The organism is Bacillus sp. ISL-4 (genome assembly GCF_018613275.1).
Classification (GTDB): domain Bacteria; phylum Bacillota; class Bacilli; order Bacillales; family DSM-1321; genus Peribacillus; species Peribacillus simplex_E.
This window is the reverse complement of record NZ_JAGGQN010000047.1, coordinates 1-107,801: the sequence shown is the minus strand read 5'-3', so window position 1 is coordinate 107,801 and position 107,801 is coordinate 1. Positions and strand designations below refer to the sequence as shown.

Below are 107,801 nucleotides of genomic sequence, written 5' to 3'. Positions count from 1 at the left end.
GCACCCATGCCGGGCGCACAATAAAAAGCTGACTGAAGGGCTCCTTCAGTCAGCTTTCATTTCCTCAATAAGCAGATTAAACTCGTTCCGCCACCAAGGTAAAAGTTTTCGGAAGCCCAATATCATGGATTTTATGATTCGGTTCTTCCTCGAGCACTTTAATAACAAGCCCTGATTGACCTATTGACGTTATCAGTTCCCCGATTGTCCATTTACGCTGTACAACTCTTGAAAGGCTCCCTTTTTCCTCATCCGGCATATGCTTCGAAAAAGCGACCTCATTGTTTTCGAATGCCGGAGCAAAATAGTTGCCTGTTATTTTATGTTTTTTACCATTTGAAGTAATGAGCTTTGTTGAAATCGGGTGAAATTCATGCAGGACGAATCGGCCTCCAGGTTTCAGCAACTTTTTAATTTTTTCAAATAAAGGCTGCAGATCTATTAAGTAGTGAAGTACACCGAGCTCCATTAAAACCAAATCCTGATTCCCTGATTCATGCTCGGATGATAGTGAAAGGACATCCGAAACAATATACTCGATGGAGACATTGGCCCCACTTGCCAGCTCATTTGCAAACATTGCATTTTCCTGGGAAAAATCAACGACTTTCACTTCAGCTCCCAATATGGCGAGGGCAACTGCTTTAACACCGTTCGATCCCATCAAATGAGTGATTTTTTTACCGGATATTTCCCCCATATATTTATAAAAAGGGTGCAGTCTCCATTTGGGGTTTTGCTTGATTTTTGATGCCAATTCCACGGGATCTCCATAACGATTGACCAGCGCTAAATAATTATTCTGGTTCCACGCCTGTTCATTTTCCGCTGTGAACCCCTTCTGCTCGGCAGATAAGTAAGCATGGATCTCGGAACTGCACTTTCTCATTTCTTCGTCGTATAAATAACTGTATAACGACCTGCACCAAACCTCCATATCCCCCATCTTAATGGACAAACGATAAGGGTCCGTTTTAATGGTCGTGTTAAACCGACAGCGCACAGTGGCAGAAACCCCCTCGACATCCATTAGAAAGGAGGCAGTCTCAGGACTTCTTTCAGGCTTTGTTGGTGCGTATTCGGAAAAAAGATCTAAAGCCTCATTAAAGACATCCCATTGTATATCAATATCGATTTTCTTATCCTCATCGATGTCCACTCCTTGCACGAACAGAGCGGATCGACCTGTATATTGGTATGGGATATTAGCTTGATCCAGCATGTTCGCCATTAATGTGATTGAATGATAATAACTTGCCTTCATATGAACCTCCTAAACATCAAAAGAACATGACAATTATTCTTCTATAGCAAATTTCAAACCCGTATTCGTAATGGCAATCAGCTCTTCATCATGGCGGTCTATGCCATAAACGAGTAATGTAACAAGCATGTATATTGCTCTGAACCGGGCTAAATTCTCTGTTTCCTTTTCGATTTCACCATAGATATCAAAAAAAACCCTGCGCACTTCTTTAGGGAAATAACTGTATAAAAAGGAGAAATCAATGGCTGGATTCCCGACATGAACATCTCCCCAATCAATGATACCCGCGAGAACGCCTTCTTCATCGAGTAAAACATTCCGGATATGAATGTCTCCGTGAACGAGTGAAATCTGATGCTGAACATCGAATTCACCTAAGGTTTCAACAAAATCCTTAACCGCATGCGCCTGTTCAAAGAATCCTAGCTTTAATAGATTCGAGACATTTTCCATTAGCGATTTCTTACGGTAGGATACATCAAGCCTCATCATCCCATCAGGCTGCACCCCTAAGCGCATAGCCCTTTCCACAGGGAAACTGTGAAGAGCTTTCAAAAAATGGGCAAACCTTTTTGCCGATTCGGCCTTATTTGCCACTGATCCTTCTACAGGCAATTGTCCCTTTACCATTTTATAACCGGTAAAAGGATACGGATACAGTGTACTTGGCTTCCCAAAAAAGATCGGTTCAGGAATAGCAAGCGGAAAAGTGCCTGCAATGGAAGGCAAAAGCTGACTTTCCACCTGAATCAACGTAACCGCAATAGGGCGGCGGGGGAAACGGAATACAAATTGCCCATTGATTTGTATGACCGTGTTATCGAAACCCTCCCCAAGTTGCTTGATCTCTTTCAACTCAATTTCCGGAAACTGCAGCATGATCAATTTCCCCGCTAGCTCCAGCGAAACCGGATATTCTGCCAACCAAGGCTTTTCCACTCCCGTCTCCCCCCTTTACCGGTTTCTCCCTCTATTGGGGCTGCTGCCAGATCCACCTCTAAGATTACTTGGCCCTTGTGTACTGTTTGCTCTACGGCTGTCTCTTTGATCTCCTCGCGGATTGTCACGCTTTGGTCCACGGCTGTTCTCCATCCGGCCTCCCCGTGAATCCTCTCGCTTTGGTCCGCGGCTGTTTTCCACCCGGCCTCCCCGTGAATCCTCTCGCTTTGGTCCACGGCTGTTCTCCATCCGGCCTCCCCATGAATCCTCTCGCTTTGGTCCGCGGCTGTCTTCCGACCGGCCACCCCCTGGTTTCTCCCTCTCGAATTCACGATTGTCCGCTTGATTTACAGAACGGTGACTGCCTCGGTTCGGTCCTCTCGTATCTATCCGTTCCCGGTGTTTCCTTCCCCCGCCCGAACGCGGTCGGCGGGTACCCTCATCAGAAGAGTCTTCATAGCGTTTCCTTTTTTGCCTAACCTCATCGGGTTGGAACATTTTCACTCCTTCAATCGTCCTTCTTTCGATTTTCATGGAAATCCCTTTTTCAATCTCGCTTAAAAGCTGTAAATCCTTCGTTGCTATGAAAGTTACAGCCAAGCCATTCTCACCCGCCCGGCCCGTCCGCCCAATTCGGTGGATGTAACTTTCTGCATCCTCGGGAACATCATAATTAAACACATGTGTCACGCCTTCTACATCGAGTCCTCGTGCGGCAACGTCCGTTGCCACTAAATATTGAAGCTTCGCCTCTCTGAAGTTTTTCATGACACGTTCCCGCTTTGCCTGTGAAAGGTCACCATGAAGCTCTTCAGAATTGAATCCAGCTGCTTTCAGGGCATCATTCAAAACCGAAACGCGACGTTTTGTACGGCAAAATATGATCGCAAGGTATGGCTGTTGTTCTTTGATCATGTTGATTAATGAAGACTGTTTGGCACGATCGGTGGTCTCGATGACAAGCTGCCTGATTTTCTCGACCGTTACTTGCTCAGCCTTCACAGCGGCAGTTAATGGTTTAGTCATATAGCGTTTTGCCAATTGATGCACCTGTTCAGGCATCGTCGCTGAAAAGAGCAACGTTTGGCGCTCCTCTGGAAGCTGTCCCATGATTTCTTCCACCTCTGGTAAAAATCCAATATGTAGCATTTGATCAGCTTCGTCCAGCACGAGAGTTCCAGTTTGTGATAGATCGATGGTGCCTCTTCGTAAATGATCTAATAGCCTGCCTGGCGTGGCGACCACCACGGAGATGTTTCTTGTCAGCTTTTTCATTTGCTGCTCGACATCCTGTCCGCCATAAACTGCAAGCACTTGAAGTCCTTCAATTTCATTAGCGAATTTCTTCAATTCAGCAGTGATTTGCAAAGCCAATTCCCTGGTTGGCGTGACGATCAGCGATTGTATGTGGGATGCGGCGGGATCTACTTTTTCCAGGATTGGCAGCAAAAATGCCAAAGTCTTCCCTGTACCCGTTTGAGCCTTCGCGATGACATCCCTTCCAGCAAGGATATCTGGTATCGATTTCTCCTGGATCGGGGTAGGGGCGGTTATTCCTATTTGCTTTAATATCGTGTTAATCGCCGGGCTGACGCCAAGGTCGATGAATTCTGTCATGTATGGGCCTACTTTCTGAATTTCTTCATTTAATTGACTGATAAATCCACTGAAATGGTAACAGCTTCCTTCACTTAATGTCATATTCCTTAGTCTAAGCTAATTGTTAGTATATCATTATCTATTTTCGAGAAAACCTGTACCTTAAAATTTTTCATCCTATTGTACTTTAGTTGTTTTTCTAATATAATTTATAAGATTATTTAATCGAGCTACTTACTTTAAAATAAAGGGTAAGCATCTCATCCTTGTAGATTTGTGCAAGGATTTTTTGTATATAAAAAAGGAGTGACCGCATGTTTAAATTAAAAGAGCGGAATTCAAATATTAAGACGGAAGTACTTGCGGGGCTTACAACCTTTTTAACTCTAGCTTATATCATCGTTGTAAACCCAATGATCCTTTCTGATGCCGGTGTTCCATTCGACCAGGCATTCACGGCAACCATAATCGCAATAATAATCGGTACCCTATGCATGGCCCTTTTAGCCAATTACCCTATTGTCATAGCACCGGCAATGGGATTGAATGCTTATTTTGCATACTCGGTATTGGGAACCCATGATATTTCATACACAGTTGCCTTCTCTGCAGTCTTTGTTACCGGTATCATCTTTATCCTTTTATCCCTAACCTCTTTCCGCTCTAAATTGATCGAGGCTATCCCTAATAACTTGAAGCATGCAATCAGTGCCGGAATCGGACTTTTCATCACCTTCATCGGACTTCGCTTGTCAGGTGTCGTAACACAGCATGAATCCAACCTGGTTACCCTTGGAAGCTTCAGGGATCCTAATGTGGCGCTTACATTGATTGGTTTGGTCATAACGATCGTGCTAATCGTTCGCAATGTGCAGGGAGCCATATTCATCGGAATGATCGTGACTGCCATAATCGCCTTCTTTACAGGGCAATTGGAAATTAACGGTCTAGTTTCCACCCCTTCATTACCTGAAGGGATTATCGTCGCCAATCCAATCACATCTATCGCCGATGTCATTAACTACGGCCTTTATGGCGTCGTCTTCTCCATTTTGCTTGTAATGCTTTTCGATACGACCGGTGCTTTATTAGGCATAGTCCGTCAAGCTGGATTGCTGAAGGATAATAAGCTTGAAAAATCCGGCAGTGCCTTCTTTGCAGATTCCATCGGCACTACTGTTGGCGCCATGTTCGGTACAAGCCCAACCGCTGCCTCGGTTGAATCATCAGCTGGTGTAGGAGCGGGCGGCAAGACAGGTTTAACCGCGTTGGTTGTGGCCATCCTTTTCTTAATGACCGCCTTCTTTAGCCCACTGATAGGAGCTGTCTCAAATGTAGCGGCAATCACGGCACCTAGCTTGATCATCGTCGGAAGCATGATGATTAAAAGCATTAATGAAATTGATTGGACACACTTTGACGAATCATTTCCAGCCTTTTTGGTCATTGTCGCCATGCCTTTAACATCAAGCATCGCCAACGGGATAGCACTCGGATTCATCTCCTATCCCATTTTAAAAATGGTAAGGGGCAAATTCCGGGAAGTGCATCCGTTCGTGTACATGTTTGCCGTTTTATTCCTTTACCAACTGATTTTCCTGGCTTGATCATTTCGTGAAGGACATCATGGAATAATAAAAAGGAGTGTTCAATTCATGTTAATTGAACACTCCTTTATTTGTTTACGGGCAATTAATTTATAACGCCATCCATCTTTTTACCTTTAATCACACTTGGTACTCCAACTGCCGTGCAATTATCGGGAACGGATGTCAAAACAACTGCATTTGCCCCCACTTTCGAATTCGTGCCAATTCGGATGCCACCGTGTATTTTAGCGCCATTTCCTATATACGCATAATCACAAACCTCAGGTGCCTTTTTACTTTCTTTATTTTGTCCTAAACTTACTTGATGCATAATCGTAACACAATCTCCTATTTTGCAATATGGGTTGATAAGAACGCCTTCAGCTCCATGGGGCAGACGTAAATCCTTGCCAATTTAACATTGCCCAGGAAATTCGCAATTCAGGAAAAGTCTTATGATTAACAAATCTACCATGCGAGGAACAGCCCTTCTTGCGTGGCTATTGAAAAGTGAATGACCGGTTGATGAGTGTTTATTCAAAGTAGGAATGTGCATCAATGTCACGAAAAAAAAGCCTTTCCCCGATTGTTTACGGGAAAAGGCTGATGTCTAGTTCAAAGGGGTTCGTGTCATTACCCCCCAAAAGAAAAAGGAGGATATCCAACTTATCGTCAAATATCCTCCTAAAGTTTATTGATTCATTTGATCAAGAAAATCACCCAGGAGATCGTCGAGATTTTCCTCTTCCGGTTCGGATTCTTCCACTTGTTGTTCGGCTTCATCCAAACTCCAATCAAAATCGTCCAGGTCCTTCTTAGGCAGTTCTTCCTGAACCTCCTCGGCTTCCTGTTCTTCAGGCTCGGCCTGCACATACAGTTCCTCATTCAGTTCATTATTGTTCAAAGAGGCAAGCAGGGCCGTAGCGCGTAAAGGATCGGATAAAAGGTGGTACATAATCGTTCCAAGCATAGCTTCTGAGTGGGAATGCTTGAGCCAATCACGCTGAGATTTGCTTAGTTTGTTCGGCATGGGCAGGGCTATCATTTCCCGATCCTGATGGGAGGATTGCCCGACTCCATCGAGAACATACTCGGCAATTTTACTGGAAAAATTCCTTCTTTCCGTTTCCTTCAATTTCTGCAGCTGTCTTAACGTATAGTCTGATACATCCGAAGGGATACGAAAAGTGATGGCTTGTCCTCTTTTAATTTCAGAAGAAGCTGTTTTTTTCATTCTCTCACCTATTTAATGGAGCCCGTTCTTTGTTCTTTCTTCTTTTGCTGGGACTGATTCTGTTCCTTTGCATTCTGGCGGCGATTAAAGTCCGAAATCAATTTATAATAGGCGTTTGCCATCATCCAAACGCTTTCCCGTTCATCTTCGAAAAAGTCTATATTGTAGCCATCGAAATTTTGATTCAATGTTTTCAAGTAATCTTTCAGGACAATCGATCCCCCGCCTACAAAATAGCAAATTTCCGTTTGTGAATTTTTTTGCCATACGTTGCGCAGGTGACGATATTGCTTTTTGGCCAGTTCTCCCAAAATACGGTCAACGATATCATGGACGCTTGTCCGGCTTCCGCGAACCATAATATGATTGCGATCATTTTTCTTCGTGATGATTTCAACGACGTCGCGCCTGCTATCCAGCTCGACACCATGTTTCTTCCTGATTTCTTCACGAATCGATTCAAGGGCTTCAGCTACTCCCAAATTAAATCCTTGTGCCTTGTCATCGTCAACTTTACGATTTTTAATGACAGCGATATCCGTCGATAATCCACCGATATCCTGGATGAGGATCCTTCTATCGATCAATTCACGGTTAATGATATTTAAATCTTTATCCATGACCAAATTTATGTATGCAGCAAAGCCCTCTGGATAGACTTTCACTTCATCGAATTTGATATTAACCTTCAAGCCTTGGTATTTAGGGGTAATTAAAAATTCCACCTGATGGACAGATCCGAGTAATCTCGACCGATACCCGACGTCTTTTCCTTCTTTAACCTCACGAAGTGGCAAGCCTGTTCCAAGCGTATAATTGGCTTCCACAACATTATTCACTTTTTTGAATGTATCATTGTTCCCCTGTTTGGCAGCGTCTAATGCCAGAGCAGCAAAAAGCATAACTAATGTTTGATCTTCTTCCGATTTACTGCTTCCTAAATCCAATTCGGTAGGATTATCACTTTTTGTCGCCAAGTTCCCTACGCGATAAATCGCATTATTATCTTGAAGGGCTGGTGAATGGACCCTGATATGAATCCCTTCCAATGGGTTTTTTTCATCAAGTTCCTCAATCCCAATGACCGGACGGTCCTCTATGTCTTTTGCAATGACATTTGGTATATATAGTTCAGACTCTAGCTTTCCAAAAATAGCCTTAATAGCATCATTTCCTACGTCTACTGCTGCGATTCTAGAACTCATCTAAAAACATCCCCTTTTTTATAGAAAAAAATTTTAAGTGAAGCTTTCTCTTTAAGGATAGAAAAAGTTGCCTCGATAGTCAATCCTTCATAAGTTGTAGCTATATTTGTCGAATTGTTTTCAAATTGTTTACAATAGGAACAAGTATGTATACACCTTATATATAGCCATGTGTACGTGTTTGCAGACATGTATACTCATTTGTGTACATTACAACTATTTTTGTTTACATGTACACATTTTTGTAAACAAACCAAATAATGTATTTTTTCACTCTTTCTTCTAACAAACATAAGCGGATAAAAAGCGAATTTGCGCATGGTAATAAATGGTCAATTTACTTAATGAACTGTATGGAGGTATTCAAATGACTGAAAAAATCAGACCCTCCCCGGTTTCCGGAACCCTATTGCGCAGCGCGTTAACTTTCCCGTCTTTTTCTAAACTAGAAACAGATATAAACTATGATGTCTTAATAGTAGGAGTAGGCGGCGTAATTACAGGGATTACTCAGCTTAACAAGGGATTAAAGTTACACTGATAGAAGCTGGCGAATCCTTAACGGATCAACGGGACACACCACAGCATGGCCTGATTTGCGACTTGTTTTTTCACTAAAACATGGTGAAGAGCAAGCCAAACTATATTATGTAGCCAATGCAGAAGGAATGGGCTTATCAAAGACTTGGTAGAAGAACATTCCATTGAATGTAATTTGACTGCTGGATACCTATATTCACGCAAATACTGATGAATATAAAAGTGAAATTCCAAAAGAACTAAAAGCCTATCGAAACTAGCCATTCGCGGGGATTATGCAGAAGAAATCCCTTCCTCCATTCCTTGTAAATCTTCCATGACCCAAGCACAGTTTCACCCCTTTAAAACCCTCCTCTCCAAGATTCTGGAAGCTGAAAAAGTTTCCACGATAGTCAATGCTTCATTAATAGTAGCTATAGTTTTCGAATTGTTTACAATAGGAACAAGTATGTATACACCTTATATATAGCCATGTGTACGTGTTTGTAAACATGTATACTTATTCGTATACATTACATCTATTTTTGTTTACTTGTATACACTTTTGTAAACAAAACAAATAATGTATTTTTTTACTCTTTCTTCTTACAAAAATAAGCGTATAAATAGCGAATTTGGGTATGGTAATAAATGGACAATTCACTAATGAACTGTATGGAGGTATTCAAATGACTGAAAAAAATACAGACCTTCCCCGGTTTCCGGAACCCTATTGGCGCAGTGCGGTAACTTTCCCATCTTTTTCTAAACTAGAAACAGATATAAACTCTGATGTTTTAATAGTAGGCGGTGGAATTACTGGCATCACTTCTGCTTATCTACTAGCTAAACAAGGTGTTAAAGTCACACTGATTGATGCAGGCGAAATCCTAACTGGAACGACAGGACACACTACAGCAAAAATCACGGCCCAGCATGGCTTGATTTATGACCAATTGATCACTGATCATGGCGAAGAGAAGGCCAAACTTTATTATGAAGCCAATGCTGAGGGAATGATGCTAATCAAAGACTTGGTAGAAGAACATTCCATTGAATGTAATTTGACTGCACAGGATGCCTATGTCTATGCAAATACAGATGAATATAAAATCAAAATTCAAAATGAACTGAAAGCCTATCAAAAACTCGGCATTCGGGGGGATTATGCAGAGAATATCCCTTTCTCCATCCCTTCTAAAGCTGCTGTGATAATGAAAGATCAAGCACAGTTTCACCCGTTAAAATACTTAACTGCCCTCATTTCTACAATTCTCGAAAGTGGAGGCAAAATTTATGAACGGACAACGGCAATGAAGATTGAAGACGGCGATCCACCTACCGTTCTGACCGATACTGGACATACAATCAAAAGCAATCAGGTAATCGTTGCCTCCCACTTCCCTTTTAATGATGAAAAGGGCTTATACTTTGCCCGTGTCCATGTAGATAGGTCCTATGTACTTGGAATCAGGACTGAACAGGAATATCCCGGTGGGATGTATTACAGTGCAGACAGCCCTACCCGCTCCCTGCGCTATACGGAATTGGACAATGGGGAAAAACTTATACTAGTCGGCGGGGATGGTCATAAAACTGGCCAGGGAGTCTCGATGATCGAGCATTATGAAGCACTGAAGGACTTCAGTTCCCAATATTTCGATGTGAAGGACATTCCCTACCGCTGGTCGGCACAAGATATTGTGACACCGGATAATATCCCCTTCGTCGGACCAGTGACATCCAATAATCCAAACGTTCTGATAGCTACCGGCTATGCAAAATGGGGAATGACGAATGGGTCGATTGCGGCCAAGATCTTAACTGACCGGGTTTTGCAAAGGGATAACCGGTATGCAGACTTGTATGACCCCGCCCGTTTAAAAGGCATGAAGAATATAGTCCAAGATAATGCTGATGTAGCGAAGCATTTGATCAAAAGCAAATTGGCCATCATTCATAAAACGCCAGAAGACATAGGAATTGATGAAGGAGCAATCGTGAAGGTGAATGGAGACAAGGCAGGGTGTTACCGAGATCATGATGGCCAGCTTCATATTGTCGATTCCACATGTACGCACATGGGGTGTGAAGTTGCCTGGAATAGCGGCGACCGTACTTGGGATTGCCCATGCCATGGCTCCCGCTACTCCATCGCTGGTGAAGTGTTGAATGGCCCTGCTGTCGAACCATTGAAAAAAATACGCTGATGGTCACAGTGATTTTATCTAATAGTCGACTGGGTCCGCTGTTTTCCTTATACTGAAGTTACTGCATGGTTGAATGGTTGCAAATAACTCTGAAAAGGATTGAATTGAAATGAACGGTAAAAATCGGAAGGACATTAACCCAGGTGCCTCTGTGGACATTGTACTTAAAGCAGATCAACGCAGCGGAAAATTGACAAGCGGCACTGTAAAGGATATTTTGACCAACTCCAGCACTCACCCTCATGGAATTAAAGTAAGATTGACTGATGGCCAGGTTGGCAGGGTTCAAGTCATTCATAAGTAATGCGCACTCGGTTCAGGCCGAGTGTTTTTTTTGTGATCATTCGACCGAATTAATGACAATGGGATATTTCAATCATGTTTCCCGTTCATAATTCGTACAATAGGGGTGAGATTATCTCTTTTTAAAAAAAGGCTGGTGTCAAAATGAAAGAATACAATACCCCTGATATGGCTCATTACCGCAACGATGAACATACATTGAAAGTTTCCGGCTCAGAGACGCTATCTGCCGCTCCGGACCAAGCCACAATCACCCTAGGAGTCATAACAGAGGATAAGGACCCGCAAAAGGCCCAGCAAGCCAATTCCCAAGCAATCGCAAATGTCATCGCATCACTTAAATCCGCAGGCATTCCCGAAGAGCAATTGAAAACGAGTGATTACAGAATCGATCCGCAATATGATTATATTGAAGGAAAGGAATTGTTCAAGAACTACAAAGTCCAGCACATCATCCAAGCCCAAACGACCGACATCGAGAAAATAGGCAGCATAATCGACACGGCCGTCAGAAGCGGCGCCAATTCAATCACCAGCATCCGCTTCTCTTTATCCAACCCAGATGCATACTATAACCAGGCACTTTCTCTCGCTTTAAAAAATGCATACGAAAAAGCACTCTCCATGGCCCGAACACTAGGAATCTCATTGAACCCAGTCCCTAATAAGGTTGAAGAGCTATCTGAAACGGCAACACCGATGCTTTACCAAACAAGTACCTTTTCAAAAATGGCGACTACCCCGATTCAGCCTGGTGAATTGAACATCACTGCCTCAGTAAGGGTGGAGTACACATACTAGCACTCACTAAATTCCATCCTAAAAACCCCCCTTGGCGAACAAAGGGGGGTTCACTTTAAAAGACTACCGTCTTATTTTCATGAACAAGGACGCGGTCCTCCAAATGCCATTTAACGGCACGTGCCAGCACCCTGCGTTCAGCTGAACGACCAATTTTCTTCATATCCCCAGCAGAATCACGATGGTCCACACGTTCAATATCCTGCTCGATGATTGGACCTTCATCCAAATCATTCGTCACATAATGGGAAGTCGCCCCAATCAGCTTAACACCTCTGTCATAAGCTCTTTCATAAGGCCGTGCTCCAATGAATGCAGGTAAAAATGAATGATGTATATTGATGATTTTGTTTGGATGGGCCGCTACGAAGTCCGGCGTCAATATCTGCATATACCTAGCTAAGACAATAAGGTCCACTTTGAATTCTTCCAGAAGTCCAAGCTGTTTTGTCTCCACTTCCCTACGTATATCCTTATTTGCAGGAATGTAATAAAATGGGATGCCCATTGATTCGACAATTTGCCTTGTATCTTCATGATTACTGATGACTAGCGCAATATCAGCTAATAAATCCCCGCTTTGCCACTCCCATAGCAATTCCAGAAGACAATGCGGTTCCTTGGAAACGAAGATTGCCGTCCGCTTCAGATCACTCACATGGTTAAATGTCCATTGCATCGAGAATGCCGTCGAAACTTCCTGGAATGCCAGTTGCATATCCGCTGCCCTATCCTTCAATCCCGGACACTCGAATTCGATCCTGGTGAAAAAGGTACCGCCCTCAGGATTCATTGAATACTGACTCAATTCAACAATATTTGCATCATATTCTTTAAGAAAGGCAGTAACTGTCGAAACAATTCCTGGCCGGTCCGGACACTTTATAATCAAACGGCCTCTATCTTGATTCTTTTCGCGAAACTCCTGTAACTGTTCTTGCACAAAGTTGCTAACCATTTTCCCAACTGCCCTTCTTCTATTTTGCTATATTATACTTCAATTCATGGGCAAAATTAAAGTCAGTCAATTCAATACAGGATTTTGTTGGCAGACAACGAGGTCCCTTTTTGAAATCCTCCAGTTTTACCCCATCCCATTCATTATATATAGTTTCGATAGAGTCTAAATCATCATCATCATGAATTGTTTCAAATTCATCTCTAGAGCTGAATCTAACTGAATTTCTTACTCCGTAAAAAAATAATTGTCATTATTTCAGGAAATTACCGGTAATTTGGAAGGAAATGAAGGCAAAGGCCGAGAACCTTTATGAAATGCATAGTGAAGGGGATTCTAGTATGAAATGTCGGCATGATCTGGACACCCTTTTTTATTTCAGTTCTAATTTCCCTAGTTAATGAGGTTATTTCACTGCCTCATAAGGGTATAGACCATTCTATTAGTTTTTTTCAAAGGGGGAAATGAAATTATCATGAAATCATCAGTTACATTCATTGTATCCATTCTGGCTGTTCTCGGTCTTCTGTCCGGCTGTGCTGAAAAGGACAAGCTGGAGGATGGAAGCAAGCTGATCAATAAGGACCAGTTTGTTTTCGCTGCCTCAGGCGAATTCAAGCCATTCAGTTATGTCAATGATGACATGACCGTAACCGGATTCGATATTGAGGTCGGCGATGCAATAGCAAAGGAACTGGGCCTGGAGCCAGTACCTAAACGGATAAAATTCAAAGGTATTGTGGAAGGTGTCAAAACCGGTCGGGCAGATGCCGCGGTTGCCAGTCATACAATCAATGAACAACGAAGTAAACATGTTGCCTTCTCGACCCCTTATTACTACTCAGGTCCTCAAATTTTCGTCCGCTCAGATAGTGATATTAAAACGGTCGAAGATTTAAAGGGAAAGGAAGTTGCGGCTTCTAAAGGCTCCACGTACGCAACCACAGCAGAAAAGTATACAACCAGTGTAAAAACCTATGACAGTGATATCACAGCCCTGAAAGCATTGAGCGGAGGACGTCATGATGCCGTCATCACCGACTTCGTAACCGGCAAGGAAGCGGCCAAGGAAGGGTTCGACGTCGAAGGAAGGCAATTGATCGAACGCAGCGAGCAGGCCATCGTACTGCCCATCGACAACCCTCAGCTGCTTGCACGTATCAACGAAGCACTTGAAAACCTCCGGGAAGATGGAACGCTTGCGGAAATCAGCAAAAAATACTTTGGTGAGGACATCACAACCAAGCCTGAATAAAGATTGATAGAAAGGGAGTCATTACATTGCCAAGTTTTTCACATTTTTTTGATACATTATTTAACTCCTCGGATGTATTCATCCGAGCCATGCTCCTCACATTGGAACTGACGGTAGTCTCCATATTGGTAGGAATCGTCATCGGATTGCTATTTGCACTTTTAAAAATTTCCAATATAAAAATTCTTGCATGGATTTCAGATACATATGTATTCCTGGTACGGGGAACACCGCTAATCGTACAGATATTCATACTCTATTTCGGTATCAGCAATCTCTTCTTACTGCCGGACTTCTGGGCGGCGTCACTTGCCTTGGCCTTCCATAATGGAGCTTATATCTCTGAAATTTTACGTGGTACGATCCAATCCATCGATAAAGGCCAAATGGAAGCCGGGCGCTCCCTTGGCATGAGCAATTCTCTCACATTAAGAAGAATCATCTTACCTCAAGCCTTCCGTCGCGCATTGCCGCCGCTAGGCAACCAATTCATCATCGGACTGAAAGATTCATCACTGGCAGCCTTCATCTCCATGAATGAGCTGTTTAACGTGGCGACTACGTTAGGTTCGAATAATTTCGATGAAATGACTTATTTACTGATTGTAGCGGTCTACTACTTGATTCTAGTGGCATTCCTGACCATTATCGTCAATTTATTCGAAAAGAAACTTTCCATTAGTGATCGATAGGGGGAATTGAAATGGAACAAAAAGAAATGATTCGCATTAGGAATTTAAATAAATCGTATGGAAGTCTGCATGTACTCAAAGATATTGATATGAAGGTACTGGATAGCGATGTTGTCTGTCTGATCGGGCCAAGCGGTTCCGGAAAAAGCACCCTGCTTCGCTGTTTGAATTATTTAGAGAAAAAAGACAGCGGGCAAATCCTCATTGAAGGAACTGAAATCCAACCGGGTACCCATGATATTAATAAAATCCGCGAGAAAGTCGGAATGGTTTTTCAGCATTTCTACCTCTTCCCGCATATGACCGTGCTTGAAAATGTCATTGAAGCACCGACTCACGTCAAAAAGGTCCCTAAGGCCCAGGCAATCGAGGAAGGTAGAGCATTGCTTGCCAAAGTCGGCTTATCAGATAAAGCGGATGTCTATCCAAGCAAGCTCTCAGGTGGGCAAAAACAGCGTGTCGCCATAGCCCGTGCCCTTGCCATGAAGCCTGATATCCTACTCTTTGATGAGCCTACCTCGGCTCTGGATCCCGAACTTGTCGGGGAAGTTCTTGCCACGATGAAGGAACTTGCCTTGGAAGGGATGACAATGGTAGTCGTTACACATGAAATGAGCTTTGCACGTGAAGTAGGAGATTGGATTGTCTTCATGCATAATGGGAGGGTTGTCGAAAGCGGCCCGCCAAAAGAATTCTTCACCAATCCAAAAGAAGAGCGGACAAAAGAATTTTTGCAAACGACAGTCTTTTGATTTCCATCCTAAAATCTGTCTATTAGCGAGAATAATTCGTCCTAGAGCCAGCCTAAATCACCAAAATAAGCAATACAGGCGTGACTTCCTGTATTGCTTATTTTGGGTTCCCTATATTACATGTTCAAAGTTTCTGGGATATTTTTGCTCTGATTGTACAAACTAAATACTTGATGAATTGTTTCAGATAAACCCTGATTCCGGCTCGAACATGGAAAAATATCTGTATTTATGGTATATATACAGGTAAAATTAAAAGAAGTATATAAATGAAAGAGGTCGAATTCAGTTGGAAAATAACTCTTCGAATTTTATTAAAAATATTATAAAAGATGATCTAGAGTCCGGAAAACATGATCATGTCATCACCCGCTTCCCTCCTGAGCCGAACGGATATTTACATATCGGGCACGCCAAATCAATCATTTTGAATTTTGGGGTGGCTGATGATTTCAATGGGAAAACTAACCTTCGTTTCGATGATACGAATCCATTGAAAGAGGATATTGAGTTTGTCAACTCCATTAAGGAAGATGTAAAATGGCTCGGTTACGACTGGGATAACCTTTTCTTCGCTTCCGACTATTTTGATGAAATGTATAAAAGAGCTGTGCTGCTCATCAATAAAGGACTGGCATATGTGGACGACCTTAATGCCGACCAAATCCGTGAATATCGCGGAACGCTGACTGAGCCGGGAAAAGATAGCCCCTACCGCAATAGAACTGTGGAGGAAAATCTTGAACTATTTGAAAAGATGCGCAGCGGTGAATTCGAAAACGGTGCAAAAGTATTGCGTGCCAAAATCGATATGAGCTCGCCTAACATCAATTTGCGTGATCCCGTCATATACCGTATCTCCCATACTGAACACCATAATACCGGCAACAAATGGTGCATCTACCCAATGTATGCCTTTGCCCACCCAATTGAAGATGCCATCGAGGGAGTCACACACTCCATTTGTACGCTAGAGTTCGAAGATCAACGCCCTCTTTATGACTGGATCGTTGAAAATTGTGAAATGGAAAGCAAGCCAAAACAATATGAATTTGGCCGTCTTAACCTGACCAATACAGTAATGAGCAAGCGAAAACTGAAGCAGCTTGTCGATGAGGGCTTCGTGGACGGCTGGGACGACCCACGGATGCCTACCGTTTCAGGCTTGCGGAGACGCGGGTATACACCCGAAGCAATTCGTGCATTCTGCCAAGAGATTGGTGTCGCAAAAACAAGCGGTGTCGTAGACTCTCAAATGCTTGATCATTTCGTGCGGGAAGACTTAAAGCTGAAGGCTCCACGGACTATGGCTATCCTAAATCCGCTTAAAGTGGTCATCACCAACTATCCGGAAGGCGAGGTAGAATGGCTGGATGCTGAGGTCAATCCGGAAGTTCCTGAAATGGGCACACGGCAAATCCCGTTTTCACGTGAAATATATATCGAACAGGACGATTTCATGGAAAACCCGCCGAAAAAGTATTTCCGACTTTTCCCGGGCAATGAAGTCCGTTTGAAACATGCTTATTTCATTAAATGTGAAGAAGTGATAAAAGACGAAGCCGGTAACGTAATTGAACTTCGCTGCACATACGACATTGAAACCAAAAGCGGATCGGGCTTCACTGGCCGTAAAGTAAAAGGGACATTGCACTGGGTCGAAGCTTCACAAGCCGTTTCAGCAGAATTCCGCAACTACCAGCCTTTAATCTTGGATAAGGAAAATGATGAAGAGGAAGAAAAATCATTCCTGGACCGGGTAAACCCTGATTCTGTAGAAATTTTACAAGGATTTGTTGAGCCGAACATGAAAGATGTTAAGCCTCAGGATAAATTCCAATTCTTCAGGCATGGCTATTATAATGTTGATTCAAAACTCACTGCGGCCGATCACTTGGTCTTCAACCAAATCGTTGGGTTGAAAAGTTCATTCAAGTTATAGAATCACAGAAAAGAACCAGATTCCTAGCGGGATCTGGTTCTTTTTCATTCTCTGCACCCTTATATCATTTTTTCTCGTAAAGTTTGATCCCTTGCTTGGAAAGGGCCTGTTTAAGAGTACTATGTGTCGAAACCAGACTAAAATCAAGACCTAACTGAATCGATGTCCGGGCCACTTCAGGACGAATCCCGGAAATGGTCGATTGAATGCCTAACAGGTTCAGGGTACTTATCAATTGATAGATCTGTTGGGCAACCATCGTATCTAAAAAGGAGACTCCCGATAAATCGATGAATAAGTGAGTGACATTTTTGCTAATGCATTTGCTTGGAGTCTCATTCAAAATTTCCTTTGCCCGATAGGTATCGATTTCACCGATTAACGGCAATACCGCAATGGCATCAACAATGGGAATGAAAGGTGCGCCCAGTTCATTAATCAGCTCTTGTTGAGCTAGTAAACGTTCTTTTGTCAAAAGGTAATACTGCTCTGTGAACTCACGGTTCAACTGGTCGAATGCACGATTAATGAGCCGGCTCCACCGGATGATTGTATCCTTCGTTATCCCCGTATCATTTAGCATATAATCAGTGATAAAGGCCCAATATGTTTCACGAACCTTATTAAGCGCTTCCAACACTTCGTAAATGGGGGTGTCCGATTCAACCCTGCTCTTCGCAACAAGTGTGGCCCACTGCTCCATCGTTTCGATAAAAGCAGTTTTATCTTCAAGTAAAGCACTTGTCACTGTCTTGATGGTCAATGTATTCTGTTCTCTAAGTAGCTTTTCGATTTCCTCATTGGAGTCCATTGAATAGATGGACCCAGACTGCTTTTCCCTTAAAGCCAGCCAGTTTTCAGTAATCTTGGATGAATTATCAAGGATATATCGATATAAATTTTCATCTATTTTATCCATTTGCGTTCCCCTATCTCACTAGTTATTTCATTTTAAAAAGTAATAATAAGTCTCCATATCCCTCTCTCTCCATTTCATTTCTAGGAATGAATCGAAGGGCTGCAGAGTTTATGCAATATCTCGTGCCTTTAGGACTTGGACCATCAGGAAAAACATGTCCAAGGTGTGAATCGGCGTCCCTGCTGCGCACCTCGGTCCGGGTCATTCGGTGGCTGAGATCCATTTTTTCATTGACACTTGCGGACATGACGGGCTTGGTGAAGCTTGGCCACCCACAACCGCTATCATACTTATCCCGAGAACTGAATAGAGGCTCCCCAGAAACGACATCCACATAAATGCCTTCTTCAAAGTGATCCCAATAAGCATTATCGAAAGGCGGCTCCGTGCCATTTTCCTGGGTGACATGAAACTGACTCTCCGTTAAGGTCTTTCTAAGATGTGCATTATCCTTAGGCCAATTTTCTTTAATGAAAGCATCCCGGCCTGAACCTTTACGATACAATGCATAGCGAAACTGATTTTTCCGATAGAATTCTTGATGATATTCCTCAGCCTCGTAAAATTTCCCCGAGGGTAGAATACCCGTAACGATAGGTTTCTTAAACCGTCCGCTCATCATTAAATTTTCCTTCGATTGTTCCGCTTCCCTTTTCTGACGTTCATTAAGATAGAAAATGGCTGCCCTGTATTGCTTTCCCCTATCCGAGAACTGTCCTTCGTCATCCGTAGGATCGACTTGGCGCCAGAATATCTCCAATAACGTTTTATAGGAAATGATTGATGGATCGAATACCACTTGAACGGCTTCAACATGATCAGTCGAACCGGTAATCACTTGTTTATAACTAGGCGCGGCAAATTTACCGCCTGTATAACCTGATGTTACTGAAATAATACCATCCATTTCATCAAAGGGAGCAACCATGCACCAAAAGCAGCCTCCTGCAAAGATAGCCTTTTCATTTCCAGCCATCGCCATCCTAAAACTCCCCTTTCACGCCTGTCATTTTATGTATTATATACCAGCAAGCCAAACGCCTTCAAATTCAAAAATCGTTTTCTATTTTTGCTGTACAAATATAAAAGAGGCACTTAGGAGTAAACCCAAGTGCCCTTTTGTGTTAGATCCGTTAATTAAAGTATCACACTTACAATGATCGCTGATAGGATGCTGACAAGAGTCGCACCGTATAGCAACTTCAAGCCGAAACGAGCCACAACATTCCCCTGTTTTTCATGAAGTCCTTTGACTGCACCGGCAATGATTCCAATAGATGAAAAATTCGCGAATGAAACCAAGAAAACCGAAACGATTCCTACCGTCCTTTCGCTCAAGGCTGCTGATGCGTCCCCTAAGCTCAGCATGGCAACAAATTCATTAGTTACTAGCTTTGTCGCCATGATTCCGCCTGCAGTCACAGTTTCTGAAATCGGTATCCCCATGATAAAGGCAAATGGGGCAAAAATATACCCCAAGATGTCTTGGAAACTGATGCCGATGATCATATCGAATAAGCTGTTGATTCCTGCAATTAGTGCAACGAAACCAATTAACATCGCGGCTACAGTGATAGCAACCTTAAATCCATCCATGATATATTCCCCAAGCATTTCGAAGAACGACTGCTTCTCTGCCCCTACTTCAACAGGGAGAATATCCTCTTCATCCGTTACCGTATAAGGGTTAATAATGGATGCAATGATAAATCCACCAAACATGTTAATAACAATAGCCGTCACAACATACTTTGGTTCAATCATGGTCATATAAGCACCGACAATCGACATCGATACGGTTGACATGGCTGACGCACAAAGCGTATACATACGTGATGGCGGAATGGAACCAAGTTGCTTCTTCAAGGTTATGAAAACCTCGGATTGGCCGACAATTGCTGATGCGACCGCATTGTAAGATTCCAATTTCCCCATTCCATTAACCTTACTCAGCAGGAATCCTATCCACTTCATGACGAACGGAAGGATTTTGAAATGCTGTAATATCCCGATTAATGCCGAGATGAATACGATAGGAAGAAGGACATTTAAAAAGAAGGGCGATGCTCCTTCGTTTACAATCCCACCAAATACAAATGTAATCCCTTCATTTGCCCATTCTAATAGTTTTCCAAAACCATCGGCAATCGAATTGATGATCACTAAACCAAACTTCGTATTTAATAATAGATAAGTTAAAATAAGCTGCAGGATCACCATGAGGATGATCGGTTTAATTTTAACTTTCTTCCGGTCACTACTCGCTAATAAAGCTAGTCCAAAAACAATGAGCAGTCCTAAAATTGCTATCAGAAATTTCATATTCTGCCTCCACTAAGGTGAATTTAATGATCGTGCATTAAGAATAGGGTACCCTCAAAAAATTTATGCAAACGTTTTCTCTTTTATCCAAAATACTTGTACGTACCTCTCTAGAAGTCTATATTAAACTAATATTTTTTTAAGTGCAATTATTATTTCCCTTTTTAAAATAACAATTAGTGACAATAATGGGTTAATAAATTAAAAAAGAAGGCTCCCCTTCGAAAGGAACCTTCTCTTTCCTCAAATATTATTGACTTTTATAGGCTGCTTTTTTTCTGGATATCACCGATGTGACTAATCCAAAGCCTCCAATGACAAAGATGATGGTGGATGCAGCCAAGCCGCCTGACCCTTGATAAAAGTCGATAAATTCCCCTGCAAAAGAGTCTCTGCCTTGGAAACCGCCACCGCTTGGCATCTCTCCTTGCATTCCAGAACCATTAGGCCGCCTTGGGGAGTTGTCCCCATATTGCCCTGTGTATCAATAGATGCCGTTTCCGCAGTTGAATCATCGGTCGCCGCACTGCTATTAGCCGGTTTTTCATTATCATCCGATTCTGTAGTGTTGTGGTCGGCAGGCTGACCCATCATCGCCTGTCGATTCACGGGTTCATTGCCGCTGCATCCACATACATCATGATCCCAATGACTGCGTGAGCCATTAAAAGGACCGAGGCCAATATTCCAAAAGTGTAACCTACCAAGTCTTTTCATCATTGATTCTCCTCCGAAAAAATAAGTGTATTTATAAGATGATTATCTAAAAAGACCCTTACTTTTTCGTATTGGAAGGCATCTAAAGGCCGATTAATTTTTCCTTTGACTTCTCGGAAAAGTGATTTCAAAACGGGTGCGTTCATTCTGTTCACTTGTAACCTTGATGTTCCCTTGATGTGTGTTTACAATCCATTGGGCTATGGATAAACCTAAACCGGAGCCTTCATTTGCTGAACGGGATTGCTCAACTTGATAAAAACGGTTAAAAATCAAGGGGAGATCTTCCTGCGGAATGCCTTTTCCATTATCCTCTACAGTAAGAATGATGGATGAAGCATTCTTGATGCAGGATAGGGAAATCTCCCCGCCTTCTTCGGTAAATTTCATGGCATTATCAACCAAAATCACCAATAGCTGATGAATTCTCTCTTTATCCCCATGAAACACCACCTGTTCGGGAGCATGGCTATTGATTGATTTCTCTTGAAAAGAAGCTATATCCGTATACTGTTCCACGATATCCAAAAGTAAGTCATCAAGGAAAAAGTTCGATTTCTTAACCTCCATTTGATTCGAATCTGTTCTGGTCAAGGTTAAAAGTCCGTTAACAAGCTTATTCAATCGCCGGACTTCTTTCGAAATGATGGATATATCAACGGCCTTTTCCTCGATTGTCGCGTTCGGTGATTGAAATAGCAAATCAGCCCGCGATTGAATGACAGCAAGCGGCGTTCGAATTTCATGCGAAGCATCCGAGACAAACTGCTGCTGCTGATCCCAGGATTTCTTGACCGGAATCAGGGCCCGTCCTGCCAGGAGATAGCCAGCGCCTACCGCCACTAGACTTCCAATTCCCCCACCAACAAACAATATGAGCAGCAATCGATTGAGCATTTCTTTTTCTGTATCCACATTCCTGATGAATTGTACCGTCATCTCTCCATACTCTGTATCGACCTTGGTGGAAAGTGCGCGATGCGTCTGCCCATTTACAGATATTTCTTCAATCTCATCAAATCTTTTAGGGTAAAATTCCGATTCATTAACCTTAATAAAATTGTCTACACTCAGTCTTGGCTCAATGATCGTCTCATCCGGTCCCCAAACGATGATGCTTGGCCCAGGTCCTAAAAGAAACTCACCTTGCGGACGTCCGCCTCGCATGCCGCCATTATTGAAATCCCTGTAATCCTGTTTAAGTGAATCATTGACATCCTTATAGATTTGATTTTCCGTATAGAAATAAATCGTTCTGCTTAAAATGGCTATTAAAACAATAAAGACGATAGAATTCAATAATGTTAGTTGAAGTCGTGTTTTTTGGAACATAATGATCCCCTTATGGTTGTTTTAGCATATAACCAATACCCCGAACGGTTTGAATATCTTTATGGTAATTGAAAGGTTCCAGTTTTTTTCTAAGGTGATGGATGAACACTTCAACAATGGCAATCGTCGTATCTGAATCGAATCCCCAAATGCGGTCGAAAATCTGCTCACGCGTCAGTATTTTCCCATTATTTCGAATTAGGTATTCCAGTAATTCAAACTGTTTCAAGGTCATCTTAATGACCTTTCCATCAACCAAAATATCCTTTTCTTTTTCCAACAGTTCAATATTGCGGTATTTCACATGCTGCTCAAGCGATATAATGCCACTCCTTCGAAGCAGGGCACGAATCCTGGCCTTAAGTTCCGGTGCCTGAAACGGCTTGACTAAATAATCATCGCCACCCATTTCCAATCCCCTGACACGATCCTCAAGTGCATCTTTTGCCGTCAAAAACAAGACACTTGTATCTATCTTTGCTTCCCTGATTTTCCGTACGATTTCAAATCCATCGATTCCCGGAAGCATTACATCCAAAATGATGATATCGTATATACTTTGCTGAGCCATGAATAACCCATCTTCCCCATTATCCGCTGTATCCACTTCATATTCATCCGTCAAAATTTGTCGGATCGATTCTAATAATGAAACATTATCTTCTACCACCAAAACCTTCATGCAGGGTACCTCCCAACCGCCTCAATTGTGATATATATGTTGATTTTATCCTTTTTCATATGCAAAAGAAAGCGGGCTTTTAATCGCCTGCTTTCTTCAAATTGAATGTTTATTCGTGACGCAGTGCCTGGATTGGATTTAACTTGGATGCCTTATTGGCAGGAAATACGCCAAACATTATCCCGATTAAAATGGAGAATAAGAAGGCAAAAAGTGTTACCGACCATGAATAACTGATCGTTAAACTTGAAAAAACTGAAATCAATTTTGCGATTCCCAATCCAATTCCAACTCCCAATAGTCCCCCTAAGCAGCTCAGGACTACCGCTTCAATTAAAAACTGAAGAAGAATCGATTTCCGATTTGCCCCAATTGCTTTTCTAATCCCGATTTCCTTCGTTCTCTCTGAAACGGAAACCAACATGATATTCATGATTCCAATTCCGCCCACCAGTAACGAAATACTGGCAATACCGCCAAGCATGAGTGTGAACGTATCCGACACAGAGCTCATTGTATCCATTAAATCTTCTTGATTGGACACCGAATAATTATCACTCTGTTCTGGGAATGATGTGGTCATCGCACCTTGTACCTGGTACATCGCCCTATCTATGATATTCTCGTTCTCCGCTTTTAAATATACGGTTCCGATTGTCGTGCTGCCTGTAGCTCGTTCGGCAGTAGTGATCGGGGCAATGATTACATCATCCCCGCTCGATCCCATTGAGGTGCCTACCGGTTTCAGCACACCGATCACGCGATAGGAAACACCGCCGATAAGCACGTTCTGGTCCACAGCTTTTTGATTTTCAAAAAGCGTGTTGGCTGTATCAGACCCCAGGACAACGACCTTGGAGCGTAATTCCGTTTCCATATCCGTCAAAAACCGGCCTTGACTGAGCTCCAGATCCCTAACTGATAAGTAGGATGAAGTTGCACCGGTCATTGAAACCTGTGCCGTAGCTTCTCCGTTTTTTGCATAAACGCGTCCGGTGACCACAGGCGCCACTTCCGATATCCCGTTCAGCTCTTTAAACTGTTCAATTGTATCATCCGTCAGCTCCACGGAGTCGGTATCCGTGACACTTACCGTTATCAGGTTTGTTCCCAGGCTATTGATCTCATCCTGAACGGACTGTGAGGAACCCTGCCCGATCGAAACCAGAACGATTACGGAGGCAACTCCAATTATGATCCCAAGCATGGTTAAAAATGCTCTGACTTTATTGGTTTTGATACTGCGTATAGCCATCTTCATTGATTCGCTCAGATTCAATCCAATCACCTCCGTTTTCAAATAGCTGACCATCCTGTATCCGGACGACACGAGTCGCTTCTTTTGCCACTTCCAAGTCATGGGTTATAAGAATGATTGTTTGTCCCTTTTCGTTCAATTCTTTCAGCATCTGCAGCACTTCTTTACTCGTTTTACTATCCAGGGCCCCCGTCGGCTCATCCGCCAATAAAACGGGAGGATTACCGGCAAGTGCCCTTGCAATCGCAACTCTTTGCTGCTGTCCGCCCGACAGTTGGGTCGGCAGATGATTCTTCCGGTCACTCAGGCCTACCATATCAAGGCATGCATTGGCCACTTCTCTTCTTTCCTTCACGCTTGCCCCTCTATAAACCAGGGGAAGTTCGACATTCTCCAACGCTGTCAGTTTTGCCAACAGGTTAAAATTTTGAAAGATAAATCCTATTTTAATATTACGAATGGCAGCTAACTCATTATCCTTCATCTTTTCCACTTCTTTTCCATCAAGAAGATATTCACCTATGTCAGGCTTGTCAAGGCAGCCAATCATATTCATGAACGTCGATTTCCCTGACCCAGAAGGACCAATGATCGAAATGAAATCGCCTTTATCGATTGTAAGACAGACATCTTGAAGTGCCTTAACCGTTTCGCCGCCCAATTCATATGATTTAGACATGTTCTTAATTTTTATGATGGGTTTCGCCATTTCACTGACCTCCCTTGCCGCTTGGCATTCCGCCACCGTTTGGCATCCCGCCGCTCGGCATTCCGCTTCCGCCCTGCATTCGTATTTCGCCTCCTTGGCCTCCCCTCATTCCATCGCAGCCACTTCCAGTCGAGCTTTCATTGATGGTAATTGGCAAAGAAACAGACTGGCCCTCTTCAAGACCCGAAGTTATTTCAATATACCTATCATTGCTGATCCCAGTCTCAACCGCTGTCTTTGTACTAGCAGTTCCTTCAGTTGTACCGGATTGTTGTATATTTACATATTTCTCTTCACCGTCCATTTGGACTGCTTCAATCGGAACATATAAAGCATCTTTTACACTATTCGTCAAAATGCTCACTTCAGTCGACATCCCAATTTTTATATCGCCGGGTTTGTCAATTTTGATAGTGACATCGAACGAAGAAACTCCATTCTCATATGTACCTTCCTTTGCTACACTGGTCACTTCCCCCGTAAACGTTTTATCTTCAAAAGCACTGGCTTTAATTTCAACTGTTTGTCCTTTTTTAACACTTGGAACATCCAATTCATCAACACTGATCGTGGTTTTCAATTTTTTATAATCCGTAACATGTGCCAACACTTCACTGCTTGATACACGATCCCCTTCTTCTACATCCATTGTTGTAACCGTACCATCGAATGGGGCCGTTATCGGGTCACTTCCATCCGTGAAGGTAATAAGTTCATCACCTTTCTCAACCAATTCATTCTTCTTTACAAGGACTTCATCCGCTTCACCCGTTCCAGAGGAAGTGATGTCCTTACTATTGATAGCGGCGACCGATCCGGAACCGCTTATTTGAACTTCAAGATCTCCCTTTTCAACTGTAGCGGTCACCGACTTTGCAATGACAGGCTCAGCATTGTCCTTCATGAAAAACCAAGCGCATCCCCCAATCGCCAGCACTAAAACCGTACATATCATTATCATCTTTTTCATCACTTTTCTCCTTTCAGATTTCCTTCGTTGAAACCAGTATCGTGAAAGAAGCTTAACTTTTCCTTAATGGTCAAGTGTTTGATTCCCATGATCTTTCGTTTATACGGCACACTTCCTTTCTTGTACGAAAAAATTAAAACGATGTCGAACGAAAAAAGATTTAATTTCAGTATTTAAATTTACAATATATTCTGAAAAATATATACTGATACTGTTATCAAAAATTGGTAATGAAATCCAAATCTTTAATGATGAAGGGGGAACCAACTTGGCATCAAACGATTCAATCGCTAAGGAAACCGAGGTAAGCGCTTCCACAGACTACACCAAGATTGTCCAATCACAATCTTTTCAAGAACTCTTAAGGAAAAAACGCAATTTCATCGTCCCGCTAACCATCTTTTTCATGGTCTTTTATTTCACCTTACCCATACTAACTTCCTATTCTAAAGTTCTTAACTCAATTGCTTTCGGGACAATCAGCTGGGCCTGGATTTTTGCCTTTGCTCAATTTATCATGACCTGGACATTATGCATCCTCTATTCAAAAAAAGCTGCGACATTTGACCGATTAGTGGAAAAAATCGTTAAAGAAGCGAAAGGATAAAAGGTGAATTCATAATGAATATACTTGCTTTTATATTATTCCTAATCATTGTCGGGCTAACATTGGTCATTACCTATTTTGCCTCACGGCGCACCAAAACGACCGCGGACTTTTATACGGCGGACAGCAGCCTTACCGGCTGGCAGAATGGCTGGGCCATTGCGGGAGATTATATGTCAGCTGCCTCATTTTTGGGGATAGCCGGTATGGTCGCACTCTCTGGATTTGATGGTTTTTTCTATAGCATAGGTTTTCTGGTTGCGTATCTGGTCGTTCTTTATATCGTGGCCGAACCGCTCCGTAACCTTGGCAAGTATACATTGGCAGACATGATCGCTGCCCGTTTCAATGAAAAGAAAGTACGCGGGGTCGCTGCCCTTAACACCATTTCCATTTCAACCTTTTATATGATCGCCCAATTAGTCGGTGCAGGTGCCCTTATAAAACTCTTACTTGGAATTGATTATCTTTACTCCGTCATCATTGTAGGCATTTTAATGACCGTCTACGTCGTATTTGGCGGTATGACGGCCACCAGTTGGGTCCAAATCGTTAAAGCCGTTTTATTGATGGCAGGTACATTCATCATCTCCATCATCGTGTTGGCGAAATTCGACTTTAGCGTGATCGAGATGTTCAAGCAGATGAAAACAGTCACTCCTTTGGGCGGGGATTTCCTCAACCCCGGTAACAAATTCAAGGATCCTTTGGATACTTTATCCCTTAATTTAGCGCTTGTACTCGGTACAGCTGGACTTCCTCACATTCTCATCCGTTTCTTTACGGTGAAAGACGCCATCACAGCCCGAAAGTCCGTAGTATATGCCACTTGGATCATTGGCATCTTTTATATAATGACCATTTTCCTGGGATTTGGAGCGGCAGCTTTTGTTGGATACGACAAAATCATAGGCGCGAATGCGGCCGGGAATATGGCTGCTCCGCTGCTTGCCGAAGCCATTGGGGGTGACTTCCTGTTCGCCTTTGTCTCTGCAGTTGCTTTCGCTACCATTTTAGCGGTTGTAGCAGGCCTTGTTCTATCGGCAGCATCTGCTTTTGCCCATGACTTCTATGGACACATCATCCGAAAGGGCAAAGCCACTGACAAGGAACAAGTCGTTGCTGCTCGTTGGGCATCGATCGGAGTATCCATCCTCTCCATCATCCTTGCCTTATTTGCCCAAAACATGAATGTCGCCTTCCTTGTTTCACTTGCCTTTGCCGTCGCTGCCAGTGCCAATCTGCCCATCATTGTCTTCACGGTATTCTGGAAACGTTTTAACACAGCTGGGGCTGTCACGGGCATGATAGTTGGACTGGTCAGCTCTTTATTGCTTGTGTTCCTAAGTCCCAATGTCTGGTCACCGGTGGAGGGAACGGCAATATTCGTTGGGGAGCCATTATTCCCGCTTGCCAATCCAGGCATCATCTCCATCCCGATTGGTTTTATCGCAGCCATCGCCGGAACACTTCTATCAAGCAAGAAAGCTGATGCAAAAAAATTCGACGAAATTTTGGTTACAGCCAACACTGGGATGAAGGATCCCATATAAGCTAGGTTACTTATTATTTTAAAATATCAAAAGAGAAAGGAGATCAGGGTCGGGCCTGCTCTCCTTTCTCTTTATTTAGAAACGTATATATCAGGAAGGTTTTAAAATAATCCATCTAACTTCTCAATCTTAACTTCCTTCTATTGTACTTAGTTACTAACTGGTTCATGACTTCTGCAAAGATCAGCCCCATCGCAATGGCTCCAGCCAGCATGAAGACTTTGGCGGCCAACTGAACGGCGACATAAAAATCATTTCCGACAAAATGCTTCATCGCATCATACGACAAACCTCCAGGCACGAGGGGGATGATTCCCGATACATTGAAAATTGTGATCGGCGTTTTATACCTTTTAGCAAAATACTGGCTGATAACCGCAACGATAAATGCAGCCGCTAATGTTGCAATGATGCTGTTTATCTCATTTTCAACCAGAAAAAAGTATAAGATCCACCCTAACATTCCTACGAAACCACATTGTAACAATGAATTTTTTGGTACATTGAAGATGACTCCAAAGGCAGCTGAGGCAATGAAACTTGTAATAAGCTGTGCAATCATCATTCTTCCTCCCCTAAAATCATAAGAAAACAAACGCAGCCGATATTCCTGCCCCAATGGCTAAAGCAGTCAAACCTGCATCAGCACCCTTGGATAGGCCCGAAACCAAATGTCCTGCAATTAAATCCCTGGCTGCATTCGTAATTAACAGCCCCGGCACAAGCGGCATCACCGCTCCAATGATTATCGTGTCCAAATGACTTCCGACTCCAATCTGGACAAAGAGCATAGCTGCTAAACCTACGACTAAAGAGGCAATGAATTCAGCAAAAAAACGAACTTCCAGTAACCAGTGCAAATAAAGCAGGCATGAGAATCCCATTCCTCCAGCTATACAGGACCAGATGAAATCATTCCACTGGCCTTGGAACATGATTAAAAAGCAGCCGCTCGCTATAAATGCAGCTAAGACCTGTACCCACATGGGATACCCCATCCCGGCCTTTTCGATTTGTTTTAACTGTAAATAAGCTTCCTCCAGTGTCATTTCCTTGCTGGAAATGCTTCGGGATATACTGTTGACCAGCGTCACCTTATGTAAATCTGTCGATCGTTGGGAAACTCGAATTAATTTTGAAGCTGGGTGCATACCATCCAGCGAAAAAATGATTCCTGTAGGGGTCGAAAAACTATGTGAGTCACCGCATCCAAACGCTGCAGCGATTCTTACCATCGTATCTTCCACCCGCGAAGTTTCCGCTCCGTTCTGAAGCATGATTTTTCCCGCAAGTAAACATACATCTATAATTTCATTGTATGGTAAACGATCATCCATTTTATCCTCTCCATCACTTCCTGCATGAGTTTCCCTCAATAATAGATAACGAACATACCAAGTTAAATCCACCTCATAATAGCCCAATTCCCGTGAAAAGGATATAAAAATATTACCTACTTAATTTATCAATTCCATTAACCGGCACTACTGACTTCTTTAGTACAGTATTCCCTTTATTTCTTGCCGAAACCGTTTAGTTAACAGAAAAATTTGATTTATAACCATGAATAAAAGGAATGCGGGCACGAACCCTGCATCCCCTTTTTCCCATCCTGTACGACTATACGCCCTTTTGAATGAAGCAATCCACGGTTTCATTAAACAAATCGCTTTCTTCCATAAATGGACAATGGCAACTATCTTCAAAGATTACTAGTTTGGAATTTGGAATGTTTTCATGCAAATGTTCCCCTGCTGCAACAGGAATGACTTTTTCATGCCTTCCAAAACAGAGAAGTGTCGGAATATTGATTTTTGGCAAAAATTCACGATAGTCCACAATCGATTGGTCAAATAGAATGCAACTGGCAATGGATTCCGGCATCTTGGTCACTTCCCCAAGCATCCAACTTGCATCCTCTGCAGATAATTCATTGTTGAACATGGAAGCAAGGAAGCTTTGTAAAAATGGGGAACGATTCATTTGAATTTCAGTCATGAAGGCAATCAACGTGTCCATATCAAAAGCACCGATATTAAAATCGGGCCACTTAAAATCAGAGGCCAATTCGTCCACAATCACGGTTGAATGTATATTTCCTTCACCGAATTGCTTAAGATAGTCCCAGACGACAAATGCCCCCATGGACCAGCCTACAAGTATGACATCCTTTAATCCCATTTTACCTATGAATGCATGAAGATCTTTTGCATAAACGGAGACCGTATTTCCGTAATGTACATGATTTGACTGGCCATGACTTCTTAAATCAAGTAAGATCGTTCTATATTTTTCTGAAAAGTATGGAAGCTGCCTTTTAAAGAACCGGCTGCTCATCCACACACCATGGATAAAAATAACCGGTCTTCCCTGGCCCTTTTCTTCATAAAACAACCGAACTCCCTCTTCCACCTCAATAAATGCCATTCTATCCCTCCTTCACTATTTTTTCACAACCCATTCCCTATTATTATTTATTGCATTTCTCCTTTTAACATTCCTTCCTATAAAAAAATATTGTCAAACCTGATTTTAGAGTTGATAATGAAGTATATTTTTATTGATATCTTCATCCTGAAAGGACGGAAATTTAATGAAGAGCTTTATCAAAAACTATCGATCCTCTTTAATATTACTCACTGCCATTATTATCGGTGGGATAGCTGGCGTGGTTTTCGGGGAAAAAACCTCGGTCATACAGCCGCTAGGGGACTTATTCTTAAATCTGATGTTCACGATCATCGTGCCATTGGTATTTTTCAGCATTGCTTCAGCGATTGCCAATATGAGCGGAATGAAGCGTCTTGGCAAAATCATGGGCAGTATTGTAATCGTTTTCCTGACAACTGCCGCTTTGGCTGCGGTCATTGGATTTATTGGGACAACCATCGTCAATCCCTTGGAAGGCACAGATACGACAGCCATTAAAGAACTGATGGAAAACAGTTCCACTGAAGAGCCGATCGAAGAAGTTTCTTTCTTCAGTCAACTGGTCAACACAGTAACTGTGTCCGATTTTCCAGAACTGTTCTCCAGAAGCAATATGCTTCAGCTTATCGTTTTCTCAGTATTAATCGGACTTTCCACTGCACTGGTCAGTGAGAAAGCAAGACCGATTACCGAGTTTTTGACAGCGGGTACAGCTGTCATGATGAAAGTAGTCAAAATCGTCATGTACTATGCTCCAATTGGGCTTGGTGCTTATTTTGCGGCGATAATCGGGCAGCTTGGGCCGCAGATTTTAGAAGGCTATGCCCGCACTTTCATTCTTTATCTATTCTTGGCCTTGATTTATTATTTCGGCTTCTTCACTTTGTATGCCTTTATCGCAGGAGGGAAAGATGGAGTTAAACTATTTTGGAAAAATGCCCTTGCACCATCCATTACAGCCATTGCAACTTGTTCTAGTGCCGCATCCATTCCAGTCAACCTGGAATCAGTCAAGAAAATGGGCGTGCCTAAGGATATAGCGGAGACTGTCATCCCACTCGGAGCCAACACTCATAAAGATGGTTCGGTATTCGGCGGGGTATTGAAAATCGTTTTCCTATTCAGCTTATTTGGAAAGGATATGACAAGCATATCAAGTATTTTAAGTATACTTGCTGTTGCCTTTTTGGTTGGAGCCGTTATGGGTGCCATTCCTGGGGGCGGCATGATTGGGGAAATGCTGATTCTTAGTGTATTCGGCTTCCCTGTTGAAGTCCTGCCGATCATTGCCGTTATATCCACGATCATCGATGCTCCTGCTACACTGCTTAACTCAACAGGAAACACCGTTTGTGCCATGCTTGTCACAAGGCTTGTTGAGGGGAAAAACTGGTTAAAACAAGCATTCGTTAAGGAAGCTGTATGATTCTTATAACTAAACTGACTCCTGGTTAATCGGGAGTCAGTTTTTTTCATTTTGACGACTTTCTTTCAAACAGTACTTTAATTGACAAGGGGTTCCTTGCCCTTACATAGAATTAAAGATTGAAGGAGGGATTTGAATGTTAATGAAATGCTTACCTGCCGCAATCCTTATCACGGGACTATTATATATTTTTTTTATACCGGAAGAGCCTTTAATCATTAAAATCATGTTCAAGGTCATCCCCATGTTATTGATTTTGCTCTACGCCTGCACAAATGTGGGAAAACGGGATCGTTACCAATCCTTCATACTTCTTGGTTTATTCTTTTGCATGCTTGGAGATGGTTTGTTAATCTGGTTCGTCATCGGGCTTTGTGCCTTCTTGATCGGCCACCTTTTCTATATTTCGGCATTCTTTAGACTGTGGACCTTTTCATGGCTTCGATTTGCGACGATTCTTCCGATTAGCATTTACTCCACTTGGATTGGCCGTGAAATTGTACGTTCTTTAATTGAAAAAGGTGAACATGACCTCATCATCCCTGTAATCTGTTATGTAACGGTCATCTCCCTCATGGGCTGGGCGGCATTCATGACCGGAAATGCGGCTGCAATCATCGGCGGGGTCCTGTTTGTGATATCCGACTCCATTTTATCTTGGAACAAATTTATCGATGATGTTGCCTATTCTGTTCCACTGATCATGCTTACCTACTATGCAGCCCAGTTTTGCATCGCTAGCAGCATTCGCAGGAAACCATCTTTCCATTTATCGAAAGGTTTGAAAAGTGAACGGCCAAACCTTTGAATTCCGAATATCCGTTCGTTTCACATGAAACAATTTTTCAAAAAAAGGCATCCTCAGCTCTAATGGAACTGTGGACGCCCTTTTTCAACCTGAAATTTTCTTAACGAAGACTACTTTTAAATAATCGCCTTCCTTATATTCCCTGCTTGTTTTAAAATCAGCAGGTAATGAGAATTGTTCCATGATCTCATATTTTCCATTCATTTCCTTGAAAGCAACATCAATGAAGCTCTTGAATTTTTTCATGTCAAACGTACTGCAATTAGTTGAGGCGATAATGACCCCATTATCTTCCGTAATGGAAATGGTATCCTTCAATAGATTTGTATAGTCTTTCCCGGCACTGAAAGTGAACTTCTTCGATTTGGCAAAGCTGGGCGGATCGAGGATGACCATTTCAAATTTCAAGGCCTTCTTCACTGCATATTTAAAATAATTAAAAACATCCATCACAACGATATTGTGAGCTTCGGGGTCTATTCCATTCACACTGAACTGCTCGATCGTCTTTGGTAAACTGCGATTCGCCAGGTCGACACTAGTTGTTTTAACCGCACCGCCTAAAGCGGCAAACACGGAGAATGCCCCAGTATAGGAGAACATATTCAACACAGTTTTCCCTTTTGCGTATTCATCCCGGATTTTCCTTCTGACATCGCGTTGATCAAGGAAAACACCGACCATTGCCCCATCATTCAGATAAACAGCGAAATGGACTCCATTCTCCTTTACAAGAAGCGGAAATGCAGGCTGTTCACCCATGACAAAATCGTCTTCATCCACGTACTGACCCTTTGTATCAAAGCGTTTCTTCTGATAAATCGATTTAACCTCGACCGTTTCCTGCAATGCCTTAATGATGTAGTCTTTAAAGAAATAAATTCCTTTGCTATACCAGCTAACGACATAGTGACCATCATAATGATCAATGATTAAACCGCCAATTCCATCACCTTCCCCATTAAACAAGCGGAAAGCTGTAGTCTCCTCATCTTCAAAAAATGACTTTCGGAATTCGCATGCTGCCTGGATTTTGCCGTTAAAGAAGGCTTGATCGATCTGTTCATCTTCTCTTTGAGTCAACACCCAGCCATAGCCCTTATTCTGTTTACCATAATATCCTTTTGCCAGAAAGCGGTTGTTTTCATCCACCAAACGCACCAAGGACCCCTCTTCCTTAAGATCATTAAGGTTGGCTATCGACTCTTTAACAATCAAGGGAAAACCCTTGCCAATTTTACTCACGAACTTAGCTTTCACTTTTATATCTATTTCTTTTCCCATATATATCATCCTATCTATGCAAATGCTTTCCTCCCCATTTTACCCTAATCCCTTTATAAATAAAAACCAGCCCGGTTCCTTAACCAGGCTGGTTTCTAAGAAAACCTTGATTATGAAACTTCCAAATGAAGATCGCCTGGCTTAACTTTACCCATCATCTTCAATACCCGATGCAATGCAAGTGTAATCAAAGCTGGCAATACCATACCCACTGCAACATAAACCAAGAACGTGTACAACCCCTGACCAGTTATGATGGCAATCGGGGCAATCATTGAACTTAACCCCATGCCTCCAAGCTCATACGGCACTTGAAAATCGAATGCCAAGGTAGCGATAGGCGCACAGATGATTGCCGCCACAAAAGGCGGAACGACATATAATGGTTTCTTGATTAAGTTAGGAAATTGAACTTTTGGCGTAACGACCATCTGTGCCAGGAACCCGCCCATATCATTATCTTTATAAGACATGACAGTGAACCCGACAAACTGAACGGTACATCCGATTAAAGCTGCAGCACTGGAAACGGGATCTAATTGCAGAGCGATCGCCAGTGCAGCGGAAGACGCGGGTGTCATCAATAAAATGCTCCATACCAAGGCTATGACCATTGAACCGATTAAAGGAGAACCTACGACCGCAGCGGTGGTTTGACTGCTTATCCACGTCAGGAGCGGGGTGGTGACAAGAGCCAGGCCATATCCCGAAACTCCACCGACAAGAACTGCTCCCATTGGGATGGCCATGATGTCCAACTTCGTTTTGCCGATTAGGCGCTTACCTATATATGTTGCAATTACTGCTGCCAAGACAGCACTTAGCGGCTGACCCGTAACAATCGTGAAGGCACCCTCAGCAGTTCTGTGAATGGCAGCACCCCCAACAGCACTTGAAGCCATGGCGCTAAAGATAATTAATGAATTTCCACCTAGCTGATAGGCGATGCCTGCTCCTAAAGCCGGTGCCAGCAAGACCTTTGCGGCCCCGCCTATTGCCAGGAAGACCTCCCAACCTAAATATCCCCCTATGGATTCAAACAATAACCCGATCCCTAATGTAACCAAAACAGCGTTGGCTATCCCTGTCGATGCCTTGTACATTCGATCGCTGATGTATTCTTTCCTGCTCACTTTATCTCCACTCCTTATCAATTATCAGAATATTCAATTTCGTAAAAACGAAAAAAAATAAAGGTCTTCATTTAAAAAAGCCTATTAAGTATATCGCACCGCTACCTATAATGTCTGCTAATGTCTGCTCGTATAATAACATGAATTTTCTGATAATGTAAGGAGTATTTTTATTCTAATAAAATAAAAGCGTTTTCAAAAATAAAGGTTTAACACATTCTTATACAAGAAAAAACTAATATTGTATTATTTCAGAATAGATTACCCCTTTTCGTGCTAAAATGAAGATATTTCGATACATTTGCGACAAAAAAAAGAACCCGATTCAAGGATTCTCTCATTAGCTGGATTTATGACTTTTCTAATAGAGACGCAACTTATTCCTATTGAAAACCTTCCAATGTTGCAAAAGTGTCCTTCAAAAATTGGTAAAACAATTTCTCCGTTGGCATCAGTTCCCTATCAGTTGGAACGATGACCCCTACAGTCCTGGTAACAGACGGTTCCTCCAGCGGCAATTTAACCGTAAAACGTGGCAAGCTATCAATCAAGGAAATCTCAGGTATCAAGGTTATACCCAACCCTGCCCCCACCAGGCCTTTTATAGCATCAGTATCTTTTCCTTCAAATGCCACTTCCGGTTCAAAGCCATGCAGTTTGCAAGCCTTCATAACGATATCCCTTAAAACATAGCCCTTTGGAGATAGGATGAACGGATTTCCTTTAAGCTCATCCAAGCATAGTGATTTCTTCGAGGCCAAAGGATGACTTTCTGGTAAAAGGGCAACTAAGTTCTCAATAAATAGCGTTTCACCTTTGATTTTCTTTTCATTCATCGGCAGCGGACCGATCAAGGCCATGTTAATATTACCTTTTATTACCGAATCTATCAGGTATCGATATGAACCTTGTTTCAAAGTGAACTTTGCCTGCGGATAACTTTCCCTGAAGTCGGAAATGACCCTTGGCAATACATAAGAAGCCAAACTGCTGGGAAAGCCAATGCGAATTGTCCCTTTTTCTGGATTCAGACTTTCAGCCATCTCACGCTTGGCACGATCGATTATATTCATAGCTTGTTCCATATTCGCTAAAAATGTATGTCCTATAGGCGTCAATCTAATTTTTCGGCCTTCCCGGATAAATAGGGGCACACCTAATTCTTCTTCTAAATTGTAGATTTGACGACTGACAGCTGACTGGGCAACATGCAAGTTCACTGCCGCTTCCGTCATATGTTCACGCTTTGCCACTTCAATGAAATATTCGATTTGCCTTAATTCCACTCTAAGCTCCCTCTTCCATATCAAAACAGCATGTTACTTATCTAATATTCAGATTGTTTGTTTTATTTTTAAATTATATCATGAAAGTATCATATAAAGACTGATATCTTATTCAATTGTATTTTAGGACTATATACCTTAAGGGAGAGAGAGAACAATGACCACTTCACAAGAAGTCGAGCATGAGGAATTACAAGTTGCCAGAGAGTTCGTAAGTCAAGTATACGCACAGGTAAAGGAGCGTAATCCCCACGAAAGTGAATTCCATCAAGCCGTAAAGGAGATATTCCTTTCATTGGTCCCCGTTTTTGCAAAACATCCTGAATATATGAAAAGCGGGATATTGGAGAGGCTGGTTGAACCTGAAAGAATGATCACCTTCCGCGTTTCATGGGTTGATGACCTGGGAAATGTCCAAGTCAACCGTGGTTTCCGTGTACAATTCAACAGTGCAATCGGGCCATTCAAAGGCGGTCTTCGATTCCATCCCACTGTCAATTCCAGCATCATTAAGTTTCTTGGTTTCGAGCAAATCTTTAAAAACTCTCTTACTGGCCAGCCGATCGGTGGGGGAAAAGGCGGATCGGACTTCAATCCAAAAGGAAAATCGGACGCGGAAATCATGCGTTTTTGCCAAAGTTTCATGGCAGAACTAGCTCGCTATATCGGACCTGATACAGATGTACCGGCTGGTGATATCGGAGTTGGTGCAAGGGAGATTGGTTACCTGTTCGGTCAGTATAAAAAGGTGCAAGGCAGTTACCATGCTGGTGTTTTAACCGGTAAAGGCATAAGTTACGGCGGAAGCTTAGCCCGTACAGAAGCGACTGGATATGGAACCGTTTACTTTGTCGAAGAAATGCTAAAAGACAAAGGGTTACAATTCCATGGCAGCACTGTCGTTATCTCCGGATCTGGTAATGTATCCATTTATGCCATTGAAAAAGCTACACAGCTAGGCGCAAAAGTTGTTGCATGCAGCGACTCCAATGGCTATATATATGATGAAAATGGTCTGAACCTTGACACAGTTCGACGTCTAAAAGAAGTGGAACGAAAACGTTTGAGTGAGTATGTCGATGCGCACCCGGAAGCTGTATACCATGAAGGAAGCTATGGCATTTGGTCTGTGCCATGTGACATCGCACTGCCTTGTGCCACACAAAATGAAATCGATGAAGAAGCAGCAAAATTACTGGTCAAAAACAATGTGAAGGCAGTCGGTGAGGGCGCTAATATGCCTTCCACCCTCGAGGCCATTGATGTATTCCTTAATAACGGCATCCTTTTTGGACCAGCAAAAGCGGCCAATGCAGGCGGCGTAGCCGTGTCTGCACTTGAAATGGCCCAAAACAGCGCCAGAATGCCTTGGACTTTTGAAGATGTCGATGCCAAGCTGCATGAGATCATGAAAAACATCTATAAAAACAGTGTAGAGGCTGCGGAGGCATATGGTGTGCCTGGCAACTTAGTTGTCGGGGCCAATATTGCCGGATTCCTTAAAGTGGCGGATGCAATGCTGACTCAAGGTATACTCTAGCGATCAGTTGATTTAGGAGGCGGTTCCGACAAGGGCCGCCTTACTTTTGGAGAAGAACGTTTTCACTTTCTTATACCACTCATTCATACCAATTCAAGCTGGGTATCCACAATCAGATAACATCAATTGGATTAAAAACATTTATTTGTTACGACAAAAAAGAGTGCCGGAAAAGTTCCGGCACTCTTTTTGTTGAAAGACAATCATTCTTTTGTGACCAATTTCAATGGAACGGATATTGTGTCATCCACTTTGTCACCTTTTAAGATTTTTTCAGCCGCATTAACCGCTTCTTCACCGATAAGTGCCGGTTGTTGGGCGATTGTAGCTTTTAGTTCACCGTTTTCAACTGCTTTCAATGCATCATCATTTCCGTCAAAACCAACCACGATGATGTCCTTTCCTGCTGCCTTGATTGCTTCAATGGCTCCTAGTGCCATTTCATCATTATGGGCGAATACAGCTTGGATGCCTTTATTGCCTTGCAGGATATTTTCCATGACGTTAAGCCCTTTTGTCCGGTCGAATTCCGCCGTTTGGCTTGTCAGGACATCTAACTGCTTGTCCGCAATATTGTGGAAACCTTTCCCTCGTTCACGGGTTGCGGATGCTCCGGATACCCCTTCAAGCTCCACTACTTTCGCTTTATCGCCAAGCTCTTTAACTAGATATTTTGCAGCCATTTCCCCGCCAGCCACATTGTCGGAAGCGATGAACGTTTCAATGTCACCTTCGTCTGAAGAGCGGTCAATCGTGATAACTGGAATGCCCGCTTCATTTGCTGATTGAACGGCTGAAGATATTGCCGCAGAGTCAGTAGGATTCACAAGAAGGACATCAACCTTTTGAAGGATTAAATCTTCAATTCCGCTAATTTGTTTTGCCGTATCATCTTGGGCGTCAACAACTGTGACTTTCATGCCTTTTTCTTTTGCTTCTTTTTCAATGCCATCTTTTAAGGAAACGAAGAATGGATTGTTTAAGGTAGAGATGCTGACTCCGACTTTCACATCTTTCATGGAGTCTTTCTTTTCTTTTTTATCATCTGTTAAACCAGAGTCCATTGAACAGGCAGCCAAGACCATTAAAGAAAGAACCATGATGATCGATACTATTTTTTTCATTGATTACACCTCTTCTTATGATTTTTTACGGTCAAGTAAGACCGCGATTAATATAACTGCACCTTTTACCACTTGCTGGTAGAAAGAGGATACACCAAGTAAATTCATGCCGTTATTCAAGGTACCGATGATCAGGACACCCACCAGCGTACCGAACAACCGCCCTTTACCGCCTGAAAGGCTCGTTCCGCCTAGCACTACGGCTGCGATCGCATCCATTTCATAGGATTGGCCTGCAGTCGGCTGTGCCGAATTAAGACGGGATGTTAAAATGGCACCAGCGATTGCCGCCATCGTACCGGCCAGACCATATATGGCCACCTTGACTCGGTCAACTTTAATCCCCGAAATACGGGAAGCCCTTTCATTTCCGCCAATGGCATATGTTTTACGGCCAAAGGATGTTTTATGAAGCAGGAACCATAGGATTAAGAAAGCGATGACCATCACCACGGCCGGTACTGGCAGTCCCAGGAAGTAACCTCTCCCAAGCATCTGGAACATTTCAGAATCGCCGATTCCAGTAATCGGCTTTCCATCCGTATACACAAGCGTTAATCCCCGGAAAATCGTCATGGTTGCCAGTGTCACGATGAAAGGGGCCATTTTTCCCTTTGAAACGAGAATCCCATTGATTACACCCATTATTGCACCTAGTAGAATCCCTACTAATATAGCTAAAATTGGATCTAATCCCGAGACCATCATACCAGCCATAAGTGCGCTGGATAGAGCTAAAATGGAACCGACGGACAAGTCGATGCCACCTGTCAATATGATAAAGGTCATTCCAAATGCAATAAGTGCATTGATGGAGGTTTGACGCAATAAATTTAAAATATTATTCGGTTCCATGAATGATGGATTTAAAACGGTTATTACGATAAATAAAAGTACCAGGGCGAGTAACGGACCAAATTTCTGCCAAATCCCGCTTTTCCCTGTAGCCTCAAGTTTCATCCTAGTTCCCTCCTGTCGCCAATGCCATAATTTTTTCTTGCGTCGCTTCCTGCTTTAACAATTCCCCAGCAATCTCACCTTCGTGAACCACAAGGATTCTATCACTCATTCCAATGATTTCGGGAAGTTCTGACGAAACCATGATGATGGCGATGCCCCGCTCCGTCAATTCATTCATCAATTCATAAATTTCACGTTTTGCACCAACATCTATGCCCCGGGTCGGTTCATCCATAATTAAAACTTTAGGGGAAGTGCCAATCCACTTGGCTATTACCACCTTCTGTTGATTTCCTCCGGATAAATTGCCGATGACCGTTTCGGCAGAAGATGTCTTCACGTGAAGTCGCTTAATCATCATTTCGGCAAAGTTCATCTCATCTTCCGTTTTTACGATTCCGCCAGGAGCAAAACTCTTGAGATTCGGCAAACCGATATTTTCCCTTACAGAAAAGTCCAGGATCAACCCCTCTTCTTTACGATTTTCCGTAATGAAAGCCAGGCCGTGCCGAACTGCATCCGTTGGTTTCCGTATGGAAACCTTTTTGCCTTCAATGGTAATTTCACCGCTGTCTATTTGGTCGACGCCAAAAAGGGCGCGCATTATTTCTGTTCTGCCTGCTCCCATTAATCCGGCTACACCGACAATCTCACCTTGCCGAACCGAGAAATGGATATCTTCAAAAAGCCCCTTTTTAGATAAACCTTTTACATCAAGGACTATGTCGCCAGCATTCGCTTCACGATGAGGAAAACGATCCTCCAGCTCCCGCCCGACCATTTTCTGAACGACTTCATCGAAATTTGTATCTGCAATTCTTTTCGTATCGACTGTTTTTCCGTCACGCATTACGGTAATCCTGTCACAAATGGCGAATATTTCTTCCATTCGGTGAGAAATATAAACAAGCGATACTCCCTTTTTGGTAAGTCCCTTCATCACTTCAAAGAGCTTATCTATTTCTCTATCAGTTAAAGCGGCTGTGGGCTCGTCCATGATGATGACTTCGGCATCCGTCATGAGCGCCTTGGCAATTTCAATCATTTGCTGTTCCCCGACAGAACAAAATCCGGCTTCCTTATCAAAAGGAAGGGAAATATTAAGTGTATTAAAAATCTCGTTTGCACGCGCTTTCATTTGTTTCGTCTTCAGGACACCGAAGGCATTCACCATTTCCCTGCCGATAAATAGATTCTCCAGCACGGTCATTTCCGGCCAAATATTCAATTCCTGACGGATAAAGGCCATTCCCGCCTCTTCCGCCTCCTTTGAATCCTTGAATGAGGTTTCTTTACCGTTAATCTCAATCGTTCCTTGATCTTGTTTATGCAGCCCGGTCAAAATGTTCATCAAGGTTGATTTCCCCGCTCCATTTTCCCCCATTAGTGCATGTACTTCCCCAGCCTCTAAAGAAAAATGAACACCTTCCAATACCTTGTTTTGACCAAATGCTTTATAAATATTGTGCATTTCGATTTGCATGCTCATCATCTCATTTCTTTAAAAGAATACTCCAGACTGCAATATGCAATTTGAATATGGCGTCGTCTCCCCGGTCCGGATTATTGCTTTCGCATTACTTGTCAGCCTTTTAAAATCCTCATGGGAAACATATTCAATCGCTGCTCCGAATTGCTGCTCCATGTATTGATGCTGTTCCGGGTTTTTAACCTTCACTTCTGTGGCAGCGATAACTTTTTCAACAACCATATCTTCGTGAACCGCCCGGACGACATCTTGAAATGATGGTGTTCCAGGCGTCAATGCTAAATCTATCTTGCAAACTCCCGGTGGCACCGGCAGCCCGGCATCACCTACGACAATATAATCGGTATGACCAAGGTCAACCAGGACCTTGGCTATTGAACTATTGATGATTCCTTGACGTTTCATGCTTCAAAGCCCCTCTCGACCTCTAACCTTTGCGGCATGCCACCTTGAGCGCCCAACTTCGTCACGGAAATGGAAGCTGCCCGGTTCGCGAATAACAAACATTCGTCAAAACCTTTTCCTTCTGCAACAGCCACGGCAAAGGCAGCATTGAATGTATCCCCTGCGCCTGTTGTATCCACCGCTTCCACTTCAAAGCTTGGAACGACCTTTTCTTCATGTCCGTCAAAATAACGGACGCCATTTTTTCCTTCGGTAATGAATAATTTATTTGGATACTCAGTCAAGACTTTCGTTCTATCTCTCCCATTGAATAGTATCTCGAATTCATGTTCATTCGGTGTAAGGAATGATGCCTGTTGAATGACAGCCTCGCTTATCTTGCGGGCAGGAGCTGGGTTCAATAGTAATCTCTTTTGAAGCGTGTTGCACAATTCAGCCAGATATTCCACGGTTTCCTCAGGTATTTCCTGCTGAACCATCACGATATCCGATTCCTCTATCACTTTTTTCGCCTTTTTTACATATTCGGGAGTAATGAAATCATTCGCACCTTTTACGACAATAATGCTGTTATCACCTTCCGAAAGGGTAATGTGTGCTGTCCCGGAAGCAGCACCTGTAACCGGTTCCACATACTCCGTATTTACATGATTTTTTTTCAAGTTTTCCAAGATGATCTCTCCATAGACATCATCCCCTACACATCCAACCATTGACACTTCTGCACCAAGACGTGCCGCTGCAACAGCCTGATTAGCTCCCTTTCCTCCAGGAACCGTGATAAATGACTCTCCTAACACCGTTTCCCCGGCCATTGGCCGCTTAGCTGATGTCACCACTAAATCCATTGAAGAACTTCCCACTACTGCAATTCTTATCATGTCTTCTCCGCCTTCCTTCTCGTTGTTTGTCTCTCCACAAAAGAAACAGGGAGCTTTTTATGTGTTATTTCCATTTTTTCTTGATTGATCTTTTTAATTAGCATTTCCGCCGCTTGTGCCCCCATCTCATAGGCTGGCTGCCGAATTGTCGATAACGGTGGGTGCAATAACGCCGTGAAGGAGATATCATCATAGCCGATCAATTGTATGTCTTCCGGTATCCGTATTCCCCGTTTTAAAATCTCTTGAAGTGCGGCAGCTGCAACAATATCATTACAAGCAATGATTCCATCGGTTTCCGGATATCGCTCGAACAGCTGCTTCACGCAAGTTTGGCCACCCTGAAGTGTTAGGGAAGAATCCATGACTTGCACGTTCACTTTTGCTTGTTTTAATTCCTCCAGTGCTGCCATGTACCGTTCATATACAGGCTTTATTTCGACTGGCCCCCTAATGAGGACGATATTCGTACTGCCTCTATCCAGCAATACGCGTGCTGCCAGCTTACCGCCTGTCTTTTGATCGGAATAAACAGCTGGTAATTTCTCACCCGTACGGTCGAGAAGGACTACTGGAATATCCAGATTACCAAAATTTTCATTGGCTTCTTCACTAGTTGAAGCAATCATGCCCACTACATTATTTTGCAGAAAAGTGTCAATATATTCTATTTCTTTATCTCTTTTTTCATCACTATTTCCGAAAATTAACCGATATCCAAATTGCTGCAGATAATCCTCGACACCTCTTGCCATTTCTGGGAAGAAGGGGTTCGTAATGTCCGGCAAAATCAAACCAACCAATTTGGATTTCCGTTTGTAGAGGGATCTTGCTACTTCATTCGGTTTATAATTTAATTTTTCAACAGCTGCCATGACCGCCTTTTTTGTGTCCTCATGTGCATAACCACTGCCATTCATAACTCTGGAAACCGTTGCCACAGAAACCCCAGCTTCCTTTGCCACATCCCGAATAGTTGCCAAAATATCACCCTCAATAATTTTGTGTAACCGTTTACACAATAGCTTATCACCAATTTATATGAACGGCAAGCCCTATTCCAAAGATAATTTTTAGGGCATTCGAACCAAATAGGCTAACATAATCTTTTTTATGCGTATATTTGTTAACCATTACCGCTCTATAAACTTTATAACAAAGTTGATTGGAACGGGTGTACGAGACTCCTGCGGGAAAAGCGTGTCTAGGGGAGACCCAGCAGGCGCAGCCGAGGGCTGACCGCCCGCGGAAAGCGAGTGCCTGGAGTGGAAATCAACGGTCTAATTGTAAAATCCATAAAAATGGTCGGAACTCATATTAACATCTTCAACTCCTTAGCTATGGTTTCTATCTAAATTTAATATCAAAGTCGATTGGAGTGGAAGGTACGAGACTCCTGCGGGAAAAGCGCGTCTAGGGGAGACCCCGCAGGCGCAGCCGAGGAGGCTCCCTGACCGCCCGCGGAAAGCGAGTGCCTGGAGCGGAAATCAACGGTCTAATTGTAAAATCCATAAAAAAACAGTAGACAAACTCGATTTTCAGCGAGTTTGTCTACTGTCTGAAACTGGCTCAAAAGTCTGAGCAAGTTTAACTTTAAAGCGTTTTTGCCGGTAGCTTTTCATAAAGGGCATTATTCACATGCCCAAACTCAGATGCATGCGGGCGATCTTCACCATCGCTATAACCATATTGAAGCATCCGATTTCTATTCAGGCAGAGCTTCGTTAATTTTGGCGCAAAGAAATTGAATGTATCGAAACGATCCTGTAACATAGGGAACTTCTTCTGATGTGTAAGGATTGTTTGAGCGACGCCTTCCCAAAAAGCATTCTCATCCAAAAGGGACCTCTTCATCAAAAGGGTTGACAAGTATCGGAAATGACAAATGAATAGTCCCGTGAAAATGAATTGAACCAGCCCCTCGGGAGTCTCACTTCTTAGTACTTTCCTTAAATCATCAGGAAGGCTGCTTAATTCAGGAAGCGGCTGATCACTGACGTTCACATCATCTACAAAATCCTTGATGGCCAAACGGTGAGGCTTGTAATCCTTCAAAACTAAAATGGTATTTTGACCATGCGGCGAGAAGACCAATCCATATTGATAAATAAAATGTAATAATGGTGATAGGATGACGTCGAACAATTGAGCTGTCCAGGCTTCTGCAGTCAATCCCGATTTTTCAATAAGGCTTTCTACATATGGTTTCCCTTTGCTGTCCACATGTAAAAGGGACGCAAGCGTAATGGGCTTTTCACCGTCTTCCATATAACTGTATATGCTTTCTCTCCAAATACCACCCAGCATCTCTAAATATTGATAGGGAACATTCTCTAGCTTGGAATAATACGGATGATCAACATTTAAACTGGCCACTTCACCAGGAAGCACCACTTTGCATAGTTCTTTCAAGAATGAATCATTTTCATAAATGTTCTTTATATACGTTGTGATTTTTGGGGCAATGACCGTGCGTTCAGCTGGCAATCCACGGTAGACCAGCGTATTTAAAATGCTCATCGGCAGCTTGACGTGGTGTTTATCCTTAGTCGATACATTAACAAATGTCCGGATGGATTGTTGCGGCAGATACTTATCAGGACCATTTCCCAAAGCTACGATCAGCCCTTTGGCCAAGTCATCGGTAAAGTTCTGGATGATTACATTCTTCCACTGCCATTCATGGACTGGGAGGTAGTAATAGTTTTCTGCGTTCAGCCCTTTTTCCGTCAATATCTTTGCAAAAGATTTTTGGGTTTCCCCATCCAGTTCATTCTCCATCAATTGCTTATAGGATAACATTTCGACTGAATTGAACTCACCCCTTGTTTTATGGACGGCAATCCAAGATAACTGAACTTCCTTCTGGTTTTCTGGAGCGAACTTCAAATAATCATCATAACCGAAACCGATTCTTCCCTTGTTATAAGCAATCCAAGGGTGACCGCTCATTTCTCCTTCAAGTAATGCATAATCCAGTTCGACTAAATCATCTGCATCTTGTTCAGGTTTGGAAAGCAATTGGAGATCCGCAAGCAGCGTATGATGGAATTCTTTGATTAAATGTCCTGTTGTTTCTGCCGTCATTCCAATTAATGGCTGGATGTCTAAAATGAATTGAATGGCATCATTGGCCTGTGTAAAGCCTTCCTTTTCACATACCTGGATCGACTCGGCCTGTACTTCATAGCTGTCAAAAAGACGGGGCGACGCCAAAAATTGATAAGATTTCCCCTCATTTATCTTTAGCTCATATAGGTTTCCCGCTGCATTTTCGTTCAGAACAGCTGGATGGATCATATCTTCATACATATACTCAGAAATCATCTTGGCCAGCAGGTTTTGGTTTACTATCGACCAATTTTTTTCTGAAACTGCCTGTTCCACTTCATTTATGAACTGCATATAATTCTCCCCTTCTCTTAGTAAGCCATGACAGGTGTTTTTACACGGAATGACTGAAATGCACCCTTTGGCTCGGATGGATAAACTTCTTTACCTGCCAACTGATTGATGATAATCGAATTTCGGAATGCCCCTAAGCCTAAATCCGGAGCACCCACACCATGTGTATGTATCTCGCCATTTTGAATGAAAAGGTGATTCCGTGTAGGGATGGCCGTTCCTACCCGATAGTCTTTCGTTATTGTAAGACGCCCCAAATCATCGCGGACTAAATGGTCCTCCATGGTTTCAAGGAATGCCGGAAGGGTTGATTTATAGCCCGTTCCAAAAACGATCGCCTCTGTGTCCACATCAAATTCGCTATCTTCTACCCACTGTCGGCATTTCAAGCTCCAGCCATTTTCGGTGGGGGTAACTGCAGCAACTTCCGTCATGGCCCGAAGTTCAATGGAAAGTTCGGCATTTCCAATCGATTTTTCATACATCTTGTCAAAAATTGCTGCAATTGTTGTAGCACTGATCCCTTTATACAATAAATCCTGTTTCGGCAGGATTTCATCCTTCTTTTCCTGTGGCAGCCGATAAAAGAAATCAAGGTAGTCCGGAGTGAAGTATTCCAACCCGAGTTTTGAATATTCCATAGGGAAAAACCCCTTGGATCTTGTATACCAGTTTAGCTGGTAGCCATTTCCCTCCTGCTCATTAAGCAGATCCAGAAAAACCTCTGCTGCACTCTGTCCAGACCCGACAACCGTTACGGATTTTTTCTTTAAGACATTTTCTTTATTCCGTAAATAATCGGCCGAATGCAGGATGCTCTCTCCCATATATGGATGAAAGGCCGATGGAACAGTCGGGGCGCTGCCAATTCCCATGACTACATGACGGCTATAATAGACTTCGATCTTTTGTGTTTGTTCATCCCTTACACTGATTTGATAGCAGGGTTCACCTTGATCCCCTATATATTCAACCGCCTCCACCGCTTTTCCAAAACGGCAGCTATCAAGTTGATGGGCAGTCCAGCGGCAATAGTCGTTATATTCTTTTCGTGGAATCAAGAATTTTTCAAGAAAGTAGAAATGATAAAGCCGATCATGCTGCTGTAAATAATTCAGGTAACTATATGGGCTTGTCACATCTGCCATGCTAACTAGATCGGCAAAGAAAGGTACCTGCAAAGTTGTCCCTTCCAACAGCATCCCTTCATGCCAATTAAATTCCCGCTTTTTCTCGAAAAAAACGGCATTCAGCTCCGGGGTTTTCTCCAAAAGGGCCGCAAGTCCAAGGTTAAAGGGTCCTATCCCTATCCCTACCAGGTCATAGATAAATTGTTGCTTCTCCATACTTCCACTTCCTCTCGAAGTTCTCCCGTGTACATGACATAAGTAATGCTGTTTTATCAGGGAGCTCAATTTCTTTAATTGGGGTAAACCCGCATTTTTCAAATAAGTAAATCATCTTTGCATTTCGAATATCCGGTTCAGCCATCACTTTTTTTGTTTTCGCAGAAAGCAGTTGGTATTTCACCATTGCACGTAAAAACGGCAACGCCAGTCCTTTTCCTAGATAATCCGGATCACCTATGAGTAAATGAATGCCTTGATCTCCCTCTTCGCATTCATAATAATCTTCGATGATATCGCCTTTTACCCAATACGATTCCCAATAGCTCATGGGAATGGAGTCCAGACAGCCTAAATAAAGTGTTTGGTGTGTATCAGCCAATGCCTTTTTTAAATGAACGGCGAATTTTTCTTTTGTGAAATTCAAATTCCAGTAGGGAATCACATGATCTTCATGCATCCATTTATGCAATGTATCCAAATCCCTCTCAAATTCAACTTTGACAAATGAAAGCTGTTGATTACGCACCTTCAGCATTTCTTCATAGCTATTTTTCATGGACGGCCATAACCCCCTGCGCGAACGGATTATCAATCGTTGTATAAACGGATTGTGTCTCAAGTGAACCAACAAGCTCATCCATATCATGGAATCGTGTCAGTAAATTAGCCTTACACGATAATTCCCGGGCATGAAGCAACTTTGAAACAACTCGATTCACCCCTTCATCTTCGCTTTCCCTGCTGCATGTATCCAGTTGTTCCCGAACGAGCTGTAACAGTTTGTTCTCTGATACTAATCCTTCCGTACCAAAATTATTGATTAAGCCTAATAAGTGATTAAAAAAGAAATAGTATTGCAGTCTTTCTTCAGCGACTTCATCAGAACAAATCGTGAAGCTTTTTTCACTTAGTTCAGGCAAGATCTTCAGCAGCCTGTCCACTTTGGATTCACAATAGTAATACCCTTGATTATCACGATAATAAAAAGTGGCTGGATAACCATCTTGAAGTTGAATGATGGAATTTTGTTGATGGGCTTCCAAAACAATTCCATATTCTTCAAAAAGCCAAAGCATCGGTTTTAATGTCATTGACAGATAGGTTTTGAACCAATCCTTACTTACTTCTTCGGTACTGCGGTTTTCTTCAGTTGATAATTTGCGGATGATCGCTCCAAGCCTTGATGGCGCACCATAGGCATTATCCTGACATAAACCGGCAATCAGGCTTGCTTGTTTATTGTTTTCATAAAAAGGGTTTTCCCGAATATCAACATCGAATCCCGATTCTTGCTCGGTTGTTTTGATCGTTAGGTAAGCAGGGTCCTTGATGATACGGAAGGAGGGGTGCCGTTCCTTTAGATCGTCGCCCACTTTAGAATCTATTAATTTAGCAATTTCCACACCACGATCTAATTCTTTTTGCAGATTTGCACGTAAGGAATTCGTGATTTTAACCGGAACCGAAAATTTGTACATATATCTTGATGTGGCACTATATACCGTTCTAAATGAAGAGGTGGCCGTGAATTTTTTCCCAAGCGGTCCAGCATAAACTAGTGACCCTTGCTCGATCAGCCTCTTGACCTCTTCTTTTTCGATAAGCACTTTTGCCTGGAGCGGGTGTGCCGGGATGATGATAAATTTGCTTTCCTTTTGGCAATACGTTCCTCTGAATTCCAAGTCACCGGCTAATTCCTGTTTAATGATCTCACTTGCCGATCGGACATCACTGGAATCCTGGATGACAATCGAAGGTTCTGCCAGGAAGTAGTGCAGCTGAAACTCCCCTTTTAATTCGGGTGAATAGATCCATTCCTCTTTTTCTGAAATGCCCTGCTTGCTTTTCGGTGTCGGGTGGAACAGGTGCCCGAATAAAAGTGACTGCTCTGCTTCGATGTAGGTGAAATCAGGACTTTGAAGTGCATCAATGTCTTCGGTCCTTGCTTCAACATACCGTTGAATATTTTGGCTGCTTAGGATGACACGCAGCATCAATTCATCTTCACTATCCGTCCGGCCCTGCTCATTCAATAATTCTTTAGAAACGATCGAGACCATTGTCACGTAATCTAATTCATGTACTTGCCTGGATGCCGTTTGATAGTAAATCGGGAAGTTGAAAATATGACGCCCCGTTTCCGACCAATATTTAAGCGGAACTAGCAATGCAATATCTTGGGACATGAGCTTACTGACTACTAATGAATCCGAAATGGCCCCATCCAAATTCGTCCAGTTTTTCGTTTCTTCTAAACTGTAATTTCCGGTTTCCCGGAAATAACAATTCAGAAAGCTTTGCATTGTCGCCCTTTCAGCTATTTGCTTACCATTCATCTTCATTCCTCCATTATCTTGAACATTTCACCTAATAATCGGATTTCGTCTAAAATTCCCTCTATGTGTTCAAGGCTTGTCATTGGATTCAATAGTGTCATTTTTAAATATACCTGTCCGTCAAAACGCGTTTTTGCTAAAAATGCCCGTCCGCTTTTCAGTAATTCTTGCTGAATCTGTTTATTTAATAGATTTACTAACTGATCACTTTCTCCCTCGGGATTATAACGGAATACAACCGCATTCAATTCGGGTTCTTTATTTACTACTGTGAATCCTTCCTCCTTATCGATCTTCGCTGCCACTTCACGTGCAAGATGACAAGTATAGTCGATCATTTCGGCAAAGGTATCCAGTCCAACGACCTTCAATGACATCCAGAGTTTCAATGCGTCGAACCTTCTCGTCGTTTGAACCGACTTATTGACTAAATGAACCATGCCCTCGGCTTCATCTTCCTGTGGATTCAAGTAATCGGCGTGATGCTGGATATATTGAAATGAGATACTGTCAGAGACAAGAAAAGCACCACAACTGATGGGTTGATAGAATAATTTGTGAAAATCAACCGTAATCGAGTCGGCCCGTTCAATTCCGCTGATTAACTCTTTGTAATCCTTACTTAAAATCATCGCGCCTCCATATGCGGCGTCCACATGCAGCCATATCCCATTTTTCCTTGCAGCTTCGGACAATTCGTGTAATGGATCGATTGAACCGAAATCCGTTGTTCCACAAGTTGCAACGATGGCAAATGGCAGTAAACCCTGTTCCTCTAAAATCGACATTTGATGATGTAATTCATCTATGGACAGACGGTGATTTGAATCCGTTTTAATCGTGACTACAGCCTGTTCACCAAGCCCCAGCTGTGCCGCTGACTTACGGACCGTAAAGTGGGCAGCCTCGGAGCATAAGATCCGCAATTTTTTCGCCTCGGCTGGCAAACCTTGCTGCTGAACATCCACACCCCAGAAACGCTTACAATAAGCGTCCCTCGCCAATAGCAGTCCCATATAATTAGATTGGGTTCCACCGCTTGTGAAAATCCCATCCGCTTGTTCAGGTAACCCCACCTGGCTGCACAGCCAATCTATTAAACGCTCTTCAACGAAGGTGGCAGCAGAGCTTTGGTCCCATGAATCCATGGATTGATTCAGCGTACCTATAATCATTTCGGCAGCCACGGCAGGTATTAATGTCGGGCAATGCAAATGTCCGATACAAGTGGGGCTGTGTACATTGATGCTGTCGTTAATAACAAACTCTGCCAACTCATCCGCTACCGCTTCCATTGTCTTCCCTTTTAGAGAAGCAAGGGACAGCTCGTTTAATCTTGCTTCGATTTCATACGGTTTTTTCCCAGAGTATGGTGAATCGTTCCCTTTTAAAAAGTCCGTCAGCTTTTTTTCAACGATTTTTAATGACTGGCTGTAGTTATTGAAACCTTCTTCGTTATTCAAGAACAATCGAGAATAAGCAAAATCAGTTTTATTCATCATTTCGATCATTGATCATTCACCCTCTTGCAACAGCTGCACGAACAGCTTGTTCAAAAATTGCAGTGGCTTCGCGAAGCTGGGATTCCGTTACGATCAATGGAGGCAAGAACCTCACTACACTTCCATGTCTGCCGCCAACTTCCAGTATCAACCCTCTTTGAAAGCATTCCTGTTGAATGGCACTGGCAAGTTGCGAATCCGCAGGATGGCTTCCATTCGCATTTTGCGGTTCTTCATGATTGATCATTTCCACACCGACCATTAATCCCCGGCCCCTGACATCGCCGATCTGCTTAATATCTTTTTGCAAATCTTTAAGAATATCCTTTAAGATTTCTCCCATTTTAGCGGCATGCTCCACAAGATTCGTCTCTTTCATGTATTTTAAAGTAGCTGTTCCTGCTGCCATTGCCATTTGATTTCCGCGGAACGTACCGATATGTGCACCTGGTGACCATAGGTCAAGCTCTTTGTTATAAATCACCACCGATAATGGAAGACTTCCGCCTATTGCTTTGGATAGTACAAGAACATCCGGAATGATTCCTGCATGTTCAAAGGCAAACATTTTCCCTGTACGGCCGATACCTGATTGAACTTCGTCGATAATTAGCGGAATGCCCTTCTCTTTTGTTATTCTCCTGATTTCCTTAAGCCATGGAATCGGAGCTGGAATGGAGCCTCCCTCACCTTGTACTGCCTCTAAAATCATTCCTGCAGGCGGCAATAATCCGGACTCAGGATCGTTCAGTAGATTTTCGATATACTGGCTGCTGATTTTATGGCTTTCTTCTCCGCCTATTCCAAAGGGACAGCGATATTGATAAGGATACGGCAGGAACTGTACGTCTGGGATTAACCCTTGTATTTTTTCCTTTGGTTTTGTATTGCCGCTGATTGACATGGTTGCATGCGTTGCCCCGTGGTAAGCTCCTTGGAAGGATAAAATGCTTCTATTGCCTGTCGCTGTTTTTACCAGTTTAAGTGCTGCCTCAATGGCGTCTCCGCCAGTAGGACCGCAGAATTGGATTTTTGCATTTTCCCTGAATTCCTCAGGCAGGCATTCAAAAATTTCATCGACGAACTGCTCTTTGATCGGCGTCGTAAAGTCCAATGTATGCAAAGGACGCTTGTCCTTAAGAATTTTTCCCATTGCTTCAAGCACTGCCGGATGATTGTGTCCAAGCGCTAATGTTCCAGCCCCGGCAAGAAAATCAATATATCGTTTTCCATCCATGTCTGTTAAGTAAATCCCCTCCGCTTGATCGATCGCCATGGGTAATCTTCTAGGATATGATCGGGCATTTGATTCCCTTGTATTTTGTTGTTCCAATAGTTGATCATTTTTCGTAAGCGTGTTCGTTACCATAGTGAACCTCCATGTATTGAATTAATTGAGAATAATTATCATTATCATGGAATTCATTTTACTGATAATGATAATTATTCTCAATGAGTAAATTCACTCATTTTTCTGCTATTAAATTCCAATAAAATTAAGAAAAGGTTAAAACTGGGGCCTATTCTCTATTTATCTATTGAATATAAAAAATGTTCTTAAGGTTTTATTAAGACTCCGTTTATAAGCTGAACGCAGTCAAAAATCATTGGAAAAGGAGGAACGACAATGAACGGTCTAAAGGGAAGGCGGGAACTCAAACATGCAATCACCAAAGCGGATTGTCATTTATTAAGAAAAAATCTGCAAAACTTCATGAGGCTTGATCCCCATTGGCTTGATGGGAAATATTTAATTCGAAGTGTTTATTTCGACAACTTTGACAATAAAATCCTGCGGCAAAAAACAGAGGGGTTCTATCACAGGGATAAGTTCAGGGCTAGACTTTATGATCATAATGCGAATTTCATCAATCTAGAAAAAAAGAGTAAGCGGAATAACCTTACATATAAACAGAAGTGCAGGCTTTCTGCCGAGGAATACGAACGGATTCGTTCAGGGGATATAGATTGGATGTCCAAGGATTCAAGGGATATCCTCAGGGATTTATACATTCAAATGACCCTTTTCCAAATCAAGCCGACAACCGTCGTTGATTATGAAAGGGAGGTATTTATCTATGAGTACGGAAATGTGCGGGTCACCTTTGACAGTAATGTGAAAACGAGCTATCGGGATACGGATTTCCTGAATCCGAATTAATCGTAGTCGATGCTTTAGACCCAGATTATGTCATCCTGAAAATAAAGTTTGACGAATTTCTTCCAGATATCATCAAACAATTGTTATCCATCAACGATACTAGAAAAACAGCTTTTTCAAAATACCAACTAAGCAGAAGATTCGGCTGATTGCACAAACACATAAAATTTGGAGGAATAGAAAATGGATACGACGACAACCAGCACCACTTTTAATGATATTTTCAAACTGAACAATCTGCCGTGTTCAAGATGCTTGATGCTATAAATAATGGCGGGGATTTGGAAGAAGTCTTGGATGTAGATGAAACATTACGCTACTTTGCCGCAAATACTGCCCTCGTCAACCTCGATCATTATCAAGGCACATTAAAGCATAACTACTATCTATATGAGAAAAATGGAACCTTTTCCATGCTTCCCTGGGACTATAATATGTCATTTGGAGGCTTTTCCGGAGGCGGCGGGCGACAAGCGGGCGCATCCGATCAAGAAAATAAAAATGAAGTGACTGCTGACCAAAAAAATGGAGCGCCGGCTGAGAGTAATGACGATGCTGATAAGCAGGATGACACGGAACTCCTTGGGGAAGCCGAATATGAACGGTGGCGGAATGATGGATATGAGTTCGAATTTCATAATATCAACTTCAGCATTACCGAGCCTGTTTCAGGTACGGCCCTTGAAGATCGCCCTTTATTGAATGCCCTGCTTTCCAACGACGGGTATCGTGAAAAATATTATGATTATCTGGACGGCATTGCCACAGATTTTTTCTCTGAAGAAAATATGACAGCAATGACCACTGGAATTTCCACATTAATCACACCATATGTGAAAAAGGATCCGACCAAGTTTTATACAATGGACGAGTATACAGAAGCAACGCCAGGCGAGGAAACCCTGGTTGACTTTGCTGTCCAACGTGCTGAATCCATCTTGGCGCAGCTTTCTGGAGACCTGGTAGTGGAAGCCGAGACAGAAAGCGGTATGGGCGGTGGAGCTCCTAATATGGGCGATGATGCAAATGCAGGCCAGCAACCACCAAACATGGGCGGCGGCGGGAATGGTGCACCTCCAGATATAAACGGGAACATGGGCCAAAAGGGGGCAAGTAACATTAGCTCCTCTAAAGATATGATCATTCTATCTTCCGTGCTACTAATCTTATTATTTGGTGCAATGGCTTTCGCCCACTTCTTTAAACGAAGAGGTGAAAAAGGATAATAGACTATCCTCCTCCAATATAAAAAAAGGTATCCCAAAATATTCGGGATACCTTTTTTATTGAATTGGCGCATGGCATTTTCCGGGTTATTCCTCCACGTTTGATTAATTTTTAACTTCTAATTAATATAAAATACCCTTATTTGGTATAAAATAGTAAAATAGAGAGGTAAATGAACCTCAATCAAGAGGGTTGTTCACTTGTTTATCAATTGAATTTAGGGGGTAAAGATTTCCATTATTACTTTATCCGATCGTACAGTTTCACTTTTGTTAAAAATGGGTCGGTGTCAGGGGGGAAACGGATGAAAAGAAATCATACGATGATGCAATTTTTTGAGTGGCATCTTGAGGCAGATGGTTCTCATTGGGAGAGATTGAAATTTGCAGCCTCCAAGTTGAAGGATATAGGAATTGACTGCGTTTGGCTTCCGCCAGTTACCAAAGGGCAATCCGTTGGAGATAATGGATATGGAATATACGACGGATACGATTTGGGGGAATTTGACCAAAAAGGAACAGTTCGTACCAAATATGGGACCAAAGATGAATTGCTGCAAGCAATAGACACTTGTCATAACTACGGACTTTGTGTTTATATCGATTTAGTCATGAACCATAAAGCAGGAGCTGACGGAACCGAAAAATTTGAAGTGATTGAAGTCAATCCAGAAAACCGTATGGAAGATATCTCAGAACCATTTGTAATGGAAGGCTGGACAAAATTCGATTTTCCAGGCCGTAAAAATAAATACTCTGATTTTAAGTGGAACCATAATCATTTTAATGGCACAGACTATGATGCCGAAAACGACAAAATGAGCGTATATCGAATCACAGGCGAAAATAAGCACTGGAATCAGCATGTCATCGATGAATTCGGAAACTATGATTATTTAATGTTTGCCAACATCGATTACAGCCTGCCAGAAGTTCGTCAGGAAATGATTAGTTGGGGAAAATGGATGGTTGATACGTTAAAGTGTGATGGTTTTCGTTTGGACGCCGTTAAACATATAGATTATGAATTCATCAATGAATTTCTCCAAGAACTCATTCCTTATACAAAGGAACATTTCTTCATGGTCGGCGAATTTTGGAAGGCGGATGTTAAAGCTTGTCAAACTTACTTAGAGCAAACCAAGCATGACCTCAACTTGTTCGATGTTTCCCTGCATTATAAATTTCATGAGGCCTCAAAAGCAGGAACAGACTTCGACCTCTCAACCATCTTTGATGATACCCTCGTCCAAACCAATCCGGCAAAGGCCGTCACTTTTGTCGACAACCATGACTCCCAGCCTCATGAATCACTGGAATCTTGGGTAAAGGACTGGTTTAAACCATCGGCATATGCACTTACCTTGCTGAGACTTTGCGGTTATCCTTGTGTCTTTTACGGGGACTATTATGGAATCGGCGGACCTTCTCCGGTGCCTGGGAAAAAGGACATTCTAGATCGCCTATTATATGCTAGGTATGAAAAAGCTTACGGAGAACAGACGGACTACTTTGATGATCCAAATACGATAGGCTGGGTCCGGCACGGAGTTGAAGAGCTAGAAGGCTCGGGGTGCGCCGTCATAATCTCGAATGGAGATCACAACAGTGAAAAAAGGATGTTCGTCGGTGAACATCGTGCCGGTGAAATCTGGAGTGATTTAACTTGTCATAGAGATGACCACATCACCATTGAAGAAGATGGTTTCGCGACCTTTCCCGTTCATGGGAAAAGCGTATCGGTTTGGGCCTTGAATAATCCACTCTAAAAAGGGAAAGCAAAGAACGGCATGTCATTTGCGGATATGCTGTTCTTTGCTGATGACACCACCCTTGAAGGTTTGGAAATAAGTCTGTATGTCACATAGGGAAAGATAATTTTTCCATTTCAATTAATCATGGTAAGATAAGGTAAAAAGGGAGCTGAAGGAAAAGTGAAAAATGAAATCATTGAAAGATTCACTTCTTATGTGAAAGTGGATACCCAATCGAATGAGGAAAATCCATCATGCCCCTCTACACCCGGACAGTTGACCTTGGCAAATGCATTGGTCAAGGAACTTCAATCCATTGGGATGAAGGAAGTGACAATTGATCAGAACGGATATGTCATGGCAACATTGCCAGCCAATTCAAATAAGGACGTCCCGACAATCGGTTTCTTGGCCCATGTCGATACAGCAACGGATTTCACTGGAAAAGATGTAAACCCGCAAATCGTTGACAACTATGATGGCAAAGATCTTACTTTACATGAAAAATTGGATGTCATTCTTTCACCTGATGATTTTCCTTCGCTTAAGAACTATATAGGGCATACCTTGATTACAACGGATGGGACAACCCTGTTGGGAGCAGATAATAAGGCTGGAATTGCCGAAATCATGACTGCCATGGATTATTTGATCCAGCATCCGGAAATCAAGCATGGAAAAATCCGTGTTGCTTTTACTCCCGATGAGGAAATCGGCAGGGGACCCCATAAGTTTGATGTAGATACTTTTGATGCCCAATTTGCCTACACCGTGGACGGTGGACCACTTGGAGAACTTGAATATGAGAGCTTCAATGCAGCATCGGCCAAAGTCCTGATCAAAGGGACGAATATTCACCCTGGTACGGCTAAAGGAAAAATGGTCAACTCGGCCAAAATCGCCATGGAATTCCATAATGAACTCCCAGTGGCAGAAGCACCGGAATATACGGAAGATTACGAAGGATTTTATCATCTGATTTCATTTCACGGTGATGTGGAAGAGACCAAGCTTTCTTATATCATCAGGGATTTCGACCGCCAAAAATTCAATGAACGCAAGGAATATATAACAAAAGTAATCGAAGATTTAAAAGAAAAATATGGTCAAAACCGTATCCAGCTTGAATTACACGACCAATACTTCAACATGAAGGAAAAAATTGAGCCCGTGAAGGAAATCGTGGATATTGCCCACGAAGCAATGGAGAAACTCGATATAAAACCGAAAATCTCGCCAATACGCGGAGGTACGGACGGTTCTCAATTATCGTATATGGGCCTGCCAACACCCAACATCTTTACGGGCGGGGAGAACTTTCATGGCAAATATGAATTTATTTCCGTCGATAATATGATCCTGGCCACCAAGGTGATCGTTGGCATTGCATCGCTTTTTGAAGAAAAAGCAAAGTAGCTTGATACGAAATGTCTTTATTGAAAAACCCCCCGACTCCAAGTCTGGGGGTTTTTCATCCAATATTAAGCGCGATTCCAGTGACGGTGCTTGGCAATTGCCTCGATAAAGGCAGTACCACTATTATTATCCGTAACAGCTACAATGCCTGAGGCTGGATCATTGGAAACGATGCCTGCCTTCGATAAGATCTCGGCTCCTTCTTTTCCTGCACCAATCGCTTTGAAATGATTGTAGGCTTCATCAACAAAGTAAATTGGTTCCTTGGATGCCTTTAAAGCATCAACACTCTCCTGGCCTCCTGCCACATATACAGCATCGAAAAGTACCGAATCGGCTGTCAGGAATGTCTGATTCACCTCGGCCTGCTGTCCTTCAGAACTTGTAATCACTCCACGATTATGACTGATGATTTCAGCCATTATCCCTGCAGATTTAAATGATTCCAAGACTTGATTAACCTCTGACCCGTTGAAACCATCTGCAGCCAAGATTGCCACTTTCCTTGTTGCGGCCGTGTTCACTTTCATTTGCTCCTGGCTTAAAGCCGGAGAAGCCAAATCCATTTTGACCTCACTTTTGTTGGCTGGAGGATTCACGCCCACCCCAATAGCGATCGTTTTAGCCAGTTCGACATCCACATTGCTGAACATCTCGACGATTTGCTGCTGAACGTCCTTACTTTTCACTTTTCCCACTTCAAAGTGGAAAGCCTGAATAATATGCTCTTTCTCCACTTCCGTCATGCTATTCCAAAATAATTTAGCCTGGCTGTAATGATCCTTGAAGCTTTCACTGCGTTGTCGGACCTTCCTGCCATCGACTTTTTCCTGGTAATGTGCATAGCCGCCTTCCTCTTCCGAAGCAGGTTCGGGAGAGTTGCCTGCAAGCGAATTTTTGTGGTAGCTGACCTGCCCTGGATTTATTGACATTCGGTGCATGCCATCGCGTTGATTATTATGAACGGGGGCAACCGCCCTATTAATCGGAAGCTCATGGAAATTCGGTCCTCCCAATCGGGATAGCTGGGTATCGGTGTAGGAGAATAAACGTCCCTGGAGCAGCGGATCATTCGAAAAATCAATACCCGGTACGACATGCCCCGGATGGAATGCTATCTGTTCCGTCTCTGCAAAAAAGTTATCCGTATTTTGATTCAAAATCATTTTTCCGATTATTTTCACCGGGATCTGTTCTTCCGGCCATAGTTTAGTAGGATCAAGGATATCAAAGTCGAATTTGAATTCATCTTCCTCCTTAATCATTTGCACGCCAAATTCAAATTCAGGATAATTTCCGGTATCTATCGCTTCCCACAGATCTTGTCGGTGAAAGTCAGGATTCTTCCCTGCAATTTTCTGCGCCTCATCCCAGACAAGGGATTTAACTCCCAGTACAGGCTTCCAATGAAATTTAACGAAATGGGCGACGCCTTGTTCATTTACGAAACGGAATGTGTGGACACCAAACCCTTCCATCATCCGGAAACTTCTCGGTATAGCCCTATCAGAAAGATGCCACATGACCATATGAGCCGTTTCTTCATTGTTGGCGACGAAGTCCCAAAAAGTATCATGGGCAGACGCAGCCTGAGGTATTTCGTTATGAGGCTCCGGTTTAACCGCATGGATTAAATCCGGGAACTTAATGGCATCCTGGATAAAAAATACTGGAATATTATTTCCGACCAAATCATAGTTTCCTTCCTCAGTATAAAACTTTGTAGAAAATCCCCTTACATCACGGACCGAGTCTGCCGATCCGCGGGAACCTGCCACCGTGGAGTAACGAACGAATACTGGTGTCTTAACTGAAGGGTCTTGAAGAAACTTGGCTTTTGTATATTCGGCCATCGGTTCATATACCTGAAAATATCCATGAGCACCAGATCCACGGGCATGGACAATCCGCTCAGGAATACGCTCATGGTCAAAATGAGTCATTTTTTCCCGGAAATGAAAGTCCTCCATCAAAGTTGGACCACGTGTTCCCGCTTTCAAAGAATGCTCATCCTCAGAAATACGCAAACCTTGGTTAGTCGTCATCTTTTTCCCATTATCGTGCACTCGATATTGATCCAGCTGTTGCTGCTTACTTTGCTCATCGATTCTTCCGTTTTCATTTGATTTTGTCATCCCACTCATTCCCCTCCATATCTAAGTATTCAGATTAAATCGTGTTGTATGTATTTACTTGATTCGAAATAATTGCGTTATCCTTCCTCATATACCACCTATTTTGACGGATAAACAGAATTCAGAAAAAGAAACTCCACATTTTCAAAACAGAAAAATCAATCCAGTGAGGACGTATTAGGTCGAATTATTTTGAAATTTGTTGAATTCTTCCCGTCCCCAGTTTTGAAACACTGGGGACGGAAAAACATAAAAAAAGAAGCGGAAAGACCGATATTTCGGTCTTTCCGCTTCTTTCATTCAATACTTTTTAGTTCTTAAAAGCCTCTGAAACCTTCAAAAGTTTTCCTTTTACTTTCGTATTTTTCATCACTTTCAAGACAAGCGGTCCCTTTTCATTCAATATTTCCACATAAGAAACATTATCCTGGATCGTAATGATCCCGATGTCCTCTGCATTCACTCCATCAATCTTTGCGATGGTTCCGACAAAATCTACAGCCCTGATTTTCTTTTTCTTGCCGCCATTAAAATACAGCTTCATGATTTGTTTATTCAATTGTTCACTTTTATCTTTTTTGATTTTTGGACGAGCTTCCAGTTTCGCTTCGAATTCCATTTTTTTATTGGAGATTTCCTCTTTTGAAGGAACAGTCATCTTAGGGATTTCAAAACCGATATATCCTTGAATCTCAGCAAGGAATTTGTCTTCGTACGGCGTCACAAAAGTAATGGCTTTTCCTTTTTTACCGGCACGGCCCGTTCTTCCAGTTCGATGTACGTAACTTTCCTTTTCCATTGGCAGGTCATAGTTAATCACATGGGTTATATTGTCGATGTCAATTCCACGTGCAGCAACATCTGTCGCAACCAAATAGCGGAATTCACCTCTTCTGAATTCATTCATCACTGCAAGGCGATCTTCCTGAAGCATGCCGCCGTGTATCATATCACACGGATATTCCAGTTCCAGCAGCTGTTCACATACTTGGTCTACCCTATCTTTCGTCCGGCAGAAAATGATGCAGCTATCGGGGTTTTCCGTGATGGTGACGTCTCTAAGCAGGGAAAACTTATCGTCTTCCTTCACTTCTATAAGAGCATGTTCAATCTTCTCCGTCGTTACACCCTTTGCTTTGATTTCAATATCCAAAGGATCTTTCATATATTGCTTGCATAGCTTTTTTATACTCTCAGGTAACGTAGCAGAGAATAGCATGGTTACTCTATCTTTCGGAAGCTCTTTAATAATGGCTTCCACTTGTTCAATGAAGCCCATATTCAGCATTTCATCGGCTTCATCAATAACTAAATGGGTTAAGCGTTCCAAGACGAATGTCCCTTTCTCGATATGATCCAGGACACGCCCCGGGGTTCCGACGACTACATGGCTTTTTTGTTTCAATTCCGCTTTTTGCAGTGCGAATGGATGTTTTCCATAAACCGCAGTAGCCTTTATCCTTTTAAATCTGCCTATATTCGTAATATCCTCTTTTACTTGTACAGCCAACTCACGTGTCGGTGTTAAAATAAGCGCCTGAGGCTTATTCTCCTCCCAATCGACCATTTCGCAGATCGGTATGCCGAATGAAGCGGTCTTGCCACTTCCCGTTTGGGATTTAACGACAAGATCCCTCTTTTCCAGCGCCATTGGTATCACCTCACGCTGTACTTCTGTTGGACGTTGATATCCCAAGCTTTCTAATGCCCTTACAATTTCATCGCTTAATGTATAATCAGTAAAACTCATTTCATTCATATGATAGCCTCTTTTGTTATTTAGTATGTTGCTTTATTGTTTCCATAATCGTAATTTCCTTATACAAGGTTCTATTATACGCGATATGCATCGATAAACCTTGTAATAACCAAATTCAATTGCCTTATTTCAATATAATGAAACATCCGTCTTCACTAAAACAATGGTCATCTGGATATCATGATCTGAGTTAATCAAAATGGACCCTGATTCTTTCAATATGCTAAAATATGTATGATACAAAAGCCTAAATAGGGTGTAGTTTCTAAACCGATGTCCAAAGGGAGTGCTGATTTATGATAATCGTAACGAATAGAATCAGAGTCAAAAAAGGGATGGGTGCAGTCATGGCACCAGGATTTACTGCACCAGGTCCACTTGATACTACGGAAGGCTTCGTAAAAGTAGAAGTATTATTAACGCAGAATTTGTCGGACCACGATGAACTGAGCGTAAATATGTACTGGGAAAACCTTGATAACTTTACTGCTTGGAGAAATAGTGATGCATTCAAGGCTGCACATAAACGGCCTGAACCAGGTTCCGGTGAAGCAAAAAAAGAATCTCCAATTCTAGGCAGCGAGCTTACAACGTATGAAGTCGCCTCGGTAAAGGAAATAGCTAAATAATAAAATCATGCCAAAGAGGCTGCGAAATATGCGGCCTCTTTTTGATGTTTTCTCTTAGTGATTACTGGGCTTCAGCTTTCTTGATTTGCTTGCTTCTAAGCTGGCCGCAAGCTGCATCAATATCCGTTCCATGTTCTTGGCGGATTTTACAATTTACGCCTCTCTTTTTCAGCGTATCATAAAACGAGAGAACGGACTCTTTTTCACTTCTTTGGTATTGACTATGCTCATCTACAGGATTGTATGGAATCAGGTTGACATAGAGCCGATGTTTTTTGTCCTCAAGAAGATTGGCGAGTTGCTCGGCTTCTTCTTGGTGGTCATTGACATCTTTCAATAGGATATATTCAATCGTAATTCTCCTATTCGTTTTCTCTAAATAATAATCAAGAGATTTCATCAATTTTTCTATCGGAATAGCTCGGTTTATTTTCATGATTCGTGTCCTGAGTTCATTATTCGGTGCATGCAATGAGATGGCCAGATTCACCTGTAATTGGGTATCGGTGAAATCATAAATCTTATTGGCAAGACCGCTCGTCGAAACAGTAATACGCCTAGCAGCGATAGCAAGACCCTTATGGTCCATGAGTACCTTCAAAAAGTCTATCATATTATCAAAGTTATCGAACGGCTCACCAATACCCATTACAACAACATGGCTAACAACATCCCCTTGTTCCAATTTATCCAGATGCAGTTGAACGTTCATGATTTGTTCCACTATTTCGCCGCTGGATAAATCACGGCTTTTGGCCAATAATCCACTGGCACAGAAACTGCAGCCAATATTGCAGCCCACTTGGGTGGTGACACAAACCGAAATTCCGTATTTATGCCTCATCATGACGGTTTCGATAAGGTTTCCATCCTGTAATTTAAACAAGAACTTGATTGTTCCATCCGCTGATTCTTGCTTTACGTGCTCAGTCAAAGTCTGGATGACAAAGTGCTCTTCAAGTAATTTTATGCACTCTTTATTAACATCCGTCATTTCAGAGAAATTCGTCACACGTGTTCTATAAAGCCACTCCCAGACTTGGGAAGCTCTGAATTTTTTATGGCCATGATCCGAAAGCCATGATGTCAATTGTTCGAATGTTAAACCATAAATGGACTCTTTATTCATTCGTTACCCTCTTTTCATTACATTAAGATTTAATATTTTAACCCATTAACCTTACGGGGGATTTCCCCGGAATTAGTTCCATCATTTATGATATGGTTCATTTCTATTTATCCGAAAAGCCCGATATATTTGCTCCACTAGAACCAATTTCATTAATTGGTGCGGAAAGGTCATTTTCGAGAAGGAAAGGGCATAATCACTTCTTGATAACACCTCAGTGCCAAGCCCAAGCGACCCGCCTATAATAAAGGCAATTTTGCTCTTTCCATAGGTGGCGAGCTGATCCAAATGAGTGGCCAGCTGCTCTGAAGTAAGCTGTTTTCCATTGATTTCAAGCGTTATTACGTAGGTGTCCGGGCTGACTTTCGCCAGGATTCGTTCACCCTCCTTTTGCTTTACAATGTCCATGTCCGCTGCACTCAGGTTCTCCGGAGCTTTTTCATCCGGTACTTCGACAAGTTCTATATTAGCATAGGCGCTTAACCTTTTTGTATATTCAGCAATTCCTTGCTTTAAGTATTTTTCCTTTAGCTTGCCAACAGTAATAATCGTTATTTTCATATATATCCTCTAGCTTTCATTATGTTTTTACTATCAATTGTTGGATTTGCTCACCTATTATCATACCTTACAGTGACCTATAAGCAAAACAAGCATATCCTTTCCAATTTTTAATGCTTTTAAAATAAAAACCGCTGCCCCTGAAAGTGGCAACGGTAACCTTCATTTTTTTTAATGTGTATTGAAGAAATTGGGCTGGACTTAGTTCTGATCCGATAAAGAATGATGTTGCTTATTCGTACAACCAAAAGCTTGAATCTAAACCATTCCACCCGCCGCTTCATTTTTCGGAAAATGTTAAGAACAGGTTACAAACATGTTATCCACAAAAGTTATCCACATATCCACAAAATCTATCCACATCTTGTATGGGAATATTAGTTCCCTACTAGATATATTGCCACGTTTCGACAATATTCACAGGTTGTTGATAACTGATTTTCTTCGGGAACCAGCGTTAAAACAGGATAGGTTTCACATTCGTATACCACTTCATCCAGCGCCATGTCCACGTGTTCCTGACAGCAATATAATTTCATCTTTCATATCTCCTTTCCCACTCATTATTCCCGTACTTCTATTCCCAATTATCCACAAGTTACTTGAGATCTTTAATCTAAGTATATATCCACAGGTAATCGTAACAAAAAATAAGAAAATCGCAAGGAAATAGAAAGGACAGGAGGCATTTTTTCCCCCTGTCCTTTTGTGCTTTTAAATTTCGCTGCTTGAAAGTTTGACTTCCGTAGTTTCTTTCTTTCCGTCACGGTAATAAATGATTTTAACTTTATCACCGATTTTCTTTTCGTTGTAAAGGTATTTTCGTAATTCCACAACGTCATGAATTTTTTCATTATCCATTCCAACAATGACGTCAAATTCCTTCAATCCTGCTTTGGATGCTGGAGAGTTGCTTTGAACCCCTGTTATTGCAACGCCAGATGTAACTTTTCTTGGTAACTTTAATGTATTTTGTTGATGGTATTGGGAAATCTCTTCTACAGATGCCAAATTCACACCCAAGAAGGCACGTTTCACTTCACCAAATTCCTCTATATCATTAATAATCGGTATAACTGAATCGATCGGAATGGAAAGACCGATTCCTTCCACTGCATTTTCCGCAATCTTCATCGAATTTATTCCGATGACCTGCCCTGACATATTAACGAGTGCCCCCCCGCTGTTACCTGGGTTAATCGCCGCATCGGTCTGGATGACCTCCGCATTCCAATCCACTTGTCCGTCCTCATTGATATCCACCTCTATCGTCCGCTCCAATCCGGAGATGATCCCTTGTGTGACCGATCCAGAGAATTGGAGGCCTAATGGATTACCAATGGCAATTACGGGCTCCCCAGGTTTCAATTTGCTGGATTTTCCGAATTCAGCAATGGTTTTGATTTTATCACCATTCACGACAACGACAGCTAAATCTGTCCATGGGTCACTACCTTGTAGTTCAGCTGGCAATTTAGTGCCATCACTTAATGTCACTTCCAGTTCATTAGCGCCTTCAATGACGTGATTATTCGTGACGATATAGGCTTTGCCCCCATCTTTTTTGTAGACGACTCCAGAACCAGTGCCGGCTTCTGCCGAACTGTCCTCGGCGTTGCTCCCTTGACCCCAGAAGTTTGTTTTCTGAATGTTAGTGATCCCGACCACTGCGTCGCTGGCCTTATCAACAGCATTGGTGACAGCACTTGTTACATCAAGAGTAAGGTTTTGCTGGGACTGCTTTGCAGGCTCATTCTCCGTTGATTTCCCCGTTGTAATTTCGTTATCATCGTTATTTAACAGCCCACTTCCCGGTAAAATAAGTAAGGCCCCGATGATGACGCCCCCCAAGCCTGCTAGAAAATAGCCCGTATAGCCTCTTTTCCGTTTATTTTGGTTCTCACCATTCTGATCATAATAACCCAAGACCGCCCCATCCTCTCATTTTAGGAATAAATTATAGCAATTCTATTGTTTGGTATCCTCTCTCAATTATACTCAATTACCGAATTTTTTCTAAAAAAATGAATGCTTTTATTTAAGGGGAAACGTAAAATTGACTAGTATACAGCCATTTTCCTTTTACCTATACAGTTCTAACCAAACGGTACCCCTTTTAATCCGATTCGTAACTTACGAACTGAAATTTTTAAAAATAAAAAAGGAATGAACAAGGTATCCCTCATCCATTCCTTTTATTTATAACGTAACAAGTTCCGTTGGTCTTTTCGGGTCTGTATCATATAAGGAAAATTGTTCGCCAACGATGATTCCCTTTGTCTTTAACGTCTGTTCCACCGACATTCTTGCTAGATCCTTCATATTGTTATCAAGGCTTAAGTGGGCCAAGTAAATCCGCTTGGTCTTATCACCAGCCACTTCACTCATTGCAAGGGCAGCGTCTTCATTACAAACATGTCCGACATCGCTTAAAATCCGGCGCTTGATGCTCCATGGATATTTTCCCATCCTCAGCATAGACACATCATGGTTACTTTCAAATACGTAAGCATCGGCATTTGAGATGATTCCTTTCATCCGATCACTTACGTACCCTGTATCGGTAATGACCACAAGTTTCTTATCCTCATGATGAAAGACGTAAAACATCGGCTCTGCCGCATCATGTGAAACGCCAAAAGATTCTATATCAAGACTGCCGAACGTTTTAACCTGTTCCATTTCAAATGTGAATTTTTGTTCGGTTGCAATTTCACCGATTGATCGATCCATGGCATTCCATGTTTTTGCATTCGCATATATCGGGAGTTTATGTTTTCTGGCAACCACGCCAAGACCTTTAATATGGTCGCTGTGTTCATGGGTAACAAGGATACCGGATAGCTTCGACATATCACGGCCTATATCCTGAAACAATGCTTCCAGGGCTTTACCGCTTAAGCCGGCATCGACAAGGAAAGATTGATCCTCCGTTTCCACGAAAAAGGCATTTCCTGTACTCCCGCTTGCGAGAACACTAAAATGCATTGTCATCTTTACTCACTCCAGTATTTTTTCTTCTGTATTCAATTCAATGACCTCTCCATCAAAAGCATTCACGAAGAGATCCGTTTCGTCATCAATGACCACCCACCATGTTGGCACAAGTAAATGTGACACAGATGTCGTCTGCAGCGAATTGTAAAAGCCCAGTTTTACATTCGTAACTTTGCTTTTGGGATCAATATCACCATTATCATACAATTCTCTAATGGCAGTTAAAGCAGATACCAATTCTTTAGGTTTATTGAATTTTTCGATCCCCTCTAAATACATCTGTTCGTAGGAAACGATTTCACCCTTCTTGTTCAGATATAAAGTGACCTTCCCCTTACTATTATTATAAAACATCTTTTTATCTGCCACTTGATAGCAGATGATGGTCTGGTTGATTTCATCATAGCTCCAAAAATGATACTCACTTCCATTTAAAATATACTCCTTCAGGAATATATCAAGGTCTGCAGCATTAATTTCCGCTTTCATGCCAACCGGTATCTTAAATGTACCCACAAGCTTCTTATCATCGATAATTTTTGCTTTTTGGTTTTTCAGGTGCTCAATATCCTTCTTCTCGAAATTCTTGCTTTGGGCAATCAGGAATTGATCCTTCAACTTTTGTTTCGGAAGTAGGGCTTCTATTGAAATCTCATCTTCTTTCAACAGTTCTTCCGTTGAGGACTCCGTGAAACTTTCATATTGGGAGTCATTAATCTTTTCCAGGAATTGATAAAGAAGAAAAATATTCAAAATGAAGAAAACCATGATGAAAATCGACTTTGTATTATTCCAATCCACTTTGATCGCCTCCCGTATCTTCTTCAAAAGGCACCATAAACCATTTATCGCCGATACGATAATACCAAGTGGGATCGAGTGTAACTAGTGTTACAAGTTTGGAATCCAGAGATTTATCCAGTTTATAGCCAATCGAGATGTCCTCCACGCTTTTGAAATCGATATTATCTTTCGATTTCAGCTTATTCAATACTTCTCTACCACTTTGTAAAGTCTTTACCGATTCTTCTGACGGGAGGACTGAGTCAAGTGAAAAGTATGGGCGGTCATAGCTATAAATTTCTTCTTTCCCCCAAATTTGCTCGATTTCTGTCATTCCAGATTCATTGAAGGCCGGATAACCATTTACGAATAAGCGGAATACCACTCGTTGTTGATTCTCCGACATATAGGCAAAGCGATAATTGTTATCTTCCCAACCGTCATGATCATTGATGAAATCAATACTTTTTTGCAAAAGGTCACTGGGACTGCCAAATAACTTGCTCTTTTGTGCCGGATTGATATAAGAAATTAGGTAATGATCTTTATTGACCGTCATAAGTCTTGTTCCATCCGTGTATTCCTCACCGACCGAAACGGAGTCCTGGCGTACGAACTTCGGAAAAATAAATAACGCATTTTTCAAGTTTCCAATATCCAAATAGTCAATATAATATTCAAGTCTGTTGATCTCCACTGGCTTTACCGGAACGAACAGCGTCCTTTTGCTGTTTATGGTTTCGGCTGTGTATTCAGGGTGCTTATCGTATGAACCCCTATAAAATGAATCCATGAAATTCCTTAGTTTTTTAGAGTCGACCATCCCTTGATAAATCTTCTCTTGATCGTAGGAAACAAAATAAACGGCAGATTCATTACCACTGATATCCTTTTGTTTAATGATGATTCGATCGAATGAAAATCCAGGCACTTCCTTATCCGTTATATTCAATACCGTTTTATAAAGAGCGATGGGTATATCATCGGAAAATTCGATTTCAATCGACCCATCTTCATGGACAAAATCGTCAAATTTCCTTTGCAGCCTTTTTACGGATACCTCTTTTATGTCGCTGAAACGCCATTGCGAAAATTCTTTTTCCATTTCATTTATTTCTACCGGATTGGAAGTCTGGAAATGCTGTCCATTGCCATGGAAAAGGATACTGACTGGTTTAATGACATCACTGACAATCTGGACATCGCTTTTAATCTTTATAAATTCCGACGATTGTTCAAATGGATCATATTCAGGCTCGTATGTCCAAATGCTCCATGTCAAAAAAATGCTTGTCCCGATCAAAATAACCAGTATGATGCTTTTTGCACGTTCAAAATTCATGACCAATCATCCTCTTCTTCCTGTTCGTAAGGAAGTGTAAAGAACACAGTAGTTCCTTTTCCATCCACACTTTCCGCCCATATTTTCCCGCCATGCGCCACGACCATCTCTTTTGCAATCGCTAAACCAAGCCCTGTCCCGCCTAAGTTACGGGCCCTTGCTTTATCCACACGATAGAAGCGGTCGAATATTTTATCAATGACGTTTTTCGGGATACCCACTCCTTGATCTGTAATGCTCACAATGATAAAGCCATCAGATGCCCTGACGCGGAAAGTCACTTGACCCCCTTCAGGTGAGTACTTTAAGGAGTTGGAGATTACATTATAGAGAACCTGGGTGATTTTATCTTCATCAATATCCACAAAATAAGCTTCCTTCGGCAAATCACGTTTAAACGTGATGTCATCATTTTTCGTCATTTCAAAACGATCGATGATGTGGTCATAGAATTTATTGAAATTCACCCAGCCCGTTTTAAGCCTGTAATCTTTACTGTCCATTTTCGAAAGCTGTAACAGATCATTAACAAGCCTGATCATTCGCTCCGTTTCATTTTGGGTCACGCTTAAAAAGGATGGAGCGATTTCCTCGTCCTTCCATGCACCTTCAGCCAATGCTTCCAGGTAACTTCTCATCGTCGTTAACGGTGTTCGCAGTTCATGTGATACATTGGCAACAAACTCCCTGCGTTCGCTCTCGATTTTTTCCTGCTCTGTTATGTCATGCAAAACAGTAATCAAACCATTGACGAATCCCGTTTCCTTTTGAATGACCGAAAAGTTCCCCCTCAAAATGAAAGGCCGATTTTTTTTGCTGTAATCAAGGATAATGGACTCTCGCTCTTCCAGTAAATCCTCAAATCTATATTCTTCTTCAAGACCTAAAACCTCAATGATCGGTTGGTTCATGACGGTTTCACTCGAGACATTCAATAATTGTGCCGCCGGTTCATTAATCAAGTTCACCCGACCACGCCTGTCCGTTGAAATTACGCCATCCGTCATATTGGAAAGTACAGAAGAAAGCTTGCGCCGCTCTCCTTCTGTGCTTGATTGCGACTCTTGAAGCTTTTTGGTCAAATTATTGAAAGTGACGGCAAGCTGGCCAATTTCATCATCGCCATATACCCTAACTTTTCTGGAGAAATTCCCTTTCGCCATCACCAGGGCCTGTTTTCTCATATCGGACATTGGCCTTGTGATCGTTCGTGCGAGCAGGATCCCCAAGATGGCCGTAATGACTAGGGCGATGGCCGTACCTGTCATGAAGATACTATTGATTTCATCCATCTGCTCAAAGACATTTTCCATCTCTGCTATTACATAGACGGCGCCAATGACCTCCTCATTTGCTTCAATGGGTGTCGAAAGTACCCAGAGCCGCCTGCCTGTTTTCTTGTCCCGAAATACATCACTATCTTCTTTTCCATAAATGAGTGTATTTTTAATAAGGACCTCTGTTGTCTTCTTCCCTACAATATCCTGGTTACTTGGGGCTGAAGTTCCGATCACACGTCTGCTGCGGGTGTCGATGACACGTACTTCCGAAATATCATTCGATGAATTATCCCGGTCTTTCAATATCGTATCAATCGCTTCTTCGAGGGTCGGATCTTCCTCTCCCCTCTCTTTTTCCATTTCCTCACCAATACTGTAGGTAAGCAGGTTAACGTGACCTTTAATTGATTTCGTAAAGTTCCCGACAAGATTTTCTTCCAATTCCCCAACAAAATATACCCCGATTATTTGCATTGCTACGAAAATGAGCAATACATAAATCAGAACAAATTTAAAATGAATTGAGCGAAAAAAACCAACCTTTTTCATAGAAACTACTCCTGTTCAGGGTTACGCAGGTAATAACCGACCCCTCTTCTAGTTACAATCCAGCCAGGATGGCTTGGATTGTCTTCAATCTTCTCACGAAGACGTCTGACCGTTACATCGACCGTCCGCACATCACCAAAATAATCATAGCCCCACACGGTTTGTAATAAGTGCTCCCTTGTCATGACCTGACCGATGTGCTTCGCTAAGTAATGAAGCAACTCAAATTCGCGATGCGTTAATTCAATCGTATCGCCCCGCTTGGATACCACATAGGCATCCGGATGGATAGTGAGCGTTCCTATCGTAATTTCCTTCGGTTCATTTTCTTGATCGGGAACTGGAACAGCTTGCTGACGTCTTAGGTTCGCCTTAACTCGGGCAATTATTTCCCGGGTACTAAATGGCTTTGTCACATAGTCGTCTGCACCAAGCTCCAATCCTAAGACCTTATCAATCTCTGAATCTTTTGCCGTTAACATGATGATCGGCGTTTCATACTTCTTCCTTACTTCCCTGCAAACTTCCATGCCATCGCGCTGCGGTAGCATGATATCAAGTAAAATCAAATCGGGTTGCCGTTCTTCTACCATTTTGAGGGCTTCATTGCCATCATAAGCACAAAAAACTTCATAGCCTTCTTTTTTCAGATTGAATTGTAATATATCAGCAATTGGCTTTTCGTCATCCACTACCAGAATCTTTTTATCCATGTACTTATCTCCTTTTTAATAACTGAACTGAATCTATTAAAAACCATGTCCTTATCCGGGACCTTATTCACTTTTCCTTCTGCTTGCACAACCCGGCAACCTAGTTTTAGCAAAGTTACATATATATACCCAGTAAAAGGGGCTGAACACCGGAATGAAAGCAAATTGTCTCTATTCTACTTTATCATTTTATAGGCATTAAATCACCTTTTTCCTATTATTCTCATCTATGTATGAAGCAAAGAAGTCTTCGAATAATTTTCGAAGACTTCCATCGATTACTGGCTTATATAGTTTAGCGGATTAACGAGAGACCCGTTTTTATATATTTCAAAGTGGAGGTGGACACCGGTCGAGTTACCTGTTGAACCCATCATGCCAATTTTCATGCCTTTTTCAATCTTTTGTCCTGCTTGTACATCTATTGAATCCAAATGGGCATATACTGTCTTATACCCGTTATTATGATTGATCGTTATCTTATTTCCATATCCTCCGGAGTTTCCGGCAGTTTCGATTATCCCATGATCTGCTGCCGTTATCGTCCTGGTGGCTGGCCGGGCAATATCTATACCTTTATGCAGTTTCCCCCAGCGCTGACCCTGCTTACTGGAAATATAGCCCCCATCTGCAGGCCAGGAATATGTACCGCTGCCCTGTGAAGGAATGACCTTGGTGCCTTTTCTGGTGATTTCTGTTTTGGCTTTTTCCGTGACTTCTTTTTTTGCGATCGTTTCACTGATTTTCTTTCCATTTGTTTCGGATACATTATAGGTGAACGCAAGAATCCCCTCATTCCCTATTTGTTCAGTAATGAGCTCGCCCTTTGGAAGTTCGTCATCCTCCTTCACTTTCTTTTCAAAAGGAATCCTCTCTTCCTTAAATACTTCTCTTTCTACCATTACGTTCACATAGGGGATACGTTGGGTCACAGAGAGACGCTCGCCCTCTTTTACACCTTTGTTCTCATCCTGTCCCGGATTTAGCTCCAGCAGTTGATCCAGGTCCATATCATGGCTAGTGGCAATGGCTTCAAGATCCTCATCTTCCTTAGCCTCATAGCTCGTCGTTCCTTCCTTTCCTTCTTCAATCATGGAAAGGGTTTCATCGACGCTCTTGATTTCGTCTGGATATACCATTGTCTCTTTAAACGTGACTGGAAGTGAAAATTCGATGTCCAGAATTCTACTTCCTGGCTCTTTTAACGGATCCGCATCTTTTTCACTTTCCTTTTTACCTGATTCATATTCAGCGTATTCCTTTTCATTCACATATAATAAAGTGATTTTCTCCAAAACGTCCTCGGCATCTTCCTTTGACGCAACATAAGCGACCGCCTGATTATCTATGTCGATTTCATAAGCCTCTGCCTTCACATTCAACTGATCTAGAATCCCCTTAACAGTCTGATCCTCTTTTACCTCTTCATCGAATACCTCTTCAGGCACAAACGTCAGCTGTGTCTCCTTTTCGAATGTTAAGTCCGGATAATCTTCCTGTGCTTCATCTACCTTATTGGCTACGATCTTTTCGATTTCCGTTTCATCCGTCACACTTCCGACGAACTCATCGTTAAGATAAACATGCTGTATGGTTGCAGTATCCGATATCCCAGCAGCAGTTGCCCGATTTCCTGCAAGCATTAAAATGACGGAAACCATCAACAGGATGATCCCCTTGCCTTTTGAGCTAAACATATATTGTCCTCCTTAACGGCTCAGTCACCAATTAAGAAACTAATCAATTTTATTTTGAGATTTATTAGTCCAATTTAAATATCCGCATGCTTATGACTGATTTCTATAATGATTTTTATCACTCATAACTCTACCATATTAAGAAAAAAAACAAGAAATAGACTTCATAATGTAATGGAACTGTATAAATCGTGACAACATGTACCAATAAATATAGGAATGGGGAAAGTTCAATAAACTGCAGAAAAGGGAGTTGGCCTAGGCCCAGTAAGGTTAAAGGCGAGTAATAAACCAAATTGGTCGAAATTGGTATGTTACAAATCGTTAACAATCTATTAACAAGATTTCATTCAAAATACATCTGGACGCAAAACAAAAAAACGCCCTAAAGGAAAGGCGTTTATAAAAGGATGGCTCAGGACGGAATCGAACCGCCGACACAAGGATTTTCAGTCCTTTGCTCTACCGACTGAGCTACTGAGCCAAATATTCTATTTTAGAAAAAAAATAAAATGGCGGTCCCGACGGGAATCGAACCCGCGATCTCCTGCGTGACAGGCAGGCATGTTAACCGCTACACCACGGGACCAGTAAAGCATTTATATAAAGAAGTGACCCATACGGGATTCGAACCCGTGTTACCGCCGTGAAAGGGCGGTGTCTTAACCGCTTGACCAATGGGCCGGAAAAAATGGTGAGCCATGAAGGATTCGAACCTTCGACCCTCTGATTAAAAGTCAGATGCTCTACCAACTGAGCTAATGGCTCGTACTAAGGAAATGTTTCTTTTCAGGATGTTAACTTAACATCCGTATCTTTTTAATGGCTTGTTCTATTGTGACGACGCTTTTGATAATATCATGGTTTATATAGTTTAGGCAATAGTTTTTTGAAATAAAATTATTTTTTTCTTATATTTTTTCATTTTCCAACAGTTTAATCCATTCATTGGGTATCCCGGACCTTCCGAACGTGACATATAATGCATGGATGTTAATAACGAAAGAAGAGCCGGCAAAAAAGCCAGCTCCTTTTTCAAGAATTACGCTAGACGCCAAGGGCTTCTCACGACATTTGTTTGGTTACGGTCAGGACCAACAGAGAAAGTGGTCAAAGGAATGCCTACCAATTGAGATACGCGCTCTACATAGTGGCGAGCGTTCTCTGGAAGCTCATCCAATGATTTGCAACCTGTGATATCTTCTGACCAGCCTGGTAGTTCTTCATAGACTGGTTTACATTCGCCAATCGCTTTCAAAGTCGCTGGAACTTCATGAATGATCTCGCCTTTGTATTCATAAGCCACACAAATTTTGACCGTATCAAGACCTGATAATACGTCAATTGAGTTCAATGATAAATCGGTAATCCCGCTGACACGGCGAGCATGGCGAACGACAATAGCGTCAAACCAGCCTACACGACGCGGTCTGCCTGTAGTTGTACCATATTCACGGCCAATTTCCCGGATTTGGTTGCCGACTTCATCATGCAATTCTGTAGGGAAAGGACCATCGCCCACACGGCTTGTATATGCTTTACATACTCCAACCACATGGTTGATTTTCGTAGGACCTACACCAGAACCGATCGTAACTCCACCTGCAACCGGGTTAGATGAAGTGACGAATGGGTATGTTCCTTGATCGATATCAAGCATGACACCTTGTGCCCCTTCGAATAATACCCGTTTTCCTTCATCAAGTGCGTCATTCAATACAACGGATGTATCACAAACATATTTCTGCACTTGTTGTCCGTACTCATAGTATTCTTCCAAGATATCCTCGATTTTGAAACCTTCCGTTTCGTAGAAACGTTCAAACATACGATTTTTTTCGACAAGATTTTGAGACAATTTTTCCTCGAAAATTTCACGGTCCAAAAGGTCTGCCATGCGGATTCCGTTACGAGCAGCTTTGTCCATATATGCAGGGCCGATTCCCTTTTTAGTCGTTCCAATTTTGTTGGCGCCTTTACGGTCTTCTTCGACTTCATCCAATTTGATATGGTAAGGAAGAATGACATGTGCACGGTTTGAGATACGAAGATTATCCGTACTCACCCCATGGCTATGTAAATAAGCAAGCTCCTCTACAAGAGCTTTTGGATCAACCACCATACCATTTCCAATGACACAAATCTTATCACTATAAAAAATCCCTGACGGAATTAAATGCAGTTTATAGGTAACGCCGTTAAATTTTATTGTATGCCCTGCATTATTCCCACCTTGATAACGAGCGATGGCTTCCGCATTCTGGGATAGAAAATCTGTTATTTTACCTTTACCTTCGTCTCCCCATTGTGTACCGACTACTACAACTGATGACATCTGAATAAAGCACCTCCAAAGGTTCACGTAATACCGATCATTTTAACCGGTTCTTATCAAACAAACCTATTTTATCAATAATCCAAACTGGAAGTCAATACAAAATCCGAACAATACACTTTTCAATAAATACTTTGTTCGTAAATATGAGAAAATTCTTTCAGGCTTTACATTGGGTTTTGGATTGTCAATCATTATTGTACCCTTTGATTTCTTTTTCTATTATCATAAAGCCCCTTCCTTTTCCAAAAACAGAGAAAGCCCGCCATTGCAAAAATGGCAGGCAGTTCCCTATGCGCCGGGAGACATCGAATCGTCATCGAAGCGGCGTTCGAGGTTAACGAATTTATTATATTCTTTTACGAAAGCAAGCGAAACCGTGCCTACTGGACCATTACGCTGTTTCGCTATAATGATTTCGATGATATTTTTATTCTCGGATTCTTTATCATAATAATCATCACGGTATAAGAATGCGACGATATCGGCATCTTGCTCGATACTCCCGGATTCCCTGATATCAGACATCATCGGACGCTTATCCTGACGCTGCTCCACTCCCCGCGATAGCTGGGAAAGGGCGATGACGGGCACTTTAAGTTCACGAGCGAGCGCTTTGAGTGAACGTGAAATCTCGGATACCTCTTGCTGACGGTTGTCGCCTGAACGACCATCGCCTTGAATTAACTGCAGGTAATCGATCAATATCATGCCAAGGCCATGTTCCTGCTTCAAACGACGGCATTTTGAACGGATTTCACCAATCCTCACACCAGGCGTATCATCGATATAAATGCCGGCATTCGACAAGCTTCCCATCGCCATCGTCAGTTTACGCCAATCCTCATCAGTTAAGGAACCTGTACGTAAATTCTGAGCGTTGATATTTCCTTCAGCACAGAGCATACGCATAACGAGCTGCTCTGCACCCATTTCAAGACTGAAAATCGCTACATTCTCCTCCGTTTTGGTCGCAACGTTTTGAGCGATATTCAATGCAAAAGCGGTTTTACCAACCGAAGGACGGGCACCCACTATGATGAGGTCATTACGTTGGAACCCTGCTGTCATTCGATCCAGTTCAGCGAACCCTGTCGGTATCCCCGTGACATCCCCTTTACGGGTAGTCAAAATTTCTATATTATCGTACGTCGCAACCAATACATCCTTAATATTTTGAAAAGACCCGGAATTCTTACGCTGGGCCACTTCCATGATCGTTTTTTCTGCTTCCCCGAGCAGCTCCTCGACCTCGTCCTCGCGACTGTAGCCTTCCTGAGCGATGTTGGTCGCTGTCCTGATCAAACGACGCAGCAATGACTTCTCCTCGACGATGCGGGCATAATATTCAATATTGGCCGCGGTAGGCACCGATCCGGCCAATTCACTTAAATAAGAAACTCCGCCAACTTCTTCAAGGTTTTTTGTCGCGGCCAATTCCTCTGTCACCGTAATCAAATCGACAGCTTTTCCTTCGTCATTCAATTTAAGCATCACATTAAAGATTTTTTGATGAGAGCTTCTGTAAAAATCCTCTGGAATCAAAACTTCCGATGTAACGGTCAATGATGAGGGCTCAAGGAAAATGGCTCCTAGCACTGCCTGTTCAGCTTCTATATTTTGAGGGGGAATCCTATCCTGAAATTGTTCTATCATATCTTAAAACCTCCCAATCTAAGAGGATACCTTTTATATGTTTCTAGTAAAAAAGAAAAAAGTGAAAGGACAACCTGCCCAATCACATTTTTCGTCTATCTCTATTTTATCAATTTTTCGCAGATATGAAACAGCTAAAATTAGTTAATTTCTTTCACATGCACAGTCAGTGTCGCAGTGACTTCAGGATGAAGCTTGACTGGAAGCTTTGTATGTCCTAAAGAACGGATGCCGTCAGCAAGCTCCATTTTACGTTTATCAACCTTGATACCGTGTTTTTTCTGAAGCTCTGATGCAATTTGTTTAGTCGTGATGGAACCGAATAAACGCCCGCCCTCACCGGCTTTGGCAGATATTTCAACCGTTAATTTCTCAAGCTGCACTTTCAATTCTTCAGCATGCTGCAGCTCTTCTGCTGCAAGTGATTCTTCTTTATTTTTCTGAGCTTCCAAAGTTTTTACATTTGTATTATTTGCTTCAACGGCCAATCCTTGTTTAATCAGGAAATTATGTGCATAACCATCTGCAACATTTTTAACTTCCCCTTTTTTCCCTTTACCTTTAACGTCTTTAAGAAATATTACTTTCATTCTTTTTGTCCCCCTTCTAAATATTCATCAATAGCTGTTTTTAATCGACTTTCGGCTTCATCAATGGAGCAAACCTGTTGAGTGGCGGCATTTGTTAGATGTCCGCCTCCATTCAACATTTCCATGATCACCTGTACATTGATATCACCAAGAGAACGTGCACTTATGCCAACTGTATCATCAGATCGCTTAGCCATTACAAAGGAAGCGACAACGCCGTCCATGGTCAATAGGGTGTCCGCAGCCTGAGCAATGAGCACCTGATTATGAACCTGATCGGTTTTTGCCGAGGCAATGGCAATTCCCTTTTTATAAAAAATGACTTCCTCAATGAGCTTCGAACGTTTGATATAGGTGTCCACGTCTTCTTTTAAGAATTTCTGGACAAGTACCGTATCAGCTCCATGCGCCCTTAGATAAGAGGCTGCATCGAAAGTACGCGAACCCGTTCTTAAGGTGAAGCTTTTCGTATCGACGATAATGCCTGCAAGAAGCGCCGTCGACTCCAGCATATCAATCTTTGAGCGTTTCGGCTGATATTCAAGCAGTTCGGTTACAAGCTCTGCTGTTGAAGATGCATATGGCTCCATATAGACGAGCAATGAGTTCTTGATGAACTCCTCACCCCGGCGATGATGGTCGATGACTACAACCTTATCGATCCTATTCAATAACCGCTCTTCAATTACCATGGAAGGTTTATGTGTATCGACCACAACCAGCAAGGTCTCATCCGTAATCATTTCAAATGCATCATCAGGTGTTATGAACCGGGCATACAGCTCTTCTTTATTTTTGATCTCTTCCATTAAACGAAGGACACTGCTATCGAGCTGCTGGGTGTCGATGACAATATAGCCTTCACGTTCATTCATCTGGGCAACCTTCAAGATGCCGATCGCTGAACCGATTGCGTCCATATCCGGGTTTTTATGGCCCATCACAATGACTTTATCGCTATCAAGGACTATATCCTTCAACGCATGGGAAATGACACGTGCACGGACTCTCGTGCGTTTTTCCATCGGATTGGTTTTGCCGCCATAAAATTTCACTTTTCCATTCGCTTGCTTTATCGCTACTTGGTCACCGCCCCGTCCAAGGGCGAGATCCAAGCTGGACTGTGCAAGCGTACCTAGTTCCGGTAAGGATGACACGGCCGAGCCGACCCCGATGCTAAGGGTCAATGGTACATTTTGCTTGGCCGTCGTTTCCCTGATTTCATCCAAAATCGAGAATTTGCCCTTCTCAAGCTGATGAAGGATATGCTCATTGAAGACAGCAATGAATCGTTCCGAGGAAACCCGTTTAAAGAAAACGCCATTATCCCTTGCCCATTTATCAAGAAGTGAGGTAACCAAGCTATTAATGCTGCTTTTACGCTGATCATCCATACCCTGTGTCAAATCATCATAATTATCAAGAAGAATGATCGCAATTGCTGTCCGCTCATCTTCATATAATTTCTCAATTTCCACTTGCTCCGTCACATCAAAAAAGTAAAGAAGCCTTTCATCACGCTTATGGACCACCTTGAATTTCCGATCGTGGAGCGTAAGCGTCTCCGTCTCGATCTCTTGCTTGATCAACGGCACTATCGAGTCCGCAACATCGTATAGCGATCTTCCTGCCAAGGAGTCTTCACTAAAACAAGAAGCCAGGAATGGATTGGTCCATTCAATGTAATAATCCTCATTAAAGAGCATGATCCCAATTGGCATTTCCAATAACGCTTCCTCGCCCACCTTCTTTAAACGATAGGATAAAGTCGTTATATACTCTTCTGTCTTTCGTTGCTTTTTTTCTACCATTCTTAATGTTAAATAAAATAAACCAGCAAGAATCAATAGTCCAACAAGTGCAATAACCCAATTATAATAAGCCAGTACGCCCAAAAGTAAAACGACTGCAGCCAGCACCCCATACAATGGGGACTTAATCGAGTATTCTTTCAAATAAGATGGCATAGTTTCAGCTCCTAAAAGCATCTGTTTTACAAAAAAATCTTCTATTCCTTTTTCTTGATTGTCTCCCTAAAAGGAAAGCCTAAATCTATTATACCTAAAAATCGAACGGCCGTCGTAATAATCGGAATTGGCAGCAGCAAAGAAAAAACCACGATTAAAACAGGTATGGCCTTAGCCCAAGACTTAACATGAGCGATATAGAATATCAGGGAATATCCTTGTAATAAAATGAAGAACTGCAGTATGAAAAATAGGTTCGTTATGGTCATATATACAAAACTGTTCTTGTCCGTATTCACAAAAAGAGCAAGAAGCATCGTAATTAAATAATACCATAAAAGGCTTTTCGGGAGTCGCAGATCTCGAAAATGGGGCCATTTTAACGCCTTATCACTGAATCTCTTCACAATGGGATGCGCCGCAAAGAAAATCAATAAAACCATGATGACGGACATCAAGACGAACAAACTTGGCATCAGCGTGTTCATCATATCGAGTGATTCATACAACCTCTTTTTGACTTGTTCCGTCGGTGCCTGTCCAAAAGAATCCATTATGCCGATAGTATTTTCGAGGGACCCCTCTGCCATGTTCATCGATTCTTCTATGTAATTAACATCCGTTATCAATACTGAAGCTGCATATATTAATAAAATGCCTCCCAGGAAGACAAGGACTGCGCTTATGAACATAGGTGCCATCGGTTTGTCCTTTTTCAAAAAATAGCCGATTGCGATTCCCGTTGCCCCCATGAGCAAGGTCAGCGGAACAGACAATATCGTCCCGATGAGGATTGACAATAACGAGGCTACAAATAAGTAACCAAGGCTCCACGATAACTTTTGTTTGATTGTAACAAGTATGAATGGAATGGGTAAAAAGAATGTAGTGAAAATACCCAATAGTGGGATTTGAATGGTGATGAACAATAAAATGCAATATAATGCCAAAAGGGCTCCGCCCTCGGCAATCCGTCTCCCGCTATTCATCTTTATTTCACCCCCTGTTATTATTGATGTCTTATCTCCATCTTTATATTGTATCCGTTACGGCCAGGATATTTCAAACATCACATTCTTTTTTAGGATATGATTATTTTTTCTGAGGAAAACGTCCGGATAACTTCCTTTTGAAATAAAAAAACCGCAATTCAGCGGTTTTTAGGCATAAGTGACAACTTATAAAAAAGGCACATTAAGGATAACTCCTCAATGTGCCAATTTATTATTCACCAGATACATATGGTAGTAATGCCATAGTACGTGAGCGTTTAATAGCAATCGTTAATTTACGTTGATATTTAGCGCTTGTGCCAGTTACACGACGTGGTAAAATTTTACCGCGTTCTGAGACGAATTTTTTAAGAAGATCTACATCTTTGTAATCAATTTTAGTGATTCCGTTAGATGTGAAATAACAAACCTTTTTACGCTTACCGCGTCCTTTACGTCCACCCATTGCCATAATAAATTTCCCTCCCTGCATTTTAAATTTTCATTTTAAACGGCTGTTTAAAACGGAAGATCGTCATCTGAAATGTCGATTGTCTTACCGTCATTTGCAAACGGATCATCATCTACACGAGTGTAGTTGTTATTGCTCCGTTGATTCTGATTAGGATTTTGTCCATACGAATTGTTGTCATTTCCGTTATTATTACCATAACTTTTTTGACCCCCACCGTAAGAACCGCCTTCATTTCTTTCACCCGCTGAACTGCTTCGTGGTTCAAGGAATTGAACGCTCTCAGCCAGAATCTCCGTCACATATACGCGTTTGCCGTCTTGTCCTTCATAATTACGTGTTTGGACACGTCCATCCACGCCAGCTAAACTGCCCTTTTTCAAGAAGTTAGCTACATTTTCTGCCGGTTTACGCCAAACTACACAGTTAATGAAATCCGCTTCACGATCACCCTGCTGATTCGTAAAACTACGATTCACAGCTAAAGTAAAGGTAGCTACGGGAACTCCATTAGGTGTATATCGTAATTCAGGATCTTTAGTTAAGCGTCCTACCAAAACTACGCGATTCATCATCAGAATCAACCCCTAGGTTTCAAGCTTGTTTCTATGAAACAAGATTAGAATTTATATTAAATATCGAATTAAACTTCTTCTCTAGTAGCCATGTGGCGAATAATGTCTTCACTGATTTTAGCAAGACGATCGAATTCTTGAATCGCAGCACTTTCAGCGTTAACTTTAAGAAGCATGTAGTAACCATCACGGAAATCATTGATTTCGTATGCAAGACGGCGTTTACCCCATTCTTTTGCTTCTACTTCCGCACCATTATCAGAAAGGATTGTGTTGAAACGTTCAACTAAAGCTTTTTTAGCTTCTTCCTCAATGTTTGGACGGATGATATACATAATTTCGTATTTTCTCATCACTGTCACCTCCTTTTGGTCTAAGCGGCCCAATTGGGCAAGGAGCAATTATTTATAATTACTCACAAGATAAAATTATAGCATAGTTAAAGAGGCTTTGCAACGGACTGATCGAGTTATTACAATTAATTGTAATCTAATGATTTAAGTCTCAAAAAAAGGACCCTACATGGAATGGTAGGGTCTTTGAATCTTAAACGTTAAAACGGAAATGGATAACATCGCCATCGTTAACGATGTATTCTTTTCCTTCCAAACGGACTTTACCTGCTTCTTTTGCTGCACCATGGCTGCCCGCTTCAAGTAAATCGGTATAAGAAACCGTTTCGGCACGGATGAAACCACGTTCGAAGTCCGTGTGAATGACGCCGGCACATTGAGGGGCTTTCATTCCTTTGCGGAATGTCCAAGCACGCACTTCCTGTACACCAGCTGTAAAGTATGTTGCCAATCCAAGCAGATTATAAGAAGCACGGATCAACTGATCAAGACCTGACTCCTCGATGCCAAGTTCAGATAGGAACATTTCCTTTTCTTCACCTTCAAGCTCTGCAATTTCTTCTTCGATTTTGGCACAGATCACGATCACCTCGGCATTTTCCTTAGCAGCATATTCACGAACTTGCTGTACATATTCATTATCATCAGCATTCGCCACTTCATCTTCGCTCACGTTCGCCACGTAAAGCGTCGGCTTCGCTGTAAGTAAATGCATGCCCTTCACGATTTTTTGTTGCTCTTCAGTAAACTCAACGGAACGTGCAGGCTTTTCATCTTCCAAAGCTTCTTTTAAAGCCACAAGGATTTCATGTTCCGCCACAGCGGCTTTATCCTTTTGCTTGGCCATTTTTCCGACACGGTCGATGCGTTTGACTACAGATTCCAAATCGGCAAGGATCAATTCAAGGTTGATGACTTCGATATCATCGATTGGATTCACTTTTCCGGAGACATGGGTAATGTTATCGTCTGCAAAACAACGGACGACTTGACAAATTGCATCCACTTGACGGATATGGGAAAGGAATTTATTACCCAATCCTTCTCCTTTACTTGCTCCTTTTACAATCCCGGCGATATCCGTGAACTCAAATGCTGTCGGAACCGTCTTTTTCGGTTTTACCAATTCAGTCAATTTTTGCAGACGGTGATCTGGCACTTCCACAATCCCGACATTTGGGTCGATCGTACAGAAAGGATAGTTGGCAGATTCCGCACCTGCCTGAGTAATTGCATTAAATAAAGTAGATTTACCTACGTTAGGCAAACCGACTATACCAGCTGTTAAAGCCATTTATATTTCACTCCTTCAAGATGATTCGTACATATGGGAAACGAACTGATCTTATATAAAGACCTTCCAATTACCTAAACCTTTCCCAATTATAGATTTCGCTCCCTAAAAAGACAAGTAAATCATTGAGATGACAGGACTACTTTCACTCCAAAAAAAAAGCATGATCACTCCTCATGCTTTTGCAGAACCTTTTTCATTTTCTTCGCGAATTCACGTCGAGGCAGCATCACGCTATGGCCGCACCCTTCACATTTGATCCGGATATCCATACCGAGCCGTATAATTCTCCACTTATTCACTCCACAGGGATGCGGTTTCTTCATTTCCACAATATCCTTAAGTGCAAATTCCTTTTCTTCCATAACCATGAGCCCCCTAATTCCTATGACTCGCTGCCATTGTACGTAGATTTAATCCCACTTGAATCAAGCGCAGCACTTATTTCAATTCTTAATACCCTACTGATTTCAATGTGATGCATCGGCTTTGTTTCCGCTTTAATCCGAAAGACGATTTCTTCAGGACTAATTTTTTCAATTCCCAAAAATTCAGGTGTTTTGATCAATGCCTCGTATTTGCCTTCCATACTGTTTAAAAGATCAATCAGCACCTTTTCAGCACGCTCGACCGATCCATCGTTAGCTATGGTCACATCAACAACAGCCATACTATTTAAAATGGAATAATTCGTGACCTGAATGATGCTGCCGTTGGGTATGAAGTGCAATTCACCTGCACCGCTTTTAATTTTCGTTGTACGAAGCCCGATTTCAATGACTTCCCCTTCAAAATTATTGATTTTAATATAATCCCCAACCGAGAAATGATCTTCAAAAATAACGAAAAATCCTGTAATAATATCCTTGACCAAACTTTGAGCACCAAACCCAACCGCCAAACCGAGAACACCGGCACCAGCGAGTAATGGCATTACCTTGAGTCCAAAAATTTCCAAAATCATCATCAAGGCAATGAAATTGATGACATAGGTAATGATATTTTCGAGCAATTTAATGAGTGTCGCTTCCCTGCGCTCCGATACCCGAATGGGACTTCTTAAGCGTGCTTTGAAAAATTTATTCAGAATAGTCTTTCCTATTCTAATAATAATACGCGATAACAACAGAACAAGGAAGATTTTAATAATCCCCTCGCCCATCAGCAGCCATATCTTTTCATCCAATATCTCTTTTGTAACGTTATCATAAATGCGATCCATATTTTCCTCCTGCCTAATGCAATTAACTGCAAAACTTTTATATCTCTATATGATTTTTTCCCATATAGACGTATTCCTCTACCCTTCATGCATTGAGATAACCATGAAGTAAAGCGATTTTCTCTATCTTATCAATAAATAATGGTTTCTGGACAAAAAAATTATGGGTATATAGGTAAAAGAATTAGAAGTTTTTTCCCAAATATTAAAGTAATTATTTACTAGAAAGTATAAATGAAAGCAATTGGTAGAGGATAGCGTCGATTCATATCCCCTTCACCTGTTTGCATGTTCTACAAAAAATTCCCTCATCCATGATGTTAAATACCGTATATTTTCCTCTTTTTATCCGTATACTGTAATACCAAATAAAGTAAAGGAGTTGAGCCGATGAATCTGAATTCTAGTCTATTTAATAATAATAAAAATAGATTGAGTCGCATCCTGCATGAAGATATGGATGCATCCAAACAAATTTCCCAGGAATTAATCAACCTCCTACCAACCGGAAAGCTCCAACCAATCGTCATCGTCTGCATAGGCACGGACCGTTCCACAGGCGATTCACTCGGACCACTTGTCGGCACTCTGCTTAGTGAAAAAGCTGAAAACGGTTCTTCTTCATTCCATGTTTATGGTACTCTGGATGACCCTATACATGCGATGAATTTACAGGAAAAATTAAATGAAATCAAAAAGATGCATGCCAATCCCTTTATCGTCGGAATCGATGCTTGCTTAGGGAAAATGAAAAGCGTCGGCATCGTTCAAATCGGCCAGGGACCAGTGAAGCCAGGAGCTGGGGTCAATAAAGATCTTCCTTCCGTCGGAAATGCCCATATTACAGGAATCGTGAATGTAAGTGGATTCATGGAGTTCATGGTCTTGCAGAACACGCGTCTTAATCTTGTGCTAAAAATGGCCAAAACCATTGCCGAGGGGATTTATGAAGCACAAAATCATTATCCAATAAAACCTTCCATCACTCCTTTCACATGGTCATTCAAGCAAGAAAAAACCCTATGATCGGTTTTTTCTTATCATAAAAAAGAAGGAAGGGGCCATCCCTTCCTTCTTTTTTATACATAATACATGAAAGTAACCAGAATCGCGGTGATCATTATGCCTGGAAGCAGATTTGCCACCCTTATTTTGGTCAGACCGATAATATTCAAACCAATCGCCAAAATCATGACTCCCCCAGTTGCCGTCATTTCCAGTATGAAGGAATCCATTAAAGCAGTTGGGATCATCGTATTGATCTGCCTTGAAAAAATCGCTATGAACCCCTCATAAAGAATGACCGGAAATGCTGAAAAAAGCACACCTATGCCAAGCGTACTGGCGAGGACCAATGCCGTAAAGCCATCGATGATCGCTTTTGTTATCAAAACGTCATGATCATTCCGGATACCGCTATCCAGGGCACCGATGATGGCCATCGCCCCAATGCCAAATATGAGCGTAGCCGTTACAAATCCCTGAGATATCGAAATTCCTTCCTTCGCTTTCATCCTGCGTTCAAGCCAATTGCCTAAAGAATTTAGCTTGGCCTCAAGATTCATCCATTCACCGAGGACAGCCCCTCCGACAATACTTAAAATGACAACAAGGAAATTATCGCTTTTAAAACCCATCTGCAAACCTAAGACCATGACGGCCAAACCGATACCGCTCATGACCGTTTCTTTTATCTTTTCAGGTATATGTTGTAAAAACCTTCCTAAAATCGAACCGATTAAAATGCAGGCACCATTCACCAAGGCCCCTAATAATACCATCTCATCCACCTAATTTTCTGCATATGTCGTCACGATCTTTTCATAAGGTGATCTAAGAGGATAGGTTCTCTTGATCGATCAAGTTCAAAATTCTCTCTAAATCTTCTTTTGAAAAGAATTCTATTTCTATTTTTCCTTTTTTCTTGCTTTGTTTTATCGTTACGCTCGTTCCTAGTCTTTCACGCAGACTTGTCTCCCGTTGCTTTATGAAGATATCTTTTTTTTCTTGTTTCTTATGTTTAGTTTCACGTGAAACGGTATCATTCAATTGATGGATATATTGCTCTAGCTGTCTGACATTCATTCCTTCTTTAAGGATTTTATCCGCTACCGGCTTAAGCATCTCTTTTTTCTTTAAACCTAGCAATGCCCGGCCATGCCCCATGGAAATTTCCCCGTCGGAGATATATCTCCTAATCCCTTCAGGTAAAGATAGCAATCTAACATGGTTTGCTATATGGGGACGGCTTTTACCCAGCCGGTTGGCCAACTGCTCCTGGGTGAATTCCAATTTTTCAAGAAGCGTTTGATAAGCGACAGCCTCCTCGATCGGATTCAAATCTTCCCGTTGCAGGTTTTCCAAAATCGCCAGTTCCATCATCTGCTGTTCGCTCAATTTCCTCACAACGACGGGAACAGTCTTTAAACCAGCTTCCTTGGCCGCACGATAACGCCTTTCCCCAGCCACGATTTCATACCCCTTAATGCTTTCCCGGGCAATAATCGGCTGTAATATCCCATGTTCCATGATGGATTGCTTTAATTCCTCTATAGCTTCAAGCCGAAAGCTCTTTCGGGGCTGATAAGGATTTGGCCTTAATTCCCTTAATTTGATTTCTCGCACGATTTCATCTTTATTGATCTCCCCATTGTTGAAAAGTGCGTTAAGTCCTTTGCCAAGTCCTTTAGCCATTTGATACCACTTCCTTCGCCAGTTCTAGATAGACCTCCGCCCCTCGAGACTTTGGATCATATATAATTATCGGTTCTCCATGGCTCGGTGCTTCACTCAAACGGACATTGCGGGGAATGATGGTTTGATAGACTTTATCCTGAAAGTATTTTTTGACTTCTTCTATGACCTGGAGACCTAAATTCGTTCTTGCATCCAACATCGTCAATAGCACACCCTCGATTTTCAAATCATGGTTCAAATGCTTTTGGACGAGGCGGACCGTATTCAATAGTTGACTCAAACCCTCCAATGCATAATATTCACATTGTACCGGAATCAAAACTGCATCGGCGGCCGTTAAGGCATTAAGCGTAAGCAAACCCAATGATGGAGGGCAGTCAATCACAATGTAATCATATTGGCCCTGCACCTCTTCTAACGCCCTTTTTAATCGGACTTCCCTTGAGATGGTTGGAACAAGTTCAATTTCTGCACCTGCAAGTTGAATTGTCGCAGGTATGGCATATAGGTTTTCTACCTTTGTTTCCATGATGACGGTACTGGCCTCGACATCATCAACCAATACATCATAAATACATTGTTCCACATCGGCTTTGTCAATACCTGCACCGCTTGTCGCGTTTCCCTGCGGGTCAATATCGACCATTAAGACTTTCTGTCCTATGTATGCAAGACAAGCACTTAGACTGACAGAAGTTGTCGTTTTTCCAACACCGCCCTTTTGATTGGCAATGGCGAGAATCTTACCCACGAATTCACCCGCTTTCAACTATCTTCATCACGCTTATATCTATTGATTTTTACCGTAAATCCATTTATTTCTTTCTATTTTATCATGAATGTTACTTGAAGAAATCGTTTTCTTAAATTCCTCTTAAAATTTGAAATATATCTAAAAGCATTAAAAACCCGGGAAAAGTTGAATATTTTTTAAGGTTGAAATACCAGTTTTGGCGCGAAAACAAAAAAAGCTTGGTAATCGGAGACTACCAAGCGGGTAAGGATAGGGAATCAAGTTTTTTTCTTGGGTATTTTAATCGTGAACTGATAATACTCCTCGAATTCTTCTTCCTCTGCATCCAAATTTATTCCATTGTCTGTAACCATATTGAGTGATTGGCGTATGGTATTCACGGCAATCCTCATGTCTTTACTAAACGCTTTTCGCTTAGGTTTCGGCTTCTGCACAGTACCCGTCAAGAGCTTGACGACCTGCTCTTCGGTCTGTTTGACGTTTAACCCTTTTTCGATGATTTCCAAAAGCAGTTTAAGCTGCTTTTCAGGACTCTTCAACGGTATCAACGAGCGGGCATGGCGTTCCGTAATTTGCTTTTGAAGAAGTGCATCCTGAACCTCCTGGGGCAGCTTAAGCAGCCGAAGCTTATTCGCTACGGTAGATTGACCTATTCCCAGTCTTTGTGCCAAAGCTTCTTGTGTTAAACTATGCAACTCCAATAGTTTTCCATAAGCCAAAGCTTCTTCAATCGGTGTCAGTTCTTCACGCTGAAGGTTTTCTATCAGCGCAACGGAAGCCGTTTCTGTATCGGTGAAATCTTTGATTATAGCGGGTGCCAATTCCCAGCCAAGCTTTTGCATGGCCCGAAAACGACGCTCACCTGCAATGATTTCATACTTTCCCTGACCATAAGCCCTTACTACAATTGGTTGAATGATCCCATGTGTATGGATCGTTTGAGCCAATTCGGCAATTTTATCGTCATTAAAAACGGTCCTTGGTTGAAATCGATTAGGCACAATATCAGAAATGGAAATTTTTCTTATCTCTTCATTATTATTGCCAGGTGTCTCCATCTCTAGTTGCTCTAGTTGCTCTAGTTGCTCTTCTTCCTTTTCGCCAAACCCAAAGAACCGCGAAAAAGGATGCTTCATCTTCCTACACCACCTTTTAAAACTCCCAAATAACATATTCTCTATTTATAGGACAAGTCCTGCATACATTTCCCGACATGGTTATACATATGGCCCTTCGCTGTAAAAAACATGTCGACTGGCACCATCAAGGCAATGATGAGGAATGGACGGCCAGTTATTATAACTATCGGCCGGCTTGCCCAAAATTATTTCCCTGAATCAGCCAGCAGGGTACAAGTTTTGACATGTACCGAAAATGCCTTATTGTTGGCAAATGCAGTATTGAGTGAAAATAATAAGGTCATACATTTATAGTAAAAGAAAATAAGGGCAAGTACCAGCCATATATCTGAATCATCTACGCTTACTATGAATACTTACTCATCGTACAGAGATTATTCAATAGGCTGCTTATTCGGTGTCCCTGGTTTTCTTGGGTATTTTTTAGGAGTCTTCTTCACTTTTTTTACAGTAATGATGTTTCTTTCACTATTTTCCTCTGGCAATGTGAAAGGATGAATTTCTTCAATTTTTCCGCCTAACGTAAAAATGGCCTTCTTCCCTGTGTCCATTTCATCTTGTGCACTAGCCGCTTTCATGGCAATGAACGTCCCATCCATTTTAACGAGCGGCAAACATAGTTCACTTAAAACGGACATCCTGGCTACTGCCCTTGCCATGACAATATCATAGGATTCGCGATGCTCCTGTTTTTGGGCGAAGGTTTCCGCCCGGTCATGATAGAAGGAAACTCCCTTTAATTGCAAGGAATCCGCAAGGTGATTCAAAAAAGAAATTCGCTTATTCAAGGAATCCACAATCGAGACGTGGATATCAGGGAAACAAATCTTCAATGGAATACTCGGAAATCCAGCTCCAGCCCCAACATCGCAAATTCGATATGATTTGTTAAAGTCAAAATAGAAGGCTGCACTGATTGAATCATAAAAATGCTTAAGATAAACTTCTTCTTTATCAGTGATGGCTGTTAAGTTCATCTTTTCGTTCCATTCCACCAATAATCGATAATAAGTGTCAAACTGATCAAGCTGTTGAGGAGAAAGCTCGATCCCTTTCTCCAGCAGTGCTTGTTGGAACTGTTCAATATTCATGTCTTTTCAATCCTTTTCGGGTATTTCCATTACTGAGATACTCTGGCAATCTTTCCTTGCTCCAAATAAACAAGCAAAATGGAAACATCAGCGGGATTCACACCGGAAATTCTTGAAGCCTGAGCTACTGATAGCGGGTGGACCTGCTTTAATTTTTGACGTGCTTCCGTTGCAAGTCCAGAAATTGCATCATAATCGATATTCTCTGGAATCTTTTTATTCTCCATTTTTTTCAGGCGATCGACTTGCTGCAAGGATTTTTCGATATATCCTTCATACTTGATCTGGATTTCGACCTGTTCCGTCACTTCATCGCTCAGTTCGACATCACTTGGCGCCAACTTCTGGATATGGGAATAATCCATTTCAGGCCGTTTCAATAAATCGGAGGCCCGGATTCCATCCTTTAACTCACTGCCGCCACTTGCAGTAATGACTTCTTGTACCTCTTTGGTCGGTTTGATGAAGGTTGATTTCAGTCGTTCCTTTTCCATTTCAACCGCTTCTTTTTTCATAAGGAATCGATTGTAGCGTTCTTCTTTGATCATTCCGATATTGAATCCAATTTCCGTTAAGCGTAAATCGGCATTATCATGTCGCAATAATAAACGATATTCTGCACGTGAAGTCAGCAATCGATATGGTTCATTCGTGCCTTTCGTTACAAGGTCATCAATGAGAACACCAATATAGGCATCCGAACGGCTTAATATCAGTTCTTCTTTACCGATTGCATTCAGTCCTGCATTAATACCGGCCATCAATCCTTGTCCTGCTGCTTCCTCGTAGCCGGATGTCCCGTTAATTTGGCCAGCAGTATAAAGATTTTTGATTTTCTTCGTTTCAAGTGTAGGCCATAGCTGTGTAGGAACGATAGCATCATATTCAATTGCATATCCAGCGCGCATCATTTCCGCCTTTTCAAGTCCAGGAATTGTTTGCAGGATTTTCACTTGCACATCTTCAGGCAGACTTGTAGATAAACCTTGCACATAAACTTCCTTTGTATTGCGACCTTCAGGTTCCAGGAATATTTGATGCCTTGGTTTATCATTAAAACGTACGACTTTATCTTCAATCGATGGACAATAACGCGGCCCAGTTCCTTTAATCATTCCCGAATACATTGGTGAACGGTGTAGATTCTCATCAATGAGCTGGTGTGTCCCCTCATTCGTGTACGTTAACCAGCATGGCAATTGATCCGTTATGAACTTTGTCGTTTCATAAGAAAATGCACGCGGCACTTCATCGCCAGGCTGAATTTCCGTCTTGCTGTAATCTATGGAAGAGCTATTCACGCGTGGCGGCGTTCCTGTTTTAAAACGGACCAAATCAAATCCTAACTGCTCTAAATGTTCAGAAAGCCTGATGGAAGGCTGCTGATTATTAGGGCCGCTTGAATATTTCAGTTCCCCTAAAATGATTTCACCGCGTAAATATGTTCCAGTCGTGATTACAACAGTCTTCGCACGGTACACCGCGCCTGTTTTAGTGATGACACCCGTGCATACGTTGTTTTCAACAATTAATTCCTCTACCATTCCTTGAATCAATGTTAGATTTTCTTGGTCTTCTATCGTCTTTTTCATTTCTTGTTGATAGAGAAATTTATCTGCCTGCGCCCGCAATGCACGAACAGCCGGACCTTTAGCCGTATTGAGCATCCTCATTTGAATATGGGTCTTGTCGATATTTTTCCCCATTTCTCCGCCTAAAGCGTCAATTTCCCTAACGACTATCCCTTTTGCCGGCCCACCAACGGAGGGATTGCATGGCATGAAGGCGACCATATCCAAGTTAATGGTGATCATCAACGTTTTAGCTCCGACTCTTGCCGCTGCAAGGCCTGCCTCACTTCCAGCATGACCGGCACCAATAACAATGACATCATAGCTACCTGCTTCGTACTGCATATCCTTTTCCTCCTTTTACGCTTATTTTCCTAAACAAAATTGAGAGAACAATTGGTTGATCAAATTATCCTGAACGCTTTCGCCAATGATTTCTCCAAGTAGCTCCCATGCTTTCGTGAAATCGATTTGAACCAAATCAACCGGTGTACCCATTTCAATAGCATCGATTGCATCTTCAATTGACTGTAATGCCTGTCCTAGCAAAGCTATATGCCTGGCATTGGAAACATAGGTCAGGTCTCCCGTTTCCAAAGAACCCTCGAAAAATAAAGAAGCGATGGCTTCCTCCAATTCATCGACCCCTCGATCCTCCAGTAATGAAGTCGTAACAACTTTATGGGATGCCGCCTTTTCCTTGACCTTGGCCATATCAATTTTTTGTGGAAGGTCGGTTTTATTGATGATAATGATGACATCCATACCCTCAACCGCTTGAAATAGTTTCTCATCTTCAGAAGTGAAATCATCTGAATAATTCAATACAAGCAATATTAAATCAGCCTCTTTTAATACTGCACGGGACCGTTCGACTCCAATTCGTTCGACGATATCCTCCGTTTCGCGAATTCCTGCCGTATCGACAAGTTTAAGCGGTACACCGCGAACATTGACATATTCTTCGATTACGTCACGTGTTGTACCTGGAATATCAGTGACGATCGCTTTATTTTCATGAACTAAGCTGTTAAGCAAAGAAGATTTTCCGACATTAGGGCGCCCTATGATAACGGTCGCAAGCCCGTCCCGAAGTATTTTCCCCTGTTGGGCCGTGTGAAGCAGTTTCTCTATTTCATTCTTCACATAACTGCCCTTTTCCAAAAATAAACGATGCGTCATTTCTTCGACATCATCATATTCCGGATAATCTATATTTACCTCGACTTGAGCGAGGGTCTGTAAAATTTCCTGACGCAGGTTTTGGATTAATTTCGAAAGCCGGCCTTCCATTTGACCTAATGCAACATTCATGGCTTTATCCGTTTTAGCCCGGATTAAATCCATAACGGCCTCAGCTTGAGAGAGATCGATCCTGCCATTCAAAAAAGCGCGTTTCGTAAATTCACCAGGTTCCGCTAAACGAGCACCTTGTGAGAGAATAAGCTGCAATACCCGATTGACCGAAACGATTCCACCATGACAATTTATTTCAACTACATCTTCTCTTGTAAATGTCTTTGGACCCATCATGACCGAAACCATGACTTCCTCAATGATTTCACCTGTTTTAGGCTGGATAAGGTGGCCATAATGAATAGTATGTGATTTCACTTCAAGCAATCCTTTTCCACCTGGTCCTTTAAAGATCCTATCGGCTATTTCTATGGCCTCATCACCGCTGATTCTAACGATGGCGATTGCCCCTTCCCCCAAGGGAGTAGAGATAGCGGTGATTGTATCGAATTCCATGCTTTCACCTCTTATATATTGATGGTTCTATTTTTTTCTGTTAATAAAATCGTCGAATCCCTAAATTACTACAATACCACAGTATATTCATGAAAAAAAGTAGATACTCCTGCTCTCCAAGAGTTATCCACATGCAATTAATCCATATTCTGTAATATTCATTTTAACTTATCCACATGTGAATAACAAATATCGCCCGCTTCCCTTTCCCTTTACGAATCAAGAGAATATAAAAAGAAATTTGTCAGTTATTGTTGAATTGATACTTAGAAAAAAAACATTCGACACACAACGATTTCATGGCCTAAAAAAAGAACCCCTGCTTAAAAAGCAGAAGGTTCATTTAAGTGGAGTAATGACCAAGTGGCGATATGGCTCAGTCCCACTTGAAGTTGTTTTTATTTTTGGATAATCCAAGAGGGCATTATGGATGACCTTACGTTCATAGGAAGGCATCGGCTCGAGTGAAACAGCTTTACCTGTTTTCATGGCTTTATTTGCCATTCTTTCAGCCAATTGGATTAAAGTGTCATTGCGGCGATTTCGATAATCTTCTGCATCTACAGTAATATTCAAAAACTGCTTCGAATATCGATTTGCAACAAGCTGCGCTAAATACTGAAGTGAATTTAGTGTTTGACCTCTTTTTCCAATCAATAATGCAATTTTATCACCTGATAAATGGAATGTTACGTTCTTCCCTTTACGAGTGACATCAATTTGTGCATCGACTCCCATTTCCACGCTGACATTCCTCAAAAACCCAAGTGTCTCTTCAATGGGATCTGCAGGCAATGTCACATGGACAATGGCCTTCCTTGCACCAAATAAACCAAAAAATCCTTTTTTGCCCTCATCTTCTATTTCAATCTCCACGCGATCTTTAGTGCTGTTCAGTTGAGCTAAAGCTAAATTTACTGCTTCTTCGACAGATTGTCCTGTAGCAGTTACCTTTTTCACTTTTTCTTTGCCCCTCCCGCGTTTTCCGCAGCTGCTTTTCTAAGATCCGGACCTTTGATGAAATATGTTTGAACGATACCAAAAAGGTTACCAACTACCCAGTAAAGAGAAAGAGCAGCGGGGAATTTAACAGCAAAAACAACAATCATGATTGGCATGATGTAAAGCATCATCGTCATTTGTGCCGCCATTTGTGGATTGGAGTTCATTCCAGCCATGGACATCTTTTGCTGAATAAAAGTCGTGATACCTGCAACAACCGGTAAAATATAATAAGGATCCGGGGAACCTAAATCAAACCAAAGAAAGCTATGTAAAGAAATTTCTTTCGTACGGCTGATGGCATGGTAAAATCCGATCAAAATCGGCATTTGGACCACTATAGGCAAACATCCCGCCAATGGATTCACATTATATTTTGAAAATAAAGCCATTGTTTCTTGCTGTAGTTTTTGTTGTGTGGCAGCATCTTTTGAGCTGTATTTTGCTTGAAGTTCTTTCATTTCAGGCTGAATGGCCTGCATAGCTTTCGAGCTTTTTACCTGTTTGATCATTAGTGGAAGTAATGCTAAGCGAATGATTAATGTAACACCGATGAGTCCCAAACCATAGTTCTCGCCAAATGCTTCAGAAAGCCAAATGATAAGGGCTGATAATGGATAGACAATGTATGAATTCCAAAAACCTTCACTTTCCGCAGTAATAGGTTCTTTAATTTCCGTACACCCTGCTAACAACATCATTATCGAGGCTAGTCCAATAATGAGTAATATTCGTTTTTTCAACCGTAATTTCCTCCTATCTGCAATCAATCTTTTTTGAAACAATTGTGAACTGTTCATTAGCGGCTCCCAAGGAAAAGCACTCCACTATTTTCACAGTTCCAATAGGAATTTTCTATGTCATCTTTTTCAAGTTAATACATGATCCGAGGAGTGCTTAGTATTCGGTATAAAGGGGACTTTATTGTTTTTTCATTTTAAAGTTTAGTGATTTAGAACGTTTCAGGACATGGATCAAGCTGCTTTTCACCTGAAAAAAGTCCATCTCCGCCGCTGGTTTTCTAGCAATCACAATATAATCCTTACCCACTTCTATATCTTCTTTCAATTCCAAAAACGCTTGCCTTATGTATCTTTTAATTTGGTTCCTTACAACGGCATTCCCGATTTTTTTACTGACTGAAAGGCCGATCCGAAAATAATCCTGACCTGGCTTTTCAAGGACATAGACAACAAATTGCCGATTAGCAGAAGATTCACCTTTTTTAAACACAAGCTGAAATTCGTCCTCTTTCTTAATCCTTAACTTTTTTTTCATTTTTACACCTTCATTACATGAATTGAGTCTCAGTAAATCCCTTATTTTGCGAAAAAAGACCACTGAGACTTTTCAGTGGTCTATGCAGATAATACTTTTCTGCCCTTACGGCGACGTGCAGCGATTACTCTACGTCCGTTTTTCGTGCTCATACGTGCACGGAAACCGTGAACTTTACTATGTTTGCGGTTATTCGGTTGATAAGTTCTTTTCATTATATGACACCTCCCTGAGGAATAACAGTTAAAGACAGTCTTTACAATTATATAGATGGAGGTTTCTACTTGTCAACCTCATCCATAAAAATATTTCATTTTTAATGCTCAATGTCCAGTAGGCCTTTTTTTACTACCTAGACTATTGTAAATGATTTTGCTCCGAACTGATATAGAAATTTTTGGGGAAAGGGAAATTTCCATCATTTTATCGATGAGCACGAATATGAAATTCGCAATGAATCCTCTCTTGATCGACACAACATTCGACAAATAAGTATGAATGAACCTGAATCACTTTCTATCTGTCACATGCATGTCTTCCAGCTTGAACAACTTGGTTCAAGTTAAATTAATTCGAGCCTATAATCACGGTCTGTGGATAAAATTCGACATGTTTTTTTCTATCCACAAACCATTTTATAGACTTTTGCACATAACAATGGCCTGTGGAAAAGTTTTTCCCACAAGCTCGGTAAGTTGTGGATAAAGTTTTCTAACCCATTGCAAGACGCCTGAATTTCTGATATTATATTTGTGTTTTCACTCTGAATAACTTTATCAACAGGGAACGTTTATCCACAGACTGTGTATAACTTGTGGATAGTTTATTCGACCTGTGTATATTAATCTGTCCACAGATGGTGGATATTGTCGAAAACCCTTTTTTCTTCTTTATTATATAATTCTTAAAATACCTGTTGATGAATAAACATTCAAATCTGCACTGGCTTACCAGATGTAGTCTGTACAAAGGTTGTACGGCGCAAGATATGGTTTTTAGGCACTTCACATTACACAACACAAAATCCTTTATACAGCTCACCGAACCTTTGCTGTCAAAATTAATATAAAGACGGCAATCGATGAGTTTATTTGTGCCTATACATTTAGATACAATCATTAAATTTTTTTTGCAAAGGAGGGATAAGTTTGGATAACATCGATAGCCTCTGGAACCAGGCGCTCGGAAAAATCGAAAAAAAAATCAGTAAACCAAGCTTTGAAACTTGGCTTAAATCAACCAAGGCTTATTTACTGCAAGGTGATACCTTAACAGTCACCGCTCCCAATGAATTTGCCAGGGATTGGCTTGAAGAACGCTATTCCCATCTTATTTCCGATGTATTGTTTGAACTTACCGGTGAGGAATTGGAAGCAAAATTCATCATTCCCCCCAATCAAGAAGATGGTGATTTTACCGTTCCTGTTCAGCCTAAAAAGATAAAAAAACAGGACAAAGAGCATGCTGCATTTCCGCAGCATATGCTGAATGCGAAAAATACCTTCGATACATTTGTCATCGGCTCCGGCAATCGTTTTGCCCATGCCGCGTCTCTCGCTGTCGCAGAAGCTCCGGCCAAAGCCTATAATCCCTTATTCATATACGGGGGCGTAGGTCTTGGAAAAACTCATTTAATGCATGCAATCGGGCATTATGTTCTTGAGCATAATCCGAATGCAAAGGTCGTTTATTTATCGTCTGAAAAGTTCACGAATGAATTCATCAACTCGATCCGGGACAATAAAGCCGGGGAATTCCGTGATAGATACCGAAGCGTGGATGTTTTATTAATTGATGATATTCAATTTCTTGCGGGAAAAGAACAAACTCAAGAAGAGTTTTTCCATACATTCAATGCGTTGCATGAAGAAAGCAAGCAGATTGTCATCTCGAGTGACCGCCCGCCAAAAGAGATACCTACACTCGAGGATCGCCTCCGTTCAAGGTTTGAGTGGGGCTTGATCACGGATATCACACCTCCTGATCTAGAAACGCGGATTGCCATATTGCGTAAAAAGGCAAAAGCTGAGGGCCTTGATATCCCGAATGAAGTCATGCTCTATATTGCCAATCAAATCGATTCCAATATTCGTGAGCTGGAGGGTGCACTTATTCGTGTCGTCGCCTATTCTTCATTGATTAATAAAGATATAAATGCCGATTTGGCAGCTGAAGCATTAAAAGACATCATCCCTAGCTCCAAACCTAAAATAATCACCATCTTGGAAATCCAGAAGACGGTCGGTGAACATTATAGTGTCAAACTTGAGGATTTCAAGGCGAAAAAACGGACAAAATCCGTAGCCTTTCCAAGACAGATTGCCATGTATCTTTCCAGGGAGTTAACGGACTCATCCCTGCCCAAGATAGGTGATGAATTTGGAGGTCGCGATCATACGACCGTTATCCATGCGCATGAAAAAATCTCCAAACTCATGCAAACGGACACCCAGCTTCAACGTCAGGTTAAAGAAATCCAGGACCAGTTGAGGGTATAATAGATTCTGGATAATGTGAATAACTGATGACTACTTACACACAGTCTGTCCACATGTGGATAGACTGTTTTTCCTTAGGTTGAGTGGACTTATCCACATATCAACAGGCCCTACTACTATTACTACTATCTTTTTTAATAAAAATTATTAATAAATATGCCTATTCGGCAATAAAAAAATTGGAGGATGAAACATGAGATTTATAATCCAAAGAGATCGATTAGTTCATGGTGTCCAAGAAGTAATGAAAGCAGTCACATCAAGGACGACGATTCCGATTCTAACGGGGATAAAAATAAGCGTTACTAGTGAGGGTGTCACTCTAACAGGAAGTGATTCAGATATCTCCATCCAATCATTCATCCCGGCTGAGGTCGACGGAGATGAGATTGTTGAAGTTAAAACTAGCGGCGGTATTGTCCTGAATGCCCGTTTTTTCAGTGAAATTGTCAAAAAGCTGCCGATGGATACTGTAGAAATTGAAGTGGAGAATAACTTTCAAACGATTATTCGCTCGGGTAAAGCTGAATTTAATCTAAATGGACTGGATCCTGAGGAATATCCACATCTTCCGATCATTGAAGAAGAAAATATTTTCAAACTTCCAACGGACCTTTTAAAGACCCTTATTCGCCAAACTGGCTTTGCAGTGTCCACGTCAGAAACACGCCCCATCTTAACAGGTGTAAACTTGAAGGTTCAAGATGACGAATTGACCTGTATTGCAACAGATAGCCATAGGCTTGCAATGAGAACAGCCAAAATAGAAAATAAAATTAACGGGACCTATAGCGTTGTAATCCCAGGTAAAAGTCTGAATGAGTTAAGTAAAATCCTTGATGATACAAACGAACTCATTGAAATCGTCATTACCGAAAACCAAGTACTTTTCAAAGCTGAAAATTTATTATTCTTCTCAAGACTGCTTGAAGGGAATTATCCCGATACATCACGCTTGATTCCATCTGATAGCAAAACGGATGTGACTGTTCACACTAAAGATTTTCTTCAAGCGATTGACAGGGCTTCTTTATTGGCGAGAGAAGGAAGAAATAATGTCGTCAAATTGACAACCCTGGAAGGCCGTATAATCGAAGTCTCTTCCAACACTCCTGAAATTGGTAAAGTAATTGAAGAGGTTCAGGCAGAAGCCATTGAAGGTGAAGACCTGAAAATCTCATTCAGTGCCAAATTTGTAATGGATGCTCTAAAAGCATTGGAAGGTTCCGATATAAAAATTAATTTCACAGGTGCAATGCGTCCGTTTGTCATTCGCCCGCTACATGATGATTCCATGCTGCAATTAATTCTCCCGGTAAGGACTTATTAAGCTAAAATAATATTTCAAAAAAATTAAAGGCTTGTATAGCAGGTCTTTAATTTTTTTATATTTAAATATAGGTTTCCAAAGGGTTTTTAGCGTTTTTTCAATGCTGTACGGAACGCTGAATCGCTAAAAACAAGAACTGAAAAAGCTATACTTTGTCTTAATGGGATTAATTTAGTAAAATGAAATATTAAAGACTACTTAGAAATGAGTGAGGCATGAAATGGACTCCATAAAAATCAGTACCGAATATATTACGCTTGGACAATTCCTGAAATTGGCCGATTTGATCCAAAGCGGGGGAATGGCGAAATGGTTCTTAAGTGAATACGAGGTCTACATTAATGGCGAATTAGACGTGAGAAGAGGCAGGAAATTAAGATCAGGTGATAAAATAGAGATTCCTGGATTTGGCACCTACACAATTACAAGCTAAAACATAAGGGAAGAGCGGAATATGTATATTGAAAATATAAGTTTAAAAAATTACCGCAACTATACCGAATTGAATCTGACTTTTGAGAATAAAGTCAATGTAATCCTGGGCGAAAATGCTCAAGGAAAAACAAATGTCATGGAATCCATTTTTGTTTTAGCAATGGCAAAATCCCATCGGACCTCAAATGATAAAGAACTTATTCGCTGGGATGAAGAGTATGCTAAAATAGAGGGAAGAGTTAGAAAGAGAAATACCTCAATACCACTTGAGCTGACCATTTCAAAAAAAGGGAAAAAGGCGAAGTGCAACCATATTGAACAAAGAAAGTTGAGTCAATATGTCGGAAATATGAATGTGGTCATGTTTGCGCCTGAGGATCTTAACCTTGTAAAGGGAAGTCCTCTAGTCAGACGCCGTTTTATAGATATGGAAATTGGCCAGGTTTCTCCCGTATACCTTCATGATATGAGCCAATATCATAAAATACTTCAACAAAGAAATCATTACTTAAAGCTTCTGCAGACCCGGAAACAAACGGATACGACGATGCTTGACGTGCTGACTGATCAATTTATTCAGTATGCAGCGAAAATTGTCGAAAGAAGATACGCGTTTCTTTTAAAGCTCCAGCAATGGGCAGAGCCGATTCATTCGGGGATCTCCAGAAATCTAGAAGTATTGAAAATCCAATATAAACCGTCGCTTGATGTATCAGAATCTATGGATTTGACGAAAATGATAGAAGTATACACAGAAAAATTTGATAAAATAAAAACAAGGGAAATTGAACGGGGTGTAACACTGGTAGGTCCTCATCGTGACGACCTGGTTTTTTTTGTGAATGATCGTGATGTCCAGACATATGGTTCACAAGGACAACAGCGTACGACTGCCCTGTCTTTGAAACTTGCCGAAATTGAGCTGATCCATGAAGAAATCGGCGAGTATCCCATTTTATTATTGGATGATGTGTTATCGGAACTTGACGATTTCCGTCAATCCCATTTACTGAATACGATACAAGGGAAAGTGCAAACATTCGTGACGACACCCTCCGTTGATGGAATCGATCATCAAACCCTAAGAGAAGCGTCCACCTTTTATGTTAGTCAAGGAAGTATAAAAAAGGTTAAATGATGAGGTGAATGTATGTATCTCCATATTGGTGAAGACATTCTTGTGAAAACGGACGATGTCATAGCCATTTTAGATAAGAAGCTGCTTCAGGCCTCTCCAATCATGAGTGAATTTTTGGAGAAAAAGTCTGATGTAACTTACCATTTAGCAAAAAACTCGGTTAAATCGATTGTAGTGACGGACAAACAGGTATATTATTCACCGCTTGCGTCGTCCACTTTGAAAAAGCGTTCACTGCAGTCATCGCTCTTAATCGATGATATAAATATTCTTTGAATTGTAGCTAAACGTTATAATTACTCCTGAAAATTGTTAAATGCCAAAAGAAAAGTGTAGGTGATACGGATGACAATGGAACAAAAAGAAGTACAAGCTCAGGCATACGATGAGAATCAGATACAGGTTTTAGAAGGCTTAGAAGCAGTTCGTAAACGTCCGGGGATGTATATCGGCACTACCTCTGCAAAAGGACTTCACCATCTTGTTTGGGAAATTGTCGATAATAGTATTGATGAGGCGCTAGCTGGTTTCTGTACGGAAATCAAAGTGACGATCGAAGAAGACAATAGCATAACCGTAGTCGATAACGGTCGGGGAATCCCAGTAGGCATCCATGAAAAAATGGGACGCCCAGCTGTAGAAGTAATCATGACGGTCCTTCATGCGGGCGGAAAATTTGGCGGCGGAGGTTATAAGGTTTCCGGTGGTCTGCATGGTGTTGGGGCTTCAGTAGTTAATGCCTTATCCACGGTATTGGAAGTTTACGTTCATCGTGAAGGTAAAATCCATTATCAGCAATTTAACCGCGGTGTTCCTAAAGAAGATTTGAAAATTATTGGGGAAACCGATCATACCGGAACGACTGTACACTTCATTCCTGACGGTGAAATCTTCACGGATACCTTGGAATATGATTTCGATACATTAGCCACACGAATCCGTGAGCTGGCATTCCTGAATAAAGGCTTGAAGCTGATCATTGAAGATAAACGTGGGGAAGAAGAGAAAACCAAGGATTTCCACTATGAGGGCGGTATCAAATCCTATGTTGAGCATTTGAACCGTTCAAAAGAGGTATTGCATGAGGAACCAATTTTCATGGAAGGCGAGAAAGATGGAATTTCTGTTGAATTGGCTCTCCAATATAACGACAGCTATATCAGTAATGTCTTTTCTTTTGCCAATAATATTCATACCTATGAAGGCGGTACACATGAATCAGGGTTCAAGACTGCTTTAACCCGTGTCATCAATGATTATGCACGGAAAAATGGTCTTTTAAAAGAAGCGGATGCCAACTTCTCAGGTGAAGATGTCCGGGAAGGTTTAACGGCAATCATTTCGATTAAGCATCCTGATCCACAATTTGAAGGCCAGACGAAAACCAAGCTCGGAAACTCTGAAGTAAGAACGGTTACTGATTCCATTCTTTCTGAACGACTTGATGCCTTCTTATACGAAAATCCTGCCGTGGCCCGGAAAATTGTAGATAAAGGGCAAATGGCAGCGAGAGCCCGTATGGCAGCGAAGAAAGCACGTGAATTGACCCGAAGGAAAAGTGCTTTGGAAGTATCCAATCTACCAGGTAAATTGGCAGATTGTTCTTCTAAGGACCCGAGTATCAGTGAATTGTACATCGTTGAAGGAAACTCGGCGGGAGGCTCGGCAAAGCAAGGACGGGACCGCCATTTCCAAGCCATTCTGCCGCTAAGGGGTAAAATCCTGAATGTTGAAAAAGCGCGATTGGACAGAATCCTGCATAATGAAGAAATAGGTACGATCATCACAGCTCTTGGAACAGGCATTGGTGATGAATTTAATACCGAAAAAGCTAGATACCATAAAATTGTTATCATGACCGATGCGGATGTTGATGGTGCCCATATCAGAACGCTGATGTTGACATTCTTCTACCGTTATATGCGAAAAATTATCGAGTATGGATATATATATATTGCTCAGCCGCCACTTTTCAAGATTCAGCAAGGGAAAAAAGTGGATTATGCTTATAATGACCGCGAGCTTGACGAAATCATAGCAAGTTTGCCAAGTACTCCCAAGCCTAACCTGCAGCGTTATAAAGGGCTGGGGGAAATGAATCCAGAGCAATTGTGGGAAACGACCATGAATCCTGAAACTAGAACGCTGCTTCAAGTCAGTTTGAAAGATGCTGCCGAGGCAGATGAAACTTTCGAGATGTTGATGGGCGATAAGGTAGAACCACGACGTAACTTCATTGAAGAAAATGCAATTTATGTAAAAAATCTCGATATCTGATTTTTTGACAGGATGCTTTTTACATCCTGTTCTTTACATAGTGAACGAACAGTTAAAACTAAATGAGATATAAGCTTTTTATAGGAGGTTGGCTCCATGTCAGAAAATGAAAGATCAGGTGTAAAAGAAATAAATATAAGTACCGAGATGCGGACATCGTTTTTGGATTATGCGATGAGTGTTATCGTGTCTCGGGCTTTGCCTGATGTAAGGGACGGTTTAAAACCGGTACACCGAAGAATTCTTTATGCAATGAATGATCTTGGAATGACTTCGGATAAACCATTTAAAAAATCTGCCCGTATTGTCGGGGAAGTAATCGGTAAATATCACCCGCATGGTGATTCAGCCGTATATGAAACGATGGTACGGATGGCGCAGCCTTTTAACTATCGCTATATGCTTGTCGATGGTCATGGAAATTTCGGTTCAGTCGATGGAGACCAAGCTGCCGCAATGAGGTACACAGAAGCAAGAATGTCAAAGATTTCGATGGAATTGCTTCGTGATTTAAATAAAGATACGGTTAATTTCCAAGATAACTATGATGGTTCAGAAAGAGAACCAGCCGTTATGCCAGCCCGTTTCCCGAACTTGTTAGTGAATGGATCATCTGGTATAGCAGTAGGAATGGCAACCAATATTCCACCCCATCAATTAGGCGAGGTAATTGATGGCGTATTGGCTTTAAGCAAGAATCCTGAAATTACAATTCCTGAGTTGATGGAATATATCCCTGGTCCGGACTTTCCGACAGCAGGTTTGATTTTAGGGAGAAGTGGAATCAGAAAGGCCTATGAAACCGGAAAAGGGTCAATCATTCAACGTGCGAAAGTCGAGATTGAAGAGAAACCCAATGGTAAACAGGTAATCCTTGTTAAGGAAATCCCTTATCAAGTGAATAAAGCAAGATTGATTGAAAAAATTGCAGAACTTGCTCGAGATAAGAAAATCGAAGGCATTACCGACTTACGGGATGAGTCGGATCGCAACGGCATGCGTATTGTCATGGAGCTTCGAAAGGATGTTAATGCAAATGTCCTTTTAAACAACCTGTATAAGCATACCGCGATGCAGACCACCTTCGGAATCAATCTGCTTTCTTTGGTGGACGGTCAGCCTAAAGTGCTGAATTTAAAACAATGCCTGCACTACTACTTGGAGCATCAGCAGGTAGTCATACGGCGCAGGACTGAATTTGAATTACGGAAAGCGGAAGCTCGCGCCCATATTTTAGAAGGTTTGCGCATTGCACTTGATAATTTGGATGCGGTCATTTCGTTGATCCGCGGTTCCCAAACGACAGAAATTGCCCGTGAAGGCTTAATGACACAATTCTCACTTTCCGAAAAACAGGCGCAAGCTATCCTTGATATGCGTTTACAACGCTTGACAGGTCTGGAACGTGAAAAAATTGAAGATGAATATCAGGCATTAATGGCTATAATTGCAGAATATAAAGCAATTCTTGCTGATGAGGAAAAGGTTCTTGAAATTATTCGTGAAGAGCTTCTTGAAATTAAAGAGCGTTTTGATGATAAACGGAGAACTGAAATCACATTAGCCGGATTTGAAAGCCTGGAAGATGAAGATTTAATCCCAGAGGAAAATATAATCGTGACACTTACGCATAACGGTTATATTAAACGCTTGCCTGCAACCACATACCGCAGCCAAAAACGCGGGGGGCGCGGAATACAGGGTATGGGAACGAATACAGATGACTTTGTCGGTCACTTGTTAACCACATCGACTCATGACACTCTATTATTCTTCACCAACAAAGGTAAAGTCTATCGTTCCAAAGGATATGAAATACCTGAATATGGTAGAACGGCAAAAGGATTGCCGCTTATCAACTTGTTGGAAGTCGATAAAGGCGAGTGGGTCAACGCAATCATACCTGTGAAAGAATTTGCTGACGATTGGTATTTATTCTTCACGACCAGACATGGGGTATCAAAGCGTACACCTTTGTCTTCTTTTGCAAATATCCGTAATAATGGTTTAATTGCCCTAGGTTTACGTGAAGATGATGAATTGATTTCTGTCCGTCTTACGAATGGAGAGAAACAGATTATAATTGGAACGAAGTCCGGGATGATGATTCGTTTCCCTGAGACGGATGTACGGACAATGGGACGTACTGCAGCGGGAGTTAAAGGGATTTCCTTAAGGACGAATGATGAAGTTGTCGGAATGGAAATTCTTGAAGATGATGAAGAAGTCCTGATCGTTACGAAAAACGGCTATGGAAAACGGACCTCTGCGGAAGAATACCGTATTCAAAGCCGTGGAGGCAAAGGAATAAAAACATGTAATGTCACTGAGAAAAATGGTGAACTTATAGCCGTGAAAACAGTTACGGGTGTAGATGAAGATTTGATGCTGATTACAGCAGCTGGTGTATTAATCCGAATGGAAGTCGAAGGCATTTCTAAAACGGGCCGTAATACACAGGGTGTTAAGCTCATCCGACTCGAATCCGCTGATAATGAATATGTTTCGACGGTAGCCATCGTAGGAAGAGAAGAGGAAGAAGAAGAAGAAAATGACATGGATATAGAAACGGTCACGACTCCAGATTCTGATTCTGAACCTACTGTAATTGAAGAAAATGAAGAAACTGAAAAAGATACGGAAGAATAATCTTTCCACAAAAAAAGACCCAGGCAATTGAGCGGGGTCTTTTTTTTGTGCTTAAGATGAATTTCAAACTAATTTCATGAGTGTTCGAATTTGAGTAAAAAGACTTATCATATTCAGGGGATTCAAAATGAAAATGCTAATAAATTGAATTTGTTTAGGCATTTAATCATAAAAAAAGGATAGTTTATACCATTTTTTTCAAGTATAGGTAAGCGTTGAAAAAAATTTGATTGATGGAAAGAGATTTCTGCCGAAAGAAGTAATGGATCCAGAATGGGATTAAATGGAAGAGTCATCGGATTTTACGGATTTTTATCTTAAGTCGGTATAAACATATAAACGGTTATTTAAAAATTGGCAAGCGGGCAGTATAGTCGAGGTGGCCATGATTCGTTTAATCATGGTTCTCCTTATGGACAAGGCTTTTAAAACTCTGTTATCAAGCTTCGCTAATTTTTTCATAGGAAGCAGGGTCAAACTGAACAATGGATTCATTGCTGAAATCATTTTTATTGATGCCGGCTCGGAAACAAGACCGGTCATAAAGGTGATCGATAGTGAGCAAATTATCAATTTAGTGATTAATCGGGAATTATATATAGAAGAAATATTATAATGTTTAAAGAAGAAATTTACTCTTAAAAGGTAAGCTTTTTCAGCTTGATCAGGAGTGCAGTCATAGTATTTGAAATCTATGAATTCATGTATATTATTTATTTTAAACTAACTATTGCTTTTATTCCTGATACTAGATATAATAACTAAGTCGACAGCGAAAGAATAAAGTTGTTGACAAAATATAATATAGTTGATATATTATTAAAGTCGTTTCCAAACGAACGACACAAATTGCTCTTTGAAAACTGAACAAAACAAAGCGCCAACGTTAAATTTTAAGTGAGCACACACTA

At 41.8% G+C, this 107,801-nt stretch carries 97 protein-coding genes and 4 tRNA genes; 29 read left to right on the top strand and 72 right to left on the bottom strand.

What is annotated here, in order from left to right; all coding sequences use genetic code 11:
• Window positions 1–76: 76 nt before the first annotated feature.
• Genes J7J00_RS23895 through J7J00_RS23885 form a run of 3 tightly spaced genes read right to left on the bottom strand, consistent with a single transcriptional unit; the run spans window position 77 to window position 3,907 of the window.
• Entirely contained in the window at window positions 77–1,264 is a 1,188-nt protein-coding gene (locus J7J00_RS23895) for a class I SAM-dependent methyltransferase (RefSeq protein ID WP_286201550.1), read from the bottom strand.
• Between the two features lie 33 nt (window positions 1,265–1,297).
• Window positions 1,298–2,206, bottom strand: coding sequence for a phosphotransferase (locus J7J00_RS23890; RefSeq protein WP_214795175.1), 909 nt, complete (start codon window positions 2,204–2,206; stop codon window positions 1,298–1,300).
• 15 nt (window positions 2,207–2,221) lie between these two features.
• Window positions 2,222–3,907, bottom strand: coding sequence for a DEAD/DEAH box helicase (locus J7J00_RS23885; RefSeq protein ID WP_396020606.1), 1,686 nt, complete (start codon window positions 3,905–3,907; stop codon window positions 2,222–2,224).
• Between the two features lie 212 nt (window positions 3,908–4,119).
• On the opposite strand from J7J00_RS23885, the gene J7J00_RS23880 reads away from it, so the two are divergent.
• A complete protein-coding gene (locus J7J00_RS23880; protein ID WP_214795173.1) occupies window positions 4,120–5,412 on the top strand; it encodes an NCS2 family permease in 1,293 nt (430 codons plus the stop codon).
• 85 nt (window positions 5,413–5,497) lie between these two features.
• Here the strand turns inward: J7J00_RS23880 and J7J00_RS23875 are convergent, their stop codons facing one another.
• The 3 genes from J7J00_RS23875 to J7J00_RS23865 form a co-directional block, all read right to left on the bottom strand.
• Entirely contained in the window at window positions 5,498–5,725 is a 228-nt protein-coding gene (locus tag J7J00_RS23875; protein WP_214795171.1) for a hypothetical protein, read from the bottom strand.
• A 360-nt stretch (window positions 5,726–6,085) separates the two neighbouring features.
• Entirely contained in the window at window positions 6,086–6,628 is a 543-nt protein-coding gene (locus J7J00_RS23870; protein ID WP_214795170.1) for a hypothetical protein, read from the bottom strand.
• 8 nt (window positions 6,629–6,636) lie between these two features.
• A complete protein-coding gene (locus J7J00_RS23865) occupies window positions 6,637–7,833 on the bottom strand; it encodes a ParM/StbA family protein (protein WP_214795168.1) in 1,197 nt (398 codons plus the stop codon).
• 367 nt (window positions 7,834–8,200) lie between these two features.
• Between J7J00_RS23865 and J7J00_RS23860 the strand changes: the two genes are divergently transcribed.
• The 4 genes from J7J00_RS23860 to J7J00_RS23845 all read left to right on the top strand — a co-directional run bounded on the left by J7J00_RS23860 (window position 8,201) and on the right by J7J00_RS23845 (window position 11,666).
• Window positions 8,201–8,374 (top strand): hypothetical protein, encoded by a 174-nt coding sequence (locus J7J00_RS23860; protein WP_214795166.1) that lies wholly within the window; start codon window positions 8,201–8,203, stop codon window positions 8,372–8,374.
• Window positions 8,375–9,041: 667 nt separating this feature from the next.
• Window positions 9,042–10,562, top strand: coding sequence for an FAD-dependent oxidoreductase (locus tag J7J00_RS23855; RefSeq protein WP_214795164.1), 1,521 nt, complete (start codon window positions 9,042–9,044; stop codon window positions 10,560–10,562).
• A 109-nt stretch (window positions 10,563–10,671) separates the two neighbouring features.
• Window positions 10,672–10,866 carry a YwbE family protein gene (locus tag J7J00_RS23850; protein ID WP_214795162.1) on the top strand — a complete coding sequence of 65 codons (195 nt, stop codon included), beginning with the start codon at window positions 10,672–10,674 and terminating at the stop codon, window positions 10,864–10,866.
• A 143-nt stretch (window positions 10,867–11,009) separates the two neighbouring features.
• A complete protein-coding gene (locus J7J00_RS23845) occupies window positions 11,010–11,666 on the top strand; it encodes an SIMPL domain-containing protein (protein WP_214795160.1) in 657 nt (218 codons plus the stop codon).
• Between the two features lie 55 nt (window positions 11,667–11,721).
• Here J7J00_RS23845 and purU read toward each other — a convergent pair whose 3' ends face one another.
• Entirely contained in the window at window positions 11,722–12,624 is a 903-nt protein-coding gene (purU, locus tag J7J00_RS23840; RefSeq protein WP_214795158.1) for a formyltetrahydrofolate deformylase, read from the bottom strand.
• Between the two features lie 475 nt (window positions 12,625–13,099).
• Between purU and J7J00_RS23835 the strand changes: the two genes are divergently transcribed.
• The 4 genes from J7J00_RS23835 (at window position 13,100) to J7J00_RS23820 (ending at window position 17,265) form a co-directional block, all read left to right on the top strand.
• On the top strand, window positions 13,100–13,879 hold the full coding sequence (locus J7J00_RS23835) for a transporter substrate-binding domain-containing protein (RefSeq protein ID WP_214795156.1): 780 nt from the start codon (window positions 13,100–13,102) through the stop codon (window positions 13,877–13,879).
• A gap of 26 nt (window positions 13,880–13,905) precedes the next feature.
• The gene (locus J7J00_RS23830) at window positions 13,906–14,571 is read left to right on the top strand and encodes an amino acid ABC transporter permease (protein WP_098370271.1); all 666 of its coding nucleotides are present in this window, start codon (window positions 13,906–13,908) and stop codon (window positions 14,569–14,571) included.
• A gap of 11 nt (window positions 14,572–14,582) precedes the next feature.
• The gene (locus tag J7J00_RS23825) at window positions 14,583–15,323 is read left to right on the top strand and encodes an amino acid ABC transporter ATP-binding protein (RefSeq protein WP_286201549.1); all 741 of its coding nucleotides are present in this window, start codon (window positions 14,583–14,585) and stop codon (window positions 15,321–15,323) included.
• Window positions 15,324–15,612: 289 nt separating this feature from the next.
• Entirely contained in the window at window positions 15,613–17,265 is a 1,653-nt protein-coding gene (locus J7J00_RS23820) for a glutamine--tRNA ligase/YqeY domain fusion protein (RefSeq protein ID WP_214795155.1), read from the top strand.
• Between the two features lie 64 nt (window positions 17,266–17,329).
• On the opposite strand, the gene J7J00_RS23815 is transcribed toward J7J00_RS23820, so the two are convergent.
• The 9 genes from J7J00_RS23815 to J7J00_RS23775 all read right to left on the bottom strand — a co-directional run bounded on the left by J7J00_RS23815 (window position 17,330) and on the right by J7J00_RS23775 (window position 26,174).
• On the bottom strand, window positions 17,330–18,184 hold the full coding sequence (locus J7J00_RS23815) for an STAS domain-containing protein (RefSeq protein ID WP_214795153.1): 855 nt from the start codon (window positions 18,182–18,184) through the stop codon (window positions 17,330–17,332).
• 22 nt (window positions 18,185–18,206) lie between these two features.
• Window positions 18,207–19,160 carry a peptide-methionine (R)-S-oxide reductase MsrB gene (gene msrB, locus J7J00_RS23810; RefSeq protein ID WP_214795191.1) on the bottom strand — a complete coding sequence of 318 codons (954 nt, stop codon included), beginning with the start codon at window positions 19,158–19,160 and terminating at the stop codon, window positions 18,207–18,209.
• Between the two features lie 161 nt (window positions 19,161–19,321).
• Window positions 19,322–20,506 carry a NupC/NupG family nucleoside CNT transporter gene (locus J7J00_RS23805; protein WP_214795151.1) on the bottom strand — a complete coding sequence of 395 codons (1,185 nt, stop codon included), beginning with the start codon at window positions 20,504–20,506 and terminating at the stop codon, window positions 19,322–19,324.
• 250 nt (window positions 20,507–20,756) lie between these two features.
• Window positions 20,757–20,939 (bottom strand): hypothetical protein, encoded by a 183-nt coding sequence (locus J7J00_RS23800; protein WP_214795149.1) that lies wholly within the window; start codon window positions 20,937–20,939, stop codon window positions 20,757–20,759.
• Between the two features lie 377 nt (window positions 20,940–21,316).
• Window positions 21,317–22,555 (bottom strand): sensor histidine kinase, encoded by a 1,239-nt coding sequence (locus tag J7J00_RS23795; RefSeq protein ID WP_214795147.1) that lies wholly within the window; start codon window positions 22,553–22,555, stop codon window positions 21,317–21,319.
• Window positions 22,556–22,565: 10 nt separating this feature from the next.
• The gene (locus J7J00_RS23790; protein WP_214795145.1) at window positions 22,566–23,237 is read right to left on the bottom strand and encodes a response regulator transcription factor; all 672 of its coding nucleotides are present in this window, start codon (window positions 23,235–23,237) and stop codon (window positions 22,566–22,568) included.
• A gap of 109 nt (window positions 23,238–23,346) precedes the next feature.
• Window positions 23,347–24,492 (bottom strand): ABC transporter permease, encoded by a 1,146-nt coding sequence (locus tag J7J00_RS23785; RefSeq protein ID WP_214795143.1) that lies wholly within the window; start codon window positions 24,490–24,492, stop codon window positions 23,347–23,349.
• Window positions 24,464–25,204: an ABC transporter ATP-binding protein gene (locus J7J00_RS23780; protein WP_098370280.1), complete on the bottom strand. Its 741-nt coding sequence runs from the start codon at window positions 25,202–25,204 to the stop codon at window positions 24,464–24,466. The genes J7J00_RS23785 and J7J00_RS23780 overlap by 29 nt, the downstream gene beginning before the upstream one ends.
• 1 nt (window position 25,205) lies before the next feature.
• Window positions 25,206–26,174 carry an efflux RND transporter periplasmic adaptor subunit gene (locus J7J00_RS23775; protein WP_214795141.1) on the bottom strand — a complete coding sequence of 323 codons (969 nt, stop codon included), beginning with the start codon at window positions 26,172–26,174 and terminating at the stop codon, window positions 25,206–25,208.
• A 268-nt stretch (window positions 26,175–26,442) separates the two neighbouring features.
• Between J7J00_RS23775 and J7J00_RS23770 the strand changes: the two genes are divergently transcribed.
• Both J7J00_RS23770 and J7J00_RS23765 read left to right on the top strand, forming a co-directional pair.
• Window positions 26,443–26,781: a DUF485 domain-containing protein gene (locus J7J00_RS23770; protein WP_286201548.1), complete on the top strand. Its 339-nt coding sequence runs from the start codon at window positions 26,443–26,445 to the stop codon at window positions 26,779–26,781.
• 14 nt (window positions 26,782–26,795) lie between these two features.
• Entirely contained in the window at window positions 26,796–28,334 is a 1,539-nt protein-coding gene (locus J7J00_RS23765; protein ID WP_214795139.1) for a solute symporter family protein, read from the top strand.
• A gap of 115 nt (window positions 28,335–28,449) precedes the next feature.
• Here the strand turns inward: J7J00_RS23765 and J7J00_RS23760 are convergent, their stop codons facing one another.
• The 3 genes from J7J00_RS23760 to J7J00_RS23750 all read right to left on the bottom strand — a co-directional run bounded on the left by J7J00_RS23760 (window position 28,450) and on the right by J7J00_RS23750 (window position 30,761).
• Window positions 28,450–28,899 carry a threonine/serine exporter family protein gene (locus J7J00_RS23760; protein ID WP_179086070.1) on the bottom strand — a complete coding sequence of 150 codons (450 nt, stop codon included), beginning with the start codon at window positions 28,897–28,899 and terminating at the stop codon, window positions 28,450–28,452.
• A gap of 16 nt (window positions 28,900–28,915) precedes the next feature.
• Window positions 28,916–29,671 (bottom strand): threonine/serine exporter family protein, encoded by a 756-nt coding sequence (locus J7J00_RS23755; protein WP_214795137.1) that lies wholly within the window; start codon window positions 29,669–29,671, stop codon window positions 28,916–28,918.
• 283 nt (window positions 29,672–29,954) lie between these two features.
• Window positions 29,955–30,761, bottom strand: a complete 807-nt coding sequence (locus J7J00_RS23750) for an alpha/beta fold hydrolase (protein ID WP_214795135.1) — start codon at window positions 30,759–30,761, stop codon at window positions 29,955–29,957.
• Between the two features lie 166 nt (window positions 30,762–30,927).
• On the opposite strand from J7J00_RS23750, the gene J7J00_RS23745 reads away from it, so the two are divergent.
• Entirely contained in the window at window positions 30,928–32,190 is a 1,263-nt protein-coding gene (locus J7J00_RS23745; protein ID WP_214795133.1) for a dicarboxylate/amino acid:cation symporter, read from the top strand.
• Between the two features lie 136 nt (window positions 32,191–32,326).
• Window positions 32,327–32,998 (top strand): lysoplasmalogenase, encoded by a 672-nt coding sequence (locus J7J00_RS23740; RefSeq protein ID WP_214795131.1) that lies wholly within the window; start codon window positions 32,327–32,329, stop codon window positions 32,996–32,998.
• 84 nt (window positions 32,999–33,082) lie between these two features.
• Here J7J00_RS23740 and J7J00_RS23735 read toward each other — a convergent pair whose 3' ends face one another.
• From J7J00_RS23735 to gltC, 3 genes are all read right to left on the bottom strand, one after another.
• Window positions 33,083–34,282, bottom strand: a complete 1,200-nt coding sequence (locus J7J00_RS23735) for a class I SAM-dependent rRNA methyltransferase (protein ID WP_214795129.1) — start codon at window positions 34,280–34,282, stop codon at window positions 33,083–33,085.
• 110 nt (window positions 34,283–34,392) lie between these two features.
• Complete coding sequence (locus tag J7J00_RS23730; RefSeq protein ID WP_214795187.1) at window positions 34,393–35,385, bottom strand: PTS sugar transporter subunit IIC; 993 nt, start codon at window positions 35,383–35,385, stop codon at window positions 34,393–34,395.
• Between the two features lie 413 nt (window positions 35,386–35,798).
• Window positions 35,799–36,701, bottom strand: a complete 903-nt coding sequence (gene gltC / locus J7J00_RS23725) for a glutamate biosynthesis transcriptional regulator GltC (RefSeq protein WP_214795127.1) — start codon at window positions 36,699–36,701, stop codon at window positions 35,799–35,801.
• Between the two features lie 157 nt (window positions 36,702–36,858).
• Between gltC and gdhA the strand changes: the two genes are divergently transcribed.
• Window positions 36,859–38,241: an NADP-specific glutamate dehydrogenase gene (gene gdhA, locus J7J00_RS23720; RefSeq protein WP_214795125.1), complete on the top strand. Its 1,383-nt coding sequence runs from the start codon at window positions 36,859–36,861 to the stop codon at window positions 38,239–38,241.
• Between the two features lie 203 nt (window positions 38,242–38,444).
• On the opposite strand, the gene rbsB is transcribed toward gdhA, so the two are convergent.
• From rbsB to J7J00_RS23660, 12 genes are all read right to left on the bottom strand, one after another.
• On the bottom strand, window positions 38,445–39,365 hold the full coding sequence (rbsB, locus tag J7J00_RS23715) for a ribose ABC transporter substrate-binding protein RbsB (RefSeq protein ID WP_214795123.1): 921 nt from the start codon (window positions 39,363–39,365) through the stop codon (window positions 38,445–38,447).
• A gap of 15 nt (window positions 39,366–39,380) precedes the next feature.
• Window positions 39,381–40,325 carry an ABC transporter permease gene (locus J7J00_RS23710; RefSeq protein ID WP_076368471.1) on the bottom strand — a complete coding sequence of 315 codons (945 nt, stop codon included), beginning with the start codon at window positions 40,323–40,325 and terminating at the stop codon, window positions 39,381–39,383.
• Between the two features lies 1 nt (window position 40,326).
• Window positions 40,327–41,808, bottom strand: a complete 1,482-nt coding sequence (locus J7J00_RS23705) for a sugar ABC transporter ATP-binding protein (protein ID WP_214795121.1) — start codon at window positions 41,806–41,808, stop codon at window positions 40,327–40,329.
• Between the two features lie 18 nt (window positions 41,809–41,826).
• Window positions 41,827–42,219, bottom strand: coding sequence for a D-ribose pyranase (gene rbsD / locus J7J00_RS23700; protein ID WP_034316088.1), 393 nt, complete (start codon window positions 42,217–42,219; stop codon window positions 41,827–41,829).
• Window positions 42,216–43,100: a ribokinase gene (rbsK, locus tag J7J00_RS23695; protein ID WP_214795119.1), complete on the bottom strand. Its 885-nt coding sequence runs from the start codon at window positions 43,098–43,100 to the stop codon at window positions 42,216–42,218. Before rbsK ends, rbsD begins: the two co-directional genes overlap by 4 nt.
• The gene (locus tag J7J00_RS23690; protein WP_214795117.1) at window positions 43,097–44,083 is read right to left on the bottom strand and encodes a LacI family DNA-binding transcriptional regulator; all 987 of its coding nucleotides are present in this window, start codon (window positions 44,081–44,083) and stop codon (window positions 43,097–43,099) included. The genes rbsK and J7J00_RS23690 overlap by 4 nt, the downstream gene beginning before the upstream one ends.
• A 610-nt stretch (window positions 44,084–44,693) precedes the next feature.
• Window positions 44,694–46,505, bottom strand: coding sequence for an IucA/IucC family protein (locus J7J00_RS23685; RefSeq protein ID WP_214795115.1), 1,812 nt, complete (start codon window positions 46,503–46,505; stop codon window positions 44,694–44,696).
• 17 nt (window positions 46,506–46,522) lie between these two features.
• Window positions 46,523–47,851, bottom strand: a complete 1,329-nt coding sequence (locus J7J00_RS23680) for a lysine N(6)-hydroxylase/L-ornithine N(5)-oxygenase family protein (RefSeq protein ID WP_214795113.1) — start codon at window positions 47,849–47,851, stop codon at window positions 46,523–46,525.
• Entirely contained in the window at window positions 47,826–48,410 is a 585-nt protein-coding gene (locus J7J00_RS23675) for a GNAT family N-acetyltransferase (protein WP_286201546.1), read from the bottom strand. Before J7J00_RS23675 ends, J7J00_RS23680 begins: the two co-directional genes overlap by 26 nt.
• Window positions 48,400–50,190, bottom strand: a complete 1,791-nt coding sequence (locus tag J7J00_RS23670; protein WP_214795111.1) for an IucA/IucC family protein — start codon at window positions 50,188–50,190, stop codon at window positions 48,400–48,402. The genes J7J00_RS23675 and J7J00_RS23670 overlap by 11 nt, the downstream gene beginning before the upstream one ends.
• 2 nt (window positions 50,191–50,192) lie before the next feature.
• Complete coding sequence (locus J7J00_RS23665) at window positions 50,193–51,701, bottom strand: pyridoxal phosphate-dependent decarboxylase family protein (protein WP_286201545.1); 1,509 nt, start codon at window positions 51,699–51,701, stop codon at window positions 50,193–50,195.
• Between the two features lie 7 nt (window positions 51,702–51,708).
• Window positions 51,709–53,061 (bottom strand): aspartate aminotransferase family protein, encoded by a 1,353-nt coding sequence (locus J7J00_RS23660; RefSeq protein WP_214795109.1) that lies wholly within the window; start codon window positions 53,059–53,061, stop codon window positions 51,709–51,711.
• A gap of 258 nt (window positions 53,062–53,319) precedes the next feature.
• Here J7J00_RS23660 and J7J00_RS23655 point away from each other — a divergent pair, with 258 nt between their 5' ends.
• The 5 genes from J7J00_RS23655 to pepT all read left to right on the top strand — a co-directional run bounded on the left by J7J00_RS23655 (window position 53,320) and on the right by pepT (window position 58,249).
• Complete coding sequence (locus J7J00_RS23655; RefSeq protein WP_309487231.1) at window positions 53,320–53,853, top strand: polyphosphate polymerase domain-containing protein; 534 nt, start codon at window positions 53,320–53,322, stop codon at window positions 53,851–53,853.
• Window positions 53,853–54,002: a VTC domain-containing protein gene (locus J7J00_RS28980; RefSeq protein WP_396020607.1), complete on the top strand. Its 150-nt coding sequence runs from the start codon at window positions 53,853–53,855 to the stop codon at window positions 54,000–54,002. The genes J7J00_RS23655 and J7J00_RS28980 overlap by 1 nt, the downstream gene beginning before the upstream one ends.
• A 102-nt stretch (window positions 54,003–54,104) precedes the next feature.
• Complete coding sequence (locus J7J00_RS23650; RefSeq protein ID WP_214795107.1) at window positions 54,105–55,079, top strand: CotH kinase family protein; 975 nt, start codon at window positions 54,105–54,107, stop codon at window positions 55,077–55,079.
• Between the two features lie 305 nt (window positions 55,080–55,384).
• Entirely contained in the window at window positions 55,385–56,848 is a 1,464-nt protein-coding gene (locus tag J7J00_RS23645; RefSeq protein WP_214795105.1) for an alpha-amylase, read from the top strand.
• Window positions 56,849–57,013: 165 nt separating this feature from the next.
• Window positions 57,014–58,249 (top strand): peptidase T, encoded by a 1,236-nt coding sequence (gene pepT, locus J7J00_RS23640; RefSeq protein ID WP_214795103.1) that lies wholly within the window; start codon window positions 57,014–57,016, stop codon window positions 58,247–58,249.
• A gap of 65 nt (window positions 58,250–58,314) precedes the next feature.
• Here the strand turns inward: pepT and J7J00_RS23635 are convergent, their stop codons facing one another.
• Window positions 58,315–60,384 carry a catalase gene (locus J7J00_RS23635; protein WP_214795101.1) on the bottom strand — a complete coding sequence of 690 codons (2,070 nt, stop codon included), beginning with the start codon at window positions 60,382–60,384 and terminating at the stop codon, window positions 58,315–58,317.
• 310 nt (window positions 60,385–60,694) lie between these two features.
• The gene (locus J7J00_RS23630) at window positions 60,695–62,134 is read right to left on the bottom strand and encodes a DEAD/DEAH box helicase (RefSeq protein WP_214795181.1); all 1,440 of its coding nucleotides are present in this window, start codon (window positions 62,132–62,134) and stop codon (window positions 60,695–60,697) included.
• 305 nt (window positions 62,135–62,439) lie between these two features.
• Here J7J00_RS23630 and J7J00_RS23625 point away from each other — a divergent pair, with 305 nt between their 5' ends.
• On the top strand, window positions 62,440–62,772 hold the full coding sequence (locus J7J00_RS23625; protein WP_063234288.1) for a heme oxygenase: 333 nt from the start codon (window positions 62,440–62,442) through the stop codon (window positions 62,770–62,772).
• Between the two features lie 61 nt (window positions 62,773–62,833).
• Here the strand turns inward: J7J00_RS23625 and rlmN are convergent, their stop codons facing one another.
• From rlmN to J7J00_RS23500, 25 genes are all read right to left on the bottom strand, one after another.
• A complete protein-coding gene (gene rlmN, locus J7J00_RS23620; protein ID WP_214795099.1) occupies window positions 62,834–63,901 on the bottom strand; it encodes a dual-specificity RNA methyltransferase RlmN in 1,068 nt (355 codons plus the stop codon).
• A gap of 81 nt (window positions 63,902–63,982) precedes the next feature.
• A complete protein-coding gene (gene rlmH, locus J7J00_RS23615) occupies window positions 63,983–64,462 on the bottom strand; it encodes a 23S rRNA (pseudouridine(1915)-N(3))-methyltransferase RlmH (RefSeq protein ID WP_098370309.1) in 480 nt (159 codons plus the stop codon).
• Window positions 64,463–64,839: 377 nt separating this feature from the next.
• Window positions 64,840–65,001: a CxxH/CxxC protein gene (locus tag J7J00_RS23610; protein ID WP_065310847.1), complete on the bottom strand. Its 162-nt coding sequence runs from the start codon at window positions 64,999–65,001 to the stop codon at window positions 64,840–64,842.
• Between the two features lie 175 nt (window positions 65,002–65,176).
• Entirely contained in the window at window positions 65,177–66,388 is a 1,212-nt protein-coding gene (locus J7J00_RS23605) for a S1C family serine protease (RefSeq protein ID WP_214795097.1), read from the bottom strand.
• Between the two features lie 273 nt (window positions 66,389–66,661).
• Window positions 66,662–67,456: an MBL fold metallo-hydrolase gene (locus J7J00_RS23600; protein ID WP_076368488.1), complete on the bottom strand. Its 795-nt coding sequence runs from the start codon at window positions 67,454–67,456 to the stop codon at window positions 66,662–66,664.
• Between the two features lie 6 nt (window positions 67,457–67,462).
• A complete protein-coding gene (locus J7J00_RS23595; RefSeq protein WP_214795095.1) occupies window positions 67,463–68,260 on the bottom strand; it encodes a two-component system regulatory protein YycI in 798 nt (265 codons plus the stop codon).
• Window positions 68,247–69,584, bottom strand: coding sequence for a YycH family regulatory protein (locus J7J00_RS23590; protein ID WP_214795093.1), 1,338 nt, complete (start codon window positions 69,582–69,584; stop codon window positions 68,247–68,249). Before J7J00_RS23590 ends, J7J00_RS23595 begins: the two co-directional genes overlap by 14 nt.
• A complete protein-coding gene (gene walK, locus J7J00_RS23585; RefSeq protein WP_214795091.1) occupies window positions 69,581–71,413 on the bottom strand; it encodes a cell wall metabolism sensor histidine kinase WalK in 1,833 nt (610 codons plus the stop codon). The genes J7J00_RS23590 and walK overlap by 4 nt, the downstream gene beginning before the upstream one ends.
• A 5-nt stretch (window positions 71,414–71,418) precedes the next feature.
• Complete coding sequence (gene yycF, locus J7J00_RS23580) at window positions 71,419–72,126, bottom strand: response regulator YycF (protein ID WP_034316131.1); 708 nt, start codon at window positions 72,124–72,126, stop codon at window positions 71,419–71,421.
• Between the two features lie 278 nt (window positions 72,127–72,404).
• Window positions 72,405–73,823: a peptidoglycan DD-metalloendopeptidase family protein gene (locus tag J7J00_RS23575; protein WP_214795089.1), complete on the bottom strand. Its 1,419-nt coding sequence runs from the start codon at window positions 73,821–73,823 to the stop codon at window positions 72,405–72,407.
• Between the two features lie 411 nt (window positions 73,824–74,234).
• A tRNA-Phe gene (locus tag J7J00_RS23570) sits at window positions 74,235–74,307 on the bottom strand.
• 29 nt (window positions 74,308–74,336) lie between these two features.
• Window positions 74,337–74,412, bottom strand: a tRNA-Asp gene (locus J7J00_RS23565).
• 23 nt (window positions 74,413–74,435) lie between these two features.
• A tRNA-Glu gene (locus J7J00_RS23560) sits at window positions 74,436–74,507 on the bottom strand.
• Between the two features lie 8 nt (window positions 74,508–74,515).
• Window positions 74,516–74,591 (bottom strand) — tRNA-Lys (locus J7J00_RS23555).
• Between the two features lie 274 nt (window positions 74,592–74,865).
• On the bottom strand, window positions 74,866–76,158 hold the full coding sequence (locus J7J00_RS23550) for an adenylosuccinate synthase (RefSeq protein ID WP_214795087.1): 1,293 nt from the start codon (window positions 76,156–76,158) through the stop codon (window positions 74,866–74,868).
• A gap of 291 nt (window positions 76,159–76,449) precedes the next feature.
• Complete coding sequence (dnaB, locus tag J7J00_RS23545; RefSeq protein WP_034316139.1) at window positions 76,450–77,814, bottom strand: replicative DNA helicase; 1,365 nt, start codon at window positions 77,812–77,814, stop codon at window positions 76,450–76,452.
• A gap of 140 nt (window positions 77,815–77,954) precedes the next feature.
• Window positions 77,955–78,404, bottom strand: coding sequence for a 50S ribosomal protein L9 (gene rplI / locus J7J00_RS23540; protein WP_214795085.1), 450 nt, complete (start codon window positions 78,402–78,404; stop codon window positions 77,955–77,957).
• Complete coding sequence (locus tag J7J00_RS23535; RefSeq protein ID WP_214795083.1) at window positions 78,401–80,371, bottom strand: DHH family phosphoesterase; 1,971 nt, start codon at window positions 80,369–80,371, stop codon at window positions 78,401–78,403. The genes rplI and J7J00_RS23535 overlap by 4 nt, the downstream gene beginning before the upstream one ends.
• 41 nt (window positions 80,372–80,412) lie before the next feature.
• Window positions 80,413–81,360, bottom strand: a complete 948-nt coding sequence (locus J7J00_RS23530) for a YybS family protein (protein WP_214795081.1) — start codon at window positions 81,358–81,360, stop codon at window positions 80,413–80,415.
• Between the two features lie 235 nt (window positions 81,361–81,595).
• Window positions 81,596–81,835 (bottom strand): 30S ribosomal protein S18, encoded by a 240-nt coding sequence (rpsR, locus tag J7J00_RS23525; protein WP_034316147.1) that lies wholly within the window; start codon window positions 81,833–81,835, stop codon window positions 81,596–81,598.
• A 47-nt stretch (window positions 81,836–81,882) separates the two neighbouring features.
• Window positions 81,883–82,410 carry a single-stranded DNA-binding protein gene (ssb, locus tag J7J00_RS23520; RefSeq protein ID WP_214795079.1) on the bottom strand — a complete coding sequence of 176 codons (528 nt, stop codon included), beginning with the start codon at window positions 82,408–82,410 and terminating at the stop codon, window positions 81,883–81,885.
• Between the two features lie 68 nt (window positions 82,411–82,478).
• Window positions 82,479–82,763 carry a 30S ribosomal protein S6 gene (gene rpsF, locus J7J00_RS23515; protein ID WP_034316153.1) on the bottom strand — a complete coding sequence of 95 codons (285 nt, stop codon included), beginning with the start codon at window positions 82,761–82,763 and terminating at the stop codon, window positions 82,479–82,481.
• Between the two features lie 193 nt (window positions 82,764–82,956).
• Window positions 82,957–84,057 (bottom strand): redox-regulated ATPase YchF, encoded by a 1,101-nt coding sequence (ychF, locus tag J7J00_RS23510; RefSeq protein WP_034316156.1) that lies wholly within the window; start codon window positions 84,055–84,057, stop codon window positions 82,957–82,959.
• A 167-nt stretch (window positions 84,058–84,224) separates the two neighbouring features.
• Entirely contained in the window at window positions 84,225–84,422 is a 198-nt protein-coding gene (locus tag J7J00_RS23505; RefSeq protein WP_034316158.1) for a DUF951 domain-containing protein, read from the bottom strand.
• A gap of 20 nt (window positions 84,423–84,442) precedes the next feature.
• Window positions 84,443–85,279 (bottom strand): mechanosensitive ion channel family protein, encoded by an 837-nt coding sequence (locus tag J7J00_RS23500; RefSeq protein WP_214795077.1) that lies wholly within the window; start codon window positions 85,277–85,279, stop codon window positions 84,443–84,445.
• 390 nt (window positions 85,280–85,669) lie between these two features.
• Here J7J00_RS23500 and yyaC point away from each other — a divergent pair, with 390 nt between their 5' ends.
• On the top strand, window positions 85,670–86,305 hold the full coding sequence (gene yyaC, locus J7J00_RS23495; RefSeq protein WP_214795075.1) for a spore protease YyaC: 636 nt from the start codon (window positions 85,670–85,672) through the stop codon (window positions 86,303–86,305).
• A gap of 53 nt (window positions 86,306–86,358) precedes the next feature.
• Here the strand turns inward: yyaC and J7J00_RS23490 are convergent, their stop codons facing one another.
• The 11 genes from J7J00_RS23490 to rpmH form a co-directional block, all read right to left on the bottom strand.
• Complete coding sequence (locus tag J7J00_RS23490) at window positions 86,359–87,060, bottom strand: DUF554 domain-containing protein (protein ID WP_214795179.1); 702 nt, start codon at window positions 87,058–87,060, stop codon at window positions 86,359–86,361.
• A gap of 52 nt (window positions 87,061–87,112) precedes the next feature.
• Window positions 87,113–87,973, bottom strand: coding sequence for a ParB/RepB/Spo0J family partition protein (locus J7J00_RS23485; RefSeq protein WP_214795073.1), 861 nt, complete (start codon window positions 87,971–87,973; stop codon window positions 87,113–87,115).
• Entirely contained in the window at window positions 87,966–88,727 is a 762-nt protein-coding gene (locus J7J00_RS23480) for a ParA family protein (RefSeq protein ID WP_076368556.1), read from the bottom strand. The genes J7J00_RS23485 and J7J00_RS23480 overlap by 8 nt, the downstream gene beginning before the upstream one ends.
• 260 nt (window positions 88,728–88,987) lie before the next feature.
• Entirely contained in the window at window positions 88,988–89,866 is an 879-nt protein-coding gene (gene noc / locus J7J00_RS23475; protein ID WP_214795071.1) for a nucleoid occlusion protein, read from the bottom strand.
• 377 nt (window positions 89,867–90,243) lie between these two features.
• Entirely contained in the window at window positions 90,244–90,960 is a 717-nt protein-coding gene (gene rsmG, locus J7J00_RS23470; RefSeq protein ID WP_214795069.1) for a 16S rRNA (guanine(527)-N(7))-methyltransferase RsmG, read from the bottom strand.
• Between the two features lie 29 nt (window positions 90,961–90,989).
• Window positions 90,990–92,876: a tRNA uridine-5-carboxymethylaminomethyl(34) synthesis enzyme MnmG gene (gene mnmG / locus J7J00_RS23465; protein ID WP_214795067.1), complete on the bottom strand. Its 1,887-nt coding sequence runs from the start codon at window positions 92,874–92,876 to the stop codon at window positions 90,990–90,992.
• Between the two features lie 21 nt (window positions 92,877–92,897).
• Window positions 92,898–94,283, bottom strand: a complete 1,386-nt coding sequence (gene mnmE, locus J7J00_RS23460) for a tRNA uridine-5-carboxymethylaminomethyl(34) synthesis GTPase MnmE (RefSeq protein ID WP_214795065.1) — start codon at window positions 94,281–94,283, stop codon at window positions 92,898–92,900.
• Window positions 94,284–94,622: 339 nt separating this feature from the next.
• A complete protein-coding gene (jag, locus tag J7J00_RS23455; protein WP_214795062.1) occupies window positions 94,623–95,243 on the bottom strand; it encodes an RNA-binding cell elongation regulator Jag/EloR in 621 nt (206 codons plus the stop codon).
• On the bottom strand, window positions 95,240–96,028 hold the full coding sequence (spoIIIJ, locus tag J7J00_RS23450; protein ID WP_214795060.1) for a YidC family membrane integrase SpoIIIJ: 789 nt from the start codon (window positions 96,026–96,028) through the stop codon (window positions 95,240–95,242). The genes jag and spoIIIJ overlap by 4 nt, the downstream gene beginning before the upstream one ends.
• Before the next feature lie 178 nt (window positions 96,029–96,206).
• Window positions 96,207–96,563, bottom strand: a complete 357-nt coding sequence (rnpA, locus tag J7J00_RS23445; RefSeq protein WP_061465923.1) for a ribonuclease P protein component — start codon at window positions 96,561–96,563, stop codon at window positions 96,207–96,209.
• A gap of 80 nt (window positions 96,564–96,643) precedes the next feature.
• A complete protein-coding gene (rpmH, locus tag J7J00_RS23440; protein WP_034316183.1) occupies window positions 96,644–96,778 on the bottom strand; it encodes a 50S ribosomal protein L34 in 135 nt (44 codons plus the stop codon).
• A gap of 933 nt (window positions 96,779–97,711) precedes the next feature.
• Between rpmH and dnaA the strand changes: the two genes are divergently transcribed.
• From dnaA to J7J00_RS23400, 8 genes are all read left to right on the top strand, one after another.
• The gene (dnaA, locus tag J7J00_RS23435; protein ID WP_214795058.1) at window positions 97,712–99,061 is read left to right on the top strand and encodes a chromosomal replication initiator protein DnaA; all 1,350 of its coding nucleotides are present in this window, start codon (window positions 97,712–97,714) and stop codon (window positions 99,059–99,061) included.
• A 193-nt stretch (window positions 99,062–99,254) separates the two neighbouring features.
• Complete coding sequence (gene dnaN / locus J7J00_RS23430; protein ID WP_214795056.1) at window positions 99,255–100,391, top strand: DNA polymerase III subunit beta; 1,137 nt, start codon at window positions 99,255–99,257, stop codon at window positions 100,389–100,391.
• A gap of 220 nt (window positions 100,392–100,611) precedes the next feature.
• Window positions 100,612–100,824 (top strand): S4 domain-containing protein YaaA, encoded by a 213-nt coding sequence (gene yaaA / locus J7J00_RS23425; RefSeq protein ID WP_063234316.1) that lies wholly within the window; start codon window positions 100,612–100,614, stop codon window positions 100,822–100,824.
• 21 nt (window positions 100,825–100,845) lie between these two features.
• Complete coding sequence (recF, locus tag J7J00_RS23420; RefSeq protein WP_214795054.1) at window positions 100,846–101,964, top strand: DNA replication/repair protein RecF; 1,119 nt, start codon at window positions 100,846–100,848, stop codon at window positions 101,962–101,964.
• Window positions 101,965–101,976: 12 nt separating this feature from the next.
• Window positions 101,977–102,240, top strand: a complete 264-nt coding sequence (remB, locus tag J7J00_RS23415) for an extracellular matrix regulator RemB (protein WP_214795052.1) — start codon at window positions 101,977–101,979, stop codon at window positions 102,238–102,240.
• Between the two features lie 75 nt (window positions 102,241–102,315).
• Window positions 102,316–104,241: a DNA topoisomerase (ATP-hydrolyzing) subunit B gene (gyrB, locus tag J7J00_RS23410; protein ID WP_214795177.1), complete on the top strand. Its 1,926-nt coding sequence runs from the start codon at window positions 102,316–102,318 to the stop codon at window positions 104,239–104,241.
• A gap of 96 nt (window positions 104,242–104,337) precedes the next feature.
• Window positions 104,338–106,890 (top strand): DNA gyrase subunit A, encoded by a 2,553-nt coding sequence (gene gyrA, locus J7J00_RS23405; RefSeq protein ID WP_214795050.1) that lies wholly within the window; start codon window positions 104,338–104,340, stop codon window positions 106,888–106,890.
• 385 nt (window positions 106,891–107,275) lie between these two features.
• A complete protein-coding gene (locus J7J00_RS23400; RefSeq protein ID WP_214795048.1) occupies window positions 107,276–107,506 on the top strand; it encodes a hypothetical protein in 231 nt (76 codons plus the stop codon).
• The last annotated feature ends 295 nt before the right edge of the window (window positions 107,507–107,801 follow it).

Excerpts from the sequence above, each read along its gene's own strand:
- J7J00_RS23895 (WP_286201550.1), bottom strand. The coding sequence starts at position 1,264 with ATGAAGGCAAGTTATTATCATTCAATCACATTAATGGCGAACATGCTG.
- J7J00_RS23885 (WP_396020606.1), bottom strand. The coding sequence starts at position 3,907 with ATGACATTAAGTGAAGGAAGCTGTTACCATTTCAGTGGATTTATCAGT.
- J7J00_RS23880 (WP_214795173.1), top strand. The coding sequence starts at position 4,120 with ATGTTTAAATTAAAAGAGCGGAATTCAAATATTAAGACGGAAGTACTT.
- J7J00_RS23875 (WP_214795171.1), bottom strand. The coding sequence starts at position 5,725 with ATGCATCAAGTAAGTTTAGGACAAAATAAAGAAAGTAAAAAGGCACCT.
- J7J00_RS23870 (WP_214795170.1), bottom strand. The coding sequence starts at position 6,628 with ATGAAAAAAACAGCTTCTTCTGAAATTAAAAGAGGACAAGCCATCACT.
- J7J00_RS23865 (WP_214795168.1), bottom strand. The coding sequence starts at position 7,833 with ATGAGTTCTAGAATCGCAGCAGTAGACGTAGGAAATGATGCTATTAAG.
- J7J00_RS23860 (WP_214795166.1), top strand. The coding sequence starts at position 8,201 with ATGACTGAAAAAATCAGACCCTCCCCGGTTTCCGGAACCCTATTGCGC.
- J7J00_RS23855 (WP_214795164.1), top strand. The coding sequence starts at position 9,042 with ATGACTGAAAAAAATACAGACCTTCCCCGGTTTCCGGAACCCTATTGG.
- J7J00_RS23850 (WP_214795162.1), top strand. The coding sequence starts at position 10,672 with ATGAACGGTAAAAATCGGAAGGACATTAACCCAGGTGCCTCTGTGGAC.
- J7J00_RS23845 (WP_214795160.1), top strand. The coding sequence starts at position 11,010 with ATGAAAGAATACAATACCCCTGATATGGCTCATTACCGCAACGATGAA.
- purU (WP_214795158.1), bottom strand. The coding sequence starts at position 12,624 with ATGGTTAGCAACTTTGTGCAAGAACAGTTACAGGAGTTTCGCGAAAAG.
- J7J00_RS23835 (WP_214795156.1), top strand. The coding sequence starts at position 13,100 with ATGAAATCATCAGTTACATTCATTGTATCCATTCTGGCTGTTCTCGGT.
- J7J00_RS23825 (WP_286201549.1), top strand. The coding sequence starts at position 14,583 with ATGGAACAAAAAGAAATGATTCGCATTAGGAATTTAAATAAATCGTAT.
- J7J00_RS23815 (WP_214795153.1), bottom strand. The coding sequence starts at position 18,184 with ATGGATAAAATAGATGAAAATTTATATCGATATATCCTTGATAATTCA.
- msrB (WP_214795191.1), bottom strand. The coding sequence starts at position 19,160 with ATGGCTGGAAATGAAAAGGCTATCTTTGCAGGAGGCTGCTTTTGGTGC.
- J7J00_RS23805 (WP_214795151.1), bottom strand. The coding sequence starts at position 20,506 with ATGAAATTTCTGATAGCAATTTTAGGACTGCTCATTGTTTTTGGACTA.
- J7J00_RS23800 (WP_214795149.1), bottom strand. The coding sequence starts at position 20,939 with ATGCAAGGAGAGATGCCAAGCGGTGGCGGTTTCCAAGGCAGAGACTCT.
- J7J00_RS23795 (WP_214795147.1), bottom strand. The coding sequence starts at position 22,555 with ATGTTCCAAAAAACACGACTTCAACTAACATTATTGAATTCTATCGTC.
- J7J00_RS23790 (WP_214795145.1), bottom strand. The coding sequence starts at position 23,237 with ATGAAGGTTTTGGTGGTAGAAGATAATGTTTCATTATTAGAATCGATC.
- J7J00_RS23785 (WP_214795143.1), bottom strand. The coding sequence starts at position 24,492 with ATGGCTATACGCAGTATCAAAACCAATAAAGTCAGAGCATTTTTAACC.
- J7J00_RS23780 (WP_098370280.1), bottom strand. The coding sequence starts at position 25,204 with ATGGCGAAACCCATCATAAAAATTAAGAACATGTCTAAATCATATGAA.
- J7J00_RS23775 (WP_214795141.1), bottom strand. The coding sequence starts at position 26,174 with ATGAAAAAGATGATAATGATATGTACGGTTTTAGTGCTGGCGATTGGG.
- J7J00_RS23765 (WP_214795139.1), top strand. The coding sequence starts at position 26,796 with ATGAATATACTTGCTTTTATATTATTCCTAATCATTGTCGGGCTAACA.
- J7J00_RS23760 (WP_179086070.1), bottom strand. The coding sequence starts at position 28,899 with ATGATGATTGCACAGCTTATTACAAGTTTCATTGCCTCAGCTGCCTTT.
- J7J00_RS23755 (WP_214795137.1), bottom strand. The coding sequence starts at position 29,671 with ATGGATGATCGTTTACCATACAATGAAATTATAGATGTATGTTTACTT.
- J7J00_RS23750 (WP_214795135.1), bottom strand. The coding sequence starts at position 30,761 with ATGGCATTTATTGAGGTGGAAGAGGGAGTTCGGTTGTTTTATGAAGAA.
- J7J00_RS23745 (WP_214795133.1), top strand. The coding sequence starts at position 30,928 with ATGAAGAGCTTTATCAAAAACTATCGATCCTCTTTAATATTACTCACT.
- J7J00_RS23740 (WP_214795131.1), top strand. The coding sequence starts at position 32,327 with ATGTTAATGAAATGCTTACCTGCCGCAATCCTTATCACGGGACTATTA.
- J7J00_RS23735 (WP_214795129.1), bottom strand. The coding sequence starts at position 34,282 with ATGGGAAAAGAAATAGATATAAAAGTGAAAGCTAAGTTCGTGAGTAAA.
- J7J00_RS23730 (WP_214795187.1), bottom strand. The coding sequence starts at position 35,385 with ATGTACAAGGCATCGACAGGGATAGCCAACGCTGTTTTGGTTACATTA.
- gdhA (WP_214795125.1), top strand. The coding sequence starts at position 36,859 with ATGACCACTTCACAAGAAGTCGAGCATGAGGAATTACAAGTTGCCAGA.
- rbsB (WP_214795123.1), bottom strand. The coding sequence starts at position 39,365 with ATGAAAAAAATAGTATCGATCATCATGGTTCTTTCTTTAATGGTCTTG.
- J7J00_RS23710 (WP_076368471.1), bottom strand. The coding sequence starts at position 40,325 with ATGAAACTTGAGGCTACAGGGAAAAGCGGGATTTGGCAGAAATTTGGT.
- J7J00_RS23705 (WP_214795121.1), bottom strand. The coding sequence starts at position 41,808 with ATGCAAATCGAAATGCACAATATTTATAAAGCATTTGGTCAAAACAAG.
- rbsD (WP_034316088.1), bottom strand. The coding sequence starts at position 42,219 with ATGAAACGTCAAGGAATCATCAATAGTTCAATAGCCAAGGTCCTGGTT.
- rbsK (WP_214795119.1), bottom strand. The coding sequence starts at position 43,100 with ATGATAAGAATTGCAGTAGTGGGAAGTTCTTCAATGGATTTAGTGGTG.
- J7J00_RS23685 (WP_214795115.1), bottom strand. The coding sequence starts at position 46,505 with ATGCAGTTCATAAATGAAGTGGAACAGGCAGTTTCAGAAAAAAATTGG.
- J7J00_RS23680 (WP_214795113.1), bottom strand. The coding sequence starts at position 47,851 with ATGGAGAAGCAACAATTTATCTATGACCTGGTAGGGATAGGGATAGGA.
- J7J00_RS23675 (WP_286201546.1), bottom strand. The coding sequence starts at position 48,410 with ATGAAAAATAGCTATGAAGAAATGCTGAAGGTGCGTAATCAACAGCTT.
- J7J00_RS23670 (WP_214795111.1), bottom strand. The coding sequence starts at position 50,190 with ATGAATGGTAAGCAAATAGCTGAAAGGGCGACAATGCAAAGCTTTCTG.
- J7J00_RS23665 (WP_286201545.1), bottom strand. The coding sequence starts at position 51,701 with ATGATCGAAATGATGAATAAAACTGATTTTGCTTATTCTCGATTGTTC.
- J7J00_RS23660 (WP_214795109.1), bottom strand. The coding sequence starts at position 53,061 with ATGGTAACGAACACGCTTACGAAAAATGATCAACTATTGGAACAACAA.
- J7J00_RS23655 (WP_309487231.1), top strand. The coding sequence starts at position 53,320 with ATGAACGGTCTAAAGGGAAGGCGGGAACTCAAACATGCAATCACCAAA.
- J7J00_RS23650 (WP_214795107.1), top strand. The coding sequence starts at position 54,105 with ATGCTTGATGCTATAAATAATGGCGGGGATTTGGAAGAAGTCTTGGAT.
- J7J00_RS23645 (WP_214795105.1), top strand. The coding sequence starts at position 55,385 with ATGAAAAGAAATCATACGATGATGCAATTTTTTGAGTGGCATCTTGAG.
- J7J00_RS23635 (WP_214795101.1), bottom strand. The coding sequence starts at position 60,384 with ATGACAAAATCAAATGAAAACGGAAGAATCGATGAGCAAAGTAAGCAG.
- J7J00_RS23630 (WP_214795181.1), bottom strand. The coding sequence starts at position 62,134 with ATGAGTTTTACTGATTATACATTAAGCGATGAAATTGTAAGGGCATTA.
- J7J00_RS23625 (WP_063234288.1), top strand. The coding sequence starts at position 62,440 with ATGATAATCGTAACGAATAGAATCAGAGTCAAAAAAGGGATGGGTGCA.
- rlmN (WP_214795099.1), bottom strand. The coding sequence starts at position 63,901 with ATGAATAAAGAGTCCATTTATGGTTTAACATTCGAACAATTGACATCA.
- rlmH (WP_098370309.1), bottom strand. The coding sequence starts at position 64,462 with ATGAAAATAACGATTATTACTGTTGGCAAGCTAAAGGAAAAATACTTA.
- J7J00_RS23610 (WP_065310847.1), bottom strand. The coding sequence starts at position 65,001 with ATGAAATTATATTGCTGTCAGGAACACGTGGACATGGCGCTGGATGAA.
- J7J00_RS23600 (WP_076368488.1), bottom strand. The coding sequence starts at position 67,456 with ATGACAATGCATTTTAGTGTTCTCGCAAGCGGGAGTACAGGAAATGCC.
- J7J00_RS23590 (WP_214795093.1), bottom strand. The coding sequence starts at position 69,584 with ATGAATTTTGAACGTGCAAAAAGCATCATACTGGTTATTTTGATCGGG.
- walK (WP_214795091.1), bottom strand. The coding sequence starts at position 71,413 with ATGAAAAAGGTTGGTTTTTTTCGCTCAATTCATTTTAAATTTGTTCTG.
- yycF (WP_034316131.1), bottom strand. The coding sequence starts at position 72,126 with ATGGATAAAAAGATTCTGGTAGTGGATGACGAAAAGCCAATTGCTGAT.
- J7J00_RS23575 (WP_214795089.1), bottom strand. The coding sequence starts at position 73,823 with ATGTTTAGCTCAAAAGGCAAGGGGATCATCCTGTTGATGGTTTCCGTC.
- J7J00_RS23550 (WP_214795087.1), bottom strand. The coding sequence starts at position 76,158 with ATGTCATCAGTTGTAGTAGTCGGTACACAATGGGGAGACGAAGGTAAA.
- dnaB (WP_034316139.1), bottom strand. The coding sequence starts at position 77,814 with ATGATAGAACAATTTCAGGATAGGATTCCCCCTCAAAATATAGAAGCT.
- rplI (WP_214795085.1), bottom strand. The coding sequence starts at position 78,404 with ATGAAAGTAATATTTCTTAAAGACGTTAAAGGTAAAGGGAAAAAAGGG.
- J7J00_RS23535 (WP_214795083.1), bottom strand. The coding sequence starts at position 80,371 with ATGCCATCTTATTTGAAAGAATACTCGATTAAGTCCCCATTGTATGGG.
- J7J00_RS23530 (WP_214795081.1), bottom strand. The coding sequence starts at position 81,360 with ATGAATAGCGGGAGACGGATTGCCGAGGGCGGAGCCCTTTTGGCATTA.
- rpsR (WP_034316147.1), bottom strand. The coding sequence starts at position 81,835 with ATGGCAATGGGTGGACGTAAAGGACGCGGTAAGCGTAAAAAGGTTTGT.
- ssb (WP_214795079.1), bottom strand. The coding sequence starts at position 82,410 with ATGATGAATCGCGTAGTTTTGGTAGGACGCTTAACTAAAGATCCTGAA.
- rpsF (WP_034316153.1), bottom strand. The coding sequence starts at position 82,763 with ATGAGAAAATACGAAATTATGTATATCATCCGTCCAAACATTGAGGAA.
- ychF (WP_034316156.1), bottom strand. The coding sequence starts at position 84,057 with ATGGCTTTAACAGCTGGTATAGTCGGTTTGCCTAACGTAGGTAAATCT.
- J7J00_RS23505 (WP_034316158.1), bottom strand. The coding sequence starts at position 84,422 with ATGGAAGAAAAGGAATTTGCACTTAAGGATATTGTGGAAATGAAGAAA.
- J7J00_RS23500 (WP_214795077.1), bottom strand. The coding sequence starts at position 85,279 with ATGGATCGCATTTATGATAACGTTACAAAAGAGATATTGGATGAAAAG.
- yyaC (WP_214795075.1), top strand. The coding sequence starts at position 85,670 with ATGAATCTGAATTCTAGTCTATTTAATAATAATAAAAATAGATTGAGT.
- J7J00_RS23490 (WP_214795179.1), bottom strand. The coding sequence starts at position 87,060 with ATGGTATTATTAGGGGCCTTGGTGAATGGTGCCTGCATTTTAATCGGT.
- J7J00_RS23485 (WP_214795073.1), bottom strand. The coding sequence starts at position 87,973 with ATGGCTAAAGGACTTGGCAAAGGACTTAACGCACTTTTCAACAATGGG.
- noc (WP_214795071.1), bottom strand. The coding sequence starts at position 89,866 with ATGAAGCATCCTTTTTCGCGGTTCTTTGGGTTTGGCGAAAAGGAAGAA.
- rsmG (WP_214795069.1), bottom strand. The coding sequence starts at position 90,960 with ATGAATATTGAACAGTTCCAACAAGCACTGCTGGAGAAAGGGATCGAG.
- mnmG (WP_214795067.1), bottom strand. The coding sequence starts at position 92,876 with ATGCAGTACGAAGCAGGTAGCTATGATGTCATTGTTATTGGTGCCGGT.
- mnmE (WP_214795065.1), bottom strand. The coding sequence starts at position 94,283 with ATGGAATTCGATACAATCACCGCTATCTCTACTCCCTTGGGGGAAGGG.
- rnpA (WP_061465923.1), bottom strand. The coding sequence starts at position 96,563 with ATGAAAAAAAAGTTAAGGATTAAGAAAGAGGACGAATTTCAGCTTGTG.
- rpmH (WP_034316183.1), bottom strand. The coding sequence starts at position 96,778 with ATGAAAAGAACTTATCAACCGAATAACCGCAAACATAGTAAAGTTCAC.
- dnaN (WP_214795056.1), top strand. The coding sequence starts at position 99,255 with ATGAGATTTATAATCCAAAGAGATCGATTAGTTCATGGTGTCCAAGAA.
- yaaA (WP_063234316.1), top strand. The coding sequence starts at position 100,612 with ATGGACTCCATAAAAATCAGTACCGAATATATTACGCTTGGACAATTC.
- recF (WP_214795054.1), top strand. The coding sequence starts at position 100,846 with ATGTATATTGAAAATATAAGTTTAAAAAATTACCGCAACTATACCGAA.
- remB (WP_214795052.1), top strand. The coding sequence starts at position 101,977 with ATGTATCTCCATATTGGTGAAGACATTCTTGTGAAAACGGACGATGTC.
- gyrB (WP_214795177.1), top strand. The coding sequence starts at position 102,316 with ATGGAACAAAAAGAAGTACAAGCTCAGGCATACGATGAGAATCAGATA.
- gyrA (WP_214795050.1), top strand. The coding sequence starts at position 104,338 with ATGTCAGAAAATGAAAGATCAGGTGTAAAAGAAATAAATATAAGTACC.
- J7J00_RS23400 (WP_214795048.1), top strand. The coding sequence starts at position 107,276 with ATGATTCGTTTAATCATGGTTCTCCTTATGGACAAGGCTTTTAAAACT.